This window comes from Propionivibrio soli (assembly GCF_025770765.1).
Classification (GTDB): Bacteria; Pseudomonadota; Gammaproteobacteria; order Burkholderiales; family Rhodocyclaceae; genus Propionivibrio; species Propionivibrio soli.
In genome coordinates this window covers 1-114,866 of sequence record NZ_JANZKY010000014.1, presented here as the reverse complement: position 1 = coordinate 114,866, position 114,866 = coordinate 1, and the positions used below count along the sequence as shown (strand labels likewise).

The following is a 114,866-nucleotide window of genomic DNA, read 5'->3' as shown; positions in this document are numbered from 1 at the left end:
GAACGATCATGGTCGAGCCTACGGAATCCGAATCGAAAGCCGAACTCGACCGCTTCGTCGCGGCGATGGTGTCTATTCGGAACGAGATCGCCAAGATAGAACAGGGCATCTGGCCGGCCGACAACAATCCGCTGAAGAACGCGCCCCACACACAGGCGGATATCGTCGATGCCGCTTGGGACCGTCCTTACACCCGGCACGAAGCCGTCTTCCCGTTGCCTTGGGTTGCCGCCCACAAGTTCTGGCCGACCGTCAATCGGATCGACGACGTCTATGGGGATCGCAACCTGTTCTGTGCCTGCGTACCGCCGGAGGATTACGAAACACAGTAAGGGAATCCACGCGGGCCGCGCGGCCCGCGCGTTACCGGCGACATTCCTCCGGGGTTCCCTGTCTCAAGAAGGCGAGCGCGACGGCACGTCTGAATAGCGGTCGCGATAAACGAGTACCGGTATCCTTGCGTGCGAAAGTACCTTCTGCGTTTCGCTTCCGATCAGGATGGCGGACACGCCTCTGTGCCCGTGCGACGCCATGAAAATCAAGTCGCATTTGTGGTCGGACGCCGCCTGCAGGATGCTGTCGGCCGGAAAGTCGCTGGTCACCGTGATGCCGCGAAAAGGTACGCCCAGCGCTTTCGCCTCTTTCTCGATGACCCCGAGATTCTTTTGTGCCGCCTTGGCAATGAGCGCCGCGTGCTCATCCGGGCTCTTGTAGCCAACAGGCAGAAGGCCCTTGTAAATGATCGGCGTCGGCGTCGGAGCGACGAAAATCCCGATTACGCTGCCTCCCGTCACATTTGCCAGCTTAACCCCCGCCTTGATCGCGCGTGCCGAGAGTTCTGATCCGTCGGTAGGAATGAGAATGTTCTTGTACATGGCGACGCCTCCGTCATGAGCCTCGGTTGATCTATTTGACGAACGGGAACACCCAAATGAGCATGCCTAAAACATAGCAGACACTTGCCGAAACGAGAACAAACGGCACGCTCCAAGACAGAAACTCACGCAACGAAATCTTGCGCCGTTCTTCGCTTTGGCAAATGTTCAGCGCCGCGTACAGTGCAGGAGCTCCTGCTACGGTGAGGTTGCTCCCCAGTGTTCCCGACCAGAGCAGCATCCACCAGAGCGGCCAGCGCGCGACGGCGGCTTCGTCAAGGTCTTTGATGGTTTCAAGGAACGTCAAAATGTAAGCGTCATGTTCGACAATGCCGACGATGGGAATCGTTATCCAATAAAGCAGCGAGGCTCCCGCCGCATAGTTGTCCACGAAGATCGGGCGAATGATGTGCGCCAGCGCTCCGAGAAGTTTGACCTTCTCCAGGCTACCGACCAAGGCGAAGAGCGCGATATAGAAGAAGACAGCGCGCCAATCGAGTTCCGAGAGAATTTCTTCGAAAGGAGGCGCCTTGGCCCGCTCGCCCAAGAGTTCGAGGACCAGGACAAGGGTAACTGCGCCAGTCATTGCAATGAAGCCGAGCTGAAAACCGAGCGTCTGACGAAAAGCCATCGCCAGGACGGTCAATAGAAAGCCGGCGACGACAACGCCCGCAAACAGCCTGTTCGGAATGCGAGCCTCCACGCCGACCGTTGTCAGATCGACGATCCGCGCATGATGCGATCGGAAGCCATACAGGTACATGGCACCGAGCGTGACGGCAAAGGTAACGCAAAGAATGGGAAAGGACGACGGCCGTCCGGAATGGAAGAAGAAGTCGCCGAACTCCGCCCCGGAAACGCTATGCAACATCTGGGGCGGCAGGTCGCCGAGCAGCATGGCCGACCCCATGAAGTTTGCAGCGAACCCGATCATGAGCACCAGCGGCGTCACCGGCAACTTGACCGCCCGAGCGAGTGGAAGCGCTACCGGCGCCATCATCAAGATGACGACCACGTTGTCCACAAACATGGAGATCAGGCCCGCGAGCGTGGCCAGAATTATCACGAGCACTCCCGGCCGTCCGCCGGAGAGTTTTAGTGCGCCTACGGCAAGCCAACTCGGAATCCCGGTCTTGCCGAAATACGAGGCGATCACCCAGACGCTCACCAGAATGGCCATGACGTTCCAGTCGACCAGAGCGAACGCCTCGGACTCGGTCAATACGCCGACCCATACCATGGCCGCCACGCCGATCAAGGCAGCCACCGTGCTGTCGAAAACATTCATGATTACGACGATGATCGTCGCGGCGAAGATACCCAAGGCGATCCAGGCGAGTGGCTCCATTTCTCCTCCCTTTGGCGCGAAGCCTTATTGATTGTTCGGGTTCTTGTCGTGCTTCCTCAGCGTAGCGTCCCTTGCCCCGGACGGTCATCAAGTGGCCCCGTCAAAATGCGCGAAGCGGGCCTTCAAAGGTCCCGCTCCGAGCATCGACGACGGATTACCGTTCCTTCTATTTCACTGAACTTGCTGAATCCCGGCAACGACCCAGCCGCGGCTGCCGTCCGTGGGCTTGGACAGGTGCCAGACCTCGGCGAACGGCATCGCCGCTCCGCCTTCCGTTTCGCGGATCATGCCGTTGAAGCGCACGCTCGCGATATGGCGCGCTCCCTCCGTAACCACTTCCAGCAACTCGGCCTCCAGAGTTACTACGTCCGTCTTCTGCGCGGTTGCGCCCCGCTCGTCCATCTGCATCTTGATTTCGGCAAAGAGTTCAGGGGATACGAACTCGCAGATATCGTCGAGGTTTTTTGCATCGTTTGCCGTCTGCAACCTCACGAAGTTGAGCTTCGCCACTCTCACAAACCCTTCACTGTCGAAGTCAGCGGGAACTGCCGCTCCCGGCACAGGGCTGGGTCCAGTAGACGCTGGCGGCAGAGGGGCAACGTCTGGCGACGGCGTACGCGCATACGTATCCGATCCGCCTGGGTAGGTGGCATGTCGGGCCGCCGTTGCGCGCCCCCGCGTCAACACCCTGAAGAGCACAATCCCGCCCACCACGAGCAAGGCGATCATCAGAAAGTTGGCCATCGCCGGGCCCATGCCGAAATGCGAAAGCAAGGCACCGAGACCAAGGCCGGCGGCGAGCCCTGCGAGCGGACCCATCCAGTTACGCTTCGGTGCACCAGCGGGAGCCGCACCTTGTTGCGGATTTGCCGGAGCCGGTGCCGCCTGGGCGGGGCTAGCCGGACGCGGCGTAACAGCCTGCCGCTGCATGCCGAACGACTTGCCTCCGCCGAGGCGGGCAGCCTCGGCGTCACCAATGCTCAAACCGAGCGCCAGGACCGAGAGAAAGACAGCCACGAACGTGCTTTTCATCAGCATCTCCATCAACACTGAAACATCCATGCAAGGCCGATGACTATACGGGCACCATCCGGTGGCGCCCGTCGCTTTATCGCCTTGCCCAAAACGGTCAGGCAGAACGTGCCACCTGCCTTCCGTTGCCTTCGCCAAATAGCGAACGCGTACATCGTAGAAGGCGCTAAAACATCCAACAAGTCGAATAAAATGATTTAATACATCGTAAATTTCGACTATTTATCAAAGCCTGCCGGGCTGACCAAACAGTTCCTTCATCTTGTCGGAAAAACCATGCCTGCCCTGAACTTCAAGCATCTGCGTTACTTCTGGATGGTGGCCAAGACGGGCAGCATTGCCCGCGCAGCCGATCAACTCCACCTCACGCCGCAATCAATCAGCGGCCAACTCAGCGAATTCGCCGAATCCTTGGGTACCGAGTTATTCCGGCGCAGCGGCCGTAATCTTGAACTGACGGATGCCGGTCGACGGGTGCTTGGTTACGCCGAACGGATTTTCGCGATCGGCGACCAGTTGCTCGATGTGCTCCATGACAACAAAGCGAACCGGATTTCTCCGTTCCGAGTGGGGATTGCCGATGCCGTTTCTAAATCGGTGGCTTATCGGCTTGTCGAACCGGCGCTGAAACTTGAAGATCCGGTACGCCTGATCTGTCGCGAAGGACGACTCTCTTCGCTGCTCGCCGAGCTTTCCGTGCACCGACTCGACATGATCATCGCCGACAGACCAATGCCGGGGAACCTGAACGTACGCGGCTATAGCCACCTCCTCGGCGAGAGCGGCCTCTCCGTGTTTGGCGCACCCGAACTGGCACGACAATACGGAAACGATTTCCCAGCGGCGCTCGATACAGCCCCCTTCCTACTGCCTGGCGAGGACGCGGCCATTCGCCCCAAGTTGATCCAATGGCTGGAGGGCAAAGGATTGCGGCCGCGCATCGTCGGCGAATTCGATGACAGCGCGCTTACCAAGGCTTTCGGGCAAGCGGGCGCGGGCCTGTTCGTTGCCCCGACGGCTATCGTCGATCACATTTGCGAGCAGTATCAAGTCGCCGAAGTCGGGCGGCTCGACTCGGTCATCGAGCAGGTTTATGCCATTACGACCGAGCGCCGTTTGACGTACCCGGCCATCGTCGCAATTAGCAAGACCGCTCGCGAAGACATCTTCGGTGCCGCAGGGAAAGACGCTCCGGCCGCGGTTCCTGTCTCCCCTGACAAGCGCCGGGCGACAATGCGCAAGAGGCGACCAAAGCAACGTGCTGCAACCTGAAGGGTCAGGAAGACATCAAACACAGTTACCTCTCTTCCATCAAAGGCAGGAGGTGCCATGGAATCTGCGACGTACCGCCTAAAGGACTTCTCGGCCCGCCGTCTGGACGGCCAGCTTCAATCGTTAGCCGACTTTGCCGGCCAAGTGCTATTGATTGTCAACACGGCCAGCCGATGTGGCTTTACGCCCCAGTACGCCGGCCTTGAATCACTCTATCGCGGCTACAAGGACCGGGGATTTGCGATTCTCGGTTTCCCATGCAATCAGTTTCGGCACCAGGAGCCCGGGACCGACGAAGAAATCGGCGCTTTCTGTGCAACGAACTACGAAGTCAGTTTCCCGATGTTCGCGAAGATTGAGGTCAACGGAGCGCAGACTCATCCGCTCTATCGGCATCTGAAAACTTCAGCGCCCGGACTCTTGGGCAGCAAGGCGATCAAGTGGAACTTCACCAAGTTTCTCGTCGACCGCAATGGCGTCGTTTGTCGTCGTTATGCCCCTATGAAGGCACCGCAGACCATTGCCCGGGACATAGAGACGTTACTGTAGCGCCGCAAATACGTTCGGTTTTCCGAACGCGATTGAACCGCGAACTCTCGGATATCCGAACACATCCACGAGCCGTCATGGAAAAAGAAAATGAAAACAGCCGACTAATGATCTGCCGAACTGGCACGTTACCTGCAGTCACAGGCTGTCTTCTTTGGGATCATCCGGCACTTTGCCTGCTGTCTCCCAAGGGTGATGCGGTATAGACCCGGGAGTAATCGCCGGAGAAGGGGCGAAGTCAGCCTTTCCGCGCCGGCACGGCAGCGTTATCCTCCGACCTATGTCTGAGGTGGCCGCCGGGTTATGGAGTCGATGGGGGCCGAAAGAGCCAGCGCGGCTAATTGCTTTATGTTTGCTTATTTGGCGAAGGGAAAGGGAAAGGTATGAAACAGCACACAAAAATATTATTAGGTTTCGTCTTGGGCGTAATTCTTGGCCTAATCGCGTATTACAACCTGCCGCAGGCTGAATTCGCGTTCATGAAGAGGGTGACCGAAGTATTGACCTTCCTCGGCGCGACGTTCCTGCGCATTATTTTCATGGTCGTCGTTCCGCTGATTCTTTCGGCGCTAATGCTCGGCACCATGGAACTTAGCCAAGGCGCCGGCGGCTTCGGTAAGGTAGGTGGACGTTGTCTTATGTTCACGGTCATCTTGAGTGGTATCGCGGCCTGTATCGCTCTCTTGACCACGAACATTCTCAAGCCGGGTGCAGGACTTGTCTTTGACAAGGCGGCGCTGGCTGCGAACCAAGGGGTTCTGAGCATCGCGAAAAATGCCGCGGCGGCGCAAGACAAGCCTTGGTTCCAGTACATCGTGGACCTGCTGCCGCAAAACCCGATCGACTCTGCAGCGCGCGCATTCTCCGGTGAAATCATCGCCATGATGGTCTTCGCGCTGTTCTTCGGCTGGGCGCTCAGCACCGTCATCAAGGATGAAGAGCACCCGCTGCCGAAGGTTCTCGACGCAATCTTCCAAGCGACGATGAAGATCATCGAGGTGGCCATGAAACTGGCTCCTTACGCTATCTTCGGTATTGTCTTCAATACGTCGTATCGGATGGGCGCCGGTTTCCTCGGCAACGTCGCCTACTTCGCTTTCGTCGTTATCCTCGGTCTGCTCCTGCAGTTCTTCGTCGTCTACAGCATCTTCTTGGCGACGATCGGCAAGACGAACCCGCTGCCTTTCTTCAAGCAGTGCCGTGAGGTCTATCTCTATGCCTTCTCGACGGCATCGTCAAACGCCACCCTGCCGATCGCTCTCAAGTGCGCGACCGACGTGCTGAAGATTCCGCCCCGGATTGCCCGGTTCGTGATCACCGTTGGTGCGTCCGCCAACCAGAACGGCTCCGGTCTGTATGAAGGCGTCGTAGTGTTGTTCATGGCCCAGGTTTTCGGTATCGACCTGACCGTAGGACAACAGATTCAAGTTGTTCTGATGTCCATGCTGGCTGGCGTTGGCACAGCGGGTATCCCCGGTGGCTCGCTGCCATTGATCGTCGTTTTGATGATCAACGTTGGTGTCCCGGCCGAAGGCATTGGCCTGATCCTCGGTGTTGACCGCTTCCTCGACATGTGCCGGACGACGCTCAACGTCGCGGGCGACCTCGTGATCGCGAAGCTCGTTACCGAGTCGGTCGACCACGTAACGTTGGCCGCGATGCACGACACGCCGGAATCTGGCCGCGCCTGACACATCGGCATTGCCTCGTAAGTAGCGCGTGTACATACTGCCTCGGGTTCCGACCCGGGGCAGTTTGTCTTTAGCTTCATGAAAATGGCTCGGGCGCGAAGAAAAACGAACGCGTCGTCCCTGCCACGGATTCAGATCTTCAAGATCGACACACTATACGCATGCGTATTCGCCGGCCGCTCCGATTCGCTTTGCTCTCGCTCGGCTTGTTAAGTCTGGTCGCTGCGGCGTCGTTCATTACTTACCGAATCAGTCAGCAAATCGGCATCACCGAACTCCAGGCGATGGGGCGCCACCGCCTCGATCTTTATGCGACAAGCCTGGAACGCGAGATCGACAAGTACGCGTATTTCCCGTCGACCCTCGGCCTTGAGAAAGGCGTCCTCGCTCTTCTGGACGACAAGGGCCATCGCAACGTAACCACCGACGTCAACAACTATCTCGAACAGTTGAACGACCGCGCCGGAACGCTCGCCATCTACGTCATGGACAATCTTGGCAGGGTGATCGCGTCGAGCAACTGGCGCCGTGCCGACAGCTATGTCGGCGAAGATCTTTCCTTCCGCCCCTACTTCCGAGACGCGGTCGAATCGGGGAATGGTCGGTTCTTTGGCATCGGTACGACGCGGAGCGAACCCGGATACTATCTTTCGTCCGCCCTGCGGGACGATCGTCGCACCCTCGGTGTTGCTGTCGTCAAGGTCAGCCTCGATCAATTGGAAAAATCGTGGTCCACGGTCGAAGCTCCCGTTCTCGTTGGCGACGAAAACGGCGTGGTGATCCTGAGCTCCGTTCCCGACTGGAAGTTCACGACGCTTCGCCCCCTGGATGAGCGAACTAGAAAGGCTTTTGACCGCACTTTGCAGTACAACCAGCGTGCGTTGCAGCCGCTGGGCGTGCGCGAAATCGCCACGCTCGACTACGGCGCGCGCATCGTGCGTATGGCCAGAGAAAAGCAGGAAATGGTGTCCGTCTACCCGGTCGCCGGTCAGTTTCTTGCGCAGTCTCAGCCGTTGCCAGGCACACCGTGGACGCTCACGGTTTTTTCACAGCTCGAGCAAGTTAACGATATTTCCGTGATCCGCACCATCGTCGCTGCGGTCACGACCACCTTGATGTGCATTGTCGGCGTCATGATCAATCAGCGTCGGCGCCATCTCGAGGACCGCCTGGCGGCGCGCGAAGCCTTGCAAAAAGCCAACGACGAACTCGAGCGAAAGGTCCAAGAACGTACAGCCGACTTGTCTGCCGCCAACGAGCAGCTGCAGGACGAAGTGGCGGAACGCACGCGCGCCGAACGCACCTTGCGTGCGGCACAGGACGAACTCGTACAGGCGGGGAAGCTAGCCGTCATCGGTCAGCTCTCCGCCGGTATCGCGCACGAACTCAATCAACCGTTGGCCGCCTTGCGGACGCTCTCCGGCAACGCCATCCGTTTTCTGGAACGCCGTGACGAAACGACCGCGCGTCACAATCTGGAGCGCATCGGGCAACTCGTCGACCGCATGGGGGTAATAACAGGACAGCTAAAGGCGTTCGCCCATAAGTCCAGTGGGCGGCCAAGCCCGGTTGACGTTCAACAGGCCGTGTCGCACGCAACGGCGCTTCTCGAGCAGAGATTGCGTACGGAAAACGCAGAGATCGAAGTGGATTTTCCCGAACAGCCACTCTACGCCCTCTGCAATGCGATCCGGTTGGAGCAAGTGATAGTCAACTTAATCGGCAACGCCCTCGACGCGATGGCCGGGCAGACCCAGCCGCGCGTCGAAATAGCCGCGGGAAGATCGAAGACGATGATCCGCCTGAGCGTCCGCGATCATGGTAACGGGCTTACGGCCGACGTCGAATCGCGCCTGTTCGAACCCTTCTTCACGACCAAGGAAGCCGGAGTTGGCTTGGGGCTCGGCCTTGCCATCTCCGCCGGCATAATCAACGACTTCGGTGGTACCCTCGTGGGCGGCAATGATCCTCAAGGCGGTGCCGTTTTCACCCTCGAGATCCCCATTGCGGCCGACTCCAATTCATCTTCCAAGCCATGACAGACGCCTTGAAAGCACTCATCATCGAAGACGATCCCGACGTTCGCCTCGGATGCGAACAGGCGCTGCAGCTTGAAGGTATTGCCACCGAAAGCGTGGCCAGCGCGGAGGAGGCAAAACGCCGGCTGGCCAAGGGCTTCCGAGGTGTCATCGTGAGCGACATCCGGCTGCCACGGATGGACGGTATGGCGTTCTTGCGCGAAACGCTTGCCGTGGATCCCGAACTGCCCGTGGTGCTCATCACCGGGCACGGTGATATCTCGATGGCGGTTCAGGCGATGAAGGATGGCGCCTATGATTTCATTCAAAAGCCGTTCTCGCCTGAGTACCTTGTAGAAGTCGTACGGCGTGCGCTTGAAAAACGTCGCCTCGTTCTCGAAGTCCGGGATTTGCGCCAGCGACTCGAAGGCCGGGACCAGATCGAAGCGCGCCTTATCGGTAACGCGCCAACGATGGTGAGTGTACGTTCATTGATTGCAGGACTCGGGGATAGCGCGGCCGATGTCCTGGTCCAGGGCGAAACGGGCACGGGCAAGGAACTCGTCGCGCGCTGTCTGCACGAAGCCAGCCGGCGGCGAAAAGGCAATTTCGTCGCCATCAATTGTGGCGGTCTCCCCGAAACGCTGTTCGAAAGCGAAATTTTCGGGCATGAAGCGGGGGCCTACACCGGTGCCGGAAAGCGCCGTATCGGGAAGATCGAGCATGCCAACGGCGGCACGCTTTTCCTCGATGAAATCGAGACGATGCCGATCGCAATGCAGATCAAGCTGCTGCGCGTTTTGCAAGAACGCAGCCTCGAACGCCTTGGCTCGAACACCTCCATTCCGATCGACTGCCGCATTGTTGCAGCAACGAAAGAGGACCTGCGTGCCCTCGCCGAGCAGGGGCGGTTCCGCGCCGACCTCTATTACCGGCTCAGCGTCGCGACGATCATGTTGCCGCCGCTGCGCGAGCGTCGCGAGGACATTCCCCTGCTTTTCGAGCACTTCCTTCTCCAAGCAGCGGCCCGCCACGGCCGCCCTGCCCCGGCGAGCGACCCCGCCTGCGTTCATCAACTGGTGGGCTATCACTGGCCGGGCAATGTGCGCGAATTGCGCAATGTGGCGGATCGCCGCGTCCTCGGCATTGAGAACGGAGCGCCGCCGTTTGGCAGCGGCGTGGACGAAAGCCCTCGCCCGCTGGCCGAGAGCGTCGAAGCCTTCGAGCGCGCGTTGATCGTGGACGCCCTGCGCCGGCACAACGGCAATCTCTCACGCAGTGCCGAAGCGCTGAGCATCCCGAAAACCACACTACACGACAAGATCCGCAAACATCGTCTCGCCGAATTTGGCGCTGGTTGAGGCGGCTTCCCATCCTCGATCGTCGCACCAATCAAGGAATGAACGGCAGATCGATCTCGTCGCTGCGCACAACGCCGGCGGTCATGGCTCGGCACAAAGAGACGAACTCGCGCATCCCCGCGGTATGAAACTTGCGCTTGTGCCAGAGGAATTGAAACTGACGCCGAAGGTCAAGCTCCGGCGTCTCGATTGGCACCAGACTGCCGCGGCGAAAGGCCTCGCGTAGAGCAAGGCGCGAGATGCACCCAACGCCAAGACCAAGCTCAACAGCACGTTTTATCGCCTCGGTGTGTTCGAGCTCAAGCCGGATCATAGGAATCCGATCGTGCCTTCGCATCGCCTCCTCCAGCGTTTCCCGGGTTCCCGATCCGGCTTCTCGGACAATCCAGGGTTGCGCCAACAACTCATTGAGCTTGACCACGCGTCGGGCGGCAAGGAGATAGGTCGGCGCGCAGAAGACGACCAGTTCGTCGGCTACCCAAGGTTCGGCGACAAGGTCGGGGTGCCGACAGCGGCCTTCAATGAGACCGAGATCGAGTTCGAACCGGGCGACTTGATCGACAATCGTCGCCGTATTGTGAACCTTTAGCTGCGCCGAGCCTTCCGGATGGCGTTTGAGGTAGTCGGCAACGATCAATGTTGCCAAGTAGTTGCCGATCGTCAGTGTGGCGCCGATGCGCAGCTTGCCAAAGCCGGCGCGTTTCTCAAGCACCGTCTCGATGGCCTGCGCTCGCTCCACCAGCTCGTCCGCCTGCGGGAGCAGCGCTTGCCCCAATTCATTCAGACGCAGCGATTTGCCGACGCGATCGAAAAGTTGCGTTTCGTAGAGCCGCTCCAGTTCTGCAAGAGCTGTGCTCGTTGCCGATTGCGAAAGGGAAAGCGCCCTTGCCGCTTTGGAGACACTCTCGTGCGAAGCGACGGCCGCGAAGACCGCCATTTGTCGAAGGGTGAAACGCATATCTACGCTCCAGATATGAGTTATCCAGACAATCCATTTTACAGATATAACGCCACACCATAGCATCAAGTCTGTTCTTCATTGTCCAAAGTCTTGCCATGAGTACCTTGTCTACCGAACGCGTCCTGTCCGTCCATCATTGGGACGACAATTTGTTCAGCTTCCGTACAACACGCGACCCGTCGCTGCGCTTCATCAACGGCCAGTTCGTAATGCTTGGTCTGGAGCAGCACGGAGGCCGACCGCTGACGCGCGCTTACAGTATCGCCAGCGCGAACCATGACGAGTTCCTGGAGTTCTTCAGTATCAAAGTTCCCAACGGCCCGCTCACTTCAAAGCTCCAGCATCTTTCGGTTGGTGACTCCATCGTCGTTAGTCGCAAGCCGACAGGGACTTTGGTGTTGCGCGACCTGAAACCCGGCAAGCACCTCTACCTGCTGGCCACCGGCACGGGCCTCGCCCCCTTCCTGAGTCTGATTCAAGACCCAGAGAGTTACGAGCGGTTCGAGAAAGTCGTGCTGGTACACGGCGTTCGTCACATTAGCGAACTCGCCTACCGGGACTTCATCACGCGCGAACTGCCGAACCACGAGTTTTTCGCCGATTTCGTGCGCGAGAAGCTCATCTACTTCCCGACCGTGACGCGCGAGCCATTTGAAAATCAGGGGCGCATCACGCACCTGATCGAAAGTGGCGAACTGTTCGCCAAGATCGGCCTGCCGCCGCTGAACCCGCTGGATGACCGCGTCATGATCTGTGGCAGCCCGGCGATGATCAAGGACTGCTGCACCTTGCTCGACGCCAGAGGATTCGAAATCTCGCCGCATATCGGCGCGATGGGTGACTACGTGATCGAACGCGCCTTCGTGGAGAAGTAAGGTCCGACCGGCGGCGTCCTGTCCGGCTGACCGCACCGCCCGCTAGGGTTACAATGGCGCCCCTGCTTGAGAAGGAGGTCACCATGAGCCGTAGCGGAACAACGTCCCTGGTTTTGACGGCGATCGGCGATGATCGCCCCGGCCTCGTCGAACGGCTGGCCACCGCCATCAGTCAGAACGACGGCAATTGGCTGGACGCGTCGATGTCGCATCTGGCTGGCAAGTTTGCCGGCATCGTGTGCGTGAGCGTCGCGGATGAGCGCTTGGATGCGTTAAAGAAGGCGCTGGCCGAAGTCCCCGGTTTGCGCATCACGGCAGAAGTCTCCGAGCTCGCCGTGCCGTCGGAGAAGATCGAGAGCGGCCGACGGCTCAAGCTTTCTTTAGTCGGACACGATCGTATCGGCATCGTACGCGAGGTGTCCCAGGTCCTCGCCCGGCACGCGGTGAATGTCGAGGAACTGAATACGCATACGGCCAGTGCGCCGATGTCTGCCGAGATTCTCTTCCATGCGACGGCGGAATTGACCGCCGCACCGGCACTCGACGCACGCGCGCTGACGCGCGACCTGGAGCAGATTTCGAACGACCTCATGGTCGACATTACGCTCGACGAAACCATCCGCCCCTGAGCGGCCGCATCAACCCTCCCTTTCCAGACGAAGAAAAATGGCCCAGTACGTCATGAGCATGCTCCGCGTGAGCAAGATCGTTCCCCCGAAGCGGCAGATCATCAAGGACATCTCCCTCTCCTTCTTCCCGGGCGCCAAGATCGGCCTGCTGGGTCTCAACGGCTCCGGCAAGTCGACGGTCCTGCGCATCATGGCCAACGAGGACAAGGAATACGACGGCGAAGTGCAACACCTCGCTGGCGTCAAGATCGGCTATTTGCCACAGGAACCGCAACTCGATCCCGAAAAAACGGTCCGTCAGGAAGTCGAAAGCGGCATGGGTGAAGTAATGGAGGCCCAGGCCAAGCTCGAGGCTGTCTATGCCGCGTACGCCGAACCCGATGCCGACTTCGACAAGCTGGCGGAGGAACAGGCCCGTCTTGAGGCGATCATCGCTACCGCCGGCGCCGACACCGAGAACCAGATGGAGATCGCGGCCGACGCCCTGCGGCTGCCGGCATGGGACGCGGTCATCGGCAAACTCTCTGGCGGCGAGAAACGCCGTGTCGCGCTATGCAAGCTGCTGCTCTCGCGTCCCGATATGCTATTGCTCGACGAACCGACCAACCACCTTGACGCCGAATCGGTCGAATGGCTGGAGCAATACCTCGTGCGTTTCCCCGGTACGGTCGTCGCCGTCACGCACGATCGCTACTTCCTCGACAACGCGGCCGAATGGATTCTCGAACTCGATCGCGGCCACGGCATTCCGTGGAAGGGGAACTACTCGTCCTGGCTGGAGCAGAAAGAGGCACGTCTCGAGCAGGAACAGAAACAACTCGACGCGCACATGAAGGCGATGAAGCAGGAACTGGAGTGGGTGCGTTCCAACCCCAAGGCGCGCCAAGCCAAGAGCAAGGCACGCATCGCGCGCTTCGAGGAGATGTCGAGCTACGAGTACCAGGCGCGCAACGAGACGCAGGAAATCTTCATCCCGGTCGCCGAGCGCTTGGGCGACAAGGTCATCGAATTCAAGAACGTTTCCAAGGGCTTCGGCGACCGCATGCTGATCGACAACCTGTCGTTCAACATACCCGCCGGCGCGATCGTGGGCATCATTGGGCCGAACGGCGCCGGTAAGTCGACGCTGTTCCGGATGATCACCGGCGCCGAGCAGCCCGATAGCGGCAATATCGACATTGGCCCAACAGTGAAAATGGCTTACGTCGATCAAAGCCGCGAAAACCTCTCCGATACCAAGACCGTTTTCGACGAACTGTCGGAAGGCCGCGACATTATCCAGATCGGCAAATTCGAAATGCCGAGCCGGGCCTACATCGGGCGATTCAACTTCAAGGGGGGCGACCAGCAAAAGATTGTCGGCAAACTCTCCGGCGGGGAACGCGGGCGCCTGCACCTGGCCAAGACGCTGATGACTGGCGGCAACCTATTGCTGCTCGACGAACCGTCCAACGACCTCGACGTCGAGACCTTGCGCGCGCTCGAAGACGCACTCCTCGAGTTCGCCGGGTGCGCGATGATCATCTCGCACGACCGCTGGTTCCTCGATCGTATCTGCACGCATATCCTGGCTTGCGAGGGCGAATCGCAATGGACTTTCTTCGCAGGCAACTACCATGAGTACGAGGAAGACAAGGTGAAGCGGCTCGGCGAGGAAGGTGCCAAGCCGAAGCGCATCCGCTACAAGCCGATCACGCGCTGACGGTTGGTGTTGGCCGTCGGCATTAGCATTCAGCTATAACGCCGAGCGGCCCGGGAGCCAGCTAGGATTCGGGGTGTCTCACCCCCCGACCGCGCTGCCCCTGCAGTGATGAAGCGCCGAACCATATATCAGCATCAGCCGTGTAGGGAAAAGCAAGAGAAAGAGGGCGGGAATCTCGCCCGCTACGCCTGATACGCGGCGATGGCCTCGTACCCTGCGTACCGTTACCCCAAAAGAAAAAGACCCGCTGAGAAGGAGGCGGGTCTTTTTTGTTCCCCGATCCCCAGCACACGGCTGGAAACCGGCGGACGCTTTGTGGTTGCCGCCGCTTGTCGGTGGCGACAACCCGAAAACCGGGGGTCAGTGTTCCGAGCGGAGACTGGCGGCGAAGGCGGCTTCGACGCTCTCTGGGAAGTCAAACTGACTAAACGCGCGATGGATCTCGGCGTGGTTGGCGCCTTCGTGATCCTTGAAGCGGATGCCGAGCGGACGGCCATTGGAAGCAAGGGTTGAAAAAGCAAAGCGCCAACGTTGAGCTTCGGCTAGGCGCTCGCGAAGTTCCCGTTCGTTGCTGATGGCGACGCCCGCCTGTTTCAGCGAATCCAGGAACTCATCAAACGACTCGTTACTCAGACTGCCCATATTCGACTCCATTCGATTCGGTGGATGCCCACCATGAGCCTAATAACGCCGTCCCTTGAAACCGGTTGACAGCTTTTTACAGTCGGTTCGATAGACCCTTCCTCACACCACGGACGGAAGAAAATGAAGCTTTTCCGTCAATGAGTTACAATCCACGCCCGCCTCCAGTCAACTTCCATGAGCGAACGAAAAACCAGCCTTGAACTCCTTGCTCCAGCCAAGAACGCGGAGTTCGGGATGGAAGCGATCCTTCACGGCGCTGATGCCGTGTATATCGGCGGCCCCTCATTCGGCGCGCGGGCAAACGCCGGGAACAGCGTGGCGGATATCGGGCGCCTGGCGGATTTCGCGCACCGCTTCAACGCCAGGGTGTTGGTGGCCATCAACACGATCCTTAAGGATGAGGAGCTCGAAACGGCCCGCCGCTTGATCTGGCAGTGTTACGAGGCCGGCGCCGACGCCCTGATCGTGCAGGACATGGGCTTACTTGAGCTTGACCTGCCGCCGATTCAACTTCACGCGAGCACGCAATGCGACATCCGGACGCCGCTGAAAGCGCAGTTTCTCGAAAGCGTCGGCTTTTCGCAGATGGTCCTCGCCCGCGAGCTAACCCTCGACCAAATCCGATCTATCGCCGAACAGACGAGCGCAACGCTCGAGTTTTTCGTACATGGTGCGCTGTGCGTCAGCTACAGCGGGCAATGCTATCTGAGCCACGCCACCACGGGGCGCAGTGCGAATCGGGGCGATTGCTCGCAAGCGTGCCGTCTTCCCTACTCGCTTTCCGATGGTGAAGGCCGGGTTCTGGCTGCAGAGAAGCATTTGTTGTCGCTCAAGGACAACGATCAGACGGACAACCTGCGCGCTTTGATCGATGCCGGCATCCGGTCCTTCAAGATCGAAGGACGGCTCAAGGATCTGTCCTACGTGAAGAACGTTACGGCTCACTACCGGCAGCAACTCGACGCCTTGCTCGCTGCTGACGACTCGCTGGCGAGGACATCGGCGGGGCGCAGCCATTTCTTCTTCGAACCGCAACCAGAAAAGACCTTCAACCGCGGTCGTACCGACTACTTCGTTCGCCAGCGCCATGCCGACATCGGCGCCTTCGATACGCCGAAGTTCTCGGGCGAACGCATCGGGACAGTCCTGCGCCTCGGTCGAACCGAGTTCGATGTGGATAGCCGAGTGCCGATCAATAACGGCGATGGCCTGGCGTATTTCAATCCGGAGGGAGAACTCACCGGCCTGCGCGTCAATACTGCGGCACCGATCACTGGCGGGTACCGGTTATCGCCCTCGCTTGTCGACGGCTGCTTGCCTGCGGGAATTGCGGTTGGGGCGGCGATTTTCCGCAATCACGACCAGGAGTTCATACGGCAGCTCGAACGCAAATCGGCCGAGCGCCGTATCGGCGTGCGCCTGACGTTCACCGAAACAGCTAACGGCTTCGCGTTGCACATTGAGGATGAAAACGGCGTGGGCACCTCCGTAAACGAGCCGCTTCAGAAACAGCCGGCGCAAAACGCCGAGCGCGCGGTTGCCGCACTTCGCGATGGTCTTGGCAAGCTGGGCAATACGATCTACGCCGCAAACGCCGTCGAGATCGAAATGAGCACGCCGTGGTTCCTGCCTGCCTCTACCATCAATGCGCTACGTCGTCGGGCGATCGACGCACTCGATGAAGCGCGCCGTACCGCGTACCGGCGGCCGGAAAGGGCTTCAGCCCAAGAATCACCGAGGCCGTATCCTGACGATGCCCTGAGCTACCTTGGGAATGTCTATAACGAGAAGGCACGGACCTTCTATGAGAAGCACGGGGTGAAGATAATCGAACCCGCGTTCGAGTGCGGCCAGGAAAAGGGAGAAGTCTCGCTGATGGTCACCAAGCACTGCGTGCGCTTCAGTCTTTCGCTGTGCCCAAAACAGGTGAAAGGAATCCGACCTGACCCGCTGGTGCTGATCAACGGCAACGAAAAACTGACGCTGCGTTTCGACTGCAAGCCCTGCGAGATGCACGTTGTGGGCCGCTTGAGGAAAGACCGGACGTTAGCACTCCGCAGCGAGCCCGCCTCGGGCGACGAACCGTCAAAGAGTCGCTAACCATTCAAACACTGTGGCCAGCTAGCCGCAGGCCCTCAATCAAGAGCGTCATCGACCCGCCGGCCGCGCAACCTGTGGCGACGCCTGGAATTCGCGTTGAAAACGCTCGAGATTGTCCGCTGTACCGCAGACGAAAAGCGTGTCGTCGCCGGCCACTTCAAAATCCTTCTCGAACTCCACGAGTACATCTCCGTTGCGCTCGACGGCGATGATCTTGGCGCCGGTACGCTCGAGCACCTCATGCCGCCACGGGTGCCAGCCGGTGATCTGCCCGGGGTTCATGCGGCTGAACTTGATGCGGTTTTCGACCGGTACCGCCTGTTCGTCCAGCAGGTGATAAGCCAGTATCTGGCCGGCAACCTGCCCTTGTGAAATCGCAAAGTCGGCGCCTGCACGGTACAGCCGTTCGGTATTGTGGGCGCGATTCACACGCACGATAAGCGGGATTTCGGGCGCGTAGTCGCGCACGACAGCGGTCGCGAAGACTGCCTCGCTGTCTTGCGCCAGAGCGAGGATCACCGCGCTCGCTTCGCGCACTTTTGCTTTTTCCAACGTCGCGAGCTCCAGGACGTTACCGACGATGTGAACACCCGGAGCCGGAAGACGGTCAATCACCGTGCAAGGCTCCTCCGCATCGTTCAGCATCTGCACCACCTTGGCGCCGACCGTCCCGAAACCGGCAACAACGATCGGGCCGGTGCGCCGGATCGGCATCGCCATGCGTTCGATCTTCTCCAAATTTGCCGGAGCGCCGACGACGACGAGGATCGCTCCGGGTTCAAGCATCGTGTCGAATCCTTCAGCCGTGGCGAACCGACCGCCGTGCCATTGCCCGATGACGGAGACTCCATGCTGCTGCCGCAAATGCAGGTCGCCCAGACGCTGGCCGGCAAGAACGCTGCCGGCGCGAATACGGAATTCGGCCATACCGATCTTGGCGCCAAGCAGATGCAGCCCTTCCACCGGCAAGCTGATCCGCGCGCTCGCACGGGACGCCAATGCCCCGCCCAGCACGTGAGCCGGCGTAAACACCTCGGTAGCGCCGATCTGCACCATCGGTGCCCGATAGAGCGGTTCGTCGGCCAGCGCGTACACCGGGCCGGTAAAGCCGTGTTCGCGAACGATGAGCGTGCACGTTGCGTTGGCGTGATCGCCGGCATTCATGATCACGGCGCGTGCCTTTACGGCCCGCTGCAGTACGGCCGGATCGTCGCCCAAGTTGCCGAAGACGACGTTGTAGCCGCGATCGCGCAAGTGGCGCGCCGTCTGCAAGTCTTCCTCGAAGATCACGAACGGGCTCTTGCGTCGCTTGAATTCCTCAAGCAGTGATTCAATCGCCGGACCATAACGATAGAACAGCACTTTGCCTTCCATCGGCGGCAGGATGTGCTGCAACCTGACCTCGAACTGCTCCTCGAAGAACGGCAATACAAAAACGGGGAAGACCAGGAATACGAGGAACTGGCCGAGGAACTGACCGAGAATCACGAACAGCGCGACGACCGGATGCCGCCAATGGCTGTCGTTGCCATACCCCGTCGTCGTCAGCGTTTCCGATGCCCACTGCAGGCTCTCAAGGAACGTTCGGGGGGAGCCCTCCAATTGATCCATCCCCACCATGTAGATCGTGCCGAGGACGAAAACCGCCGCTGGAAGCAGGGCGAGCAGCGCCAGTAGCCGCTTTGTAGAGCGCTTGAGTCGGATCGGCATGCACCCCTCGATCGAATCGTTGTTGTTGATATCGGTGATCACAGCGCAGGCGTGTAGAGACGGACGCATCGGCTGTCGTTCGCGGGTGATTCTATCCGAACCGCATCGCCACCGTGAGACCGCCACGCCTTGCTCGCCCCGCCATCAGCATCCCTGTCCAAAAAATCGGTTATCAAGTCGATCAAAATTGATGATTTGCTGGCCCTCAAACGACTCTCTAGATTCCCTCCTGCAGTGAGCGGCCGCCATTTCCGATGGCCCTCAGCCTATACGGCTGTCCGCACGAATGGCGTCTTACAACCACATAACCAAGGGAAATAGCCATGCGTTCAACGAAACTCGTCTCGCTCTGTTCCGTTGCCGTGTTGCTGGGCGGCTTCTCGCTCGGCGCCAGCGCGGAACAGAAACTCTTTGTCTACACGTCGATGAAGGAATCGATGATCGGCGGCCTGAAGACCGCGTTCCAGAAGAAGCATCCCGACGTCAAGGTCGACTTCCAATCGGCCGGCGCCGGCAAGCTGATGGCCAAAATCGCCGCCGAGCGCGAGTCCGGCAAGATTCTCGCCGACGTACTCTGGACCAGCGAAGTACCCGACTTCTACCAGTTGAAGGATCAGGACGTGCTGATGAAGTACACGCCGACCGAAATGAAGTCGCTGATCAACCCGCTGCCCGATTACGACGGTTCGTTCACCGCCGTCCGCCTGGGTACGCTGGGCATCGCCTACAACACACGCCACATCAAGGAAGCGCCCAAGTCGTGGGACGACCTCAAGAAGCCGGCCTTCAAGGGCGCCTTCGGCATCGCCAACCCCGCCCTCTCGGGCACGGCGTACATGAGCGTCGCCGTCCTCTCCAAGACCTTCGGCTGGGCCTACTTCGAGGCCCTGCGCGCGAACGGCGCCAAGATGGGCAAGGGATCGGGCCAAGTGGTTGACGACACGGCCTCAGGCGACCTCGTCGGCAGCCTCGCCGTCGACTACATCACGCTCGACAAGGTCGACAAGGGCGCGACGCTGGCACTCGTCTTCCCACCCGAAATGCTCGTCATCCCGAGTCCGATCGCGATCTTCAAGAACACGCCGAACGCCGACGCAGCTAAGAAGTTCGTCGACTTCGTGCTCTCCAAGGAAGGCCAGACGATCATCGCCGAAGAAGGCACGCTGCCAGTGCGTTCCGACGTGAAGGCGCCGGATCGCTACAAGCTGCCGACCGCTGACGAAGCCATGAAGCGCGCGATGAAAATCGACTACAAGGCGATCATGGCCGAGAAGGAAGCGACCATCAAGAAGTTCACCGACATCATGCAGAAGTAAGGCTGGAACCCGGATCATGGCCAACATAGAAATCAGAAACGTCAGCAAGGGCTACGGAGGGAGGGCGGTTCTGTCCAACCTCTCGCTCGAGCTGAACGACGGGGAGTGCTTCACCCTGCTCGGCCCTTCGGGCTGCGGCAAGACGGTGCTCACGCGCCTGATCGCCGGCTTCGAGGCGCCCGATGCGGGCACCATCCTGATCGGCGGCAACATCGTTGCCGATGCCGCGACGGGCGACTCGCTGCCCACCGACAAGCGCGGCCTCGGTATGGTCTTCCAGGACTATGCCGTCTGGCCACACATGACGGTCTTCGACAACATCGCCTACCCGCTGAAGATTGCGGGTATTGATGCCGAGGCGTTGAAGCGGCGCACTCTCGAATCGATCGAAATGGTCGGTTTGAAGAACCTCGAGGAGCGCCTGCCCTCGCAGCTCTCTGGCGGTCAGCAGCAGCGTGTGGCGCTCGCCCGAGCCCTTGTCCATGAACCGGGTATCCTCCTTCTCGACGAACCCCTGAACAACCTGGATGCCAATCTCCGCGAGGAGATGCGTTTCGAGATCAAGGCGCTGCAGCAAAAGCTCGGCGTCACGATCCTCTATGTAACGCATGACCAGGAAATTGCCCTTGGCATCGCCGATCGCATCGCGATCATGGATGCCGATGGCAGAATCCGACAGATCGGCACGCCTGAGGAGGTCTACGAGAAATCGGTCGACGATTACGTCTTCCGGTTTCTCGGCATCGCAAATTTGCTGCCGGTACGGCGACGTAACGATGACCTGTTCCTCGGCGACACTGGCGAAGCATGGACCGGAGAAACGCCTGCCACGACCGGCGATCGATTCACCGCTGGCTTCCGTCCGAGCGATGTCATCCTTGCCCGCGAGGGCGAGGGCCTGCCCGGCATCATCCGCCGCGCCAGCTTCCTCGGTGCCCAGATCGATTACCTGATCGACATCGCCGGCACGCTGATCCGCGCCACGCTGCCAAGCCACGAGGGCGTTGCGCGCGATCTGATGTTTGTCGAGAACGACCCCTGCCGCATTCATCTGGCGTCGGTGCAGTGGTTCCCCGGCGACATCGTCGTTACGAACAGGGTATAGCCATCATGCAAAATAAAAGAACTGGATTCGGCACCCCGGAACTGCTGTTTGCCCTCTCGGTGGGGATACTGCTCGTCGTGGTCGCCTTCCCGATGCTGCTCATCTTCTTCAATGCGTTCTGGGTCGATGGCCACTTCAACGTCGCCGACGTGGTCAAGGTATTGCAGCGCAAAGAGACCTATCAGGCGCTGCTCAATTCGCTGTTCCTCTCGGGCGGTGTCACTGTCACCGGGACGATCGTCGGTACCTTCTTCGCCTGGCTGGTGACACGCACCGACCTGCCGTTCAAGAAAACGATGAAGCTCTTGTTTCTCGTTCCTTTCATGCTTCCGGCCTTCATCGGCGCCTTGGCGTGGAAGATGCTGCTCTCGCCGCGCGCCGGGTACATCAACCGCTTCTTCATGGACGTGCTGGGTTTCGACAACCCGATCTTCGACATCTACACCTATGCCGGCATCATTCTTGTCGAAACGATGTATCTGTTCCCGTTCGTGTTCATCCAGGTGAGCGGCGCCCTCGAACGGATGGACCCGACGCTCGAAGAATCGGCGCGCATCTCCGGCGCTGACCTCTTCACCATCACGCGCAAGATCACCATCCCGCTGGTGCTGCCGTCCATCCTCTCCGGCGCGCTGCTGATCATGCTCTACTCGATGGCGCACTTCGGCACAGTGGCCGTGCTCGGTGTCGAGACGGGGATCTACAACATCCCGGTCCTGATCTACGAGAAAATTCACCAGAGCGCGGGTAGCTTCGATTCGATCCGCACCGCCACGGTTTTGGCAACGGTTCTCGTCATTACGGCGGCGCTGATCATGTGGACGCAGAACCGCGTGCTGGCCAAAGGCAAGTATCAGATCATCGCCGGCAAGAGCTTCCGCCCGACGGAACTCAAACTGCGCGGTCTGCGTATTCCGCTGTTCGCTTTCTGCGTCCTCTACATCGCCTTCACGATCATCCTGCCGACCGCCACGATCTTCCTCGTCGGCGGGCTCAAGACATACGGTCTGCCGTTCGACATGGAGAATCTCACGTGGGCCAACTACCACCACATCCTGTTCGAGTGGGATCTGACGCGTGATTCGATCTGGAACAGCATCACGCTCGGCCTCGCCTCGGCGCTGATTACGATGTTCGCCGGCGTCATCGTTTCCTACGTGATCGTGAAGATGAAGGTCAAGGGCAAAGGCATCCTGGAATTTCTTGGCATGTTGCCCTTCTCCGTGCCCGGCTCGGTGATCGCGCTCGGCGTCATCCTGGCGTGGAGCGGCAAGTTCGGCATCAGCATCTACAACACGGTGTGGATCATCCTGGTCGCTTACATCGCCCGCTACATGGCGTTCTCGCTGAAGGCCAACTCCGCGGCGCTGGAGCAGGTACATGACTCGCTCGTCGAGGCCGCTCGCGCTTCAGGAGCAACGATGGCACAGGCACTCAAGGACGTCGTCATTCCCCTGGTGCGCCCCGGCATGGTCGCCGCGTTCTTCCTGATCTTCCTGCCGGCGCTACGCGAACTGACCGTTTCGGTACTTCTCTACGGTCCGACGACACGCACGATCGGCGTCGCGATCTACACGCTGAACGAGGACGGGGAAACGGTCTATTCGGCAGCGCTCGCGGGCATCGCACTCATCATCATCGTCGTCGGCGAAGTCCTGATCAAACGGCTCGTCACCAGCAAGAACGGCGCTTAGGAAAAACAACATGGCTTACATCGAACTGAATCAGGTAACCAAGCGGTTCGGCAGCGTCGTCGCGGTCGACCGGATGAATCTCCAGATCAACCAAGGAGAGTGCGTTGCGATGCTCGGGCCGTCGGGCTGCGGCAAGACGACCACGCTGCGCATGGTGGCAGGATTTGAAGATCTCGACGACGGCGAGATCCGTGTCGGCGAACGCATCATCTCGTCGAAAGCAAAGCGCTACTACCTGCCGCCCGAACAACGGAATTTCGGCATGGTTTTCCAGGCGTTCGCCGTCTGGCCGCACCTCTCGGTCTACGAGAACGTCGCCTTCCCGCTCCGCATCCGCAAACTGCCAAGAGAGGAAATCCACGCGCGCACCGAGGAGGCGCTCAAACACACAAACCTGTACAAGGTGGCGCAGGATAGCCCGGAAGGACTCTCGGGCGGCGGCAAGCAGCGTGTGGCCTTGGCGCGGGCGCTGGCCATCCGGCCGGACGTGATGCTGCTCGACGAGCCGCTGTCCAGTCTCGACCCGCATTTCCGCGAGGAAATGCGTTTCGAGATCAAGGATCTGCAACGCCGCTTCGGCTTCTCGATCCTTTACGTGACGCACGATCAGTCGGAAGCGATGGCGTTGTCGGACCGCATCCTCGTGATGCAGTCGGGGATCGTGCAGCAAGTGGGTACGCCGCTCGAAGTCTACGCGTCGCCGGTGAACCGCTTCGTGTTCGAGTTCATCGGTCTCTCTTGCTTCATCGAGACCAGGCTCGATCAGAACGGCATGCGCATCGGGGACACGCCGTACGCGTGGCCGGAGAACATCGCGCCGCCGGTCGAACTCGTTCTTGCCGGGAAAGGGTTGCTGGCCGCGCGGCCGACCGAAATCGACTTTGTGGCCGACGGCGGCATTCGCGGTACCGTCATGCGCAAGGTGTATCTCGGCGAAACCATCGATTACCGCGTGCTCGTGGACGGCACTGAGGTGCGGGTGCAGAAAACTCGCCGCACGCCCGGCCCGGCAATCGGCGACAATTGTGGACTGCGCTTCAGCCGGCCGCACTGGTATCCGGTCGGGTAGCGCGGAAGGGGAAAACCGCGACCTGTGAAGGTCGCGGTCGGAACGGCCGCCGGCCGAACCGGGGTTAGGGTTAGCAAAGGCAAGACGTTCCGGAAAGAGAGCGGTCGGCCCGATGAATCGCTTGGTCATGCTATTACGCGCGCTGCCTGCCATCGCCGCCATCACCATGGCGGCGATGGCGGCGCCTACGCACGCCGCGAGCGTCGTTCTGGTTGCCTCTTCGTTTCCCAAGGAAATCCTGAGTGCCTACAAACGGGCCTTCGATCGCAGTTCGTCCGAATACCGGGTCGAGTTCGTTAACTTCCCCGGAACCAACATCGTTTCTTATCTTCAGGACCGGCCGCCGGGCTCGCGCCCCGACGTCTTCTGGTCTTCTTCGCCGGATGGCTTTCGCGCATTGCTGCGCCACGGTCTGCTGCAACCCGCCGAGGACGCGCGGAACCCAGACATTCCAACGCACCTGGGACGCATCGAGGTCAACGAGGCCAGCAACCACTATCTCGGTCAAGCGATCTCGGGCTACGGCATCATGTGGAATTCCCGCTATCTCGCTGCTCGCGGCATCCCAGCGCCGCACAGTTGGGAGGACCTCGCGAAGCCCGAGTATCACGGACACATCGTGATGTCGTCGCCCTCACGCTCGTCGACGACGCACCTCATCGTCGAATCGATTCTGCAGGGCTTCGGCTGGGACGAGGGGTGGTCGCTGATTCTCAAGGTCGCCGGTAATTGCGCGACCATCACCGAGCGCAGTTTCGACGTGCCAAACAGTATCGCGCGTGGCCGCTTCGGCCTGGGACCGGTCGTCGATTTCCTTGCCTTCTCGGGTAAGTACTCGGGCTTTCCGGTCGATTTTTCCTATGCGCGGCCAAGCGTCATTACACCGGTGAGCATCGGCCTTATCAACGGCGCGCGCAACGAGACCGGGGGCCGCGCTTTCATGCGGTTTACGTTATCCGAGGAAGGCCAGCGCCTGCTACTGCGCCCCGAAATCAGCCGGCTGCCCGTTCTACCGTCGGTGTATGCCGCCAATGATCGCCCGGCGGAATACCCCCAGCTTGCCGAAGTCACGGCCAGCTATCTGCCGACATACGCGCCCGACGTGTCGGAATCCCGCTACCGGATGGTTGGGGCCATCTTTGATCAACTGGTTACGTTTCGGCATCGCGACCTTGCGGCGATCAGCAAAGACATCCACGACATCGAGCGTACGTTACGCGCCCGCCCGAACCAGAACGCGCGGCGGGCCGTCGTGGCCGCGCGCAATCTTGTTTTCCAGGCCCCGATGGCTGAAGACGACGAACTGCTGACCCGGAAAGCGTTGCGAACGCGCGCCAACAACGCTGCAATTTCAGTACGCGAAGCGGAGTGGGCTCGCCGCACAGACAAGAATATGGCGGAAGCCCGCGCTCTACTCACGGCGGCGAAGAAACTCGCCCAGGGCGAGCAATGAGGACCGGCCGCCGCAATGTCGAGGTCGGCGCGCCATGAAAAGCTACGCGATCCGATCCTCGGTGGTAAAGCGCACCTTCGCTGTCCTGCTCGCCGCTTACCTCCTGGTCTTCCTCGTACTGCCCATCGTCAAGCTCGTCATCGCCGCCATCACTGATGAAACCGGGCAGTTGATACGGGGACCGCTCGACGTCTTTTTCAATCACCCGCTGTACCTGGAAAGCCTCTTCAACAGCATCGTCGTTTCCGCGGGAGCCGCTTTACTCGCTGCAATAGCGGCAATGCCCATCGCCTTCGTTCTTTGGCGCGCGCGGACACGACCGCCGCTCCTCGTTGAACTGTTCGGCTTCCTGCCGCTGTTCGTTCCACCGTTCATGCTCTCGCTGTCGCTGCAATCCCTGCTCGGCCGCGGTAGCGGCTTGGGCCAATGGTTGCAATCGTGGGGCGACATGGATCCGGGTCTGTGGGGGCTACCGAGCGTCGCCGTGATCGAGGCGATCCACTACTTCCCGTTGGTTCTGATGCTCTTGATCATGAGCACGGCAGCGTACAGCGAGCAAGCCCACGCGACAGCGAGCGTGGGCGTCGACTGGCGACGGCTGGCGATTCGCGTCTTCCTTCCGCTTGGTCTTCCCGGACTCGGATTCGGCATGGCGATCACGTTTCTGAAGACGCTCGACGACCTCGCGACGCCGCTTTCGCTCGGCTTGACCAATCTGCTCGCGCCACAAGCGTTCTTCCGTGTATCGACCTACGGCGCCCAAGACCCATTGTCCTCGTTGATGGCCATCGCGATGATCCTCATCTCCGCGCTGGCTTGGCTGGCTTCCGTGGTTCTTGTCCGCCAGGGGTTGGCCGACTGGGAGAGGCCGCTGAATTCTCCACTGCCGCGGATACGTGGGCGGCTCGGGACCGGCGGCCTTTGCCTCGGGGCGATCGGTGCGTTCTACCTCGTTTGCTACAGTGGCGTGATCCTCACCTCGATCGCCCGTATCTGGAGCTACACGGCGCTGCCCGAATCGTACTCGTTCGCTCACTATGCGTCGGCGCTGGAGTCGGAAACGCAGGCCTTCGCCAACACGTTCTTCTACTGCGGCTTTGCAGCCGTTCTCGACGTTGCGATCGGGCTCGCGCTGGCATACGCGATCGATCACGCCCCGGATCGTTGGCGCCGCCTTCTCACGTGGAGTATTGCCAGCCTGCTCAGTGTCCCAGCGATCGCGCTTGCCATCGCTTACCTACAGTTCTTTCAAGGTCTACGGCTGCCCCTGTTTGACGAACCGCTCGATGCGACCGGATTTTTGCTGCCACTCGCCTTCTCGGTGCGTGGTCTCCCGTTCGCCATTCGAGCCTGTCACCTTGTACTACGCAACGTACCGGCCTCGTACATCGAGGCGGCACAGTTCTCGGGGCGTTCCCGTTGGACCGTAGCACGGCGAATTGTCTTGCCGATGATGGCTTTGGGCTTGATCGTCGCCTTTCTGATCTGTTTTGGCGTCTCCGCCGTCGACCTTTCCTCGGCCATGCTCCTGGTACCGAGCGAGACCGAGGCGCCGATCAGCTACAGCATCTATCTGCACATGCAAAGCACGACCGGACGCGGGACCGGTTCGGCCCTCGCCGTGCTCGTGATCGCTTTCGTCGCCATCGCCATGACAGGTGTCGTGGCCTTGCTCCGCGCCCGCCGTGCCGCCGCTCCACCCATTCGCCGGATCGTATTTCCGGGGACTCAGACCCACTGAGTACGCCGCCATGAACAGTCTCAGGATCGACGTCGACAACATCGTTTTCTCGTATGGGGTCGCCCCCCTTCTGCGCCAGGTTAGCTTTTCCGTCGAAGCCGGCGAATTGTTCGCCGTGCTCGGTCCATCGGGTTCTGGCAAAACAACGCTGCTGCGCGTGATTGCCGGTCTCGCGCAGCCGTCATCGGGTTGCATCCGTACCGGTGGCGCAGCCGTCGATACGGCCCTTTCTCCCGGGCGTAACGTGGGGATGGTGTTCCAGAGCCTTTCGTTGTGGCCGCACATGACCGTCTTCGAAAACGTCGCCTTCGGAATTACCGGGCCAAGCAGTGAGCGCGAAACCGAGCAGCGCGTCACGAACCTGCTCGACATGCTCGATATCGCCGATACGCGGGACGCGCGCCCGGACTGCCTTTCCGGTGGGCAACGCCAACGCGTGGCCTTGGCGCGGGCACTGGTCTCCGAACCTCGCCTCTTGTTGCTCGACGATCCCTTTGCCAACGTCGAACACGAATTGCGCGTGCAAATGCGCCACGATCTACGGGTCGTCCAGCGTCGTCTTGGCATCACGACCATTCTCGTAACGCATGATTTGGAAGACGCGCTGAGCATCGCCGACCGCGTGGCGGTGGTGGTCCACGGCGTGATCGAACAGATCGGTTCGCCGGCGTCGATCTACGATTTTCCGAGTTCGCCGGCGGTGGCCCGCTTCGTTGGCGTCGAGAACTTCATTCCTGGCGTTGTCGCGCACGTCGAGAACCAAACGGTCGAGTTTTCCTCACCCGACATCGGCAAACTCCGTTGGAGCGTGGCGCGCGACCGGCCAGCGGAAGGGCCCTCGCTACTTAGCATTCGTCCGCACGCCTTGCACATCCACCCGGTCGACACGTTCCGCGATGGTCGCTACTCCTGGTTCGAGGGCGAAATCGTGACGAGCGAGTTCCTGGGCGAGGTTGTGCGCTACCAAGTCGCGGTCGGCGGCATCTTGGTCAGCGTCAAGCAACTGCATTTCCTCGGAACACCTCCGACGCCCTCCGGTACGCCAGTGCTCGTCGGCTTCGATCCTACGCACGCCCGCGTCTTCCCCGGCTGATCGACGCACCATGGATATCCTCAAGATCCGCTCGTTCATCATGGTCGCCCGGCTGGGGCACCTGACGCGCGCCGCCGACAAGCTCTGTCTGACGCAGCCTGCCGTGACGGCGCACATCAAGGCGATCGAGCAGGAACTCGGGATCACCCTCTTCAACCGCGCCCCGGGCAAGATCACGCTCACGCGGCAAGGGGAACTCCTGCTTGCCGAGGCCGAACACGTGCTCGCCGTTTTCGAGGGGTTCGCGAGCAAAGCCAAGCAGATCAAGGGCGAGGTGTCGGGTAACGTGCAAATCGCCACCGTCGACGACTCCGACTTTCTGCGCCTCGGCGAATTGTTGTACGGACTGCGTACTTCGCTGCCGCTATTGCAGATAAAGACCCGCCTCGTGCTGGCCGATGACGTCGTGGACGGCGTCCTGAACGATTCTTTCGATGCCGGTTTTCACATCGGCACCATCGACCACCCTGACATCAACGCCTTACCGTTGCGTACGGTGGCTTACCTCGCGGTCGGTCCAGCGGCCTACGCGGAACGACTTGCGCGCGCGGGCTGGAGAGACGTGGCGGAGCTGCCTTGGGTGGCCGCGCCAGAGCGGTCGCACGTCGCCCGCTTTCAGCGTCAGCTGTTCGTTCAGCAGGGCGTGCGCCCCAACGAGGTCGTGGAATGCGACCAGTTGTCGGCGATGCTCGACCTCGTGCGCTCCGGCCTCGGCATGGCCCTGTTGCGCGAAGACGTGGCGTTGAGCGCCGTCGAGAAGGGGGAAGTCAGCCTGTGGCCGCATGGGCGCATCGAGGGCAAGCTGTCGTTCATCTACAAGACGACGGGCGAACACTTGCCCTCGCTTGTCGGCATGCTGTCCGTGTTGCGCGAACACTGGAATATCTAGCAGCCGCCACCAGAAGACTTTCTCCCGCAGCGCCGCCTTGCGGCGGCCCGTCATGAGGCTACCGGCTTCGTCCTGCGATTTCCGATCAGTAATGGGGCGGAATCTCGTCGCGCAGGCTACGCGGCTCGGCGGGCCCGGAAGCGGCGGCCTGGACTTGCGCGTACAAGAGACGCATTTGATCCTGCAGCAAGTCGATCTGCTCTTGTTGCCGGAACACCGTCCGGTTGAGTTCCTCGACCATGTCGTCGAGCAAGCTGACCTTGATTTCGAGTTCGGTCACGCGGTCGTTCATAGCTAACCTTTTTTTGCTTCGATACGGTATTCGCCCCGACAACGCACGGGAGGGGCGTTTGCCGTCACACGCTATAATCCCAACGTAATCTCGGAAAGGACAGCCCCATGCCGCTCGTTCCCTGCCGCGCCTGCGGTCATCAGGTCGATACCACAGCACTTGCCTGCCCGCAGTGCGGCGCGACCGATCCCGGCAAGAAGATCAGCCGGCAACAGCGCAATGCGATTTTCTTCGCCGTTCAACTTGTGTTCTGGCTTGCGCTGCTTGGACTGGGCGGCTGGTACGTATGGAACACCGCCATTCCATTGGCTCGTCAGTATATCGTCAAGCCGCAACCAGAACCTCCGCCCGCGCAACGCCCCTGAGCATCATCTGCCAGCGTTATCGTCACAGTTCGGCGTCGTCAGCCGCCGAACCTGGGTTTTGGATCACCGTGCCCTCTTCCGCATCCCGCCGGCCGGTTTTCCGGCTACCGGTTTTCTGACCGCTAGTCTGTAAGGCACTCTTCGCCTCATCGGCCGCCAACATCGCTCGGCGGCTTTCCGGCGTTTCGAGGCTGATGCGGCCGAGTTTGCCGTCGCGATAATCCTGCAGGAAAGCCGCCGATGCCTTTTCGAAATCCGGTGCGCCGCCTTTCATGATCAAGGCACGACGGCGGGCGACGGCCTCTACGACACCAACAGCATCGAGCCCCTCGACAGCAATTCCGTAACGAGCGGCGACCAAACCGGGATACCGAACGAGCAGCAACCCGGCGAGGAATACGGCCACCTCTTCGTCGATGATGGCATTGCGGCCGATCGCGTGGCTCGCCGCAAGCATCAGGCCATCGCTCTCATGTTCGATCTTCGGCCACATGAGGCCCGGGGTATCGACGATCGATTGTCGGATGCTCAGTTGATGGACCTGCTGTGATTTGGTGACGGCCGGCTCATCGCCGACCTTCGCTATCCGGCGCCTGACGAGCGCGTTCATCAGGGTCGACTTGCCGACGTTCGGGATGCCCATGATCATCATGCGCAAGGGCTTGGTATTGTCATTGCGATGCGGCGCAAGCGCCTGACACCAGCCGGGAATGCGAGCAACCTCGCTCTGGTTTTTGCTCGACAACGCGACCGCCTTCACCCCCGGCTGCCGGTTGTAATAAGCAATCCATTCCCGAGTAACTTCCGGATCGGCAAGATCGGCCTTGTTCAATACCTTGAGGCAGGAACGCTGCCTGTGCAGGCGCAGCTCGTGCACCATCGGATTCGTACTCGCTTCCGGTAAGCGCGCATCAACCACCTCGATCACCACATCGGTGGTCGCCATGGTTTCGGCCGCCTTCTTGCGCGCCGAGGTCATATGACCGGGGTACCACTGAATTGCCATGAATGCCTTTTGACCGCCAGATTCGAGGAGAGAACTTATGAAGCGCACCCGGGTTGCCTACGGCTGCTGTACCGTTCCTGGCCGCCCGAGTGGCGAGGCGCGATTATCCCATGGTTCGACCCGACTGCCCCGTACGTCTAAAATGCCGGCATTCCACCAACCGGCCTTCCATACCGTGTCCATTCCCGATATCCGCCCGGGGCAGTCGATCGAACTGCTCAAGGAGCTTCACATTCTGACGCGCGACGGCAAGCTCAACCAGGACAGCCGCCGCAAGCTCAAGCAAGTCAATCACCTGCTCCACTTCATCGAACCCCTGCTTGCATCGGTGAGCTCAGATGGCGCGGTGAATAGCGGCGGCATAACCTTAGCCGACCACGGCGCTGGCAAATCCTATCTCGGGTTTCTGCTCTACGACTTATTCTTTACCGCGCTGGATACGGGGACGATCTTCGGCATCGAGACACGCCGCGAACTGGTCGAGAAGTCCGAAGAGCTGGCCTGCCGCCTCGGCTTCGACCGCATGCGCTTCCTCAACCTTTCGGTCGAGGAATCGATCGATTCACCCGCTCTGCCGGCGCATATTGATATCGTGACGGCGCTCCATGCCTGCGACACCGCGACCGACGATGCGATCCGTTTTGCCTTGCACAAGGACGCACGCTTCATTGTCCTCGTCCCATGCTGCCAGGCGGAAGTTGCCGGCGTGCTGCGCAAGAACAAGAACAATTCGTTTGGAAAAACGCCGCTTTCCGAGTTGTGGCGGCATCCGATCCATACGCGCGAATTCGGCAGCGTCGTCACCAACGCCCTGCGCTGCTTGATGCTCGAAGCCCACGGCTACCAGGTGACGGTGACCGAACTCGTCGGCTGGGAACACTCGATGAAGAACGAACTGATCATCGCCACACGGACGGGTGAAACCCGCGGAAACGCCCGAGCCCGCCTCGAAGCGATTCTCGACGAACTCAACCTCAATGAACTGCGCGCGCGCTTCGGCTGTTGAACGGGCGATAAAGAAAACTGGGTAGAAAAGGGAGGCAACGGGCTATGGAGAACTTCATCATCCGCCTCGTCGCATTGCTGTGCGGGGCCGGTAGCGCGGCGCTTTTCTGGGTTTTCGGCGTTTTCGTCGTGGTGCCGTGGCGGCAGGAGCGCTTGTTGGACCTCACCCGGAACGAAGTGCAGGCGATCGGCGTGCCGCTGGTCACCGGGATTGCCGTCGCCTGGGTTACCCTGCACCTTCTGGCGCTCGGCGACCGCCAACGCCATCCGCGCGGCTACGCCATCATGGCGGGGCTGTTCTTGATCGCGCTTCTCGCTGCCGCGATTGGCGGCATCTTGTGGACGACTGCACGGCTCGTGTGAGCCTTGGTTTCAATCTCTTTCGCTGGCGCTACGCCGTCGTGTTGATGCGCCTTCCGACGACTTGACCTTCGACGTTCACTGTCGGCCGGTTGGCTTCCGGCTGCGTACGCGTCTGAGCACTTGCGTCGGGCTGCGTCGTCGGCTCGACACGGCGTTCCGGAGCCGCCGCTGCCGTCTGCTGCGTCGGCGCGCTTTGCTGTGTTTGCTGAGTCTGCTGGGCCTGCTCTTCGCGCAGGGCACGTTGGCGCGCCTGCGCCTCCTGCATACCTGATGTCAAAGCGCTCGTGACGCTGGCCGATACGGATCCGATTTCCATGCTGCACCTCCCAAACCACCCTCTTGTTCGTTCATGGTAGTCCAATCCTCGGTGTCACGCTAATTGTTTCGACGGACGGCTCGGTTTTCCCGCACCACTTTGGCAGGGGCAAAGTATGGCTAGCCAACATTTCGACCACGAGAAAGCGAAACGACGTCTCGTTGATCTACTTTCTGCCACATTGCCTTCTCTCGAGCGCTCGGATAGCGTGGACGCCCAGTCGGTCTTCAATCGTTGTTCTGCAGCCGCGAACACTCGGGCATCGATCAAAGGGGGAAGAAATGGCATTCCGCGATACCAGGGCTTACCTGTTGTCATTCCTTGCACTAGCGTTTGTCGCCGCGGCGACGAGCACCACCGCCGCTGACATGCCCAAGCGCAAGCCGGGTCTGTGGGAAATCGATACGCGCATGGCCGGGGCACCGGCAATGGGACCGATGCAGCAGTGTATCGACCAGAACACGGACGATCTCACGCAGCAACAGGCAAGCAAGCAAAAGCCAGACTGCAGCGTGATGGACATCAAGCCGTCGGGTAACCGCGTGACGATCCACTCGGTGTGCAAGATGGAGGGCTCGACGGCGACGACCGATGGCGTCTTCGAAGGCGCTTTCGACTCGAACTACAAGGGAACGATCAAGACGAAGTTCAATCCGCCGCTGCATGGGACGAGCGAGTCGAGCATCACGCAGGACGCCCGCTGGCTTGGCCCATGCAAGGCCGGACAAAAACCGGGCGACGTGATCATGCCGAACATGGGCAGCGTCAACATCAACGAGATGATGAAGGATCCGAAGATCCAGGAAATGATGAAACGCCAGCAGTAAGCCACCCGTAGCCGGGCGCCACGCCGACTGGTCACCAACCGATCAGGTTCGCGCCCGATCGATCTCGCGGCGCAATGAACGGGTCGCGGCCGCTATGTCCGTCTGACCGCAAATCGCCGAGATCACCGCAATCCCCTGTGCCCCGGCCGCGAAGAGCGGCGCGCAGTTGCTGTTCGAAATGCCGCCGATGGCTACTACGGGCAAGCGTGCCGCTCGCACCAGTTCGGCAAAGAGCGCCAGGCCGGTTGCAGGCGCGGCATCGGCCTTCGAGCCCGTCGGATAGACGGGACCGATGCCGAGGTAGTCGATCCCGTCGTCCGACACAGTCTCCAGCTCCGCAGCGTCGGAAACAGAAAGCCCCACGATCGCCTCAGGGCCAAGCAGGCGTCGCACTTCAGCCACCGGCAGGTCTGCCTGTCCGACATGCACCCCGGCTCCCACCGCCAGCGCGACGTCGACCTGATCATTGATGATCAGCGGGACGCCCAAAGGTGCAAGTGCCTGCTTGAGCACGCGGGCGGTCTCGAACCATTGCCGTTTCTTCCAATCCGGCGCGCGCAACTGCACAGCCGTCGCGCCATTCTCGGCGGCAATGAGGGCGGTGTGCACCATGCCGTCCGGCCCGCCGCAGAGTCCTGGATCGAGAACGAGATAGAGCGAGAGATCGACAGGGCTCATGCCGCCTCTTCGAGGAGGCTGGCAGGCTCGAGCAGATAGAGCGCGTCGAGAAAGGCCGCCTTGAACGATCCCGGGCCATGGCTGATTGCGGCGGCACGCTGTCCGCACAACGCGGCAACGGCGCACGCGGCGGCCACGGCATCGAGCCGGTTTGGTGCTTGCGCCGTGAAGGCGGCTACGAGGGCAGAAAGCGCGCAGCCGGTACCCACGACTCGCGTCATTATCGGGTCTCCCCACGGCGTAGCCCATGTCCGTTTGCCGTCGGTGATGAAGTCTGTCGCGCCGGTGACCGCCACGATCGCTCCGGTGGCTTGCGCCAACTGCTGTGCGGCGGCGACCGCCGCCTCCGATCCCGCGGTGCTGTCGACACCGCGTCCGCTGCCCGCGAAACCGGCCAGCGCAAGAATCTCCGACGCATTGCCTCGAATCGCGGCTGGTGCGTCGGCCAGCAACTCCTTGCATGCCTGCGAGCGATAAGCAAGAACGCCGACTGCCACGGGGTCGAGCGTCCACGGCACAGCGGCCCGGCGCGCCGCGGCTACGGCTTGGCGCATCGCTGCCAGCCGAGCAGGATACAGCGTGCCGACGTTGATCAGGAGCGCGCCTGAAATGGCCGCAAAAGCCCCAACCTCCTCCTCGGCAACGATCATCGCTGGGGCAGCGCCCGCCGCGAGCAACACGTTGGCCGTGATTTCCTGTACGACCTCGTTGGTCAGCACGTGCACGAGCGGGCAGTTCGCCCGCACGCGCGCCAGTTCGTCGGCGACGATTTGGAGCGGAAGCGTTTCAGCCATGGTCTGCGAGATTCCGAAAAAAATGCCAAGTATATCGCCGGGGCTCGAGGCGGCTCTTCCCCTTGGATCACTGTTCTCCACACAGCCGCAGCGGTTCGACGCGGACGCTCTCCCCCTCGCCCGTGACCAGGATTTCCCCATCCTGGATCGTGCATTGCAGACGCATGGTGCGGGTGGATAGCACAGCGAGCGCGGCGGCCTCCTCCGCTGAGAGTCTGAGTACCGTCAGATTGGGGAGCTTTTCCAGGGCGGCGCGATTCTGCTCCCACCACACCTCGGCGGCTCGCCCACCATACGAGAAAACGACCACTTTCGTGGAACGGCCCGAAGCCTTGCGCAGCCAGCGCTCGTCCGGCTGACCAACGGTGATCCACAATTCGACGGCGCCGGTGAGGTCCTTACGCCACAGGTCCGGCTCGTCGTCGGTCGACAGCCCTCGCCCGAATTCCAGCGCGTCGTCGGCATAGCGCATGAACGCGAGCAGGCGAACCATCATGCGTTGATCGTTTTCCGACGGGTGCCGGGCGAGCGTTAACGCGAAGTCCTTATAGACGTGCCGATCCATATCGGCGACCGAAAGATCGACCTTGAAAATCGTGGATTTGAGTGCCATGCGAGCGCTAAATGACGAGGGGAAACTGCCAACAGGCGTCGTAACATTTCTTAACACCTGTGTCGGCGCCCATCGTCTGGGAGTAAACGAAGGCCGCTATACTAGCGGAAAACCGGCCGCTCCCTGGAAAACACGTCGAACAGGTCGCCATCTCGTCCCCATGCCCCAGCGTAGTCCCCTCCGCTTTCTGCAGATTCTCGCCGCCACGGCGTTTGCCGTCGGCAGCCCCTTCGCTGAAGCATTTTCGCTTCCAAACGCACAGGATCCTTTCGATACCGCGCTGATCGAACCGCCGCGCCCGACCCTCGCTGCTCCGGCGGCACCTGGCTTCGTACCTTGTCAGGAACCAACGGCGACCACAGTTTTCGGCGTCGTGGAGGTTGTCGACCTGGCGCTGTGCCGCAATCCGCAAACGCATGAAGCCTGGGCCAATGCACGCGCCGATGCGGCGAGTGTGGGGATTGCGCAATCGGCCTATCTGCCCACGGTGGACGGAAAGATCACCACGACGCGTTCGCGTGGCAATTCGGTGACCACGCAGCAAGACACGGCTTCGCTCACGTTGTCGTGGCTGATCTACGATTTCGGCGCGCGTTCGGCCAACCTTGAAAACGCACGGCAACTGCTCAGCGCCGCGTCCTCGACGCTCGACGCGACGGTGCAGACCGTGTTTCTCAATGCGCTGCAGTATTACTACAACGCGCAGGCCGCGCGTGCCGCCGTCACGGCGGCCTTGGAGTCTGAACGTGCGAGCCGCGAAAGCCTGACGGCAGCCGAAGTACGCTACCAAGTAGGGACAGGAACCCCGGCTGACCGCTTGCAGGCACAGACGGCCTGGTCGCAGGCGACACTCGACCGCATTCGCGCCGAAGGAACGTTGCGCAACGCGCTCGGCCAACTGGCGACCGTCATGGGACTTGATGCGGGACGGCCGCTGCAACTCGTCGACATCCCGCAGACGGCACCGGACGCATCGTTCGAACGCGACGTCGATGCGCTCATCGAGCAGGCCCGCACGTTGCGTCCTGATCTCAAGTCCGCCGAAGCGCAAGTGCGCGCGGCTCAGGCTAACGTCGATTACGCCCGCGCCGCGGGCCTGCCGACGCTCTCGCTTGGTACCGGCCCGGCTTGGCAACGCGTGCGCAGCGGCGGCGACAGCGTCAACAGTCACGACAACGCCATCGGTCTGACGCTCACCTTGCCGCTGTTCTCGGGTTTTGAAACCACCTATCGCGTCCGTTCAGCGCAGGCAAATGCCGAGGCCGTCAGTGCGCAGCGTGACGCCGTCCGCCTGCAAGTAGCCCTCGACGTGTGGACGGCCTATCAGAACCTGACAACGGCGACGCAGTCGATCCGCACCACGGACACGCTGCTTGCCAGCGCCGAGCAATCCGAACGCGTGGCGTTTGGCCGCTACCGCGCCGGCGTCGGCAGCATCCTCGACGTACTCAACGCGCAGAGTGCCCTCGCCGCCGCGCGCCAGCAACACATCCAAGCACGCCTCGACTGGAACGTTTCCCGCGCTGCGCTCGCCAAAGCCATCGGCGCACTTGACGGCCGTCTGCTCGATCCCGCCGCGAAAAAACCGCTGCCATGAAAAAGTCGCTCAAAGTCTCGCTCATCGCCCTCGTCGCCCTGGCCGGTCTCGGCGCCGGCGCTTATTGGTACCGGGTGCACACGACCCTGTCGCCCGAACAGCGCTATCGCGTGCAAACGATCGAACGCGGCGAACTGGTACAAAGCGTCTCCGCGAACGGCACCCTGAATCCGGTCGTGCTGGTGAACGTCGGCACGCAGGTGTCAGGCACCGTGACCCGGCTCTACGTCGATTTCAACGACAAGGTCGAGAAGGGACAGCCGCTGCTCGAACTCGACCGCTCGCTGTTCGCTGCTCAGGCGCGGCAGTCGGAGGCAAACATCGGCAATATCTCCGCGACGCTCGACCTTGCCCGCGCGAATGAGGCGCGCATGAAGACGCTGTTCGAGCAGGAGTACGTGTCCCGCCAGGAATTCGATCAGGCCGTGCAGGCGAGGCGTTCAGCCGAGGCGCAACTGCGCCAGGCACGCGCAGCCGCCGACAAGGACCAGGTCAATCTGAACTACACGGTCATCCGCTCGCCGGTTTCCGGCATCGTCGTCGACCGCGTCGTCGATCTCGGCCAGACTGTGGCGGCAAGTTATCAGACGCCGACGCTGATCAAGATCGCGCAGGACCTCTCCGAGATGCGCATCGATTCGAGCTTCGCCGAAGCGGACATCGGAAAGATCAAGGAAGGACAGAGGGTGCGGTTCACCGTCGACGCGTTCCCCGACCGCAGCTTCACCGGCGAAGTGCAGCAGATACGGCTGAATCCGACGACCCTGCAGAACGTGGTCACCTACAACGTGCGCGTGTCGTTGCAGAATCCGGATCACACGCTGCTCCCGGGCATGACGGCGTATGTGACGATCGGCGTCGCGCGCCGTGACGACGCGCTGCTCGTGCCGAACGCCGCCTTGCGCTTCAAGCCGGCCGACGAAGAAAAGGCCGAGGAAAAACCAGCCGCCGAGCCGCCCGCCCGCGGAAACGGCAATGGGCAGCGCCGCGGTGGTACGGAAGGCGGCGGCCGTGGCAAGAAGCGCGACGGCAGTTCCGCAAAGGTGTATGTCGTGGACGGCAAGACGATCCGCCCGGTCACTATCCAGATCGGCATCACCGACAACCGCAACACCGAAGTCCTCGGCGGCGACCTAAAGCCAGGCGACGTGGTCGTCGTCGGCGACAACCCAGTTGCTGCCACCAAACCAAGCAGCCTGGGAACGAGGTTGTTCTGATGTACGAGCCGTCGCCGGTCGGTCGCTCGGCGCCTGCCGACGCCGTCATCCACGTCGAAGGGTTGACCAAGACGTACGTCACCGCCGCCGGCCCCTTTCCAGCACTCAAAGGCGTCGATCTCTCCATCTCGCACGGCGAGTATGTCGCGATCATGGGGCCGTCCGGGTCGGGCAAATCCACCTTCATGAACCTGCTCGGCTGTCTCGACACACCGACGGCCGGCGACTACTACCTGGTCGGCCGCAACGTCGCTCACATGGCGAACGATGAGCTCGCGACGCTGCGCAACCGCACGATCGGTTTCGTGTTCCAGGGTTTCAACCTGTTGCCACGCATGAGCCTGCAGGACAACGTCGCGCTGCCGCTCGTGTATTCGCACCTTGACCGCGAGACGCGCCGCCGCCGCGCGCGCGAGATGTTGGCCAAGGTGGGCCTGGATAGCTACGCGGACTCGTTTCCGGCACGCATTTCCGGGGGGCAGCAGCAACGTGTCGCCATCGCTCGCGCCCTGATCAATTCGCCGAGCCTGATTCTCGCGGACGAGCCCACGGGCAATCTCGACAGCCACACGAGCGAGGAGATCATGGCTTTGTTCGGGCAGCTCAACGATGAAGGCATTACTGTCGTGCTGGTCACGCACGAGCACGACATTGCCGATCACGCCAAGCGGCAGGTGCGCTTCCTCGACGGACTCATCGTCAGCGATGCCCTGACTCCCGTACGTGCGGAAGCGGCCGGATCGACGACCGCCACGGCTCCCGTCACGGCCGGACAGGGAGCGCCCGCATGCTGAGGGCGATGCTCGGCGAAGCCTGGCACGCCATGGGCTCGAACAAGATGCGCACGGCGCTGACCATGCTCGGCATGGTCATCGGCGTCGGTTCGGTCGTGCTCATGATGGCGATCGGCCAGGGTGCGCAGTATGCGGTGGCGCAGACGATCAGCACGATGGGAAGCAACCTCTACGTGATCATCGCCGGCACGACGCAGGCCTCCGGGGTGCGGTCGGGCGGCGGCTTTGGTTTCACCCTGCGTGTCGCCGACGCCGAGGCGATCGCCGAGCTCGAAGACGTCACCTACGTCGCGCCGATGCAACAGGGCACGCAGCAACTGGTCTACGGTTCGAAAAACTGGAGTGCAACCGTCGTCGGCACGACGCCCGAATACCTGGATGCGCGCTCCTGGACGCTGGCGAGCGGCTACGTCTTCGGCGAATCGGACCTACGCTCGGCGACCCGGGTCGCACTGCTCGGCAAGACCGTCATCGAGAACCTTTTCGAGCCCGGCGAAGCCCCCCTCGGCAAGACGATCCGCGTGCGCAACACGCCGTTCACCGTGATCGGCACCTTGAACCCCAAAGGTCAGAACCTCGACGGTCGCGATCAGGACGACACGATCATCATTCCGCTCTCTACGTCGCAACGCAAAGTGTTCGGCGTTCCCTTCGCCGGCTCGGTGCGTTCGATCATCGTGCAAGCGGCATCTGCGGAGGCCATGCCGTCGGTCGAGAAATCGGTCACGGCTCTGCTGCGACAACGCCACCGCCTGCGTGACGACGCCGAGAACGACTTCTACATCCGCAATCTCGCCGCCGCTGCCGATTCCGCCGCCGAGACGACGCGCGTCATGTCGATGCTGCTCGGTGCGATCGCCTCGGTATCGCTGCTCGTGGGCGGGATCGGCATCATGAACATCATGCTCGTCTCGGTCACCGAACGGACGCGGGAAATCGGCGTCAGGCGCGCGATCGGCGCGCGTCAGAAGGATATCCTCGCGCAGTTCCTGCTCGAAGCCATCATGATCTCCGTGACCGGTTGTCTGATCGGACTGGTCCTCGGCGTCGGCGGCGCGCTCCTCACCAACGCCATCACCGACATGGTGATCGTCATCTCCGGCGGCTCGGTTCTCGTGGCTTTCGGCGTGGCAGCGGCGGTGGGGGTATTCTTCGGTTTTTATCCTGCCCGCAAGGCCGCGGCGCTTGACCCGATCGAAGCGCTGCGCTACCAGTAACCTATTCTCTCCAGTCTTCTCACTGCCTGCCCACATGCCCGCTTACGCCCTCGCCTCCTGGGTTCCCGAACTCGATCCGGAAAGCTGGATCGCCCCCAATGCCGCCGTGATCGGAAAAGTGCAGATGGCCCGCAATACTTCGGTATGGTGGAACGTCACCGTGCGCGGCGACCGCGATTGGATCCGCATCGGCGAGGAAAGCAACGTCCAGGACGGCTCCGTGCTGCACACCGACCAAGGCATCCCGCTTGTCATCGGCCGCGAAGTGACCATCGGCCACCTCGTAACCCTGCATGGCTGTACCATCGGCGACCGGTCGCTGATCGGCATGGGCGCCGTAATCCTCAACGGTGCGTCGATTGGAGCGGATTCGCTCGTCGGCGCGCACACGCTCATTCCCGAAGGCAAGACGTTTCCCGAGCGTTCGTTGATCGTTGGCGCACCGGGCAAACTCGTGCGCCAGCTCAGCGACGAGGAAGTCGCCCGCCTCCCCGGCAGCGCCGGGCGTTACGTCGCCAACTGGCAGCGGTACCAGCGCGACCTGAGGGAACTGAAACCTATTTGATCCGCTCGGAAAGGGCTCGGCTTATTCATCCACCTAACACGCGATGATCGGTCGCTACTCGCGCTTTGGCATGCAGCGAGACTCAGAACAACTTAGCCCGGCTCGCCCCACCCGCCCCAGTTGATATGCGATGGCGACGGTGCCCTCAAATCCACGGGGTAGCGGCAAAGCCCCGGATAAAGCCGACTCCATAGAACAGCGACAGCGACAAGAGCGGTAATCCCGACCAGGACGGGCTGAAACAGGGCCGACCAGGTCGCGTGAACGTGGATCATCAGGATGGGATTGGCGCCGGCGGGTGGGTGCATCGTGCGCGTGAGCAGCATGAATGCGAGCGCGAGCGCTTGTGCCAGGGCGTAAACCCAAATGGCCTCGCCAAAGAACTGATAGCAGGCTATGCCGATCAGCGCCCCGCCGAGGTGGCCGCCGAACAGGGCGCGAGGTTGTGCGGCAGGAGCACGCGTAAAACCGAACAGGAAGACCGCGGTACCGCCCAGCGAAGCCAGGAGAAACGGTGTGACGGAGGGGCCGGAAATAACCAGAGCGGCGCTGGTTCCCACGGCGATGCCGAGCAGGCACCAGAGCAGACGAAGCGAGGAGCGGCGATGCATGGCACTAACGGACGCGAAATCCAAAGTGCCATTGTCGCGCGGCCTGGCACTGGTTAAGCAAGACCCTGGATTTGAAAGGGTTTTATTGATCACCCCGCATGGTACAGTTGGTGAGGCGAGCCGGCGCCACGGCTCGGTACGGCCCGCGCCCTCGGCAGCGGAGTAACGAGACAGCCGGGCAGTCTACGAGTCTCCTCCCTACCGCACAGCCAGTTCCGGAATCGACACCAGCGAATACCCCGCCTTGATCAGCCCTTCACGGACGACTTGAGCCGTCGCTACGGCGTCGGCGTTGTCCCCATGTACGCAAATGCTCTGCGGGTTGACGGGGATGCGTTTGCCGGTGATCGAGATCAGCGCCTGCTCTTCAACCATGCGCATCACGTGCTGCAGGCTGGCTTCCGCGCCGTGGATCATCGCACCTGGCTGACTGCGCGGGACGAGGTTGCCGTCGTCGAGGTAGGCGCGGTCGGCAAAGATTTCTTCGACGACCGGCAGACCTTGCTCGCGTCCGGCGGCGATCAGTTCCGAAGCGGCAGGAGCAAGCAGGATGAGCGATGGGTCGAGTCGACGGACGGCACGCGCGACGGCATCGGCCACCTTGCGCTCGGCGCAAGCGACGTTGCTCAGTGCCCCATGCGGCTTGACGTGCGTCACCCGCACGCCTTGTGCTCGCGCGCAGGCGTCGAGCGCGCCGATCTGGTAGATGAGCATGGCTTCAAGTTCGCCCAGCGGCATGTCCATACGCCTCCGGCCGAAGCCCTGCAGATCCGGATAGCCGGGATGCGCCCCGATGCTGACACCGTTTTCCTTCGCCAAGCCGGCCGTCTGCAACATGACAGACGGGTCGCCGGCATGGAAACCGCACGCCACGTTAGCCGAATTGACGATGCGCAACATCGCCGCATCGCTCCCCATCTTCCACGGCCCGAAACTCTCGCCAAGATCGGAATTCAGATTCAACATTGCCATTTCCCGCGCTCCTCGACTAGTCCAACGTCATTCCGCATCCAACGCATCCTGGTCGCGCCCACCGGCGACAGGCGAATCACACCAGAATCTCGTCATCGTCATCTTTCCAGCAACCTGATCCGTCGCCATACACCGCATCGAAATTGATGCCTCCGAAAACGATCTGCGAGGCCCATGTTCGCCACGCGCGCTCCTGCTCCTCAAGCGCTATACGCGCCTGAGTCACATCCGTCGCCGCGAAACGAACGGTTTGCCCCGGCTCCAACTGACCGAGTCGCGGCCGGTCGGCGCAAATCACCGTGGCGATCTTCGGATAACCGCCGACGGTTTGACAGTCAGCCAACAGAATGATTGGCTGACCCTCTCCCGGAACCTGGATCGCGCCAGGCGTCACACCGTCCGAAACGATGTCGGCGGCCGACGACGTCACATGGGCAAGTTTTTCACCCTGCAAGCGCATGCCCATGCGGTCGAGTTGTGGGGTCACCTGGTATTCGGAAGCCATGAAAGTTGCTACGGCTTCCGTCGCGAAATGGTCGATCTGCGGGCCAAGGACAACACGGATCGGGCTGTCCGCATGCCGCCACGGCGGCGCCTGCCGTTCCTCGTCGGCGTCGCTGGACGCTGCCGCGCACGGCAGCACATCTCCGGCCGCGATCAAGCGGCCTTCGATCCCACCGATCTTCGCGCGCTGGTAGGTCGAGCGGCTACCCAGTTGAGGCGTAACAGCAATGCCTCCCGAAACGGCCAGGTAGCTCGTTCCTCCTTTGACGGCGCCGATCTCAAGCACGTCCGAACAACCGAGAGTCGCGCTACGCCACGCGGAGAGCTCTTCCGCGGCGCCAGTGGCTCGCCGTATCGTTGCCGTGACATTGCCGGCAAGCGCCACCCGGACGGGACCTCGTCTGACGGCCAGTACCGGGCCGGTGACGCGCATCTCAATACATGCCGCATCATCCGTATTGCCGACCAAGGCGTTGGCGCAACGCGCGAACAACCGGTCGAGGAATCCAGAAACGGCCACGCCCATATGGCGGTATCCGTAACGCCCCGTATCCTGAATGCCGTTGGCGAACCCGGGCTTGATGATTTCAATCAGACCGGTCGTCACACGCTCTCCGATCCGAGCAGAAACTGCTGGCGATCGAGCGTTCCCGCGCGCCCGGCTGCTTCTAGTTCGATGAATTCAGACCGTGCGATCGCCTGCCAGAAAACACGGTCGCCCGACGCGAGCAGAGCCGGCGAGGCGGCCTCCCGAGCCGAGAACATGGGCACCGGCGTGCGGCCAAGAAGTCGCCAACCGCCAGGGCTTTCCCATGGATAGACGGCGCACATCTCGCCCGCCACGGCAAGCGAGCGCTCCGGCACAGCTTTGCGCGGCGACGACAAGCGCGGCATGTGCAGCGCTGGAGGCAGGCCGCCCATGTAGGGGAAACCGGGCATGAAGCCGATCATGTACACCTGGAATTCGGTGGTCGTCATCATTTGGACCACATCGGCTGTCGTCATCCCTTTGGACGCCGCCAAGTCGGCCAAATCTGGCGCGAATTCGTCGTCAAAGCATACGGGCAAGCCCCAGCGTCGCCCGTGCGCGGGCTTAACCCCGGATGCGGCAGCGAGCGCGCACAAAGCCTCACCCAGCCGAATCGCATCGGTGCGCAGGGGGTCATAGTGGATCGTCAGCGAGCGAAAGGTCGGTACGACGTCGACGATGCCGTCGAACTCCCGACCACAGGCCTCCCCTCCCCGCGAGATCAAACGTGCTTGCTCCAACGCCTCGGCAAGACCGAGCACGCGAGCGTGGATTGCGGGATCGATGGTGCTGCCGAACTCCACCGTCCACGCCGCATCGCCGAGCGGCAGAAGGCGGACGTCGGAGGCGCTAGTGAGATTGGCCGACATATTCAAATCATCCCGACATATGCTGCGGCAGCCAACTTGTGAGCCCGGGGAAGAAGTACATCAGCAGCACAGCGACGACCATCAGCAGAAACAACGGAAACGCCTGCTTGGCAAGCCACGCAATATCGCGATTGGTCATTCCCTGCAGTACGAACAGGTTGAAGCCCACCGGTGGCGTGATCTGCGCCATCTCGACCACGAGCACGATATAGATCCCAAACCAGATGAGATCGATCCCGGCGCGCTCGATCGTCGGCAGAAGAACGCCCATGGTGAGCACCACCATGGAAATACCGTCGAGAAAACATCCGAGGACGATGAAGAACACCATCAGCGCCAGCAGCAAGGCAAGCGGCGATAGGTTCAGGCCGATGATCCACTCCGCCAGATGCCGCGGCAACCCGATGTAGCCCATCGATAGCGTAAGAAACGCGGCCCCCGCAAGGATGAGAGCAATCATGCAGTAGAGCCGCGTGCCCCCGATCAGGCTGTCGCGAAAATTCGCCCACGTCAGTTCACCCTGCACGGCCGCGATGATCATCGAACCAACGACGCCGAGTGCCGCCGCTTCGGTGGCCGTAGCAATGCCGGTGTAGATAGAGCCAAGGACAGCGGCAATAAGCGTAACCACAGGAATCAGATGTCGAGACTCATAGATCTTTTGCCAGAAGGTCATGCGCTTGTCGGCCGGGGGAATCTGTTCAGGATGCCGGAGCGCCCAAAAGATGGTGTATCCCATGAAGAGGCCAGCAAGCACCAGCCCTGGGATGACGCCAGCTATGAACAGCTTCGCAATCGAGACATTCGCCATCACCCCGTAGACGATCATGATGATCGACGGCGGAATCAGTAGGCCGAGCGTACCCGCACCGGCCAGCGTCCCGATTGAAATCGAGTCGGGATAACCGCGCTTCTTGAGTTCGGGCAGACTCATCTTGCCGATGGTGGCGCAGGTCGCCGCCGACGATCCCGAGACCGCGGCGAATATCGTGCATCCGATGATGTTCGCATGCAGCAGCCGCCCGGGGATCTTATCGAGCCACGGTGCCAGCCCCTTGAACATATCCTCGGAGAGCTTGGTACGGAACAATATCTCGCCCATCCAGATGAACAGAGGCAAAGCCGTGAGCGTCCACGACGACGACGAGCCCCAGATCGTGATCACCATGGCGTCTCCGACTGGACGCGTGGTAAACAATTCCATCCCGATCCAAGCCGCCCCCGTCAGTGCCAAGCCGATCCACACACCGCTGCCGAGAATGGCGAACAGGGCGACGATAAGGAATGCTGTGATATAGAGATCCATGTCGCTCGCTTCCTATTCGATATGAGCCGGTTCCCCCTCGGCGGAGGTGCCGACGGGCGTCTTGCCGGAGATCAGATCGACCAGATCAACGACAAAGGCTAGAACGAAAACCACCGTGCCGACCGCCATGCCGAGCTGTGGTATCCAGAGCGGCGTCGCATCCAGACCTGTGGAGATGTCGTTGAAGGCGAAGGATTGCGAAACGAGCCTGACGGAAAACCAGGCGAGGTTCCCTGCGATCGCGATAGCCACGACATGGCAAAAGATATCCAGCCAGCGGTGCGCTTGTGGCGAGAGCCGATTGATGAGCAGGGTTACCCTGATGTGCTCGCCGCGGCGCAGAGTGGTCGCGAGAGCCAAGAATGCCGAAGCGGCCATGCAGTACCCGGCATAGGCATCGGCGCCATGGAGTTCGAACACGGGCATGAGCCGCCCCAGGATACTGGAAAGCACGGTCAGTAGGGTACCGATCATGAACAGACCGGCCAAGAAACCTGTAAAGTCGAACAGGCGGTTGAGCAAGGATCGCATCCTGCCGTCCCTCAAAAAAACGGGCGGCTCAGAGCCGCCCCATGATTGGTTATCGAGACGAAAACATACCGGAAAGCGTTCGACCGCAGGTCGTTTGGCGGACGCTGTACGCGATCTGCATGTCTTCCTGTCCGTCGTCTAGCTATTTGCGGAAGGCGTCGATGATCGCCTGCCCCTCGGCACCGGTCTGCGTCGTCCAATCGGCGATCATCGTCAGGCCAATCTTTTTGAAGTCCGAGCGCAGTTGTTCGGAACCCGCTTCGACCTTCATTCCGTTCTTGGTCAATTGCTCCTTGTACCAATTGTTTTTCTCGGCGCTCGTCTTCCAGCCACGCGCTTCCGCCGCGGCGGCCGCGTTCAAAACGGCGTCCTGAGTCGGCTTGTCGAGCCGATCAAAAGCCTTCTGGGAAACGATGACCAGGTTCTTCGGCAGCCAAGCGGCAACATCGTAGTAATACTTCACCTGTTCCCAGACCTTGCTGTCATAACCCGTGGCGCCGGAAGTCATGAACGCGGTGACAGCCCCCGTGGCGAGTGCCTGCGTAAGTTCAGCCGCCTGGATGGTGACCGGCTGGGCACCGACAAGTTGCGCGATGCGGCTGGTGTTCGGGTTATAGGCGCGCCACTTGACGCCCTTGAGGTCGGCGGCCGAGTTGATCGGCTTGGCACTGAAAATACCTTGTGGCGGCCACGGCACGACGTAGAGTACCTTGATGCCTTGCTTCGCCAAACGCGCCTCAGTTGCCGCCTTCGACACTTTCCACAACTTCTCGGCTTCCGGATAACCCGTCGCCAGGAAGGGGATCGAATCGATCGCGAACATCGGGTCTTCGTTGGAGAAGCCCGAAATGATGATCTCGCCGATGTCAGCCTGTCCGCCTTGAACGGCACGCTTGATCTCGTTGGCCTTGAAAAGCGAGCCGTTATCGTGGACCGTGATTTTGAGCTTGCCGCCCGTGGCTTTATCGACGTCGGCTGCAAACTGCACGATGTTCTCGGTATGGAAGTTGTTGCCCGGGTAGCCGGTCGGCATATCCCATTTCTGTTGGGCTTGAGCGGCGGATCCGCAAAGCAGGGCCGTCGTGGCGACGCTGACGGCGACGAGCGTCTTCAACATAGAGTTCTCCATTTTCAGAGGTGAACGGAGCCGGTCAGTTCGCAACCAACCGGCGCGAAGAGTGAAAACCGGGAGACGACGACTACGGACTGGTTGCTGTCGAACGACAGCGGTGCCCATCCCCGACGATGGCCGGGCTACGTTAATAATTCGTCGACGTATTGTCAACGTTTAACCCGTATAGTACTTTCGCATAGACGTCGGAAACGACCGGAGGTCTTATGGAAAAAGCGTCGAAAAGCGCGCCACGGAAAGACGGCAAGCAACGCATCGTCTCGTCGGCGCATCTCGTCTCCCCCAAGTCGCCGGAACTTTCCGAGTTCGAATTCGGCTTGATCATCGCCACTCACGCCTTCAATCGATGGATGATCCGTTGCATGAGTGCCGCCGGTGCCAAAGACATGACGCCGGTCGACGTACTCGTCATGCACCACATCAACCACCGCGGGACCGAGAAGCGGCTGGCCGACATCTGCTTCGTCCTCAACATCGAGGACACGCATGTCGTCTCATACTCCGCCAAGAAATTGATCGGTATGAAGCTCGTTGCCAGCGCGAAGCGGGGGAAGGAAGTTTATCTACGTGCGACAGAAGCGGGTGCCGCGCTCTGCGAGCGGTATCGGGAGGTCAGAGAAGCCTGCCTGTTGCCTGGGTTTTCGGGGCACGAGGACGAGAACCGGCGCTTCGGCGAAATCGCCCAGCTTCTACGCACCGTGTCGGGCCGCTACGATCAGGCGGCCCGCGCCGCGTCGTCGTATTAGCTGCACAGGAGACGATCAGCGGAGCTACGGTTAGCTCCGCATGCGAAACCCCCGGCCCTTGCATGAAAGCGGCCAGGCGGCAAACAGATATCAGCGACCGCGCATGACGACGGCCGGCCGCACTTCGCTGAGGATTTTCTGCATGCCTTTGCGGCTGGCAAGGTTCAGGATGATCGGTGAACGCGCGTTCGCGTCGATGCGCCCACCCTGCGCGTCATCGCGATAAACGATGACAGCGACCACCGCTTGCGACGGGTCTTTCAGGTCGATCAGCGCGCAATCCTCGTCGGACAGTTCGATTTCATACTGCAGGTCGAGTTGTTCCGGCGTGACGACGGGGAACATAATGTCTTCGTCATCAACCGACTGCAGCCAGAAGACGGTAGGCTTGCCTTCCTCGTGGAACAGCTTGAAGCGCTTGCACACCTCAAAACCCGCCAGCCCTTTCGGGAAAGTCAGCAGGGTCTCCGGGTCCACATTAACGTTCTTCAGACCCAAACGCTCGATATCGATTTTCATCACGCCTCCCAATTGTTCCGGCCGATTCCGGCGGAATCTTCATTTAACCCGATTCGAATAGTCGCTGCAACACGCGACGCCGGTCAGCCATTTACCATGAGATCGGAGCATATCGTCGGTTACCTCTGAAAATAAAGGCGCTCAGTGCATGAGCCTTTGGTGCATCTTTGAGCGCCACGTCAAGACTTGAGTTTTCGGCACCGATTGCTCATAGTTGGCGGTTTTTCCGGAAAAAAGAAGCGCCGATGGCCTCATCTGCAGAACTCCGCATCACCCAGAAGATTGCCGAAGAAATCGGCTGTACCTTGCATCAGGTCGTCGCGGCCGTCGGCCTGCTCGACGAGGGCGCGACCGTTCCGTTTGTTGCCCGCTACCGCAAGGAAGTGACGGGCGGACTGGACGACACGCAATTGCGCACGTTGGACGAGCGGCTGACCTATTTGCGCGAACTGGAGGAACGCCGCGCCGCGATCCTCGCTTCGATCGACGAACAGGGAAAACTAACCCCCGAATTGGCCGCTCAGATCGATGCGGCCGAGACAAAACAGAGCCTCGAAGACCTTTATCTTCCGTATAAGCCCAAACGGCGCACCAAGGCGCAGATCGCGCGCGAAGCCGGTCTCGCTCCGCTCGCCGAGGCTTTGCTGGCCGATCCCACGCTGACACCCGAGGTGGAAGCCGAGAAGTACCTCAACGCGGACGCCGGCTTCGCCGACGTAAAGGCGGTGCTCGATGGCGCACGCCAGATCCTGATGGAGCAGTTTTCCGAAGACGCCACGCTGCTCGGCAAGCTGCGCGAATACCTCGACGAGCACGGAGTCGTCAAATCGACGGTGGTCGAAGGCAAGGAAACCGAGGGCGCGAAGTTCCGCGACTACTTCGATTATTCGGAACCGGTGGCCAACGTACCATCGCACCGCGCGCTCGCCCTCTTCCGCGGCCGCAACGAGGGGGCGCTGCAGGTGGCACTGGTCCTCGACAGCGAACTCGACGAAGCCAACAAGCCAGCCGGGCCAAACCCCTGCGAAGCCCGCATCGCCAAGCATTTCGGTATCGCCGACCAAGGCCGCCCGGCCGACAAATGGCTCGTGGATACCGTACGGTGGACATGGCGCGTCAAGGTGTTCATGCATCTGGAGCTGGACCTGATGAATGCTTTGCGCGAGCGCGCCGAGGAAGAAGCCATCCGCGTCTTCGGCACCAACTTGCACGATCTCCTGCTCGCCGCTCCGGCAGGTCAACGGGCGACGATGGGCATCGACCCTGGCATCCGCACCGGCTGCAAGATCGCCGTCGTCGACGCGACGGGAAAGGTGCTCGATACCGCCACCGTCTATCCGCACGAACCTCGCCGCGATTGGGACGGCGCCCTGCATACACTCGCCGCACTAGCCAAAAAGCATAACGTTGACCTCATCAGTATCGGCAATGGCACCGCTTCGCGCGAAACAGACAAGCTGGCAGCAGACCTGATCAGGCTGGTGCCCGAATTGCACATGACCAAAGTTGTGGTCTCCGAAGCCGGTGCCTCGGTTTACTCCGCGTCCGAGTATGCCGCCCGTGAATTCCCCGAGCTCGATGTCAGCCTGCGAGGCGCCGTGTCGATCGCGCGTCGGCTCCAGGACCCACTCGCCGAACTCGTGAAAATCGAGCCGAAGTCCATCGGCGTCGGCCAATACCAGCACGACGTCAGCCAAACCAAGCTGGCCCGCGCGCTCGACGGCGTCGTCGAGGATTGCGTGAACGCCGTCGGCGTTGACGTCAACACGGCATCCATACCGCTTCTCACGCGCGTATCCGGCCTCAACAGCACGCTCGCCAACAACATTGTCTCGTACCGCGACAAGAACGGCGCCTTCAGCGACCGCAAGCAACTGCTGCAAGTGCCGCGCATGGGCGAGAAAACCTTTGAGCAGGCGGCCGGCTTCTTGCGCATCACGAACGGCGAAAACCCGCTCGACGCCTCGGCTGTGCACCCGGAGGCATATCCGCTCGTCGAACGCATCCTCGCCGACATCAAGAAAGGAATCAAAGACGTCATCGGCGACTCGCGCCTCGTCAAATCCCTGCAGCCGGCCAAATACACGGATGAGAAGTTCGGCCTGCCGACCGTGCAGGACATTCTCAAGGAACTCGAAAAACCCGGCCGCGACCCACGTCCCGAGTTCAAGACCGCCGTCTTCAAGGACGGCGTCGAGGAAGTCAAGGATCTGCAGTCCGGCATGATCCTCGAAGGCGTAGTCACCAACGTCGCCAACTTCGGTGCTTTCGTCGACATCGGCGTGCATCAGGATGGACTCGTGCACATCTCCGCGCTCTCCAACAAGTTTGTGAAGGACCCGCGCGAAGTGGTGAAGGCCGGCGATGTCGTCAAGGTCAAGGTGCTCGAAGTCGATCTGCCACGTCAGCGCATCGCTCTGACGATGCGCTTGACCGACGAGCCAGCCCCTAGCGGCGTCAAGAAAGGTGGCGTACCGATGAGCAACAAGGCCAAACAACAGCAGGCCCGTCAGCCCGAACCTGCTGGAGCGATGGCCGCCGCGTTCGCGAAACTAAGGCGTTGAGGCTTTGCTTGGATAAGGGCGGACGAAGAGACGAACCTCTTGGCCCCTTGGGCGTGGGCGAATAACAGCGATAATCCCGCATGATCATCTTCAACTGCTCGCAAGCTTTCGCCGAGTTCATCGAGCCGAGGAAGACCGGCTCCGCGCCACTGGTGGGCGAAGCGCCCTCGCCGCGCCCTTCCGAAGACGGGCCACACTTGATCGATGTCGACGGGCAGCCGCCACGCGAGGTAAAGCAGTGGCAAGCCCATCTTGCGCTTATTCAGGGCAAGCCGTGCGCCATTGTTGTGGACATCGACTCCAGCTACGCCATGTTTTTCCCCGGCTTGAAGGCAGGCGATCCGGAAGGTTTTTTGGACGCTTTTGCTACACGGCTCGTTAATGAAATGGTCTTCGCGGCTCAAACGGCCGGCATGATGGCCGATTTCGACGCGATGCTCGGCACTTTCCAGGAGAAACACGCCCGATTCCAGTTCGTCCTGCGCATGGAACACAGTACACTCGAGCACCTGGACGACACAGCTAGGAATTTCGAGAATGAAATCGTGCTTGCCGATCTGGCTTCAGAAACGCATGAGGAATGCGCTGTGATCGACGCCCGAATCAATCACGCCATCCGTGGACTGAAAACCGAGCCAGACCAGTTGCTTCCCGAAGAAGAAATGCTTTGTTCATGGCTGAGGGACTTCGGCGGCCTGACGGCGGATGGTGAAAGCGCGCTCCGGAAACAATTGCGCGCAAAGAAGCTCCGTGTCACCGCGGAGCCCGGGCGAGCATAGAATTCTCCCTAGGAACTCGAACGGCAACGCGAAACGACGCATTGTGCGGCTCGTTTGTGTTCCCGAGAAGTCGGCGCGACGCTATTCCGCCACCCCGCTTGAATTGAGCGAAGAAAACAATGATCAGAATATTCGGCATCAAGAACTGCGACACAATGAAGAAGGCCTTCTCCTGGCTGGACGCTCAAGGTGTCGCCTATGAATTTATCGATTACAAGAAGGCCGGTGTCGTCGGCGCACATCTTGCCGACTGGAATCGGCGAGCCGGATGGCGAACGCTGTTGAATACGCGCGGCCTCATGTGGCGTAAGCTGAGCGAAGACGAGCGGGCCGACGTCGACGAAGCGAAGGCACTGACCCTGATGAGTCAATATCCGGCGTTGATCAAACGCCCCGTTCTCGACACCGGACCGAGTCTGTTGGTCGGCTTCACACCGGAGAGCTACGCTCAGGCAATTTCGAAGGAAAATAACTGATGGAAAATGCCGTCCAGCGCTTTCTGCTCGACGACCTCGATATCCGCGGCGCCGTGGTGCGTCTTGGCTCGATTTGGCAGCAACTGCTAACGAATCGCGATTATCCGGGCCCGGTCATCATTCTTCTCGGCGAAATGACGGCGACGGCTCTGCTGCTCACCGATAATCTCAAACAAGCCGGGCGGGTTACCGTACAGCTGCGCGGTGATGGGCCGGTGTCGTTGCTGGTAATCGACTGTAATGACGCGCTGAACACCCGCTGCATGGCGCAACACGCCGATGAGGTGCCGGATGCGCCGCCACTTGCACTTCTTGGGCAAGGACAACTGCTGCTCTCGCTCGAATTTCCCTCGATGCGCCAGCCCTACCAGAGCGTCGTACCGATGGTCGGCAACAACATCGCCGAAGTTTTCGAGCACTACCTGATGCAATCCGAGCAAATCACCACGCGCTTTTTCCTCGCCGCCACGGAGAGTGGAATCGCCGGTCTGTTCCTGCAGAAAATGCCGTCGACCGACCAGCGCGATCCCGACGGCTGGCGACGTATCGAAACGTTGGCCGCGACCGCAAAGCCCGAAGAATTGATCGGCCTGTCGCCGGAGTCGCTGCTGGCGCGCATCTTCCACGAGGAAGCGGTGCGCGTGTTCAACCCGCGTGCGGTGACGAACAATTGCCCCGAAGACCGCGAGAAGATCGGCAACATGCTGCGTACCCTCGGACGCGAGGAAATCTACGGTGTGCTCGACGAACGCGGCGCGATCGTCATCCGCGACGATCTGGCGAACCGCGAATACCGCTTCGATCGCGCAGCGATCGATGAACTCTTTCGTGACATGCCGGAAACCCCGCCGACGGTGCACTAAGCCAAGACGGCAAGGAGCCGCCTTAGCAATCTCAGCGATCTAGCGCCAGGGTTTCTTGCGCGCCGCAAAGCGGCGTAGCTCCTCGTTCAGCGAGGAAATGAGCAGATCGGTACGGCCGGCGATCCAGCCCTGCGTCAGCGGGTCCGGTTCGCCTTTGGGATGGATATCGCGAATCAGGCGAGAGGCCGTCGCCTGATCGTTGAGCCGTCCCAGTTGATCCTGGATAGCCGCCAACGCCGTCTGGTACGCAACGAGGCGCTTGCCCGACATCAACGGTGAGAAAAACTCCACGGCATAGCGCAGCTTCTTGAACTCGATGCGCAGTTTGTGCCATCGCTCGGCGTTCATCTTCCCCGACCCATTGGTGAAGCGATCGATCGCCGCAACTCGCTTCTCTAGGCGCTTCGCGACAAACTTGCGCAGGCTGCCGCTCACCGCCTTCCGGTGCGCCGCGATGGTCGGAGGTTCGCCTCGCAGAAGCGCCGCCGAGAACGCCAGCAGCAGCCGGCTGTATTCGTTCTGCCCAAGGGCGACACCAGCCACCTTTCGTGCCTTCGCCTTGGCGGCTTCGCTCCGTTCGCGCAAGATGCGCAGATCGGGATCCCCGGGGAATGCCTCCTCAAGGGGAGCCAGCGTCTCGCTGAGAAACACGTCCCAATCCCGGGCGTCGCCCAGGCTCTTTGCCAAATCCCGCCAGCGCGAGCTGTAGACCTCGATGAAAGCCTCGGTAAGCACGGGCGAGAAGAGCCGGAAGGCGGAACGCAGGCGGCGAATCGCGACGCGTGCCTGATGCACGTACTCAGGGTCTTCGCCGGCCACCGCGCCGGCTTCGTTGCGCTGCAGTTGCAGCACACTTGCCAACGCAATGGACCGGAACGCGTCGTCCGGTGACATGCCCTTGCGCACCGGCGAAGCGAACGCTTTCGCCGGCGGCGAGGCCGCACCGAGAGCCAACGCGTAACCGCGCTCGGCCTTGCTGCTAACCTCGGGATGCAACCGCATGTCGGCCGCGAGTTCCATCGCGATGTCGAAGAGCACGTCGGACGACGTTCCCTCCACCAATTCCAGCTCCAGTTCGCAGATCATCTCGCGTTTGGTGCCGGTTGCGCTCGCACTAGATGCCGACGAGCCCGCGCCGATTCGGCCGCGGTCAAACGCAATCTCGACGGCCGCCTCGCCTCGTCGCAACAACCACGAGGTGCGTGTGAAGTCGGTCGTAAATAGGGGCTGCAAGGTCGCCCGGCACGACTCCAGCAAGTCGCGCAAGTCAGGATCAGTCACGATACCGAAGTCGAAAACCCCGGGCTCGGTCGGCGCCTCCCACTCGTTGCGCTGCGCCAAGCCCCCGGCGCCCGAGTCGCCGCCCTTGACCGTCATCAACCATGTGGAACGGCCCTTTCGACGCAGCCGCAAGGCGATTCGATGCGCCGCGAGATCGAGGTCCGGCGTGTCGTAGTAGGTATTGAATAGGCGGCACCGATGAGCAACAACGCCTTGCAACAGCGGATGCGACGCGAGGAGAGCCGCTTGCGAAGACGGCAGACGCAGCTTTAGTTCGGTTTCCACAGGCATGTCGTTGTCTTTCTTCCCTGTCGGGCACCGCCCTATCCTTGGCGAAGCGGAGCTTCCTGAAAACAGAAAGGCCAATGAATGGATGGCGGCGACTCAAACGTGCGATTCAGTGTCCTTATCGTGCCACAAGCGCTTAGCATTTGGCACATATCCAATACGCGCCGAACCCTCGCCGTTTTTCTAGCCGGCCTCAACCGCACGCAAAACCGCAAGCGCGTCGCACGTCGCCGCCACGTCGTGAACGCGCAGAATAGTCGCTCCCCGCTGCGTGGCGATGAGCGCTGCGGCCACGCTGGCACTTGCACGGTCTTCGACAGGACGTCCCGTGATTGCGCCGAGCATCGACTTGCGCGAGAGACCGGCGAGGATCGGCAGACCGCTCGCCGAAAGCGCGTCGAGGTGCTGGAGAAGTTGAACGTTATGTTGAACCGTCTTTCCGAACCCGAAACCTGGATCCAATACCAGCCGATCTCGCGCAATCCCGGCGGCGAGTAAAGCTCCTATGCGTTCTTCCAGAAAACCGCCCACTTCCGTGATCACGTCGGCATACTGTGGGCTCTGTTGCATCGTGAGCGGTTCGCCCTGCATGTGCATGAGGCACACTGCACAGTCACTGTCGGCCACCGCCTCAATAGCTCCGGGGCGACGCAGCGCAAAGATATCGTTGATCATCGCCGCGCCGTGCGCAATGGCTGCTCGCATCACCTCCGGCTTGTAGGTGTCGACGGAAATCGGTACCCCGCAATCGCGCAACGCGTCGAGCACGGGGAGGAGGCGTTTGAGTTCATCGTCCAGCGATGTTGGAATAGCTCCGGGCCGCGATGATTCGGCCCCGAGGTCGAGCAGATCCGCTCCGGCCTCAATCTGACACCGCGCGTGGGCGATGGCCGCACTCATGTCGGTCGCCAACCCGTCGCCTGAGAACGAATCAGGCGTCAGATTCACGATGCCCATAACGAAGGGCCGGTCGAGTATCAGTTCGAATTTCCCACAGCGCAGCTTACCCATTCGCACTCCAGAGCAGGACGCAAAAAAACCGGGGGCTTTGGGAGCCCCCGGTTGGTCATTTTCGCTCGCCGATCAGGCCGGCGCGGTAGCGCTCGGTGCGGCATCCGGCGGGGGAGTACCTTCCGAACTCGATCCCTTGATCGTCATCTGTTTCGGCGGCCGCGGCGGACGACCAGCCATGATGTCGTCGATCTGGTCGGCGTCGATCGTCTCCAGTTCGAGCAGAGCGGCCGTCATGGCTTCCACTTTGTCGCGGTTGTCTTCGAGCAGCTTCCGCGCCAACGCGTATTGCTCGTCGATGATGCGACGGATCTCCAGGTCGACCTTTTGCATCGTCGACTCGGACATGTTCTTGTGCGTCGTAACCGAGCGGCCGAGGAAGACTTCGCCTTCGTTCTCGCCGTAGACCATCGGACCGAGCACGTCCGACATCCCGTAACGGGTCACCATGTCGCGCGCCATCTGGGTCGCACGCTCAAAGTCGTTCGAAGCGCCGGTCGTCATCTGGTTCATGAACAATTCTTCGGCAATCCGGCCACCGAACAGCACCGCGATCCGGCTCAAGAGATAGGTACGGTCATACGCGTAGCGGTCTTCCTCCGGCAATTGCATGGTGAGGCCCAACGCACGGCCGCGCGGAATGATCGTCACCTTGTGTACCGGGTCGGACTTCGGTACCAGCTTGGCCACCACGGCATGGCCCGACTCGTGATAAGCGGTATTGCGCTTCTCTTCCTCGTTCATGACCATGCTACGGCGCTCGGCACCCATGAGGATCTTGTCTTTCGCCTTCTCGAAGTCATCCATGTCCACGAGCCGCTTGTTGGAACGCGCTGCGAACAGCGCCGCCTCGTTGACCAGATTTGCAAGATCCGCACCCGACATGCCCGGCGTACCGCGCGCGAGGATATCGGCCTTGACGTCGGGAGACAGTGGCACCTTGCGCATGTGAACCATGAGAATCTGCTCGCGGCCCCGGATATCGGGCAGCGGTACGACAACCTGGCGGTCGAAACGGCCCGGGCGCATTAACGCCGGGTCGAGGACGTCCGGACGGTTCGTCGCGGCGATCACGATAACGCCGACGCTTGCCTCGAAGCCGTCCATCTCGACGAGCATCTGGTTCAACGTCTGTTCGCGTTCATCGTTCCCACCACCGAGGCCAGCGCCACGCTGACGACCGACCGCGTCGAGTTCGTCAATGAAGATGATGCATGGCGCGTGTTTCTTGGCGTTCTCGAACATGTCGCGAACACGGGCTGCACCTACGCCCACGAACATTTCGACGAAGTCGGAACCGGAGATCGAGAAGAACGGAACCTTGGCCTCACCGGCGATGGCTTTGGCAAGCAACGTCTTACCTGTCCCGGGGTTGCCGACCAGCAACACGCCCTTGGGGATTCGGCCACCGAGTTTCTGGAATTTCGACGGATCTTTGAGAAACTCGACGAGTTCGGAGACTTCTTCCTTCGCCTCATCGCAACCCGCGACATCTGCGAAGGTAATGTTGTTGGTCGATTCGTCGAGCAAGCGTGCCTTGCTCTTGCCGAATGAGAAGGCGCCGCCACGCCCACCGCCCTGCATCTGGCGCATGAAGAAGACCCACACGCCGATCAGCAAAAGCATCGGGAACCAACTGACGAAGATGTTCATCAGGAACGACTGCTCTTCTTCCGGCTTCGCCTCGACCTTGACGCCATGCTTCAGGAGGTCGGAGACCATCCAGAGGTCAGGAGGAGCGTAGGTCGTCAACTTGCGTCCGTCACTGGTGGTCGCTTTGAGCACCCGACCTTCGATCACAACCTTGGAAATGGAACCACGCCCGACTTCCTCCATGAATTCGGAGTATTCCATCGAGGCTTGCGTAACCTGGCGGGAATTGAACTGGTTGAAGACGGTCATCAACACGAGGCCGATGACGAGCCAGACCGCCAGATTCTTGAACATGTTATTCAATGCTGTACCTCTTCATTGTTGCTCCCGAACTATCGGCGGGAGAGTATCAACCGCGCAAAATCTGCAACAGCGTCATTCTAAACCTTTATTCGGCAAACCATGCGCCCAGGGGGCAGGTCGCAACGCCACCTCTAGCCTACTTCCTTCAGCCCTCTTCCCAGCAAATACACTTCGGAACTTCGGTCGCGGGACGCATCCGGCTTGCGCGTCGACACATCCCGGAAAACGCTCCGCAACGTCCGCACAAACTCTTCGTATCCATATCCTTGAAAGACTTTGACCAGGAAAGCCCCCTCCGGTTTCAGCCACTCCCGCGCGAATTCCAACCCAAGTTCCGCGAGATGCATTACACGCGCCTGGTCCGAAACCGGTATACCCGAAATATTGGGGGCCATATCCGAAAGAACAAGGCCCGCTTTGCGACCACCGAGCACATTTTCGAGCCGGCGCAGTACCTCTTCGTCTCTGAAGTCACCCTGGAAGAACTCAACACCGTGCAAGGGTTCCATTTCGAGAAGATCGAGCGCGATGACACGGCCGTTCCCGCCCAGACGCTTGGCGGCTACCTGGGACCAACCGCCCGGGGTCGAGCCGAGGTCAACAACGACCTCCCCTGGGCGAATCAAATGGTCCCGATCATCGATTTCCATCAGTTTGAAAGCCGCCCGCGACCGGTATCCTTCTGCCTTCGCACGCTGTACGTAAGCGTCAGTCACGTGTTCATGCAGCCAGGCTTTGCTCGTCTTGGTTCGTTTCATGGCGTCAAACCGGTAGAATGCGCGCTTCGAAAGGCCGTTTTGAAAGACCCATCCGCATGATCCAGATCACATCCGAGCAACGCCGCTCCTTGCGCGCCCGAGCCCACGGCCTCAATCCCGTCGTAGCCGTCAGCCAGAACGGGCTTTCCGATTCGGTTCTGCGCGAGATCGATATCAGCCTCAAAAGCCATGAATTGATAAAGATTCGGGTGTTCGAAGACGACCGCAACGTCCGCGAAGAGTATCTTTCCCAAATCTGCGAAAAGTTGCGGGCAGCCCCGGTGCAACACATCGGAAAACTGCTCGTTGTCTGGCGTCCAAGCGAAGAAGAGGACGGGAAAGCGGCGAAAGCGCATCGTCCACCGCATTCCGCGCGCACCGGCCCACGGCGCACGAAACGAAGTTTCCAGGGCGATATATGAGCCATCGTCTTCCTGGCCGATCCGGCTCGTTTCATTTCGATGCCGGTCGCGCCAGCGTCGCCACAACTATCCCGAGCAGGCTCTGCAGCAGGTAGAGGACGCTGGAAAGACCGTGCCAAAAGACGAACCGGGCGCGTAGCGGACTCTGCATCACATCCAGCGGGAAGGCTTGCAGTTTGAGCTGTGCCATCAACGGCTGAATACCGAACAGCATGGCGACCGTCAGAACCAGCATGGCAAATACGCACCAGGAGAACACCCGGTTTTTTTCTTCCCTCAGCCTGCTGTAGAGAAGAACGTAAACGCCGCAGCCGAGACCGATCCAGCCGACGAATGTAAACATCTTCCCCGCGACAAGGCCAGCCAGTTGCTTATCGTCGAGCGTCGCGAACAGGATCGGCGCAACGATATAGCCGATCGACCACACGCCGCCCACCCAGAGCGTGAGGGCGGCGAAATACACATACTCGGCAAGGCTTCCGGCAACTCGCCGCATGGTGAGGTTACTCGTAACGCACGTCGAGCACTTCGTATTCGCGGATACCGCCGGGCGCCTGCACCTGGGCGATATCGCCGGCAAACTTGCCGATCAGTGCACGTGCGATCGGCGAATTGACCGAGATCTTCCCACCCTTGATGTCGGCTTCATCCTCACCGACGATTTGGTACGTTACCTGAGCGCCACTTTCCTGGTCCTCAAGATCGAGGGTGGCGCCGAACACGGCTCGACCATCGGCATCGAGCAGCTTGGGGTCAATGATCTGCGCATTGGAGAGCTTGCCCTCGATCTCCTGGATCCGCCCCTCGACGAATGCCTGACGCTCTTTGGCCGCGTCGTACTCCGCGTTCTCCGATAAGTCGCCGTACGAACGCGCTTCCGCGATCGCGGCAATGACGTTCGGCCGGTCGACGGCTTTCAAGTGCTGCAGTTCGACACGGAGGCGCTCGGCGCCTTGAATGGTCAGCGGTACTTTGCTCATGTGATTTACTCGCTTGTTTTTCTACCAAAGCAAAAACCGCCGGCCTGCGCGGAGCAGGTTGACCGGCGGCTTTGGAAGTTTCTAGTTAAGTTGTGCGTGCAGACTCTGGATGGGATAAACGACGAGTTCGCCGCGGTTCTTGATGCCGACGGCCGCAGCCTCGGCACCCCATACGGTGGTATACATCGTCACCCTGGCGGCAAGGCCCGAAGTTCGAATCGAACGCGAATCGCTGATCGCTTTGCGTTTCTCATCGACCGTGTTGATGATCAGCGAAATCTCGTTGTTCTTGATCATATCCACAACGTGCGGACGACCTTCGGTCACCTTATTGACCACTGAAACCGGAATTCCTTCCGCCGCGATCGTCGCCGCTGTGCCGCGTGTCGCGACGATAGTGAACCCGGCTTCGTGCAGATCCCTCGCGATCTCGGCCACCTTCGGCTTGTCCGACTCCTTCACACTGATAAAGACCCGACCCGACGTCGGCAGTTTCACACCGGCACCCGCCTGGCTCTTCACGAATGCTTCTTCAAAGGAGCGGCCAACGCCCATCACTTCGCCCGTCGACTTCATCTCCGGACCGAGAATGGTATCGACGCCGGGAAACTTGTTGAACGGGAAAACCGCTTCCTTCACCGAGAAGTATGGCGGAACCACTTCCTCCCGCACCCCTTGGCTGACCAGCGAGCGCCCCGCCATGCAACGCGCTGCTACTTTCGCTAACTGAATGCCCGTGGCTTTCGACACGAAGGGCACCGTTCGCGAAGCACGCGGATTCACCTCCAAAACATATACCACATCGTTCTGGATCGCGAACTGGACGTTCATGAGGCCGCAGACATTTAGCCCCTTGGCCATCAACTTGGTCTGCCGGCGCAATTCGTCCTGCATCGCCGCCGTCAGGGAATACGGCGGCAACGAACATGCCGAGTCGCCCGAATGGACGCCCGCCTGCTCGATATGCTCCATGACGCCACCGATGATGACCTCGTCGCCGTCGGACAGCGCATCGACATCGACCTCAACCGCGTCGTTCAAAAAGCGGTCGAGCAGCACCGGCGAGTCGTTCGAAACTTTCACCGCCTCGCGCATGTAGCGCTCGAGGTCGCGGGGCTCATGGACGATTTCCATCGCCCGGCCGCCCAACACGTAGGATGGCCGTACGACGAGCGGGTAACCGATTTCGTTGGCAAGACGCAACGCATCCTCTTCGGTCCGCGCTGTCCGGTTTGGCGGTTGCCTGAGGCCGAGATCGTTGAGCAGTTGTTGAAAGCGCTCACGATCTTCCGCCGCATCGATCATATCCGGACTGGTCCCGATGATCGGCACGCCATTGGCTTCGAGGTCACGCGCGAGTTTGAGCGGCGTCTGCCCACCGAACTGTACGATGACGCCCACCGGTTTCTCGACGGCGACGATTTCGAGCACGTCTTCCAGCGTCAGCGGTTCGAAGTACAGACGATCTGAGGTGTCGTAGTCAGTCGACACGGTCTCAGGGTTACAGTTCACCATGATCGTCTCGTAGCCGTCTTCGCGCAGGGCCAGCGCCGCATGCACGCAGCAGTAGTCGAACTCGATGCCCTGGCCGATCCGGTTCGGTCCGCCGCCGAGGACCATGATCTTCTTGCGATCGCTCGGCGCCGCTTCGCACTCTTCCTCGTAGGTCGAGTACATGTAGGCGGTGTTGGTCGCGAATTCCGCGGCGCAGGTATCGACTCGTTTGTATACCGGGCGGATACCCAATGCATGGCGGCGCTCGCGCACGGCCTTGTCAGTCGTCTTCAGCAGCTTGCCGAGACGACGGTCCGAGAAGCCCTTGCGCTTGAGTTCGCGCAGCGTCGGCGCGTCGATTTCGTCGATCGACATGTCGTCGAGCGTCATTTCGATACGCACGATGTCTTCGATCTGCGCCAAAAACCACGGGTCGATATGCGTCAGCCCATGCACTTCGTCGAGCGTAAAACCGTTCTCGAACGCGTCGCCAACGTACCATATACGCTCCGGCCCCGGCTCGCCGAGTTCCTTCTCCAGTTCTTCGCGGTCGGTCGTGCGCTGGTTCATTCCGTCGACGCCGACTTCTAAGCCGCGCAACGCTTTCTGGAACGACTCCTGGAAAGTGCGGCCGATCGCCATCACCTCGCCGACCGACTTCATCTGCGTCGTCAGGCGCGGATTGGCGGCGGGGAATTTCTCGAAGGCGAACCGTGGAACCTTAGTCACCACGTAGTCGATCGACGGCTCGAACGACGCTGGCGTCTTGCCGCCGGTAATCTCGTTGGCCAGTTCGTCTAGGGTGTAGCCGACGGCGAGTTTGGCAGCCACCTTGGCGATCGGGAAACCGGTCGCCTTCGAGGCCAAGGCCGACGAGCGCGACACGCGCGGATTCATCTCGATGACAATCATGCGGCCGTCGAGCGGATTGATCGCGAACTGCACGTTCGATCCACCCGTATCGACACCGATCTCGCGCAGCACGGCAATCGATGCGTCGCGCATGATCTGGTATTCCTTGTCAGTCAGAGTCTGCGCCGGCGCCACGGTGATCGAATCGCCCGTATGTACGCCCATCGGGTCGAGGTTTTCGATCGAGCAGATGATGATGCAGTTGTCCTTCCTGTCGCGGACAACTTCCATCTCGAACTCTTTCCAGCCGATCAGCGACTCTTCGATCAGCAACTCGTGCGTTGGTGAGGCTTCCAGTCCGCGCTTGCAGATTTCGACGAACTCTTCCTGGTTATAGGCGATACCACCGCCCGAGCCGCCCATGGTGAACGACGGCCGGATGATGACCGGAAAGCCGAGCGCCGCCTGTACCTGCTGCGCCTCTTCCATGCTGTGCGCCATGGCGGACTTGGCCGACCCGAGGCCGATCCTCGTCATCGCCTCCTTGAACTTCTCACGGTCCTCGGCCTTGTCGATCGCTTCCTTGCTGGCGCCTATCATCTCGACGCCATACTTCTCAAGCACACCGTTATGCGCGAGATCGAGCGCGCAGTTGAGCGCGGTCTGACCGCCCATCGTCGGCAGCAGCGCGTCGGGGCGTTCCTTCTCGATGATTTTCTCGACGACTTTCCAGGTGATCGGCTCGATGTAGGTAACGTCGGCCATCTCCGGGTCGGTCATGATCGTCGCCGGATTGGAGTTCACCAGAATGACGCGGAAGCCTTCTTCACGCAGCGCCTTGCAGGCCTGCGCACCGGAATAGTCGAACTCGCACGCCTGCCCGATGACGATCGGGCCGGCGCCGATGATGAGAATGCTTTTGAGGTCTGTACGCTTGGGCATGAGTTACTTTCCCCTGGCCTTCGTGTCTTGCATCAGCTGAATGAAACGGTCGAACAGATAGGCGACGTCGTGCGGTCCTGGGCTCGCTTCCGGGTGCCCCTGGAAGCAAAACGCCGGCACATCCGTCCTGGCCAGGCCCTGCAGCGACCCGTCGAATAGTGAAACGTGCGTTGCCCGCAGATTTGCCGGCAGCGAATCGGGATCGACGGCAAACCCATGGTTCTGGCTCGTGATCAGCACTTGGCCGGTATCGAGATCCTTCACCGGATGATTGGCGCCGTGGTGACCGAACTTCATCTTGATCGTGCGTGCACCGGACGCCAGCGCCAGCAACTGATGCCCGAGGCAGATCCCGTAAGTCGGAATGCCGCGCGCAAGAAATTCGCGGATCGCCTCGATTGCGTAGTCGCAGGGCTCCGGATCGCCGGGGCCGTTGGACAGGAAAATCCCGTCCGGGTTGTATTTAAGCGCTTCGGCAGCCGGCATCTGGGCCGGAACGACGGTTACCTTGCATCCGCGCGAGGCAAGCATGCGCAGAATGTTGCGCTTGATTCCGTAATCGTAGGCCACGACGTTGAAACGCGGCGCCGGTGCATGGCCGTAGCCGTCTAGCGTCCATTCCGCCTCGGTCCAGTCGTAGGGTTCCGCAACGCTGACGACTTTCGCCAAATCCATGCCGGCCAACCCTGGAAAAGCTCTTGCTTGCCCAATCGCATCCGCGTCGTCCACCGTACCCGCCATGATGCAGCCCGCCTGCGCACCTTTCTCGCGCAAGACTCGGGTGAGTTTGCGGGTGTCGATGCCGGCGATTGCCACGACGCCATGCTTGGTGAGGTAGTCCGAAAGGGTGTCCTGCTTGCGCCAGTTTTCGGCGCGCAACGGTAAATCTCGGATGACGAGCCCCGCTGCAAAGTTAGCTCGCGATTCGAAATCCTCGTTGTTGCAGCCGACATTGCCGATGTGCGGATAGGTCAGCGTGACGATCTGGCGGCAGTACGAAGGATCTGTGAGGATTTCCTGGTAGCCGGTCATCGCCGTGTTGAACACCACCTCGCCGCTTGTGGCACCGAGAGCGCCAATGGCGTAGCCGCGGAAAATGGTACCGTCGGCAAGAGCAAGGATTGCGGGCGGAAAAGAGGGTAACAACGACACGAAAGGCTCCTATTCCGTAGCTTATATACGCAAAAGCGGGACGGGCGCTCAGCCCTCCCGCTTGAAAAACTTCCAAACCTTCTAATCATACCGGAAGGCTGGCCTCTCGGCAACGCGCTCGTTCCTCGACGGCTCTTTTCGCGCCCCGTTTTTCATACCGGCTCAGGATAGAAAGGGTACGCTTCGCCGCCTCGTGAATCTTCTCAACGAAGAGGGCTCGGATGACGGTTGCGGACGAGTAACTTATCTTCGCATTTGAGGCACTAACGGCATTTTCGTTCCTGCGTCGCCGAACGGTTCAGAGCGATCAAAGGAAGACTAGATATCGGGCCCGGCCCCCCTTTGTTTCCGCCAATAAGGGGAAAGAAAGAATGGGGAGAACGGCGCTAGCGCTTGTTAATAGCCGGCACTACTACTCGCAAAACCAACTGAGGGACTATGCCAACTACCTGCCAGCCGGCCTAGTGCGCAGGTTATCGAAGCTGCCTCACCTCAGGCCGAGAACGTCCTGCATATCGAATAGACCACTCTTCTTCCCTGCGAGGAAACGCGCTGCCCGCAGGCTTCCCAGTGCATATGGCATCCGGCTACCTGCCTTGTGGCTGATTTCAACCCGTTCGCCAGTTCCGCAATACATTACGGTGTGATCACCGATGATGTCGCCGCCGCGCACCGTGGCAAAACCAATTGTGGAAGGATCGCGCACGCCGGTTACGCCTTCACGGCCATAGACGGCGCACGACTTCAGGTCGCGACCGAGGGCCTGGGCAATCACCTCGCCCATGCGCAACGCCGTTCCCGACGGCGCGTCCACCTTCATTTTGTGGTGCGCCTCGACAATTTCGATGTCGTAGCCCTCGGAAAGGATGCGCGACGCAGCGTCGAGCAGCTTGAAAACCACGTTCATGCCGACGCTCATGTTCGGCGCAAATACGATCGGAATATCTTTCGCCGCCTCGGCAATCGCTTGCTTGCCCGCATCCTCCATGCCGGTGGTGCCGATCACCATCGCCACCTTGTGCTTCCGACAAAGGGCGAGGTGCTGCAGGGTGCCTTCGGGCCGGGTGAAATCGATTACGCAGTCCGCTTGGCGGAAGGCCTTTTCTACGTCGTCGGTGACCAGAACCCCGCACGGCGCGCCGACGAGTTCGCCGGCGTCTTTGCCGATTGCCGCCGACCCGGGCTGGTCGACTGCGGCCACGAGAGCCACGCCAGAATCCTTCAGCGCCGACTCAATAATCATTCGCCCCATGCGCCCGCCGGCGCCGACAACGGCAATCTTCACAGCCATCAGAACCCCACTTTTTCCATCATGCGGCCAAAGAAACCTTTTTCTTCGGGCGCCGGGGCGACAACGTCTTCGCCGACTGACCCAAGGTCGATCTCTCGCGTCTTGGTTTCCTGCGCCGCTGCTAAATCGGTCGCCTGCGCGGCCGTCACGTCACCCGTAACCCTGACCAACTTGTTATCCGCATCGAAAAAGGTTGAGAACTTCCTCATCTCAACCGCCCCCGTGCTTCCCTTCTGCAAGCGATACACGTAGTCCCAACGGTTGCCGTGGAACATGTCCATCAGCACAGGCGTTCCGAGAATGAAGCGGACTTGGTCCTTCGTCAGCCCCGGACGGAGCTGGGCAACCATGTCTTGGGTGAGGACGTTCCCTTGCTGGACGTCAATTTTGTATTCGTTAACGATGCGCGGCACCGAAGAGCAGCCGAACGTCGCGGCCGACAAGAAAACCATGCAGGCGAATCGAGAAAAGCTCATTCTTGTGTAGCATCCGGCGATTGGAATGAAACTTTAAGGCAAAAAACAACCCAAGCCTCAAAGCCGCGTTAAGCGGTATATCATAACCGAAAAAGCGGTACCCCTTACGCCACCGATCAAGCGAAGCCAATGAGCAAATCCACCGACTTGAAAAGCATGGGCCTGAAGGCCACATTTCCACGCCTGAAAATCCTTGAGCTTTTTGAGCACGCCGAAGTCCGCCACCTGACTGCTGACGACGTCCATCGCTTGCTGCTTAGCGAAAACAAGGATATCGGGTTAGCAACGGTGTATCGCGTACTCACCCAGTTCGAACAGGCTGGGCTGCTTGAACGCCACCATTTCGATTCGGGAAAATCGGTTTTCGAAATCAAGGAAAGCCAGCATCACGACCACCTCGTGTGCATCAATTGCGGGCGGGTCGAGGAATTCATTGATGAAGAAATCGAACGCCGGCAGAAACGGATCGCCAAGGAACGCGGTTTCGCCATTCAAGAGCACGCGCTCTACCTGTACGCCGAATGCACCAAGAAGGAATGCCCCCATCGGGAGGCAGCCGCTGCCGTGCCGGCCGCCGCCCCGGCCGAGTAATCAGGCAAATAGATTGACACGCGCACCAAGCGCTTCCGACGCCCCTGCGCCTTGTTGACGATACGAGCTGATCGCAGCTCGACCCTCGGTGTCGCCACCTGGCGCCGCTGAAGAACCGGACCGCGCCGAAAAGGATTCCTGCCGCTGCATCGCAATCTCTGCCCGGGCCTCCGCCTCCATGCGCGACGCCTCCGCAGCGACGCTTCGATCTTGTGAGGACGGATCGGCAGGGGCCAACGCCGCGGCCCGGATGCGTTGCGCCTTCGACACCGTTTCCTCGGGAGTCCTTCCTGCCGCCGTGCTAATCGATACCTCGCCGCCAACGGCATAGCGCTGGTTGTCTGGCCCCGTGGCGTAGGTGTAGCTGACGCCACCGCGGACCAGTCCAGCCCCTGCCGCCACGTGGGCCAACTCGTGTGCCCGCACTTTCCGGTCGAGTTGTTTGAGCTGCTTGATTTGCTCAAGCTCCGCTGACGTCAGTTCGCCTGACGTAACGCCGGAAAGCGCAGCCGAGCCTGCTTGGCCGTCGGTTGTCGATGTGGTTTGGGTGTCCGTCGCTTTTGCTGGCGTCCCGCGCGACGCAGGCATCCCGCCGTTGCCGTAAGAGGCCGCTGCTGAAACCCAAGAGCCGCCGACACTCCCGATCATAGCGCTACGCCTCGCTACCACCTTTCATAAAAATAGTCGAAGGGTGGCGACAAATCCAGGTTTCTGCCGAAAAAACAATCAGGTAACTACTGCGAAGCCTTTCCTTACGCTCCAGTAGCCACTGCAGGTAACGCGCAGCCGTCCCACCTATCATCGTCACAGTCCCCCGGTAACTTCAGAAGCTGATCTTTGGTATCCGGTTCGACGGTGTCTTGACATCCAAAACACAAGCATCTGATTTGACAAGCACACATGGGACATCGCAAAGACCGAAAAGTCAATTTTCCGGATCTGCCAAAAACCTCACACAAAGAAGGGGTTAAATCGTCAATACTCCGTGCCCATCAATAATAGTTGCAAGATCAGACTGCACCTATGTACCATTTTCTGTTTTTCAAACCATAACAAATTAGTTTTTTAGCTTTAAATGCTCAAAAAGAACAATCAAATCCGATCGGTATTCCGCAAAAAACGCAATACATCATTTATCTCGACATCAACCGTTCGGCGCTCAATTCAGCCAGCAGCAGTCGCCGTCTTCGTCCTCATGGGAGTGCCGTGTGGAGTTATGGCGCAGACACTGAACGAACGGGCAGCGCAGGAAACACTGCGCCAGCAGGAAAGGGAGCGGGCATTGCGCGAAAGCCAGGAACCGGGGAAGGACGTCCGGCTACCGCGCGCCTCAGAGACATTGCCAGATCGTCTGCCTGACCGGGAGACCCCCTGCTTTCCAATCAGCGAAATCACCTTCTTGGGCGAGTCCGACGGATTCGAATGGGCGTTGGCCGCCGCCGACCCCGCCGATGATCCGGCAACGGGCCGTTGCCTCGGCAGCCAAGGGATCAACCTGATCATGGCCCGCATTCAGAACGCGATCGTTGCCCGCGGTTTCGTAACGACCCGGGTCGTCGCCGAGCCCCAAGATCTCACGTCTGGAAAGCTCGCCCTTCGAATCATTCCCGGGCGCGTTCGTGCCATACGTTTCAGCGAAGCGAGCGACTCGCGATCCAACGCCTGGAACGCTTTTCCGATCAAGCCGGGGGACCTCCTCAATCTACGCGACATCGAGCAGGCCCTGGAGAATTTCAAGCGCGTACCGACGGCGGAAGCCGACTTCGAAATCGTGCCGACCGAAGAACTCGGGCAGAGCGACATCGTCGTTACATGGAAACAACGTTTCCCGCTGCGCCTGACACTTTCCGTCAACGACGGCGGCTCAGACGACACGGGGAAATACCTCGCCAACGCAACCGTTTCTGCCGACCATCTGCTCACGCTCAACGACCTTTTCTACGTCAGCCTCAATCAGGATATCGGTGGCGGCAAGGAAGGCGACCGCGGCACCCGCGGGCATACCGTGCACTACTCGGTGCCGTGGGGTTACTGGCTGCTCGGAGTCACGCAAAGCTCGAACCGGTACCATCAGACGGTGGCCGGCATCAATCAGGACTACCTCTACAGCGGTACGAGCGAGAATCTGGAAGCCAAGCTGTCGCGGATCGTCTATCGCGACAGTGCGCACAAAACAACAGCTTCGCTCCGCACCTATCTCACGCAATCCAAGAATTTCATCGACGACACCGAGGTCGAGGTTCAACGCCGTCGTATGGCGGGTTGGGAAGCCGGGCTGGCGCACCGCGCCTTCATCGGCGAAGCAACGCTCGACGGCTCGGTCGCCTATCGACAGGGAACCGGCGCCTTCGCCGCCCTTCACGCGCCCGAAGAAGCTTTCGGTGAAGGAACCGCGCGGCCGCGCCTCGTAACCGCCGACGCCAGTCTCGCCATCCCGTTCAAGCTCGGCGAACAGCGTGTCCGCTACAACGTGGACTGGCGTGCGCAGTGGAACCGCACTCCGCTCGTTCCGCAGGATCGGTTCTCGATCGGCGGGCGCTACACCGTGCGCGGCTTCGACGGCGAAACGGTGCTGATGGCCGAACGCGGCTTCCTTGTCCGCAACGACCTTTCGTTTCCCCTCGGCGAAACAGGACAAGAGCTGTATCTCGGGCTCGATCACGGCCGCGTCGCCGGTCAGTCGGCGGACCAACTCGTCGGACGCAGCCTCACCGGCGCCGTGCTCGGTCTGCGCGGCAACTACAAGGCGTTCAGTTACGACGTCTTTGTCGGCGGACCGATCGACAAGCCGGAGAACTTCACGGCCAACCATCGTACGGCCGGATTCAACCTCACCCTGTCGTTCTAGCAACGCGATGCCTCACGACGAACTACATAGCAACCGCGTAGCCATGTTCCGAGGCCACGCAATTACGTAAGCCCTGGACTGCGAACAACACGAAATCCACTTCGTTTCACCGGAAGCAAGAAAATGAACAAAAATCTCTACCGCATCGTATTCAACAAGAAACGCGGCCAACTGATGGCCGTGGCGGAAAGCGCCGTCGGCGACGGCAAAACGGCCGGAACGTCGGATGGAACGCTCGGCGCCTCCGCACAAGCGATATGGGCCACCGTTCGGCCGCTTTCCCTGGCGTTGTTCGTGGCCTTCGGGCTCGCCGCTCTGCTGGCGGACCCTGCGGGCGCGCAAACGGTCGCCTATCGCAATGCCCCGGCAACACAGCGACCGACTATTCTTGGTGCCGCCAATGGCGTGCCGGTGGTGAACATCCAGACCCCCAGCGCCGCCGGGGTCTCGCACAACCTCTACGAACGCTTCGACGTCCAACAACAGGGCCTGATCCTCAACAACTCGCGTACCAACGCGGCCACCCGCCTTGGCGGATGGATTCAAGGCAATCCGTGGCTGGCCCGAGGAACGGCCAGCGTAATCCTCAACGAAGTCGTATCGAGCAACCCGAGCCTGCTCGCCGGCTACATCGAAGTCGCCGGGAACCGCGCCCAGGTGATCGTCGCCAACCCGGCCGGCATCACATGCAGCGGCTGCGGCTTCCTCAATGCCAGCCGCGCGACGCTGACGACCGGGACGCCGATCATCGGCGGCGGCGCGCTTGAGGGTTATCGCGTCGAAGGCGGTACGGTGCGCGTCGAGGGAACGGGCCTCGACGCCACCCGCGCCGACTATACCGACATCATCGCCCGCGCCGTGGAAGTCAATGCCGGTCTCTGGGCGCAGAACCTTCGCGTGACGGCGGGCGCCAACCGGATCGACGCAGCGAACACCTCCGTCACGCCAATTGCCGCTGGAAGCCCTACCCCCGCCTATGCAATCGACGTGGCCCAGCTCGGCGGTATGTATGCCAACAAGATCGTCCTCGTCGGCACCGAATCCGGTGTCGGCGTGAAAAACGCCGGCGCGATCGCCGCCTCAGCCGGCGAGGTACTCGTCACCGCCGACGGACGGCTTGTCAACGGCGGCACCATTACCGCTCAAAACCTGCAAGTGGACACCCACGCACAGGCGCTCGACAACACGCGGGGCCGCATCGCATCCGCCGATGCGCTAAGCATTGCCAGCGGGACGCTGACCAACGATGCCGGCCTGATCCAGGCCGGTGGCGCGCTGTACATCGACACCCATGGCCAAACACTCGTCAATACGCAATCTGGCACCACTCTCGGCATTGTCGGGCAAGACAGCGTGACTCTGGCGACCGGCGGCCTTGAAAACAGTAGTGGCTTCGTCGGTGCCAAAGGCAACATCACAGCCACCAGCGGCACGATCAACAATGCCTCAGGTCAGATTGCTAGCGAGGCCGCGATCGCGCTTTCGGCTACGTCGCTCGACAACCAAGGTGGACAGGTTCAGGCCTTGGGCACGCTCGCGGTAAACAGTGGCAGCGGCTCAGTAAAGAACAGTACCGGCCTGCTGCGCTCGGGCAGCACGCTGGAGGTCGTAGCCGGCCGCATCCTCAACGCCCAAACACAGGGCGTGAATCAAGGCATCGAAGGCCGGAACGTCGCTATCTCCGCCACGCAGGTCGACAACAACACGGGCGCACTGCGTGCGGACGAGACCCTTACGCTGATCGGCCATGGCGTAGTCGACAACACACTGGGAACGATGTCCTCCGGCAAGACGCTCACCATCGCAGACAGCATTCTTGCCAACAAGGGTCAGTACATCACCAATACTGACGGCACCCTGATCGCCGGCCAGTCGCTCACCATTGACAGCAAGGGACTTACCGGCGACGGTAAGGTACTTAGCCGGGGAGACCTCTCGGCAAAACTCATCAGCGACTATACCCACACCAACGAATTTACCGCCAATGGCGCAGCCAGCCTGACAACGGCCGGCACCCTTACCAACCGGGCCACACTGTCGGCCGGAACGACGCTTACACTTACAGCCGCCACTGTGAACAACGAAGTCTCAGGCCAGATCCTGGCCGGCACGGAGACGACAACTGGAGTAGTTCCAGGCGCCGTTTACCTCAATGCCACAGACACGCACACACTGACCAACCGTGGTCTGATCAATGGCGGTAATACTTTCATCGACGGTTCAACCGTCAACAATCTCGGCACCGGACGCATCTATGGCGACCACGTCGCCATCGCCGCCAGCACGTTGAACAACACGGCTGAAACCATCGCTGGAGAAACACACGCGCCAGTCATCGCCGCACGCGATCGTCTCGACATCGGCGCCACCACAATTGACAACCGAGAACACGCCTATCTCTTCAGCGGCAAGGACATCGGTATCGGCGGCGCTCTGGATGCCGCGCATCAAGCCACCGGACAGGCCACGACTCTTAACAATGCTAGCGCCACCATCGAAGCACTGGGGAATATCGCGCTTAGCGCCGGAACATTGAACAATACCAACGAGCACTTAACCACCAAGTCGACCGTGACAAGCACGGAGCATCGAAACGACTACCAATCAAAGAGCAGTTCCAATCAATACAACGAAAGCCAGGTCACGTTTAGCTCCCGCAACGGCGGCGTTCTGTCCCTACTGAACACTCCGGAAGGACAGACAAGCTTCTACTACCACTACGACTACACGCGCACCACTAGCGAAACGCAAATCGACGCGACCGATCCGGCCAAGCTGCTCTCCGGTGGCACGATGCAGATCAAGGCTGGGACCGTGCTTAACGACGCCAGCCAGATCATCGCCGGCGACGCACTGAACGCCAGCATCGACAGCCTCACCAACACCGAAGTGGCAGGCACCCGCACCATCAGCGATTCGGGTTCCATGTACTACCTCTGGGAGAAAGTGAAATCCGGGTCTAACAACAACTACACCATAACCGATAATTGGGGGACTTACGCTCCTGCGGCGACCGTGCAGAGTCTGGTCCTCAGACCGACGGTCTATAAGCAGAACACGACCCACGACGGAAGCGGGACGCGGGTCGGCGAACTCAGAACCAACAGCGTCGGGCAGGCGGTTGCCGGGGCTACGGTCGCCACCGTTGCCGTCGATACCACACTGTCCAGCAACAGTCTGTTTCGCGCTCCCAGTCGCCCGGATCGCGGCTACCTGATCGAAACCGATCCGAGCTTTGCCAATTTCCGCCAATGGCTCTCCAGCGACTACATGTTGAAGGCGCTGTCGATGGACCCGGCCACCACACAAAAGCGTCTTGGTGACGGTTTCTATGAACAACGCCTGGTGACCGAGCAGGTCGCCCAACTGACCGGACGGCGCTTCCTCACAACCTATGCCAACGACGAGGCTCAGTACCGCGCGCTGATGGCCGCCGGGGTGACAGTAGCCAAGGCCTGGAATCTCGTCCCTGGCATTGCCCTCACCGAAGCGCAGATGGCGCAGCTGACCAGCGACATCGTGTGGCTGGTTGAAAAAGACGTCAAGTTGGCCGACGGCACGGTCCAAAAGGCGCTCGTACCACAGCTCTATGTGCGCGTGCAGGACGGCGACGTGCAACCTTCAGGAGCACTTATCGCCGCCGAAACAATCAATCTTGACCTTACCGGCGACCTCGCCAACAGCGGCACCATTGCCGGCCGCAGTGTCGTTAGCCTGACCGCCGAGAACATCCGGAACCTTGGTGGCCGCCTCAGCGGTCAGTCGGTGTATGCCGCGGCACGTACCGATCTGACTAATCTCGGCGGTACGATTGAAGCAAAAGATGCGCTGCAGGTCAGCGCCGGGCGCGACCTCACGCTCAGCAGCACGACCCGCACGCAGACGAATGCGCAGGGTGAGCGCACGAACATCGACAGGGTAGCTGGACTCTATGTGTCGGGAGAGAATGGCACCCTGGTCGCCTCCGCCGGCCGCGACCTTGCGCTGCTCGGCGCTGTGGTCGCGAACAACGGTGCGACCACCGTGGGAGGAAAGGGCGGCACCGCCTTGGTCGCCGGCCACGATTTGACGCTCGGTACCGTTACGGAAAGCCGCCGTCAGGCCAATGCGCGAAATGGCAGCAATTACCTGAGGACGACGCAGAGCCAAGAGACCGGTACCGTTATCCAGGCCACAAGCGATCTCACCCTCGTCTCCGGGCACGACCTCTCTGCCACGGCCGCCAACGTAACGACCGAAAAAGGAATGCTTGCCGTCCAAGCGGGCAACAACTTGCAGATCGACGCTGGGCAAGCCACGGAGACGCTCGACGAACGGCACAAGACCAAGTCCAAAGGCTTCCTTTCCAGCAAAACGAAGGTCACCAACGACACCCTCGACGCGAGCACGGCGCTGGCCTCCACTTTCAGCGGGAACACCACCACGCTGTCCGCTGGCCAGGACATCCGGATTCGGGGCAGCAACGTCACAGCAACGGAGGATCTCGCAGTCGCCGCGGGTCGCGACGTGGTGCTCGATACGGCGCAGGACACGCGCCACGAGACGCACCTCGTGACGAAGAAGAAATCCGGTTTGTCCGCTTCCTACGGCGGGATCTCCTACGGCAAGAGTTCGCTCAAACAGAATGCGGACGGCACGAGCGTCACCCAGGTCGTGAGTACCCTCTCCGGCGAAAACGTCGACGTCACCAGCGGCCGCGACACGGTTCTCAAGGCCGCCAACGTCCTCGCAGACAAAGACCTCACCCTCCTCGCCGGGCGCAACGTCGATATCGTCGCCGCCGCGGATACACAGGCCATCGAGACGCAGCGCAAGAGTTCGAGCCGCAGCATCGGCCTCACTCCCGATACGTTCGGCAAGCTCACCATCTTCGGCACGATGGCGGCGAGCGAGGACACCGACGGCCAGTCCGCCGCGGCACGCACGGCCCTCCTCTCGGCCAATGCCGGCAACCTCACCGTGCGCGCCGGCCTCGACAGTCAATACAAGGGCACGGGCCAGGGGAACGTCGTCACCCAGGGCGCTGACCTCCTCGCCGGCCAGACGATCGCCCTCTCGGGCAACGCGGTCGATCTGCAGGCGGCGGCCGACACGAACGCCACGCACAGCGTGGCCAAGAGCAAGAGCGTTACGCTCGGCGCTTCACTCGCCGGCCCGATCGGGGAGAAGATCAACGCCATCGGGGACGCGGTGAAAGCGGCGCACGATTCCGACAACGACCGCCTCCAGGGCGCCTTCGCCCTGAAGGCGGGCTACGACGCCTACAAGCTCTCGCAGATGGACACGATCCCGGGAGCAAACCCGACGAGCGTCGCGGGGGCCACCAAGGACTTCGGCACCGCGGGCGGCGCGAGCGCGAGTTCGGGGTTCGGCGTGCAGGTGGCGATCGGCACGAGCAAGAGCAAGGCCGAGACGACGACGCACGATACCCGGGTCACCGGCACCAATCTGCAGGCGCAGACGATCGACATCGCGGCCACGGAGTCCGACCTCGCGATGGCCGCGGCCAAGCTGCAGGCGCGGAACATCACGCTCGCCGCGGCGCGCGATGTACTCCTCACCGCGGCGGCGAACACGAGCGATCTCGCGAGTACCAACAAGGGCAGCAATGCAGGCTTTGGGGTGACCTTCGCCTTCGGCGGCCAACAGAACGGTTTCTCGATCCAGGTGAGTGCGAGCCAGTCGAAGGGCAAGGCAAACGGGACGGAGACGACCTGGGACAACACGCAGGTGACGGCCGCCGAGACGTTGAAGGTGACGAGCGGCCGCGATTCGACGCTCCGAGGCGCGCAAGTCGCGGGCGATACGGTGCTCTTCGACGTGGGGCGGGATCTCCTGGTAGAGACCTTGCAGGACAGCAGCGTCTATTACAGCAAGCAGTCGAGTTCGGGCTTCAGTCTCTCGTTGTGCATTCCGCCGATCTGCGCCGGCACCTACGTCACCGGCAGCGTGAGCGCGAGCAGTCAGAAGATCAAGCACGATTACCTCTCGGCCGTGGGCCAGAGCGGCATCGCCGCCGGGGCCGGCGGCTTCGACATTACGGTCAAGGGCGACACGGACCTCGTCGGGGCGGCGATCACGAGTACGGCCGACGTTGGCAACAGCACGGAGAAGAACAAGCTCACGACCGCGAGCCTCACGAGTCGGGATCTCGATAATCATCAAGTCACGAAGGCGAGCGCGAGCAGCATGAGTGTGGCCTTCAATACCGACGGCTCCGCCCTCGGCACGCTCGGGAGCAATGCGGCAAGCAATCTGATGGGCAATCTGAACGGCAACGCGGCGCTGCCGAAGAATCAGAAGGAGTCAAGCCAGACGCAAAGCGTGATCAGCCCGGCCCACGTCACGATCACGGGCTCGGGCGACACGGCGAAGGACGCGCGGAGCCAGGCCACCGCCGACGAACTCACGGCCCGCGATCCAAAGACGGCCAACCAGCGCCTGACCAATACCCTCACCTTGCAACAGGCGCAGGTCCTCGAGGACAAGATCGCGAAGCAGAAGCAGAACCAGCAGGCGGCGCAGATCGTCGGCAGCGTCCTCGCCAATGCGGTCGGGGATTATGCGCAGAAACAGGGTTGGGCCGAGGGTTCGCCGCAGAAGCTGGCGCTGCACGGCCTCGTCGGCTTGATCGAAGCCAAGATTGGCGGCGGCAATGTGGCCGCCGGTGTCCTCGGAGCCGTCGGCCAGGAAGCCTTGGCGCCATTGATCTCGGAGTACCTCAAGCAGAACGGATTCGATTATACGAAGATCGACATCACGGATCCGAACCTGAGCGAGGCGGAACGACAGGCGCGCCTGGAGGAATACAACCGGCTCAGGTCCGATTACTACGGCTTGATGCAGCTCGGCACGACGCTGGCTGGAACAGCGATTGGGGCGGTAGCGGGTGGGACACAGGGCGCGGCGACGGGAGCAACGTCGGCCTATGTCGGGGTGACGAATAATTACCTGAAGCACGACGAAGCCATACGCATGGCCGCCTTGAAGGAGAAGAAACTCAAGGGTCAGTGCGACACCACGTGCCAACAGGATATTGCTGCACTCGAAAAAATCGACAAAGAACGCAACGCCCAGCTTGACGCTTGCCAAGGCATTTCCAGTCAGGCCTGCAACAACGCTCGGCAAGAGGTTCGGAACGCGGCGGCCGAGTATCTACGCAAGGGAACGCTCGCCCTGAGCAGCAGTTTAGGGTACATCACGCTGGAAAACGTCTACGGCAGCGAAAAGGACGAGACGCTTAGGTATGCGAAAGGCACGCTGGATGGCAAAGCCAACGGGATGGCCAGCGGCCTCGCAGGTGCCGCCGTCGACATGGTGGTTGATACCGCGAAGGCACTCTACGGTCTTGCGGTCAACCTCGGAGGAGCAGCAATCGGCGATGCGCAAGCACGGGAGACATTGCAGGCCGGTGCTGGTGCTGCCTGGGACTACGTGAAGAACCCCGACAACTGGCCGTATCTGTTAGGCGTCATGACGCCAGAGCAGCGCGAGAAACTCGCACAAGCCTATGAGAAGGGCGACGGTTACGCCGTCGGCCAGATCATGGGCAAACAGACGCTGGACCTAGTCGCCAACCTTCCCTCGGGCGGTGCCGCGGGAACGATCAAGATCGTTAAGGCGGGCGATAAGATCGAGGATGCAGCTTCGATCTTGGCGAAGGCAGAAAAGGGAGCACGTGCTCTCGCCGATCCTGTCTATAAAACGACCAAAGAAGCTAAGGTGGCCGCTGAGGCACTAGGCTTCAAGAAGATCAACGAGACGGTTCACGATGGGCAAGCAGTTTTCAAGCGTGGAAATGATTTCATCACTAGGGACTTGGACGGACACAATGGCGGCGCATGGAAAATGGCAGATTCTGTGAAGAATCTCGGCAGCAAGGAAACGAGAGCTGGAACCTATGATGTTAATTTAAACCGCATTGGAGACTGACATGAGGAACGAACCGACCGTACAACCGAATTGGGTTTCACACGGCAAGACCGTTCGACAACTGATCAAGGAGTTGCAGTCCTTCGAGAACCAAGATTTGGTTGTGGAGATCTCGATTGATGGAGGGGATACTCACAAGCCAATCAGCCTCGTAAAGAAAGCTGGTCCGCTTTGCCTATTGGTGAATAGTGAAATTTGACGCCGGAAAGCCATGGAAAACTGCTTACATAAAGGGCTCGATGCTGGCAACTCCGTGAGCGTGAAGATCGACGTTGGTTATCCGGCTGGAGGCGGGGTGAGGCCGAATGAGTTCAAGGTACTTGCAATAGTGGATGGAAAGGTTATTCCGTATAGATTTACTCAGTGAGGAATCATGCAATTTGACGACGTTGAAAGTGCATACAGGGCGCTTGCACAATACGTATTGGCATTTATCGAAAAGCGCACTTGGGATTCTGCAGGTTGCAAAATTAGTACGTTGGCAACCATGGCTAAAGGATCCCAATGGCTCGTATGTAATGGAATCAAGGATGAGCACGGTGGTTTTAGCGAAGATCACACTGCGCTCTGGGAAGGTTTGGACGCAGCCCTTTCCCTTCGCGACGATCTCCTGAAAACCACCGGTCAACGCATCTGGGGTTTGACATTCACGCTGTTCCCGAGCGGCAGATTCAAGATCGAGTACGACTACGACAAGCCGGAAGGATATGAAGAGAGCGATGAGTTGATCTCAGGCACGGAAATCAACCAATCACTCCGCGAGTTGGGAATGACCGATAGTGGCGAAGACAAAAAGTAGCCGATCGAAAAAAACAGTAAACAACACCACACTCGTGTTGCTCTCCGAAGAATTCTACGGATTCGTCCAATACCTCGCCCACGCATCAGGGCTTCCACAACCGATTCTTGTCGTGATGGCGTTTGCTGTCGGCATCGGGTGGATTTGTTGGCGTACTCGATCCTCGCATATTCGTGAGTGCAGAATGGCGCAGCTCACCACGGACATCGTCTGGCCACCGATAAACGGTCACCCTGGCCGCTTCTGGCGCTCGATCCACCCAAATTAATTTTTACTAAGGAACACTCATGCAGGAACTGATTCTGGTATTTCTATTCACGACTGGGCAGGTTCAATACACTTCGTTCGGTCAGGAAACCATTGCCGTTACTACGCTGGAAGACAGCGTAGCTAACGCAGCGAAGTTCACGGAGCGAATCAAGGAGCTGTCGGGCCGCTCTGGGGTCAAGGTGTGCGCGGTGGTTCCGGATTACGACTACACCAGCCCCTTGCACAAACCACTCTATGACTTGCTGACCGAAAAGGGCGACAGGATGCCGGGCATCTGGGAGCAGCAGCAAGGCGTGCAAAAGGTGCTGCGCAAGCCCGCTTCAGCAACGCCCTCCATCGACGATGCGAGCAAGTACTGCAAGCTGGTGGCGCGAGTCGCTTTCCAATAAACGATGCTTCCATGGAGCAAGAGATTGACATCCGCAACGATTCGCAAACTCATGGCGCTGGTGTTCATGCTGGGCGCGAGCAGCACCATGGCCAAGCTGGCGACACTGGTTGACCCCGACATCCGATTTGATGACGGACCACCTGCAACGGCCAAACAGATTCATGATTACATCATCGCCGGCGCCGATCGATATACCGGCGAAGTAGTCTACAAGCTGGAATCGGACAGTAACAACGAAATCCGCCTGCAGCTGGTGCAGGCGCGCAAGCATACGTTTCGGGTGGCCATTCCCTACGATGCGGGCGGCTTCCAGATCAAATACCTGAGCAGCACCTCTGGGCTGCAATATCGTGAGTCGGACGGTGAACGGCAGATCCATCCCAACTACATCAAGTGGATCAACGGACTGGTCAAGGAAATCAAAATGGCGCATAGCCTGGGGCTCGATGTTCGAGGCGAACCGACCGACCCAAAGACAGCAGCGTATGTGACCATCGCCGGCCCAGGCAGCGCACGCTTTGCCGTGGCCTACGGTGACGGCCCTTACGAATCGCCGCAATTCAGCGGTTACGTGCCGATCAAGCCATTGAGTATCTATGGCAACTCGGTGCTCCATATGCACAATGCGATCGTGAGTTGCGGCCCGATTTGCGTGGGGTTCGATCCCGAGGGGGGCCGTACCTATCAAGTTCGTTGGGTTGAGGAGGGCCCTTTGGGTAACGGCGGCGTTTGCAGAATGGAGGTTTACGATGTCAGCGACGGCACCGAGCAATTCGTCTTGCCCCGTTCCGCCCCCTGTCCGGAAAACAAAAATTTGCTCCAGCGCTTGCTGGATTGATCACTATTCGAAATCGTCGACACACGATGAAAAACTACCCATGGATTTTTCTGCTGGCCCTGAGCTTCAATTCGCATGCCGGCCCGTTCACGGTGCTTGAATTGCCGATCAGCTTTCAAGCCGAACCGAAGGAAAACGTCAGTCACGGCCAGGAGTGCAAGGTCGACCAGATGCTCGCAGATCGTTTGAGCACGGCCCTCTATACCAATCCGCCTACCGGCGACTTGCAGCAGCCACCGCCCGAGATGACGGCGCCGCTTGGCGATGCAAAGCTGAAAGTGAAGATCACCGAGGCCTTGAAGGTGGAGGGCTTTGCGATGACAGGCCATCGCTATGTTGGTATCGAGGCGACGCTTACCGAGACGGGTTATCCTCTGCGCCAGACGAAGTTCATGCGGGTGTGCTGGGTCGCGGGGATGAAGGCGTTCAGCAAGTGCGATATTTTTGAGCAGTGTGCGGACAGTGTTTCGTTGGTGCTATTGCGCTGGGTCAAGAACTCAAGATATCAGCCCGAGCCGGGGCCCGCGCTCAAGGATATTGGCAAGGTTGATGGCTCGCCCGATACGCCGAGTGAGGCGGAGAAATAAGAGTCTGCCGATGCATCGGCATAGGGGCCGCTATTGTTAGCTGCCCCTGCCACACCACCCGGCATGCGGTCCGCAGCGGGCGGTAGCGTGTGGAGCCCGCGCTGCTACTCGTCCGAAAAAAAGGACTTCTGAAGCGGGCGGCTAAAATTGCGCGCGACTAGAGCGCAGCCCTTTTGCGTAGCCCTTTGATTTAGGCCACCGAAAAATCGAGCATCTCCCGCGCATGCTGTCGGGTAATGGCGGTGATCTCGACACCACCCAGCATGCGCGCCACTTCTTCGATGCGGCCGGCGTTGTCGAGCGGCACGACGTCACTGCGGATCTGGTTGCCCTTGCCGCTCTTCACGACGCGCCATTGCCAATTGGCCCGCGCTGCAACTTGAGGCAGATGCGTCACGCAGAGCACTTGGCGTTCCGTGCCGAGTTCGCGCAGCAAGCGCCCAACGACCTCGGCAACGCCGCCGCCAATACCGACGTCCACCTCGTCGAAGATAAGGGTGGGAACACTCGCCGCCTGGCTGGTCACTACCTGGATGGCAAGGCTGATACGCGAGAGTTCGCCGCCGGATGCCACCTTGGCAAGTGGACGCGCCTCGGTGCCGGCAAGGCCCGCGATGCGGAATTCGATGCGTTCGAGCCCCGACGCGGCGCCGTCGTCGAGCGGCAGCAGGGTCACCTCGAAACGTCCTCCGCCGAGCGCGAGCTGCTGCATGACGCGACTGACTTCATTGCCGAGCGACGCGGCGGCCTTGGCCCGCCCTTTGGAAAGCCGCTTGGCGAGCGCTTCGTATGCCGCCCGCGTTTCGGCGGCGCGGGCTTCGAGCGCCGCGATGTCGGCCGCCTGCCCCAGCGCGGCCAAACGTTCCTGCCACCGGGCCAGCAGTTCCGGCAATTCGTCGGGCCGCGAACGGAATTTTCGCGCGCATGCGTGAACGGCTTCGATGCGTCGCTCGACCTCCCCTAGCCGTTCGGGGTCGAGTTCGACGCGGTCGGCATACCGGCGCAGCGACGACACCGCTTCCGCCAGTTCGGCCTGCGCCGACTGCAACACGGCACTCACTTCGGTGAGGCCTTCGTCGTACTCGACGAGATGGTCGAGGCGGCTGACGGCGTTATCGACGAGCGCCACGCAGGCGGCGTCGGACTCGGCTAGCAAATCGAGCGCGTAACGTGCGCCTTCGACGAGGCTCGCCGCATGCGCGAGCCGCTTGTGCTCGGCGTCGAGCCCCGCCCATTCGTCGGCGGAGAAAGCGAGCGCTTCCAGTTCTTTGACCTGCCACTCCAACTGGTCGCGTTCTTGCATCAAAGCTTCGGCACCACCCCGAGCCGTTTCGAGCAAGGTCACGGCCTCGCGCCAGGAACGCCACGCCCCAGCGACCTTGCCTGCCAGTTCATCCAGGCCACCATGCGAATCGAGCAAAGCGCGCTGAGCATCCCCGCGCAATAGCGATTGATGCGCATGCTGGCCATGGATGTCGACGACGAACTCGGCGACTTCGCGCAGTTGCTGCAGCGTCACCGGCGAACCGTTGAGGTAGGCCCGCGAACGCCCGGATGTGTCAATCACCCGGCGCAGGAGGAGCCCTTCGTCGGCGTCCAGGTCTTGCTCGCGCAACCAGTCGCGGGCGCTTGGCGCATCGTCCAGATCGAACTCGGCGCTGACTTCGGCACGCTCACCGCCGGCGCGCACAAGCCCCGCGTCGGCGCGTTCGCCGAGTGCAAAGGCCAGGGCATCAACAAGGATGGACTTGCCGGCGCCGGTTTCGCCGGTGAGGGTGCCAAAGCCGGGCTCGAAATCGAGTTCGAGCCGGTCGACGAGAACGAAATCGCGAACGGTCAGACGACGCAACATAGGGAAAACGGGCTCTCGCGGCGTTAGTGAATTCTTGGCTGCTCGCTCCAGTGCAGTTTTTGGCGCAGCATCGCGAAATAGCTGTATCCGGGCGGGTGGAGGAAGCAGATGGAGTATTCGGAGCGCCGGATGCGTACGATGTCGTCCGGCTTCAAGTCGTACGTAACCTGGCCATCAAAGTGCACGCGCGAGTCCGTGGCGTGGATGATGCGGACTTCGATCTCGTTGCGGTCACCGACGAGGATCGGGCGATTGGTCAGTGAGTGCGGGCACAACGGCACGAGCGCAACGCCGGTAACCTGTGGATGAAGGATCGGGCCATTGGCCGAGAGCGAATACGCCGTCGAACCGGTCGGCGTCGAGGCGATTAGGCCGTCCGAGCGCAGGTTGTAGATGAACTCGCCGTCGATGAATAGCGCAAATTCGATGAGCCGGCCGATGGCGCCCTTGTCCACCACCACCTCGTTGAGCGCCAGATTCGCTCCCACCCGATGCCCGTCGCGAATCACCTCGGCACCCAGCAGCATGCGGCTTTCGGGAGTGAACCGGCCTTCGAGCAAGGCGTCCATACAGGTGAGCATTTCGTTGCGCGCGATATCGGTCATGAAACCGAGTCGGCCCTGGTTGACGCCGACGAGAGGCACCCGGTAGCTCGCCAGGTGGCGAGCGGCGTTGAGCATCGTTCCGTCGCCGCCGATCACGATGGCCAGGTCGGCCCGGGCGCCGATCGCCGCGAAATCCCCCTGTTCCCATTGACGCATATCGTCCGGCAAGCCGGAGTTGCTCACCGTCGCTTCCTCGATGATCACCGTGATTCCGCGTCCGGACAAATTATCGGCAAGCAGACAAAGCGATTCGGCGATCTCGCGGCTCTGATATTTGCCAATCAGCGCGATCGTTCGCGGGGGCACCACGCGGAGGCCTGAAGCGCCGGTCGGGTTATCGTTCATGGGCCGAATTAAACCACAAATCGCCGCCAACCGTTCCCGGAGGCCGTACCCAGGCGCGGAAAGGCGAATACCCTCTTGATCTTTGGCAGACCGCACCTACTTCATGGTTAAACGACGATTCTTTTTGTAGAATCAACCCCATGCTAGACGAGCGCGCCAAAACCCTGCTGAAAACCCTGATCGAGCGTTACATCGCAGACGGACAGCCGGTCGGATCACGCGCACTCTCCAAGTACTCCGGGCTCGACTTGTCGGCCGCGACGGTACGCAACGTGATGGCCGACCTGGAGGATATCGGCTTCATTGCGAGTCCCCATACGTCTGCCGGACGCATCCCGACGCCGCGTGGCTACCGCTTTTTTGTCGATAGTCTGTTGACAATGCAACCGCTCGATTCCGAGAAGATTCACGCCATCGAAGGCCAGTTGCACCCCTCGCAGCCGCAGCAGCTCATCAATAGCGCATCACGCCTGCTTTCCGGGCTCACCCAGTTTGCCGGCATCGTTGTCGCGCCCCGGCGAAAGACGCCACGGATACGGCAGGTCGAATTCGTCAGCCTTTCGGACAAACGCATCCTGCTCATCCTGGTGACAATGGATGGCGATGTGCAGAACCGGATTCTTTTCACGCAACGGGTTTATTCGCCGTCCGAACTCGTTTCCGCGGCGAACTACCTCAACATGCACTTTTCCGGGCAGGATTTCGAGCATATTCGAGACCACGTCAAGGAAGACCTGCAACGCCTGCGCGGCGACCTGCAAGACCTGATGGCGGCGGCCTTGGCCGCAGGCGACGAGGCGATGCACCAGACCGACAACGACTACGTGATTTCGGGGCAGCGGAATCTGCTGGAATTCGAAGAGCTCTCGTCGAACATGAAGCGCCTGCGCGAGTTGTTCGATCTTTTCGAACAGCGCACCGCGCTCATGCAATTGCTCGACATCTCGCACCGTGCCGACGGCATCCAACTTTTCATCGGGGGCGAATCAGGCATCGCGCCACTCGACGAATGCAGCGTGATCACTGCGCCCTACGAGGTCGACGGTCAGATCGTCGGCTCGGTGGGCGTCATCGGCCCGACACGCATGGCCTACGAGCGGGTGATCCCGATCGTCGACATCACCGCCAAGCTGCTTTCCTCCGCGCTCACCTACCAGGCCAATTCCTGATGGCCCGCTGCCAGCCGGAGCCGCCGTTTCGCCACGGCACGGCGGCGAAAACCGCGATCTTGCTGATCAATCTCGGCACCCCGGAAGCGCCGACGGCACCCGCCGTACGTTGCTATCTCAAGGAATTTCTGTCCGACCCGCGTGTGGTGGAGATTCCTCGATTTGTCTGGTGGCCGATCCTGAACGGCATCATCCTCAATGTACGGCCGAAAAAATCGGCCGAGAAGTACGCAAAGATCTGGACACCGGACGGTTCACCGCTGAAGGTGCATAGCGAACGGCAGTCGAAACTGCTGCGCGGTTTTCTCGGCACCCGCGGGCATGACGTAACCGTCGCCTACGCCATGCGCTACGGCGAACCGTCGATCCCCGCCGTCCTCTCACGCCTCAAAGCCGAGGGTTGCACGCGCATCCTGCTCCTTCCTCTGTATCCGCAATATTCGTCGAGCACGACGGCCACCGCGTTTGACGCCGCCTTCGCCTGGGCGGCCACGCAGCGCAACCAGCCGGAACTGCGGACGGTGCGCAGCTTCGCCGACGACAAGGGATACATCGAAGCGCTCGCCGAAGGCATCCGCTCCTATTGGGGCGCAGAAGGCCGGCCAAACTCGTCTTACCGGCTGATCATGAGCTTTCACGGTGTACCGCGTTCGACGTTGGACAAGGGCGATCCATACCATTGCGAATGCCAAAAGACCGGCCGCCTGCTCGCTGAAGCGCTTCGTCTTGGCCCGAACGAGTATCAAATCTGTTTTCAATCGCGCTTCGGCCGCGCTGAATGGCTTCAGCCCTATACCGCCCCCACCCTGCAGGCTCTGGCCAAGGAGGGAGTACGGCGCGTGGACGTAGTCTGCCCCGGTTTCGTCGCCGATTGTCTCGAAACGCTCGAGGAGATCGCGCTGGAAGGCAAAAGCGCCTTCCTCGGTGCCGGGGGCAAGGATTTTCGCTACATCCCCTGCCTGAATGAGCGGGAAACCTGGATTCACGCGCTCGCCGCCCTCGCCGAAAAACACCTCGCCGGCTGGCCGACGCAAATGCCTGCCAATGCGAGCGAACTCGCCGCCAGCGCGCAACGTGCCAAGGCGCTTGGCGCCACCTCGTAAACCGCTCGCTGCGCTAAGTCGCGGCCGTATCGCCCCTCAAGTGATCGCCGTCCGGGCCGTTAATTTGCGTTAACGGTACGCAAGGAGACGATCATGAGAATCGCGAGTTCAGCGTTGCAGCTCGAATCGACCCATTTCAAGCAGGAACGGCACGAGCTGCAGGAATCGATGCGTTCGTGGGTCGGCGATCGTCGCCCGGCGGTCGAAAACAGCGCGCGCAGCAACCCCTTGCCCGCTGTTCAACTGCCCGAAGTCCAGCTTTCGGATGCGGGCAAAGCCGCGCAGAAAAATGAAGCCAACGCCGTTCAGGACAGCGCCGATGCCGTTGAAAAGGACCCGAAGCTCCAGCTCGTCAAGGCGCTTGTCTATATGCTGACCGGCCGCGAGGTGAAAATCCTCGATCTGAGCGAGCTTGAGGCGGCAATGAATGAAGCCGCTGCGGTGCCTGCCGGAGTACCAGCCCAAACCCCCGCTCAACCGGCCAACGCCGGCTGGGGCTTCGAGTACGATCGCCACGAAGTTTACGCGGAGAGCGAACAGACGACCTTCTCGGCCGCTGGGGTTGTGAAGACAAGTGACGGACAGGAGATTTCGTTCTCCGTGGGACTCTCGATGAGCCGTAGCTATTACGAGGAATCGAACGTCCGTATCCGCGCCGGCGACGCTCGCCAGACGAAAGATCCGCTGGTTCTGAACTTCTCCGGAACAGCGGCGCAGCTGACCAGCCAGCGGTTCAGTTTCGATCTCGACGCCAACGGCACGGCCGACGAAATCAACTTCGTGACGGGCGGGAGCGGTTTCCTCGCTTTCGACCGCAATGGCGACGGCACGATCAACGACGGCTCCGAGTTGTTCGGCGCCTTGAGCGGCGACGGGTTCTCGGAACTGGCGCAGTACGACAGCGACCACAACGGCTGGATCGACGAGAACGACGCGGCCTACAACAACCTGAAGGTGTGGGCCAAGGATGCCGCAGGAGCCGACGTGCTCACGGGTCTCAAGCAAGCGAACGTTGGCGCCATCGCCCTCGCCCGTGTCGAGACACCGTTTGATGTCAAAACCAGCGCGAACGAACTCCAGGGGCAGATCAAGTCAAGCGGCGTTTTTCTGCGCGACGACGGCGTCGCGGGAACGGTGCAGCAAGTCGATCTGACAGTGTAAGCAGCTGTCGGCTACGGCCGGCCGGTAACGGCTTACGGCGGAGCGAGCTCCAGGTCGCACATACCGCCGCTGCCACGAACGGCGGGCGGCCCGAGCTTGGCTAAGGCCTTGTTGGCGGCACGCAACCGCGACAGCGCGGTGGCCGTCAGCACCTTGTTAAACCGCTCGCGCAACTCATCCGACCCGAGGTCCAGCGCGGCGCTATTGATCTCCAGGAACAGGGTCGGCTCAAGCGTAACCACGGAACACGACCGCGTAGAATCGGTCGGGTGCAGAAACGCCATCTCACCGACGACTTCGCCTGAGCCGAGGCGGCAAAGCGACTTGCCTTCCATCGACACTTCCACGAAGCCCTTCACGATGATCCCGAACACGCGGTTCTTGTCGCCTTCGCGGATCAGCATGACTTTGTCCGCTACCTCGCGCCAGACACTGATGCGCAGGATTTCCCAGAGCTCGATGTCCTCGAACCCTCGGAAGAATTCCAGCGCCCGCAGGCGCTCGAAATGCGAGGTATCCTGAGCGGCGGCGTTTTCGTCGAACATCTGATAACGCACCGTGGACAGGTCTTTGGCAAACTCTGCGCCATTCCTGTAACGGCTGTAGAGGTCCTTTTCCAGCGCCTTCTTGATGATCGGATCAAGCCCGGCCGGCAAATTGGGATTCAAGGCGCAGACCGACGGGATCTCCATATTGACGATCTTGTATACAAGCGCGGCCTGGCTGCTGGCGCGAAACGGCAAGCGCCCCGTCAATAGCTGAAAAAGCAGGACACCCAGCGAGTACAGGTCCGTCTTTTGATTCAGAGGGTAATTCTTGATCTGCTCTGGGGACATGTACGCCGGCGACCCCACTCCCATCACGAACGTGGAGTCCTTGTTGAGATTCAGCGCGAGGCCGAAGTCCGTGATCTTTGGATTGTCCTCGGCGTCGATCAGGATATTGGCCGGCTTGATGTCCCGATGCACGACACCCTGCCGGAAGGCATGATCGAGTGCCAGGCAACACTTGAAGACAATACCGATGACGCGGTGCATCGGCAGCAGGCGATTGATCGCACAGTACTGCTCGAGCGCCGTCCCGTCTACGTATTCCATCACCAGATACGCCCGGTCGTCCTCGATCGCCGCGTCGTACACCTTGACGATGTTCGGGTGGTCGAGCCGTCGGCCGATCGAGTCCTCGGTCTGGAAGAGCTTGCGCAGCCGCCGGGACATTGCCGCGTTCTCGCCGCTGAAGCGAATCAGCTTCACCGCCACTTCGCGGTTGGTATCGGGGTCGCGCGCCAAGTAGACGACTGCGGTCGCCCCCTTGCCCAGCGTACGAATCACTTCGTATTTCCCGATTTTTTCCGTCATGCCGAAGTCGCGGTTTTGTCGTCTGAGGCGGAATCGTAGCAGCAGAAAGGCTCCGCTTCACGCTTTTCGCCAGCATTCTGACCATTTTCCAGCCTGCTGCTAACCAAAGCGGAAAAATGGCCCTTGAAATCGACCAAGTTGCCCCAAGGTAGGCCGAGTTTTCCGGGAGATCATTGATATGCAAGAGCAAGACAAGACACCTGAACAACCCATCGAGTTGATTCAGAACGACGGCACGAACGAAACATCGTCCCCCTCGCAAGACGATCCGGCGCCGACCGAAAGCACCCCGAGCCTTGAGGAATTGTTGCGCAAGGCCGAGCTCAACGCCGAAGAGCACCACGACGCTTGGTTGCGCGCCAAGGCGGAAACGGAGAACGTACGCCGCCGCGCACAGGAAGATATCGCCAAGGCCTCCAAATTCGCCGTCGAACGTTTCGCCGGGGAACTCCTGGCGGTAAAGGACAGCTTGGAAGCGGCGCTGGCTGCCGAAACGCCAAGCATCGAGAGCCTGAAGTCCGGTACGGAGCTCACCCTGAAGCAGTTGGTCGCGGCTTTCGAGAAGGCCAAAGTGACCGAGCTGAACCCCGTCGGTGAGAAGTTCGACCCGCATTTCCACCAAGCGATCAGCATGGTGGAAAGCGAACAGGAGCCCAATACGGTCGTCACTGTCCTGCAAAAGGGTTACCTGATTGCCGATCGTGTGCTGCGTCCCGCGCTCGTGATGGTCGCCAAAGCGAAAGCTTGAAAAGGCTTCGACGAGCCCCACTTAGGACGCATCCCGACTGGTAACCGATTTTTACGGTATTTCACGAATTTCATAAAAGGACACTGACATGGGCAAGATCATTGGTATCGACCTGGGCACCACCAACTCCTGCGTGGCGGTCATGGAAGGCGGCAAGCCGAAGGTCATCGAGAACTCCGAAGGCGCACGCACGACGCCTTCCATCGTCGCTTACTCCGAAGAGGGCGAGATCCTCTGCGGGGCGCCGGCCAAACGCCAGGCCGTCACCAACCCGCACAACACGCTGTTCGCGGTAAAGCGTCTGATCGGCCGCCGCTTCGAGGAAAAGGAAGTCCAGAAGGACATCTCGCTGATGCCCTTCAAGATCATCAAGGCTGACAACGGCGACGCCTGGGTTGAAGTGCGCAACAACAAGATTGCGCCGCCGCAGGTTTCCGCCGAAGTGCTGCGCAAGATGAAGAAGACGGCCGAAGACTATCTGGGCGAGGAAGTGACCGAAGCGGTCATTACCGTACCGGCCTACTTCAACGACAGTCAGCGCCAGGCCACCAAGGACGCGGGCCGGATCGCCGGTCTGGAAGTAAAGCGCATCATCAACGAGCCGACGGCCGCGGCGCTCGCCTTCGGCATGGACAAGAAACAGGGGGACAAGAAGATTGCCGTCTATGACCTCGGTGGTGGCACGTTCGACATCTCGATCATCGAAATCGCCGAAATCGACGGCGAGCATCAGTTCGAAGTGCTGTCGACCAATGGCGACACCTTCCTCGGTGGCGAGGACTTCGATCAACGCCTGATCGACTACATCATCGAAGAGTTCAAGAAGGAATCGGGCGTCAACTTGAAGGCCGACGTGCTCGCCCTGCAGCGCCTGAAGGACGCGGCCGAAAAGGCCAAGATCGAACTGTCCTCCAGCCAACAAACCGAAATCAACCTGCCGTACATCACGGCGGACGCGTCGGGCCCGAAACACCTCGCGCTCAAGATCACGCGTGCCAAGTTTGAGTCGCTGGTTGATGAACTGATCGAACGCACGATCGAGCCGTGCCGCATCGCGCTCAAAGATGCCGGCGTCAAGGTAAGCGACATCGACGACGTGATTCTGGTCGGTGGTCAAAGCCGTATGCCGAAGGTGCAAGACAAGGTCAAGGAGTTCTTCGGCAAGGAGCCTCGCCGCGACGTGAACCCGGATGAAGCCGTGGCCGTGGGTGCTGCGATTCAGGGCGGCGTGCTGCAAGGCGAAGTCAAGGACGTCCTGCTGCTCGACGTCACCCCACTCTCGCTCGGCATTGAAACACTGGGCGGCGTGATGACCAAGTTGATCAAGAAGAACACGACGATCCCGACCAAGGCGTCGCAAGTCTTCTCGACGGCCGACGACAATCAGTCGGCTGTAACAATCCACGTGCTGCAAGGCGAGCGTGAAATGGCGTCGGGCAACAAGAGCCTCGGCCAGTTCAACCTTTCCGATATCCCGCCCGCTCCGCGCGGCATGCCCCAGATCGAAGTCACCTTCGACATCGACGCCAACGGCATTTTGCACGTTTCGGCCAAAGACAAGGCCACCGGCAAGGAGAACAAGATCCGCATCCAGGCCTCCAGCGGCTTGTCTGAGGATGAAGTGAAGCGCATGGTGCAGGACGCTGAGTTGCACGCCGAAGAGGACAAGAAGGCGCACGAACTCGCGGAAGCCCGCAACCAGTGCGACGGCATGATTCACATGGTCAAGAAGTCGATGACCGAGTACGGCAGCGAGTTGTCGGACGAAGAGAAAGGCAAGATCGAAGCAGCGATCAAGGAAGCCGAAGAAGCGATTCGTGGCAACGAAATCGACGCCATCAAAGCCAAGAGCGAAGCACTGGGCACAGCCGCCCAGAAGCTCGGCGAAAAGATGTACGCCAAGCAGCAGGCGCAAGCTGGCGGAGCCGATGCCGGTGCGGCGGGCGCAGGCGCGGGAGCCGCCGGCGCTGGCGAAGCGAAGAAGGACGATGGCGACGTCGTCGACGCGGAGTACACGGAAGTCAAAGACAAGAAGTAAGGCATCGGCCGTTCTGGGCGAGGGCGTATAATCGCGCCCTCGCCCCTTTCCCTTTAGTTCGAAAGCCCCATGGCAAAGCGCGACTATTACGAGGTTCTCGGCGTCAACCGTGACGCCTCGGAAGACGAAATCAAGAAGGCCTACCGCAAGCTGGCCATGAAGCATCACCCGGATCGCAATCCGGATAATCCCAAGGCCGAAGAGCACTTCAAGGAAGCCAAGGAAGCGTACGAGATTCTCTCGGACGACCAGAAACGGGCGGCGTACGACCAGTACGGCCATGCCGGCGTGGATCCGCAGAGCGGGATGGGCGGTGGTTTCGGCGGTTTCGGTGCCGGCGGCTTCTCCGACGCTTTTGGCGGCATCTTCGACGAAATCTTCGGCGGCGGCGCCTCGCGCGGCGGCCGGTCAAACGTCTATCGCGGCGCCGATCTGCGCTACAACCTTGAAATCACGCTCGAGCAGGCGGCCTTTGGGACGGAAACGAAGATCCGCATCCCGACGATGGAGGTCTGCGACTCGTGCAAAGGCTCTGGCGCCAAGGCCGGTACGCAGCCGAAGACCTGCCCGACCTGCCAGGGTAGCGGTCAAGTACGTTTGCAGCAGGGTTTCTTCTCGATCCAACAGACCTGCCCGAAGTGCCACGGAAGCGGCAAGTTCATCGCGGAGCCGTGCGGTAGTTGCCACGGCGCCGGCCGAGTCAAGCAGCACAAGACGTTGGCGGTCAAGATTCCTGCGGGCGTGGACGAAGGTGATCGCATCCGGCTTTCCGGAGAAGGCGAGCATGGAATCAACGGCGGACCGTCCGGCGACCTCTACGTGCAGATTCACCTGAAGCCGCACACTGTGTTCCAGCGGGAGCAGAATGACCTGCATTGCGAGATGCCGATCAGCTTTACGACGGCCGCGCTCGGTGGAGAGATCGATATCCCGACGCTCGATGGCGCCGCCAAGATCAAGATTCCGGCCGAGACCCAATCAGGGCGTGTCTTCCGGCTTCGCGGCAAGGGGATCAAGGGTGTGCGCAGCCACGCGCACGGCGACTTGCTCTGCCATGTCGTCGTCGAAACCCCCGTCCATCTCACCGAGCGTCAGAAGGAGCTGCTGCGCGAACTCGAGGAGAGCAGCAAGGAAAACGAAGCCGAGCACAACCCGCGCGCCAAGTCGTGGATGGACAAGGCGCGGGAGTTCTTTGCGGGTTGATGGAGATAAAGCTGGGGTCTCGCGATTCGGCTCATCAACGGCTTGACCGTAGATCCGATCTGGCGGACAACAAATAAAAAAGGCCGGCATTTAGCCGGCCTTTTTTATTATCCGAACCCTAGATATCAAAACCCGCAGAGGCCCTCACCGCAATTCACTTCCCGGCTGTCAGCTGCCTCTGGCGATACGCTCAAGCCGCACGATGTCCGCATCGTAGAAACGGCTGCCCGGCTCGCGGCGAACCAAGAGCTTCTCACGTACGAAGGCGGCGATGATGCGGCTCGCCGTCTCTAGTGCAATGCCCAGCATCAGGCCCAGTTCCTCACGCGTGAAGTTGTGAATCCGGCTGCTTTCGCCATCGCGCAAACGAAGAAGCAAGCGCGCCATGCGCACGCGCGCGCTCGTCCCCGCGCTCGCCATGTCGACCAGCCATTGCTCCGTTTCCTGCACGGCGCCCTGCAGTTGCTTCATCAGGTTCCATTGGAAACCGGGATACTGAAGGCACAGGTCTTCGACCGCCGGCAGCGGAATCCGGCACGAATGCACGGTACCGACCGTAAGCGCGGTGTGCGCGTATTTGCCCGAGAGGAGCGCCTCGAGCCCAGCCACATCGCCTGCCTTGAGAACACGCACGATCCGCGGCGTCCCGTCCCATGACGAAGAGAGCAATTTGACGGCACCGGTCCGCAAGACCCAAACCTGCTCAGGCTTGGTTCCCGGCTCATAGAGCACTTCACCGCCCTGAACGGCGGTGTTGTTCACATCGACGTGCAGGCAGCCGACAACATCCGGAGGCAGACCGGCGAAGAATGCATTTTCCCGGCCGTCACAGGCCAGACACTCCTCGCCGCCACGCCACGCCGTGCAAACACGAAGCTTTTCCATCACCGGAGTAGCCTAGGCCCGTCGCCAGTTGGTGCCCTGCGCGGTGTCTTCCAGAACAATCCCCGCAGCGAGTAGCGCACTACGGATGCGGTCGGCCTCGGCGAAGTTCTTCGCTTTCTTGGCGGCTACTCTTTCGGCGATCATTGCCTCAATCTTTTCCGGAGCGAACTCGCCTTCCGCCGAGCCTTCACTTGCACCGCCTGGGGTCGCTTGCAGGAAAGCCTGCGGGTCGCGCCTCAGGAGACCAAGAATCCCCGCCAACGCACGCAACTGACCGGCAAGTTTCGGGGACTTGCTACGGTTCACTTCAGCGGCAAGATCAAACAATACCGCGCACGCCTCGGGCGTATTGAAGTCGTCGTCCATCGCCAAGCGGAAGCGCCGCGCGTGGGCTTCTTCCCAATCGACCGTGCAGTCTTCGCCTTTCACCGCTTTCAGGGCGGTATAAAGCCGCACCAGCGATTGTCGGGCATCGTCCAAATGCACATCCGAGTAATTGAGCGGGCTGCGGTAATGCGCCCGCAGGATGAAGTAGCGCACAACTTCCGCGTCGTACTTCTTGAGCACTTCGCGGATGGAGAAGAAATTGCCCAACGATTTGGACATCTTCTCGTTATCGACGCGTACGAAACCGTTGTGCATCCAGTAATTCACGAAGCGGCAATCGTGCGCGCCTTCCGACTGTGCAATCTCGTTCTCGTGGTGCGGGAATTGCAGATCCTGCCCGCCTCCGTGGATATCGAACTGCTTGCCGAGAATGTCGGAACTCATCGCCGAGCACTCGATATGCCAGCCGGGACGGCCGTGTCCCCAAGGCGATTCCCAGAACGGCTCGCCTTCTTTTGCGTGTTTCCAGAGCACAAAGTCGAGCGGATCCTGTTTCGCAAGATCCACATTGACACGCTCACCGGCGCGCAGGTCGTCCAGTGACTTGCCAGAAAGCTTGCCGTAACTCGGAAACTTGCGTACGGAGAAGTTCACGTCGCCGTCGGTCGCCTTGTAGGCCAGACCCTTCGACTCGAGCTGGCCGATCAGCGAGAGCATCTGCGGCACGTACTGCGTGGCTCGCGGTTCGTACGTCGGCTTTTCAACGCCGAGCGCCGCAGCATCCTCGTCCATGAACCGGATGAAGCGTTCAGTCAGCTGACCGATCGTTTCACTGTTTTCCGCGGCACGCTTGATGATTTTGTCGTCGATGTCGGTAATGTTGCGAACATAGGTGACGTCATACCCGCTCGCCTTAAGCCAGCGCTGCACTACGTCGAACACGACAAGAACCCGGCCATGCCCGAGATGGCAGTAGTCGTACACGGTCATACCGCAGACGTACATGCGCACCTTGCCGGGTTCGATCGGGACAAAATCCTGCTTTTCCCTGGCCAGGGAGTTGTAGATTTTGAGCATATTCTTTACTTGACTCGGTGGCGCCCCGCGCAGATTCGCCAGCGTACGGGGCATCAGGAAAACTTTGGATTCGACGCGCTTCTTGCTAGAATCCGCAGGTTAAGTAACCAACTTCGCAGAAGTATACCATAACGATGCATTCGCTCCCCGAAACGCCTTCGCTGGCGCGCGTTTCAGCCATTCTGGTCGGTTTGCTTCTGAGCGCTTCAGTGACGTTCGCCAACGCACAGACGCTCCCCGACGTCCAACGCCTGATGAAGCAAGGCCAGATGCCGCAGGCGCTGGAAAAAGCCGACGCTTACATCGCGACGAAACCCAAGGATGCCCAAGGCCGCTTTCTCAAGGGGCTGATTCTCACAGAGATGGGCCGTACGGCGGACGCAATTGCCGTTTTCACCAAACTGACCGAAGACTTCCCGGAGCTTCCCGAGCCCTACAACAATCTTGCCGTTCTCTACGCGCAGCAAAAGCAATACGACAAGGCGCGCACAGCACTGGAGATGGCAATTCGCACGCACCCGAGCTATTCCATCGCTCACGAGAACCTGGGCGATGTGTATGCGAAGCTCGCAAGCCAAGCGTACGACAAGGCCCTGCAGCTCGACTCATCGAACCGCGCTACGCAAACCAAGCTCTCGATGATCAAGGAACTCATCAGCACGTCGGCGAAGCCCGGGACGAGCGGCAAAGCGGGATCGGGCATCAGCTCGGAGACGAAGGCTACGACTTCGCCTGTTGCGGCGCAGGAACCCAAGCCCGCCGAAAAGAATCCGGAACCAGCCGCTACGAAGGCGCCCGAAACGAAGGTCGCCGAAGCAAAGGCCCCTGAGCCAAAGGCGACGGAAACCAAGGCGCCCCCTGAAGCCAAGGCTCCGGAAACGAAGACTCCGGAACCCAAGGCGGTAGAAAAACCGGACGTTGCGCCGGCTGTCGAAGCGGAAGTGACAAAAGCATTGCAGGGTTGGGCTAACGCCTGGTCGCGCAAGGACGTGAAAGCGTACCTGAGCTACTACGCCAGCGATTTCCGCACGCCCGATGGCATGCCACGCAAGGCCTGGGAAGCCGAACGCGCAAAGCGCATCGACAAGCCCGGCAAGTTGCAAGTGGAAGTCAGCGATATCAAGGTCTCCGTTGCCGACGACAAGGCGACGGTGAAGTTTCGTCAGCAATACACGTCGTCTACGCTTAAGTCATCGGCCAGCAAGACCGTGGTTTTCGTAAAATCCGGGGGCAAATGGCTCATTCAGCAAGAACGCGTCGGCTAACGCTCCGGGCGGCTCAGGCGACGTTCGCCGTCGCCTTGGTTCTTCTTTGCCCCGCCAATCCGTCTGTCGTTGCCGGCCAGGGTTCCGGAGCGACGGTTTTTTCGGATTCCGGACTTGAACCACAGCTCTCGCGCATCTTCGACGAAATCGAGAAAAACCGGCTCGACAACGCACTCAGCCTGACCGAAGGCTTGCTCAAGCAATACCCGACTTTCCGCCTCGCGCATCTGATCAAGGGCGACATACTGCTTGCGCGCAGCATGCCGCTATCGACGTTCGGAAACGTAAGCAACGCTCCGCCCGATAAACTCGCGGACCTGCGCGATGAAGCCATCGCCCGGCTGAAGGCTTACCGCAATCGGTCGGCGGCGATGGAGTATGTTCCGCGGTACCTGATGCAGATGCCGCCCGATCAGAAATACGCGGTAGTCGTTGATACGCAAAAAGCTCGACTGTACCTTTACCAGAACGACACCGCTTCGGGCCGCCCGCGCTTCGTCGCCGACTACTACATCTCGCACGGAAAGCTCGGAGCGGACAAGACCCGCGAAGGCGACAAGAGAACGCCGACCGGGGTCTATCACGTCACGTCGAGCCTTTCGCCGAAGAAAGTCGGCGACTTCTACGGCAGTGGTGCGTTCCCGATCAACTACCCGAATGAATGGGACAAACGGCAGGGGCGCAACGGTCATGGCATTTGGCTGCATGGAACCCCGTCCGACACGTATTCGCGCCCTCCGAAAGCCTCGGATGGCTGTGTCGTGCTGTCCAATGCAGACCTTGAGGCTTTGGCGAAGAATCTGCAGATCGGACTGACGCCGGTGATCATCAGCAACTCGATCGAGTGGCTTTCGTTCGACGACTGGCAAAATGAGCGCCGCACGCTGAACAAGGCTATCGAGACTTGGCGCAGCGATTGGGAAAGCAAGGACATCGACCGGTACCTACGGCACTACTCGAAGAACTTCCGTTCCAGCGACCAGGATCTTGAGCAGTACGCGAAACAAAAGCGGCAGGTTAACGCGAGCAAGGATTGGATCAAGATCAAGCTGTCAAACCTGTCGATGTTCCGGGACCCCGGCAAGGACGAACTCGTGGTCGTTACGTTCGAGCAGGATTACCAAAGCAACAACCTCAACAACCAAATGAAGAAGCGCCAGTACTGGATTCGCGAGGACGGCGCATGGAAAATCATTTTCGAAGGAGCTGCTTGATGACGAAATACGCTTTGACGCTATCCGCCTTGGCATTCTCGATGGCCGTTCTTGCTGCGCCGACGATCGAGATGCAGACGAGCGCCGGAACGGTCGTCATCGATCTCGACTCGGAAAAGGCGCCGAAGACAGTCCAAAACTTCCTTCGTTACGCCAACGAAGGTTTCTACAACGGCACCACCTTCCACCGCGTGATCGACGGCTTCATGATTCAGGGCGGTGGGTTTACGCCGACAATGGAACAGAAAACAACGGGAAACCCGATTCCCAACGAGGCCAAGAACGGCCTCAAGAACTCGCGCGGAACGATCGCCATGGCACGTCGAGGCGATCCTGATTCAGCCACCTCGCAATTCTTCATCAATCTCGTCGACAACTCCGGGCAACTTGATTACCCCTTGAACGGCGGTGGGTACGCAGTGTTCGGGAAGGTTGTTCAGGGTATGGCCGTTGTCGACAAGATCGCGAAGATCCCCACCGGCAATCGCGGACCGCATCAGAATGTGCCGCTCGAACCCGTCACCATTCAATCAGTCAAAGTGCTTTCGGACAAGAAATAAGGAAACCTCATGATCAAGCTGCACACCAATTTCGGCGTCATTGCCCTCGAACTCGACGCCGAAAAGGCCCCGGAGACGGTCAAGAACTTCATCTCCTACGTGGAAGCCGGGCACTATGACAACACCGTCTTCCATCGCGTCATCCCAGGCTTCATGATCCAGGGCGGAGGTTTCGAACCGGGGATGAAACAGAAGCCCTGTGAGGCTCCGATCAAGAACGAAGCCGACAACGGACTGAAGAACGATGCCTACACCATCGCCATGGCCCGTACCGGCGATCCGCATTCGGCCACGGCGCAGTTCTTCATCAACGTCGTCGACAACGACTTCCTGAACTTCAAGTCGCCCAACGGCAATGGCTGGGGCTACTGCGTGTTCGGCAAAGTTGTCGAAGGTACGGAGGTGGTGGACAAGATCAAGAATGTGAAAACCGGAAACTCCGGTTTCCATCAAGACGTACCGAAGGAAGACGTCATCATCGAGCGCGCTGAAGTCTGCTAAGACTTCACAAACGGTGCAGGGACAGTGATCCATTTCATTTCGGACCTGCACCTTTCGGCGCAGGCGTCCGATGCCACACGCATCTTTCTCGATTATCTCGAACACGAAGCGCTGTCGGCCGACCAACTGTTCATCCTCGGCGATCTGTTCGAAGCATGGCCCGGCGACGATTACCTGGATGACCCGGAAGCAGCCTGCGAGCGGGCTGTCGCCGATGGACTGCGCTCGTTGGCCGGACGCGGCGTCCAGGTTTCGGTCATGCACGGCAACCGGGATTTCCTGCTTGGCACCCTCTTTGAAAAACGCAGCGGCGTTCGATTGGTCCCCGATCCTTTTGTCCTGTCGGCGGATGGATGGCAGTTCGTTCTCTCGCACGGAGACATTCTGTGCACCAACGACGCGGAATACGTGGCGTTTCGCGCGCAAGTCCGCGATTCCGCTTGGCGCGCCGCCTTTCTTTCCAAACCGCTCGCGGAGCGCAAGGCGATCGCCGTTGCAATGCGGCGGCAAAGTGAAGACAAGAAGCGGGAGAAAGACGCCTGCGTTATGGACGTCAACACTGCCGAAACGGAAGACTTTCTGCGCACCCGCGGCTATGCCACTCTGATCCACGGTCATACGCACCGACCGGCGACGCACGCTCACCTCGTCGACGGTATCCACGTCGAGCGCTGGGTACTGTCCGACTGGCACGAACATCGTGGTGAGGTGTTGAGGTGGGATGGCACCCGCCTAACCCGACAAGCGCTGATCGGCCCCACGTAACGGTCCTTGTTCCAAAGCGGGGTTTCGAACCCGTCATCCCACAAACGGGATACTGCTGGTGAACCCTCAACGTTTCCTGTCCGTCTTGTTGCTCGGAAGAAGTCCGAAGAGAACTCATACCGGCTGGCATTCGGCAACATGCGCCTTGCGCCGAAAGAGGTGCAACGGCGATGGTAGAATCTTCGATTCCGCCACAAGCGCTTTCGCATACCATGACCACACTCTTCGCCCCCACTCCCGCCACCGATCTCGCTTCGGAAATCGAGCGCAATATCGCCGCCGCCCTCGCCGAAGACGTAGGAGCTGGTGATCTCACAGCACAGCTGGTGTCGGGGAAACTCACTAAACGGGCCACGGTCATTTCGAGGGAGCAGGCCGTTTTATGCGGAACGGCTTGGTTCGATTGCTGTTTTCAATCGCTCGACCCAGCAATCACCATCCGCTGGCAAGCCAAGGACGGAGAGAGCATCGCTCCGAACCAAGAGTTGTGCTTCCTGGAAGGCCCAGCCCGTGCGCTGCTAACGGGGGAACGGACGGCGCTCAATTTTCTCCAGCTGCTTTCAGGAGTCGCGACCAAGGCACGCCAATACGTCGACGCCGTTGCTGGAACCCGCGCGCAAATCGTCGACACGCGTAAAACACTTCCGGGCCTACGTCTGGCGCAGAAATTCGCCGTCAAGTGCGGAGGGGGCGGCAATCACCGGCTCGGGCTGTACGATGCCATCCTCGTGAAGGAAAACCATATTCTGGCAGCCGGCAGCATTGCCGCCGCGATGGCTCAGGCGACATCGGTAGCCGAAGCCAGTGGGCGCTGTTCGTTCATCCAGGTCGAAGTCGAAACGCTCGACGAATTGCGCCAAGCCTTGGACGCCGGAGCCAAGATGGTCCTTCTCGACAACATGTCTTTGGACCAGATGCGCGAGGCCGTCCAGATTTCCGGTGGGCGCGCCATACTCGAAGCATCGGGCAACGTGAATTTGGAAACAGTACGCGGAATCGCCGAAACGGGCGTTGACCGGATATCGATCGGGAGCCTCACGAAAGACGTGCGCGCTCTCGATCTTTCGATGCGCTTCGAAGGATAGGACAAGGCACCTCATACTTTCCGCATACAGTCATGTGGAAAGTCGTGAGGACGCGAGAAATATCTCACATCGCGCTCACGCAACCGTCGCTATAATTTGTAATGAAAAACTAGGACGCGGGGAGCAGCTGGGCGACGCTCGGCTTGCGATGAGCAGATAAGGGGCGTTCCGATATGCTGTTTGCGCTGTTTTACGTGGTTGCGATCACGATACTAGTACTGCATTTCACTGGCTTCCTGGCCAGGAACAATCTGGAGTGGCTTGTTCTCGTACTTGCGGCGGCGGTATTCCCCGCCGTCATTTATCTCTAGATCGGATCGACCGCTGATCGATAGAACAAAGGGCGCTTTTAGCGCCCTTTGCGTTTCGAATGCTGCTTGCGGTCTCAACGAGCCAACTGTTCGACGATATAGCGTTTTACGGCTTCCGGATCGACGTCCATCACCTCGGCGCGCTGCGGCAAGCTCTCAAGCCCTTCCATCGAGCGCGGCCGCTCGGGTTTCCGCCCGAGCGCCTCGACGATCGCCTCCTCGAACTTTGCCGGAAGCGCCGTTTCGAGCGCCACCATTGGTATCCCGGGCCGGCGTTTTTCGAAGGCGACTTTCAGGCCGTCGGCTGTATGGGTGTCGACTGTCACGCCGTAAGTGTCGAAGACACGGCGGATAGTCTCCACGCGGTCGGCATGGCGGCTTGAGCCGGAAACGAAGCCGAACCTCGGAAGATCAACGAAATACGGTGTTTTCGAAAGATCGAAACCCTCGCCGGCGTCGATCCTGGACCACAAGTCGCGCACGACACTTGGCTCGCGCCCGACGAGATCAAAAACGAAACGTTCGAAGTTCGACGCCTTCGAAATGTCCATCGACGGACTGGAGGTGGTAAACGTCTGTTGCGGCGTACGCGGTCGATACACTCCTGTTCGGAAAAATTCGTCGAGCACGTCGTTCTCGTTCGTCGCCATCACGAGTTGCCCGATGGGCAATCCCATCATGCGGGCGACATGACCGGCGCAGATGTTGCCGAAATTCCCCGACGGCACCGCGAAATCGACCGGCTCGTCAGCAGACCGGGTGGCGGCCAGATACCCCTTGAAGTAGTAAACGACCTGCGCGGCCACGCGGGCCCAATTGATGGAGTTAACGGCCCCGATGCGATACTTAGCCTTGAATGCCGCATCGTTTGACACCGCCTTCACGATGTCCTGAGCGTCGTCGAACATCCCGCGCACGGCAATGTTGTAGATGTTCGGGTCGGGCAGCGAGTACATTTGCGCACGCTGGAACGGGCTCATCCGTCCATGCGGCGAAAGCATGAAAACCCGAATGCCGCGCTTGCCCCGCATTGCGTATTCGGCCGCCGAGCCTGTGTCCCCCGATGTCGCGCCGAGGATGTTGATCTCCTCACCTTCCCGGGCCAGCACATACTCGAACAGGTTTCCGAGCATCTGCATCGCCATATCCTTGAACGCCAGGGTCGGGCCGTTCGACAGTTCGAGGATCCCCAACCCCGGTTCGAGCCAGCGCAAGGGCGTAATCTCATTGGCGTCGTCACCGGGCCGTGCGTTGCAGTAAACCTCGGCGGTGTAAGTCTTCCGGGTTAGCGCTTTGAGGTCTGCCGGCGGGATATCGTCGATGAACTTTGATAGCACGGCGAACGCCAAGTCCGCGTAGGAAAGGTGGCGCCAGGCATCGAGTTCTGCCCGCGAGACCGTCGGATAGGCTTCCGGAAGATACAAGCCACCATCGGGAGCCAAGCCGCCCAGCAGGATTTCGCAAAAGGATTTGGTTTGCGATTTCGGCGAATCGCCGCGAGTCGAAATGTAGCGCATGGGCCTACGGAACGGATGCGTGAAAGGCCCCGAGTTTACCATGTGCGGAGGAACGCTCCGCCGACGCACTCAACGCATGACGACGCGATTCTTGCCAGCCTTCTTGGCTTCGTAGGTCGCGGCATCGGCACGCTGGATTGCCGATTCGAGCGATTCACCGGGCGCGTAGGCAACAACACCGGCACTGAAAGTCATCGTACACCCGGTGCCAAGGATCGTGTGCGCGGAAAAATCGCGTAAGAAACGCGCAACGACAGCCGCCGCATCCGGCAACTCAGCGCCGGCAAGCATGACGACAAACTCCTCCCCACCCAGGCGGCAAAGGACATCCGAAGGACGCATCGAGCGATGCAGCGACTCGACAAAATGAACGAGCGCCCGATCGCCGGCAAGGTGGCCGAATGTGTCGTTCAACTGCTTGAAATCATCGAGGTCGATGTACGCGATGCAAACGGGCTGTCCGGTACGGCGCGCTCGCGCCAGTTCCCGTTCGCTCGCCTGCGCAAAACCGCGTCGATTCAACGCGCCTGTCAGGGGATCGATGCACGCCGCATCGCGCGCTTTGGCCAGCTCCGCTTCAAGTTCGGCGATCCTCAACTCGGCGGCCAGCAGTTCGAACATTCCGGCTTCACGAACCACGGTTTCAGGTAATCCGACAACGGTGGCCGGGGCGGCCTGTGGCCGAGTTTCGCTCTGGCATGTTGGCGGCATCGACGACGCCGCGCGGCGGTGTAGTCGCCGGGACGCGAGCCGATTGGAGTGCATGGAGGATGGAAAGTCGTTGCGCCTCATTATTCTTCTCCGTTGTCCGTCACTTGGCGGGCAGGTGCAGTATTCTACGGAAAAGAGCGGAAAATCTTGAAGTTTTTTTTAAGAAGACGACATAAGCCGCTGATTAACCATAAGAAACTAAAGAACGCCCCTTAAGCTCCGGCATAGATCGGAGCTGTGAGGCTTGGCGGTGGCAGGCGTCGGCAGGCGACACGCCGGAGATACAAAGAGGGGGTGTCGGGCAAGACAAAGCCAGCCGGCGCCACACGCGAAGTACGCTCGGCGCCCCGCCGGCAAACTAACTCGAAACGAATCGCCCCCTACAGGAGTTCTTCGAGCCGCAGCCGCGTGATCTTGCCCTTGACGACGGCGAGCCCCTCGATCTTGGCGATCGCCGCATCGATATTCTTTTCGCGCGTACGGTGCGTGAGCATGATGATGTCGGTCTGTTCCTCGCCCTCGTCCGGTTCGCGCTGAATCATGGCATCGATCGATATCTGTTGATCGGCCAGGATACGCGTGATGTCGGCGAGAACGCCCGGCTTGTCCTCCACCCGCAGGCGCAGGTAATAACTCGTCACCACTTCGGATAGCGGGAGGACCGGCAGATCCATCACGGCGTCCGGCTGAAATGCGAGATGCGGAACGCGATGCCCGGGGTCGGCTGTGTGCATCCGGGTTACGTCTACGAGGTCGGCAATGATGGCAGAAGCCGTGGGCTCGGCGCCAGCGCCCTTGCCATAGTAAAGGGTTGCGCCAACGGCATCGCCCTTGACGAGTACGGCGTTCATCGCGCCCTCTACGTTGGCAATCAGCCGCTTCGCAGGAATCAATGTCGGATGCACCCGCAACTCGACCCCTTCGGGCGTCCGCTTCGTAATGCCGAGCAATTTGATGCGATACCCGAGTTGCTCTGCATACTTGATGTCGGCCGCTTCAAGTTTGGTGATTCCCTCGACGTGCGCCTTTTCAAAAGCTGTACGGGTGCCGAACGCGATCGCGCTCATGAGCGTGAGCTTGTGCGCAGCATCGATGCCCTCCACATCGAAGGCGGGGTCAGCCTCGGCATATCCGAGCCGCTGTGCCTCTTTGAGCACGACGTCAAACGGCAAACGCTTGTCGCGCATCTCGGAAAGAATGAAGTTCGTCGTTCCGTTGATGATCCCGGCGATCCATTCGATCCGGTTAGCCGTAAGCCCCTCACGCAAGGCCTTGATGATGGGAATCCCACCAGCGACGGCTGCCTCGAAGGCCACCATGACGCCTTTGTCTTGAGCGGCGGAGAAGATCTCGTTGCCGTGGGTCGCCAACAGCGCCTTGTTGGCTGTAACGACGTGCTTGCCGTTCTCGATGGCCTTGAGGACGAGATCCTTGGCAACCCCATAGCCGCCGATGAGTTCGACCACGATATCGATGTCGGGGTCGGAAACGACCGAAAAGGCATCGTCGGTCAGTTTGCATGTCCCTTCGGTGGCTTTCCGGGCGAGCTCCAGATTCTTGTCGGCGACGACTGAAATCCGGATCGGACGTCCGGCGCGACGCGTTATCTCCTCGGCATTGCGTTTGAGAACGGTGAAGGTGCCGCCACCGACGGTACCGATGCCAAGAAGCCCAACGTTGATCGCTTTCATTTCAGTACTTTCTTTAGACTAAACGAGGAAATATGAAGCCCTTCACGGAAATAGAAACGGTGCGCCCTTGCGCGCTGCACCCCGGAGTCGAGCGCGAGAACGTCGGCGCCCAGAGCGCGTGCACGGCCTTCTAGCCAGTCGAGCATCAGCTTTCCGGCACCTTGTGAACGCCGCGTTTCATCGCTGACCAGATCGTCGACATAGAGGCGACGCCCTTCGTAGGTGTTCTCGATCAAGCGCCACACGGCAACACACACTACGACCTCACCGTCGGCCACTACGGCGAGGTGGGCACCGTTCGCAAAAACCCGGGCAAGACGGCCTGCGTAATCTGCCGGCAGCTGCGGGCGCAGTTGCCGATGCACCGGTTCCGCGCGCGCCAGCCACTCCGGTTCGATCACACTCCCCGCATCGTCCGTAACGGCAATGGCGCGCAGGGTCATACGCTGAACCGTTTGCGATAGCCTTCGAGGAAGCGTGCCACGCGGCTGACCGCCTCGCGCAGGTCATCTTCGTGCGGCAGGAAAACCAGACGGAAGTGATCCGGGTTTGGCCAATTGAAGCCTGTGCCCTGCACCAGCAGAACACGTTCTTCACGCAGCAACTCGGCGATAAAGGCCTGGTCATCGGTGATCGGATAAAGCTTCGGATCGAGCCGCGGAAACATATACAGCGTTGCTTTCGGCTTGACACACGTCACACCCGGAATCGCCGTGATCAGCTCGTGCGCGAGGTCGCGTTGCTTCCGCATTCGTCCGCCCGGTGCAACCAGTTCGTTGATGCTCTGATGACCACCAAGCGCGGTTTGAATCCCGTATTGCCCCGGGACGTTGGCGCACAGCCGCATCGACGCCAGCATATCGAGCCCCTCGATGTAGTCGCGCGCATTCCGCAAATCGCCGGAGACCACCATCCACCCGGCGCGGTAGCCGCACGAGCGGTAATTTTTCGAGAGCCCGTTGAAGCTAATCGTCACCACGTCTTCCGACAGCGAGCCGACGGCGGTATGCGTACCGCCGTCGTAGATAATTTTGTCGTACACCTCATCCGCATAAATGATGAGATCGTGTTGACGCGCCAGCTCGATGATCTCGAGCAAAATGCTATCCGGGTACAAGGCGCCCGTTGGATTGTTCGGGTTGATGACGACGATCGCACGCGTGTTCGGGGTAATCTTGGCTCGCATGTCCTCGATATCGGGCAGCCAGCCACTGCCCTCGTCGCACAGGTAATGCCGCGGGGTACCGCCGGAGAGGCTGACGGCCGCGGTCCACAGCGGGTAATCGGGCGCCGGCACCAGAACTTCGTCGCCTGCATTGAGCAATGCGTTCATCGACATGACGATCAGTTCGGAAACGCCATTGCCGATATAGATGTCTTCGAGCGTCACGCCCTTGATGCCCTTCTGCTGCGTGTAATGCATGACGGCCTTGCGTGCGGCGAAGATTCCTTTCGAATCCGAATAGCCTGCGGCGTTGGGCAGGTTGCGAATCATATCGAGCTGTATTTCCTCGGGCGAATCGAAGCCGAAGGCGGCCAGATTACCGATGTTCAGCTTGATGATCTTTTGCCCCTCATCCTCCATTCTGCGCGCCTGTTCGAGGACCGGTCCCCGAATGTCATAACACACGTCAGCCAGCTTGTTCGATTTCCGAATGGTTTTCATCGCTTTCAACCTCGCGGTTGCCCGAAGGCAAACCGTCCTTTCCGCTCACAGTTCGCAGCCACCGGAAGCACGGAACTGCGCGCCTCCGAACCAAATCCTGCAACAAGATATAATCGTAACTTTACCGCATTTCGCGCCGCAAATTATGAAGCTGCAGGTTATCCAGGCCGAAAGCCGCAACGTTTTCACCGCGTATGGCGAAGGTTATGTCAGTGTCAACGCCATGCGCCACACCAGCAACCTTATCGTTCTACCCGACCGCGTGATCACCGATTGGACGTCGGCGACCTTTGAAACACTGGCCGAATCCGACATCGAAGCCCTTGCCGCGCTCGAGGTCGAGATCATCCTGCTCGGCACCGGTAACCAGCTCCGTTTTCCCGAGCCCCGACTCATGCGACCGCTTGCCAAGGTTCAGAAGGGCCTTGAGGTCATGGACGTTCAGGCAGCCTGCCGAACATTCAACGTGCTGGTCAGCGAAGGACGAAAGGCTGCGGCCGCCCTGCTCTTCGCCTGAGCGGCACCCCCCGGACGCGGTATAGGACTACTTCACCGGGTTCGCGGAATAGGTTTGTTGATAATCCGAAATACTAAAGAACAGAAACGAGACTTTCCTCGCCAATGAAACACATTGCGCTCAAGATCGACGTCGACACTTATCGCGGCACGCTTGTCGGCGTCCCCGCCCTAACCGAGCAATTGTCGAAACACGGAACGCCGGGAACCTTCTTCTTTTCGCTCGGCAAGGACTCCAGCGGCAAGGAAGCGCGGGGGTATTCATTAGCGCAATACTATGATCGCAGCACGCGCCTCTATGGCGTTCTCTTTCCGTCACCCGACATTGGTACGCGCTGCGCCGAGACTTTACGCAAAGTGGCGGAGGCCGGCTTTGAGACGGGGCTCCACGCCTGGAACCGCGCCCTTTGGGAACGCAACATCGAACGTGCCGACAACAGTTGGGTCGGGTGGCAATTCGGTGAAGGCTGCAAGCGATACGCCGAACTCTTCGGATCGCTTCCTACGGCGTACGCCGCCCCGGGATGGCGGACCAACCGTCACGCGTTGCGCCTGACGCAGCGGTTCGGCTTCGCGTACGCAAGCGATTGCCACGGCAGCCACCCCTTCATTCCGGTCATCGACGGGGAGATCGTCCTATGCCCGCAGATTCCGACGACGCTGCCGACCATCGACGAGATCTTGGCGCTGGAGCCTTCCTTCTCGGCTGACCAGGCGGCCGATCGGATACTGCAGCTATCGAGTGCAATTCCTGGGGACCACGTCTTCACCCTGCGTGCCGAACTCGAAGGAATGAAGTTCCCGAGCGTCTTTGCCCGGTTGCTCGCAGGTTGGGTGGAACGTGGCTACGAATTGACCGGGCTTGGAGCACTGGCGTCCCCTTTGACCCTCGACGACCTGCCGCGTCACGAAGTCACCTTTTCGGAGACGGCGGGAAGGCGCGGGTCAAGGATGATGCAAGGCCCCGAGTTCCTCGCGCAATAGCAATAAAAAAGGGCGGCTTTCGCCGCCCTTCGTCTTTCTGCCGAACCGCGGAACGATCGCCCCGCGGCCGGTAATATGGTTCGCGTCAGTCGCGATTACCGCTGAAGGCCATCAGCAGGTTGAGCAGGCTCACGAAGATGTTGTAGACGTCCAGGTAGACCGCCAGCGTCGCCGTGATGTAGTTCGTCTCACCGCCATGCACGATACGACTGATGTCGTACAGGATGTACAGCGAGAAGATCAGCACGGCGGCCGCCGAGATCGTCAGCGCAAGGGCCGGAATCTGGAAGAAGATGTTGGCCAGCGCTGCCAGCAGAATCACCACGACGCCGACAAACAGGAACTTGCCCAGCGAGCTGAAATCCCGCTTCGTCACGGTCGCGATACCGGCCAGCGTGAAGAAGATCGCGCCCGTGCCGCCTGCCGCCGTCGCGATCAGCGAAGCGCCGTTCGAGAAACCGAGCGCTACCTGCAAGATGCGCGAAAGCATGAGCCCCATGAAGAACGTGAAGCCAAGCAACAGGACGACGCCCATCGCGCTGTCCTTCGTCCGCTCGATACCCCACATGAAGCCGAACGCAATTGCCAGGAAGACTACGAACGACATCAGCGGGCTGCCGGCAAACAGCGAGAACCCGAGCTGAACGCCGAGCAACGCGCCAATGACCGTCGGCACCATGGACAGTGCGAGCAACATGTAGGTATTGCGCAAGACCTTGTTCTGCTGCTGCGCCACCTCGCGAGTGGCCTGACCTGTCATCTGATACTGAGGTTGCATCTATTCATCCTCCTAAAGGAACGGTTTTACTGCTTACGTAAGACTAAGCAAGCATGCCTCAAGTTGCAAGGCTGGAGGTAACGATTTGTAACCCCGTGGTATGATACGCGCCCACTGCCGAGGGTCGCCTCGGGAACGTCGGAAGCGTGGCAGAGTGGTCGATTGCACCGGTCTTGAAATTTGTTGTAAGTAGCGAGTCGGAGGTGTGGCAGAGTGGTCGATTGCACTGGTCTTGAAAACCAGCAAAGGGCAACCTTTCGTGAGTTCGAATCTCACCGCCTCCGCCAATAAATACAAGGGCTTAGCGCAGTTCTTCGCGGTGCAAAGCAAGTGAAGAAAAGCCCTGCAACTGACCACATGCAAGGGCAAACCCGGTGCCAATCAGGGCCGGGAACAAAACAGAGCGGTAAGCAGATAGTAAGTCTTATAGGGTCGATTCGGCTAGGCACTGATAACACAATGAGCAGCGCAAATTACGTTATTGGGATCGATAGACTTCGCGCGATTGCGGCCCTAAGCGTCCTCCTAGCACATGTTGTGGGTCCCTCATTGCCAGGGCTTGCAAAATACATTTTTACGGGTTACCCAGCTGTAGTTGCATTTTTTGTTATTTCTGGATTTTGCATTCACGCCCCGTATGTCAAATCAGAATTGCCTTGTCGTGCCTTTTGGTTGGCTCGCTTTATTCGAATATCCATCCCCGCTGCTATAGCTTGGCCACTGTCATATCAACTCGGCCTGACTGACTTTAATCCAGTGGACGGCTATATTCTTTGGAGTATCGTTTGCGAACTCTGGTACTACGCTCTTTACCCCGTCTTTCTTTTTCTGCATCGCAGATGGCTTCCATTCTCATTACAGTGGGCAGTAGCTTTTGTTGTGGCTTACGGATTCGCGCTTTGGCAGGGGTCTGATCAGTACGGAAGCGCCGCCATCTATGGCTGGAGTATGAACTGGATAATTGGTCTCCCCAGTTGGCTTATTGGTTGTGCTCTGGCGGAGCGCGGTAAGCACTCGGGTCCTGTTGTTCCACTTAGATTCTCGGTCGCCATTATTGCAAGCTTTTGCTATTGGGCCACAATGAACACCGCCGTAGGTTTCTATTTGACGGGAAACTTATTCGCCATCTTGTGTGCCGCTTGGATTAGCTCAGAAATCGCTGCCGCGAAACACGAACACTGGCTTGATCGAATCGGAAAATGGAGCTACTCCATCTATTTGTTTCATATTCTCGCCTGGATAATTGTGTTCAAATTATTAACCTTAAGCAAAATAATATCCGTGCCTTTCATTCTAATATCCGTGCCTTTCATCCTGCTTGGTTGCTATATATTTTATAGATTGATTGAGCAGCCCTCACATAAAATCGCACGCCAGTTATACCGCAAACTAGCTGCGAAAACACCGTAACTGCTTCCAAATTACTGCAGATAGCGCGGCTACAGGCCGCGCAGTACTCGCGCCAATACCCTTAGCACCCTATGCCCGATCAGCGCCTGTGCTGCCTGCTACGCCGCCCACAATCGTCAGTTCGTATAGGCGACGTTCGACTAATCCTCAATACGCTTGCCTTGATGATGTTCAAAGCGGCACACGCCGACGATTAGCCCGATTGCTGCCGATAATTTGTCATGGCAAAAACAAGCCCGTCGAAGTCATGCGACTAGGGCGGCTTGGCTGCGTCAGGTTTCTGAGGAATCACCCCGCAAGCTGCGGAGGTTAGGTTATCGAGGAACTCACTGCTATGCCTCGCCTCTGTCTGACAGTGGGGTTGGTTGGGGACTACCAGCTTTCTCGGCGCGTGCCGTCCTTGCACGGGCCACACAGGCGGATGCTCGCTACGTCACGACTAAAGAACTTCTTGCCGCAGCAGGAGCAGGGACGCCAGCCGACATACCGAATGACGCGGGGCGGGTCGTAATTCGGGTCAAGTACAGGCTCCCGCCTATCGTCGCACTGCGGCCAATAGGCCGGCTCAACATATCGCGCCCCTCTGTCATTGTTGAACCTCGCGGGGGCAATCTCGGCTTCGATCTGTTCCAGCGTGGGCAGGGCGACCACATACACCGTTCGCGGCTGGTTCAGCCCATGCAGGTCGTTCAATGCGATAAGCGCCTGCACGCGGGACTCGGCGTCCTTGCTCCTCGCCGGGTCTGCCATCTGATACAGGCAGGCATTGATCCCGTCGCGCATGTGTTCCTTGCGCTGCGTTTCGGTCGGTTCGATGCCTGAATAAATGGTGACGTAGTGAAACTCGCGCCCTCGCCAAGCGCCGTGCCGAATGATGGTGCGGTTTTCAGCAAGTCGCGCCAGCACCCGCTGCCAAGTAGCGGCGGCTGACTCGAAGGGCTGAGCGATAACCACATCCTCCCGCCCCTCGAAGATGATCGTATAGCGTGCCGCTGGCGCCCTGTGTTCGTCGTCGAATAAGAAATGGGAGCGGGCCTTGTGGTCGGTGTGCTTCGTGAGCATTGTTCGTTCTCCTTATGGGGCTTGCAGTGCGGGCGGGGCATACAGCCCGCTCACCGTGTCAGCGGCGAGGTACTGCACGTCCAACTTCTTGAAAATCGCTTGCAGGATGCCAATCTCGGTGGGCGTGAGCTTGGCCTGCACTTCGTCGCGCAGCTTGGGCGGTCGGCGCGGTCTGGACTGTCGGGGTTGTGCATCTTCTCCAGCAGGTAGCCGTAGAGGTGCATTTCATTCATGTCGAGCTTGCAGAGGTCGTAGGCGGGTTCCTGCTCGGTGATGGTCACTTCCTGCTGGAGCTTGGTTGCTGCATCTAGGCCAAGGAGCTTGGCGCGTCGTTCCATGACGCGAACCGCTGTGGCAATCGCCGCCAGCTTCGGCACTTTGTCCTCCAGTACCCGCGTCAGTACGTCGCCGGTTTCGGGGTTGCGTACTGACTGGCCGTTACTGTCCAGCATGGGGGCGCTTACCACACGGCCCGCGCTCACAAGCGGGTGGAAGGCCTTGTCGGTCTGCATGGCCTCAGACAGCAGAGCGTCACAGCGCCCTAGATCAAGGGCCAGCAGTTCTTCGGCAGGTTCGCGGGTATGCGCGGCAAGTGCATTGCTGATGACACGCGACACGCGTGGGCTTGCCTACGCCCATACGTTCGCCGATTTGTTCGAGCGTCAAACCCTCAAGGCGGAGGGAGACCATTTCAGCCCGTCGTTGTGCATCGCGGACGGCGCGTGCTGATGTGATGTTTCGGGAATCTTTGCCTGTTCGTGTCATTGGTAGTTCCAACGAGACAGGCACTTATGCGGGAGCGTTGCGCGGCCGCAGGTTACGCCGTTCTGTTCAGTTACATGATGCTGATGCGGTTCATCTCTTTGGCGACTCCACCGACGCGGAGACGGGATACGCCGAGCGATTCAACGAGGCGGCTAACGCGGCGGTCGTTCTCCACACTGCCCAACCCTTCCGGCGCTGCACCTGCCTGCGTGGCGTAATAGCGAGCTTCCTTCCAATCGGCAAAATCCGCTTCCAGTTCATCAACCAGCTTGGCAACCGAAGCGGCCAGCGGTTCAAGGTCAGCAAGGCGGGCAGTAGCGCGAGCCAGCACAGCGTCACAGGTAGCCTTGAGCTTCGCGGCAGCAGCGGCACGGGCCACTTCTTCGGCGCTGCCGATGCCCTGCTCAAGGCTGGCGCGGCGAAGCTCCAGACGCTGCATCAGGCGGCGCGTGCGCTCAAGTTCGATTTCCATCAGGTTGTCGGCTTTCGCGTCGTCGCCCTTGGCAGCAGCTTCGTGCCATTCCGGATGCAGTAGGTCATATCCGCCGTTGGCCTCGGTGTGCTTCTGGATAACGCTGGTGAGGGTTTCGCGCAGCTTGTTCATTTCAGGGGTGCTCATGGATTGCTCCTTGTGGTTGGTGAATCGGGTTACTTCTGGCGATGCTGGTTATTCGCGTCCAGCATGGCGTTGATGCGGGCCTTGTGGACCACACCAGCGGGCCCGCCGTTCGCCTGCACTTCGCGGGCGTCCAGATGGTCGTTGATGAGCTTGGTCTTGAACTGAGCAAGCTCGGCGGTTTCGCTGGCGGTCAGCCCTGCCGGTTTCTGCTTGGATTGGTCTTCACGGCCGATGCTCCTTGGTTGAGAAAGTGGGTTAATCCGTCTTGGCGGGTACATCTCGCCCCAAGACTCTGTCTGACCTGCTTCACTGCTTGGAGAAGGTCTTTGTTAAGGGTGAATTCGACGCGAGCGCCGCCCTCGTCTTTCAGTCGGTCGCGGAATGCTTACTGGTTCCGGGCGTTGCCAGTTGGCAAAGCGGGCCTCTTCTCGGCTGGTGTGTTGTGATGAAGGCAGCATATGGCAAATTACCGGTAAGCACCGCATCCAGTGGTGGATTCCATCAAACCTACTAGCGGTAGTGGTCTTCATCGTCTTTTTGACGTGCCTGAACAGGTGCCGAATTCTGCGGGTTGCGTGCAATAGGCTTACGCGCTGCTGCCCCTCGGCGACGAAGTGGAACAGTTCCAATCGCTTATGGGCGCTGTCCGTCAAATAGTGTATTTGCCGTTCCTTGGCTGCATGACAAATCGGTTGCCGGTTCTCGGAGACGCATCTTGTAATTGCTGCGTCATTAACAACATCACAAGGTCAATGCTGGCTAGGGTGTCGCGGTTGTAGGCGACCTCGCGCCACTGCTGGAGTGCTGACCACACCGCGCCAACCGTGCCGTCCGGTATGCGGGTCGTCTTGGCCTTGACCGGAGCCCGTTTCTTGTGAAGTACCTCAACGGGGTTGTCCTTGATGATCGCCGTACCCTCCGGCCTGCGGTATTCCCGAATCGCGTAGTTGAACAGGGCGCGAAGCACGCTGAAACCCTGATTGGCTTGAGCTGGTGCGGGTCCGGCGCCGCGCAGACCGTGATTCTTAATCTCGTTGAACCGCCTTGTGACCGCCTCGCGGGTGATGCTCGTCATGGGCTTCTTGAGCCATGCCTCAAAGGTTGTGGTCGCATGGCGCTCGATCTCGCCCTTGCTGCTCTCCTTGAGCGGGCGGTCGCGCTTTTAGACATCTGCTACGTCGCGCAACGTTACCGTCTCGGCTGCGCGCTCCTTGGCAACGGTGCGGGGGTCAATGCCCTGCCTCATGCTCCGCAGGTGGTCACGTGCAACCTCGCGGGCTTGGTCGACAGTGAATACACCATGCGCCCCGATTGCGATGCGTGCCTCCTTGCCATTGACCCGCCCTTGCACTATGTAGGTGCGCTTCCCGTCCTTGGTAACACGTAAGCCAAACCCTCGGTCTTGCTCGTCCCAATGCAGGTCATACCCGCTTGCGGGGGAGAGTGATTTTGTCGATGTGGGTCTTCGTGAGCTTTGCCATTTTTTCCTTCTCCTAGACGTTCGGTACGCAGACCGTAAGCAGTCCAGGTAAAGCTATGGCAAGATACCCACAAAATGTAAATCCGGCACAACTCACTGATTTCATGGAACTCGTAAAACTTACGCCAGAGGCGCACAGTGGCGTAAAATCAGCCTACGAGTTCTTGAAAACCGGCAAAGGGCAACCTTTCGTGAGTTCGAATCTCACCGCTTCCGCCAGAAGTGCCCCATCCATTAGCGCGCCTCAAAGCTCTATCGCTCCCTTCCTACTAGCTGGGCACGTGGCGTTCCAACGCGTCCTAGATCACGAAGTCGCTTCCCCCGAGCGTTTCGTTGCGCAGCGCTTCGGCGATTTTCTGTTCCGTCAGCCCGGGGATCAGTTTGTCGATCAGGGCATAGGCGAAACTGCGCAGGTAAGCGCCCCGACGGATCGCGAGGCGGGTCGTATTTGGGGCAAAGAGGCCGGGTACGTCGATACGCCGCAAGTCCTGATCCCGCTCGGGGTCGTACGCCATGGCGGCGACAATGCCGACCCCCAGTCCGATGCCGACATAGGTCTTGATCACATCCGCGTCGATCGCTGAAAGAACGATGTCGGGGACCAGCCCGGCGTCGACGAAGGCCCGGTCGATGTTCGCGCGCCCGGTAAACCCTTCGTGATAGGTGACAATCGGGTAATCCGCGATCTCGGCTAGACTGACTTCCCGACGTTCGGCGAGCGGGTGGCTGGCCGGTACGACCACGGCGTGGTGCCAGCTGTAATACGGGAATGAGACAAGTTCCGTGGCGTTGGCCAGCGACTCAGTCGCAATCGCAATATCGGCCTCACCAGCCACAACCAACTCAGCGATCTCCTTCGGGCTTCCCTGATGCAGCAGAAGATGCACTCTTGGATACTCGGACTTGAACGCTTTGATCACCTCTGGCAACGCGTATCGGGCCTGCGTATGCGTGGTCGCGATCACCAGGTTGCCGCTTTCGCGGCTTGAGAAATGGTCGGCGATGTGGCGGACGTTCTGCGCATCGAGCAGGATGCGCTCGACGACCGCCAGCAACTCCTTGCCCGGCTCGGTGAGGCCGAGCAGACGTTTTCCACGCCGCACGAAGATCTCGATTCCAAGTTCGTCTTCGAGATCCTTGATGTGCTTGGAGACCCCCGGCTGCGAGGTGAACAAGGTGTTTGCCACGGTGGTCAGGTTGAAGTCCTGGCGCACGGTTTCGCGCACGATTCTGAGCTGCTGGAAGTTCATTTTCTTTTTCTCCTTACGGCCGGTTCGTTACCCGATTTTCTCCCCTACTTCGCCGCCCCGTAGATCTGATCGAACGTGCCGCCGTCGGCGAAGTGCGTCTTCTGCGCCTTGTCCCAGCCGCCAAAGACTTCATCGATGGTGATCAGGTTCACCTTGGCGAACTGCTTGGCGTACTTGGCGGCGACCTTCTCGTCGCGCGGCCGGTAGTAGTGTTTGGCGGCGATCTCCTGCCCTTCCGGGGAGTATAGGTAGTTGAGGTACGCTTCGGCGACGGGGCGCGTGCCGCGCTTGTCGACGGTCTTGTCGACGACCGACACGGGCGGTTCGGCGAGGATGGAGAGCGACGGGGTGACGATCTCGAACTTTTCGGGGCCGAGTTCCTTCACCGCCAGGAAGGCTTCGTTCTCCCAGGCGAGCAGCACGTCGCCGATGCCGCGCTCGGTGAAGGTGGTGGTGGCGCCGCGGGCGCCGGAGTCGAGCACCTTGACGTTGCGGAACAGTTGGCCGA

General features: G+C 60.3%; 105 protein-coding genes and 1 tRNA gene (1 of these 106 running past the window's edge). 56 read left to right on the top strand and 50 right to left on the bottom strand.

The window, feature by feature from the left end; all coding sequences use genetic code 11:
* Positions 1-332: the 3' portion of an aminomethyl-transferring glycine dehydrogenase gene (gene gcvP / locus NZ453_RS16695; protein ID WP_263771879.1), read on the top strand. 2,572 nt of this gene lie to the left of the window's left edge; the window shows 332 of its 2,904 coding nt (coding positions 2,573-2,904); its start codon lies beyond the left edge, outside the window; the stop codon is at positions 330-332.
* Positions 333-395: 63 nt separating this feature from the next.
* Here the strand turns inward: gcvP and NZ453_RS16690 are convergent, their stop codons facing one another.
* The 3 genes from NZ453_RS16690 to NZ453_RS16680 form a co-directional block, all read right to left on the bottom strand.
* Positions 396-875 carry a universal stress protein gene (locus NZ453_RS16690; RefSeq protein WP_263771877.1) on the bottom strand — a complete coding sequence of 160 codons (480 nt, stop codon included), beginning with the start codon at positions 873-875 and terminating at the stop codon, positions 396-398.
* 31 nt (positions 876-906) lie between these two features.
* On the bottom strand, positions 907-2,223 hold the full coding sequence (locus NZ453_RS16685) for an SLC13 family permease (RefSeq protein WP_263771876.1): 1,317 nt from the start codon (positions 2,221-2,223) through the stop codon (positions 907-909).
* A 171-nt stretch (positions 2,224-2,394) separates the two neighbouring features.
* Positions 2,395-3,255 (bottom strand): Tim44 domain-containing protein, encoded by an 861-nt coding sequence (locus NZ453_RS16680; protein ID WP_263771875.1) that lies wholly within the window; start codon positions 3,253-3,255, stop codon positions 2,395-2,397.
* Positions 3,256-3,531: 276 nt separating this feature from the next.
* On the opposite strand from NZ453_RS16680, the gene nhaR reads away from it, so the two are divergent.
* The 5 genes from nhaR to NZ453_RS16655 all read left to right on the top strand — a co-directional run bounded on the left by nhaR (position 3,532) and on the right by NZ453_RS16655 (position 10,146).
* Entirely contained in the window at positions 3,532-4,527 is a 996-nt protein-coding gene (gene nhaR / locus NZ453_RS16675; protein WP_263771874.1) for a transcriptional activator NhaR, read from the top strand.
* A gap of 57 nt (positions 4,528-4,584) precedes the next feature.
* The gene (locus tag NZ453_RS16670; RefSeq protein WP_263771873.1) at positions 4,585-5,076 is read left to right on the top strand and encodes a glutathione peroxidase; all 492 of its coding nucleotides are present in this window, start codon (positions 4,585-4,587) and stop codon (positions 5,074-5,076) included.
* Positions 5,077-5,459: 383 nt separating this feature from the next.
* Positions 5,460-6,767: a dicarboxylate/amino acid:cation symporter gene (locus NZ453_RS16665; RefSeq protein ID WP_263771871.1), complete on the top strand. Its 1,308-nt coding sequence runs from the start codon at positions 5,460-5,462 to the stop codon at positions 6,765-6,767.
* Between the two features lie 161 nt (positions 6,768-6,928).
* Positions 6,929-8,806, top strand: coding sequence for a sensor histidine kinase (locus NZ453_RS16660; protein WP_263771869.1), 1,878 nt, complete (start codon positions 6,929-6,931; stop codon positions 8,804-8,806).
* Complete coding sequence (locus NZ453_RS16655; RefSeq protein WP_263771868.1) at positions 8,803-10,146, top strand: sigma-54-dependent transcriptional regulator; 1,344 nt, start codon at positions 8,803-8,805, stop codon at positions 10,144-10,146. Before NZ453_RS16660 ends, NZ453_RS16655 begins: the two co-directional genes overlap by 4 nt.
* Positions 10,147-10,177: 31 nt before the next feature.
* Here NZ453_RS16655 and NZ453_RS16650 read toward each other — a convergent pair whose 3' ends face one another.
* On the bottom strand, positions 10,178-11,104 hold the full coding sequence (locus NZ453_RS16650) for a LysR substrate-binding domain-containing protein (protein WP_263771867.1): 927 nt from the start codon (positions 11,102-11,104) through the stop codon (positions 10,178-10,180).
* A 98-nt stretch (positions 11,105-11,202) separates the two neighbouring features.
* Here NZ453_RS16650 and NZ453_RS16645 point away from each other — a divergent pair, with 98 nt between their 5' ends.
* From NZ453_RS16645 to ettA, 3 genes are all read left to right on the top strand, one after another.
* Positions 11,203-11,982: a ferredoxin--NADP reductase gene (locus NZ453_RS16645; RefSeq protein ID WP_263771865.1), complete on the top strand. Its 780-nt coding sequence runs from the start codon at positions 11,203-11,205 to the stop codon at positions 11,980-11,982.
* Positions 11,983-12,065: 83 nt separating this feature from the next.
* On the top strand, positions 12,066-12,611 hold the full coding sequence (locus NZ453_RS16640; RefSeq protein ID WP_263771864.1) for a glycine cleavage system transcriptional repressor: 546 nt from the start codon (positions 12,066-12,068) through the stop codon (positions 12,609-12,611).
* A gap of 37 nt (positions 12,612-12,648) precedes the next feature.
* Positions 12,649-14,313 (top strand): energy-dependent translational throttle protein EttA, encoded by a 1,665-nt coding sequence (gene ettA, locus NZ453_RS16635; protein WP_263771863.1) that lies wholly within the window; start codon positions 12,649-12,651, stop codon positions 14,311-14,313.
* Positions 14,314-14,673: 360 nt separating this feature from the next.
* On the opposite strand, the gene NZ453_RS16630 is transcribed toward ettA, so the two are convergent.
* The gene (locus NZ453_RS16630) at positions 14,674-14,955 is read right to left on the bottom strand and encodes a hypothetical protein (RefSeq protein WP_263771861.1); all 282 of its coding nucleotides are present in this window, start codon (positions 14,953-14,955) and stop codon (positions 14,674-14,676) included.
* A 177-nt stretch (positions 14,956-15,132) separates the two neighbouring features.
* On the opposite strand from NZ453_RS16630, the gene NZ453_RS16625 reads away from it, so the two are divergent.
* Complete coding sequence (locus tag NZ453_RS16625) at positions 15,133-17,058, top strand: peptidase U32 family protein (RefSeq protein WP_263771860.1); 1,926 nt, start codon at positions 15,133-15,135, stop codon at positions 17,056-17,058.
* A 48-nt stretch (positions 17,059-17,106) separates the two neighbouring features.
* Here the strand turns inward: NZ453_RS16625 and NZ453_RS16620 are convergent, their stop codons facing one another.
* Positions 17,107-18,837 (bottom strand): potassium channel family protein, encoded by a 1,731-nt coding sequence (locus NZ453_RS16620; RefSeq protein ID WP_263771859.1) that lies wholly within the window; start codon positions 18,835-18,837, stop codon positions 17,107-17,109.
* A 254-nt stretch (positions 18,838-19,091) separates the two neighbouring features.
* Between NZ453_RS16620 and NZ453_RS16615 the strand changes: the two genes are divergently transcribed.
* The 8 genes from NZ453_RS16615 to NZ453_RS16580 all read left to right on the top strand — a co-directional run bounded on the left by NZ453_RS16615 (position 19,092) and on the right by NZ453_RS16580 (position 29,128).
* A complete protein-coding gene (locus NZ453_RS16615; RefSeq protein WP_263771858.1) occupies positions 19,092-20,084 on the top strand; it encodes an ABC transporter substrate-binding protein in 993 nt (330 codons plus the stop codon).
* Positions 20,085-20,100: 16 nt separating this feature from the next.
* Positions 20,101-21,189 carry an ABC transporter ATP-binding protein gene (locus tag NZ453_RS16610; RefSeq protein ID WP_263771857.1) on the top strand — a complete coding sequence of 363 codons (1,089 nt, stop codon included), beginning with the start codon at positions 20,101-20,103 and terminating at the stop codon, positions 21,187-21,189.
* A gap of 5 nt (positions 21,190-21,194) precedes the next feature.
* Positions 21,195-22,883, top strand: coding sequence for an ABC transporter permease (locus NZ453_RS16605; protein WP_263771856.1), 1,689 nt, complete (start codon positions 21,195-21,197; stop codon positions 22,881-22,883).
* 10 nt (positions 22,884-22,893) lie between these two features.
* Complete coding sequence (locus tag NZ453_RS16600) at positions 22,894-23,952, top strand: ABC transporter ATP-binding protein (RefSeq protein WP_263771855.1); 1,059 nt, start codon at positions 22,894-22,896, stop codon at positions 23,950-23,952.
* A 112-nt stretch (positions 23,953-24,064) separates the two neighbouring features.
* Entirely contained in the window at positions 24,065-25,405 is a 1,341-nt protein-coding gene (locus tag NZ453_RS16595; protein WP_263771854.1) for an ABC transporter substrate-binding protein, read from the top strand.
* A 34-nt stretch (positions 25,406-25,439) separates the two neighbouring features.
* Positions 25,440-27,146, top strand: coding sequence for an ABC transporter permease (locus NZ453_RS16590; RefSeq protein ID WP_263771853.1), 1,707 nt, complete (start codon positions 25,440-25,442; stop codon positions 27,144-27,146).
* 10 nt (positions 27,147-27,156) lie between these two features.
* On the top strand, positions 27,157-28,239 hold the full coding sequence (locus tag NZ453_RS16585) for an ABC transporter ATP-binding protein (RefSeq protein ID WP_263771852.1): 1,083 nt from the start codon (positions 27,157-27,159) through the stop codon (positions 28,237-28,239).
* 10 nt (positions 28,240-28,249) lie between these two features.
* Positions 28,250-29,128, top strand: a complete 879-nt coding sequence (locus tag NZ453_RS16580; RefSeq protein ID WP_263771851.1) for a LysR family transcriptional regulator — start codon at positions 28,250-28,252, stop codon at positions 29,126-29,128.
* An 85-nt stretch (positions 29,129-29,213) separates the two neighbouring features.
* Here the strand turns inward: NZ453_RS16580 and NZ453_RS16575 are convergent, their stop codons facing one another.
* Positions 29,214-29,420 carry a SlyX family protein gene (locus NZ453_RS16575; RefSeq protein ID WP_263771850.1) on the bottom strand — a complete coding sequence of 69 codons (207 nt, stop codon included), beginning with the start codon at positions 29,418-29,420 and terminating at the stop codon, positions 29,214-29,216.
* A gap of 107 nt (positions 29,421-29,527) precedes the next feature.
* Here NZ453_RS16575 and NZ453_RS16570 point away from each other — a divergent pair, with 107 nt between their 5' ends.
* Positions 29,528-29,785 carry a hypothetical protein gene (locus NZ453_RS16570; RefSeq protein WP_263771849.1) on the top strand — a complete coding sequence of 86 codons (258 nt, stop codon included), beginning with the start codon at positions 29,528-29,530 and terminating at the stop codon, positions 29,783-29,785.
* Between the two features lie 22 nt (positions 29,786-29,807).
* Here NZ453_RS16570 and ylqF read toward each other — a convergent pair whose 3' ends face one another.
* On the bottom strand, positions 29,808-30,791 hold the full coding sequence (gene ylqF, locus NZ453_RS16565; protein ID WP_263771848.1) for a ribosome biogenesis GTPase YlqF: 984 nt from the start codon (positions 30,789-30,791) through the stop codon (positions 29,808-29,810).
* 142 nt (positions 30,792-30,933) lie between these two features.
* On the opposite strand from ylqF, the gene NZ453_RS16560 reads away from it, so the two are divergent.
* Together NZ453_RS16560 and NZ453_RS16555 are read left to right on the top strand one after the other, a co-directional pair.
* On the top strand, positions 30,934-31,797 hold the full coding sequence (locus NZ453_RS16560) for a class I SAM-dependent methyltransferase (protein WP_263771940.1): 864 nt from the start codon (positions 30,934-30,936) through the stop codon (positions 31,795-31,797).
* 44 nt (positions 31,798-31,841) lie between these two features.
* Positions 31,842-32,159, top strand: a complete 318-nt coding sequence (locus NZ453_RS16555) for a hypothetical protein (protein ID WP_263771847.1) — start codon at positions 31,842-31,844, stop codon at positions 32,157-32,159.
* A gap of 28 nt (positions 32,160-32,187) precedes the next feature.
* Here the strand turns inward: NZ453_RS16555 and NZ453_RS16550 are convergent, their stop codons facing one another.
* Positions 32,188-32,475 carry a hypothetical protein gene (locus NZ453_RS16550; RefSeq protein WP_263771846.1) on the bottom strand — a complete coding sequence of 96 codons (288 nt, stop codon included), beginning with the start codon at positions 32,473-32,475 and terminating at the stop codon, positions 32,188-32,190.
* 281 nt (positions 32,476-32,756) lie between these two features.
* Here NZ453_RS16550 and NZ453_RS16545 point away from each other — a divergent pair, with 281 nt between their 5' ends.
* Complete coding sequence (locus NZ453_RS16545; RefSeq protein WP_263771845.1) at positions 32,757-33,302, top strand: DUF3617 domain-containing protein; 546 nt, start codon at positions 32,757-32,759, stop codon at positions 33,300-33,302.
* A 42-nt stretch (positions 33,303-33,344) separates the two neighbouring features.
* On the opposite strand, the gene thiE is transcribed toward NZ453_RS16545, so the two are convergent.
* From thiE to NZ453_RS16530, 3 genes are all read right to left on the bottom strand, one after another.
* Complete coding sequence (gene thiE, locus NZ453_RS16540) at positions 33,345-33,980, bottom strand: thiamine phosphate synthase (protein WP_263771844.1); 636 nt, start codon at positions 33,978-33,980, stop codon at positions 33,345-33,347.
* Entirely contained in the window at positions 33,977-34,774 is a 798-nt protein-coding gene (gene thiM / locus NZ453_RS16535; RefSeq protein ID WP_263771842.1) for a hydroxyethylthiazole kinase, read from the bottom strand. The genes thiE and thiM overlap by 4 nt, the downstream gene beginning before the upstream one ends.
* Positions 34,775-34,841: 67 nt before the next feature.
* Complete coding sequence (locus NZ453_RS16530; RefSeq protein ID WP_263771841.1) at positions 34,842-35,387, bottom strand: YaeQ family protein; 546 nt, start codon at positions 35,385-35,387, stop codon at positions 34,842-34,844.
* Between the two features lie 160 nt (positions 35,388-35,547).
* Here NZ453_RS16530 and NZ453_RS16525 point away from each other — a divergent pair, with 160 nt between their 5' ends.
* Genes NZ453_RS16525 through NZ453_RS16505 form a run of 5 tightly spaced genes read left to right on the top strand, consistent with a single transcriptional unit; the run spans position 35,548 to position 40,777 of the window.
* Positions 35,548-36,984, top strand: coding sequence for a TolC family protein (locus NZ453_RS16525; protein WP_263771840.1), 1,437 nt, complete (start codon positions 35,548-35,550; stop codon positions 36,982-36,984).
* Entirely contained in the window at positions 36,981-38,201 is a 1,221-nt protein-coding gene (locus tag NZ453_RS16520; RefSeq protein ID WP_263771839.1) for an efflux RND transporter periplasmic adaptor subunit, read from the top strand. Before NZ453_RS16525 ends, NZ453_RS16520 begins: the two co-directional genes overlap by 4 nt.
* Positions 38,201-38,995, top strand: coding sequence for an ABC transporter ATP-binding protein (locus tag NZ453_RS16515; RefSeq protein ID WP_263771838.1), 795 nt, complete (start codon positions 38,201-38,203; stop codon positions 38,993-38,995). The genes NZ453_RS16520 and NZ453_RS16515 overlap by 1 nt, the downstream gene beginning before the upstream one ends.
* A complete protein-coding gene (locus NZ453_RS16510; RefSeq protein ID WP_263771836.1) occupies positions 38,989-40,212 on the top strand; it encodes an ABC transporter permease in 1,224 nt (407 codons plus the stop codon). Before NZ453_RS16515 ends, NZ453_RS16510 begins: the two co-directional genes overlap by 7 nt.
* A gap of 34 nt (positions 40,213-40,246) precedes the next feature.
* Positions 40,247-40,777, top strand: coding sequence for a gamma carbonic anhydrase family protein (locus NZ453_RS16505; RefSeq protein WP_263771835.1), 531 nt, complete (start codon positions 40,247-40,249; stop codon positions 40,775-40,777).
* A gap of 92 nt (positions 40,778-40,869) precedes the next feature.
* Here the strand turns inward: NZ453_RS16505 and NZ453_RS16500 are convergent, their stop codons facing one another.
* The 7 genes from NZ453_RS16500 to NZ453_RS16470 all read right to left on the bottom strand — a co-directional run bounded on the left by NZ453_RS16500 (position 40,870) and on the right by NZ453_RS16470 (position 47,216).
* Positions 40,870-41,388, bottom strand: a complete 519-nt coding sequence (locus tag NZ453_RS16500) for an HPP family protein (RefSeq protein WP_263771833.1) — start codon at positions 41,386-41,388, stop codon at positions 40,870-40,872.
* A 198-nt stretch (positions 41,389-41,586) separates the two neighbouring features.
* A complete protein-coding gene (locus NZ453_RS16495; protein WP_338051173.1) occupies positions 41,587-42,354 on the bottom strand; it encodes a LamB/YcsF family protein in 768 nt (255 codons plus the stop codon).
* 82 nt (positions 42,355-42,436) lie between these two features.
* Complete coding sequence (locus tag NZ453_RS16490; protein ID WP_263771831.1) at positions 42,437-43,471, bottom strand: 5-oxoprolinase subunit C family protein; 1,035 nt, start codon at positions 43,469-43,471, stop codon at positions 42,437-42,439.
* Positions 43,468-44,262: a 5-oxoprolinase subunit PxpB gene (gene pxpB, locus NZ453_RS16485; RefSeq protein ID WP_263771830.1), complete on the bottom strand. Its 795-nt coding sequence runs from the start codon at positions 44,260-44,262 to the stop codon at positions 43,468-43,470. Before pxpB ends, NZ453_RS16490 begins: the two co-directional genes overlap by 4 nt.
* 7 nt (positions 44,263-44,269) lie before the next feature.
* The gene (locus NZ453_RS16480; RefSeq protein ID WP_263771829.1) at positions 44,270-45,568 is read right to left on the bottom strand and encodes a TRAP transporter large permease; all 1,299 of its coding nucleotides are present in this window, start codon (positions 45,566-45,568) and stop codon (positions 44,270-44,272) included.
* Between the two features lie 12 nt (positions 45,569-45,580).
* A complete protein-coding gene (locus NZ453_RS16475) occupies positions 45,581-46,099 on the bottom strand; it encodes a TRAP transporter small permease (RefSeq protein WP_263771828.1) in 519 nt (172 codons plus the stop codon).
* Between the two features lie 142 nt (positions 46,100-46,241).
* A complete protein-coding gene (locus NZ453_RS16470) occupies positions 46,242-47,216 on the bottom strand; it encodes a TRAP transporter substrate-binding protein (protein ID WP_263771827.1) in 975 nt (324 codons plus the stop codon).
* A gap of 221 nt (positions 47,217-47,437) precedes the next feature.
* On the opposite strand from NZ453_RS16470, the gene NZ453_RS16465 reads away from it, so the two are divergent.
* Positions 47,438-47,977: a winged helix DNA-binding protein gene (locus NZ453_RS16465; RefSeq protein ID WP_263771826.1), complete on the top strand. Its 540-nt coding sequence runs from the start codon at positions 47,438-47,440 to the stop codon at positions 47,975-47,977.
* A gap of 90 nt (positions 47,978-48,067) precedes the next feature.
* Here NZ453_RS16465 and fliW read toward each other — a convergent pair whose 3' ends face one another.
* Positions 48,068-48,496, bottom strand: coding sequence for a flagellar assembly protein FliW (gene fliW, locus NZ453_RS16460; RefSeq protein WP_263771825.1), 429 nt, complete (start codon positions 48,494-48,496; stop codon positions 48,068-48,070).
* 245 nt (positions 48,497-48,741) lie between these two features.
* On the opposite strand from fliW, the gene NZ453_RS16455 reads away from it, so the two are divergent.
* The 4 genes from NZ453_RS16455 to hslO all read left to right on the top strand — a co-directional run bounded on the left by NZ453_RS16455 (position 48,742) and on the right by hslO (position 53,178).
* Entirely contained in the window at positions 48,742-51,060 is a 2,319-nt protein-coding gene (locus NZ453_RS16455; protein WP_263771824.1) for a Tex family protein, read from the top strand.
* An 80-nt stretch (positions 51,061-51,140) separates the two neighbouring features.
* Positions 51,141-51,839, top strand: coding sequence for a DUF6933 domain-containing protein (locus NZ453_RS16450; protein WP_263771823.1), 699 nt, complete (start codon positions 51,141-51,143; stop codon positions 51,837-51,839).
* Between the two features lie 119 nt (positions 51,840-51,958).
* Entirely contained in the window at positions 51,959-52,315 is a 357-nt protein-coding gene (locus NZ453_RS16445; RefSeq protein WP_263771822.1) for an arsenate reductase, read from the top strand.
* Positions 52,315-53,178, top strand: a complete 864-nt coding sequence (gene hslO, locus NZ453_RS16440; RefSeq protein WP_263771821.1) for an Hsp33 family molecular chaperone HslO — start codon at positions 52,315-52,317, stop codon at positions 53,176-53,178. Before NZ453_RS16445 ends, hslO begins: the two co-directional genes overlap by 1 nt.
* Positions 53,179-53,217: 39 nt before the next feature.
* Here hslO and NZ453_RS16435 read toward each other — a convergent pair whose 3' ends face one another.
* From NZ453_RS16435 to rlmE, 4 genes are all read right to left on the bottom strand, one after another.
* On the bottom strand, positions 53,218-54,750 hold the full coding sequence (locus NZ453_RS16435) for a CYTH and CHAD domain-containing protein (protein WP_263771820.1): 1,533 nt from the start codon (positions 54,748-54,750) through the stop codon (positions 53,218-53,220).
* Positions 54,751-54,930: 180 nt separating this feature from the next.
* Positions 54,931-55,758 (bottom strand): dihydropteroate synthase, encoded by an 828-nt coding sequence (gene folP / locus NZ453_RS16430; protein ID WP_263771819.1) that lies wholly within the window; start codon positions 55,756-55,758, stop codon positions 54,931-54,933.
* 72 nt (positions 55,759-55,830) lie between these two features.
* A complete protein-coding gene (ftsH, locus tag NZ453_RS16425; RefSeq protein WP_275983244.1) occupies positions 55,831-57,714 on the bottom strand; it encodes an ATP-dependent zinc metalloprotease FtsH in 1,884 nt (627 codons plus the stop codon).
* A 131-nt stretch (positions 57,715-57,845) separates the two neighbouring features.
* On the bottom strand, positions 57,846-58,472 hold the full coding sequence (gene rlmE, locus NZ453_RS16420) for a 23S rRNA (uridine(2552)-2'-O)-methyltransferase RlmE (RefSeq protein ID WP_263771817.1): 627 nt from the start codon (positions 58,470-58,472) through the stop codon (positions 57,846-57,848).
* Between the two features lie 56 nt (positions 58,473-58,528).
* Here rlmE and NZ453_RS16415 point away from each other — a divergent pair, with 56 nt between their 5' ends.
* Positions 58,529-58,894: a YhbY family RNA-binding protein gene (locus NZ453_RS16415; protein WP_263771816.1), complete on the top strand. Its 366-nt coding sequence runs from the start codon at positions 58,529-58,531 to the stop codon at positions 58,892-58,894.
* 31 nt (positions 58,895-58,925) lie between these two features.
* On the opposite strand, the gene NZ453_RS16410 is transcribed toward NZ453_RS16415, so the two are convergent.
* The 6 genes from NZ453_RS16410 to NZ453_RS16385 form a co-directional block, all read right to left on the bottom strand.
* Positions 58,926-59,390: a DUF4149 domain-containing protein gene (locus NZ453_RS16410; RefSeq protein WP_263771815.1), complete on the bottom strand. Its 465-nt coding sequence runs from the start codon at positions 59,388-59,390 to the stop codon at positions 58,926-58,928.
* A gap of 7 nt (positions 59,391-59,397) precedes the next feature.
* Entirely contained in the window at positions 59,398-59,874 is a 477-nt protein-coding gene (gene greA / locus NZ453_RS16405; RefSeq protein WP_263771814.1) for a transcription elongation factor GreA, read from the bottom strand.
* An 81-nt stretch (positions 59,875-59,955) separates the two neighbouring features.
* Positions 59,956-63,162 carry a carbamoyl-phosphate synthase large subunit gene (gene carB, locus NZ453_RS16400; RefSeq protein ID WP_263771813.1) on the bottom strand — a complete coding sequence of 1,069 codons (3,207 nt, stop codon included), beginning with the start codon at positions 63,160-63,162 and terminating at the stop codon, positions 59,956-59,958.
* Positions 63,163-63,165: 3 nt separating this feature from the next.
* Complete coding sequence (gene carA, locus NZ453_RS16395; RefSeq protein ID WP_263771812.1) at positions 63,166-64,314, bottom strand: glutamine-hydrolyzing carbamoyl-phosphate synthase small subunit; 1,149 nt, start codon at positions 64,312-64,314, stop codon at positions 63,166-63,168.
* Positions 64,315-64,801: 487 nt separating this feature from the next.
* Complete coding sequence (dapB, locus tag NZ453_RS16390; RefSeq protein WP_420851677.1) at positions 64,802-65,605, bottom strand: 4-hydroxy-tetrahydrodipicolinate reductase; 804 nt, start codon at positions 65,603-65,605, stop codon at positions 64,802-64,804.
* Complete coding sequence (locus NZ453_RS16385; RefSeq protein ID WP_263771810.1) at positions 65,605-66,081, bottom strand: outer membrane protein assembly factor BamE; 477 nt, start codon at positions 66,079-66,081, stop codon at positions 65,605-65,607. Before NZ453_RS16385 ends, dapB begins: the two co-directional genes overlap by 1 nt.
* A gap of 129 nt (positions 66,082-66,210) precedes the next feature.
* On the opposite strand from NZ453_RS16385, the gene fur reads away from it, so the two are divergent.
* Positions 66,211-66,672, top strand: coding sequence for a ferric iron uptake transcriptional regulator (fur, locus tag NZ453_RS16380; protein ID WP_263771809.1), 462 nt, complete (start codon positions 66,211-66,213; stop codon positions 66,670-66,672).
* On the opposite strand, the gene NZ453_RS16375 is transcribed toward fur, so the two are convergent.
* Entirely contained in the window at positions 66,673-67,260 is a 588-nt protein-coding gene (locus NZ453_RS16375) for a putative metalloprotease CJM1_0395 family protein (RefSeq protein ID WP_263771808.1), read from the bottom strand.
* Positions 67,261-67,888: 628 nt separating this feature from the next.
* On the opposite strand from NZ453_RS16375, the gene NZ453_RS16370 reads away from it, so the two are divergent.
* From NZ453_RS16370 to NZ453_RS16345, 6 genes are all read left to right on the top strand, one after another.
* The gene (locus NZ453_RS16370; RefSeq protein WP_263771807.1) at positions 67,889-69,520 is read left to right on the top strand and encodes a ShlB/FhaC/HecB family hemolysin secretion/activation protein; all 1,632 of its coding nucleotides are present in this window, start codon (positions 67,889-67,891) and stop codon (positions 69,518-69,520) included.
* A gap of 123 nt (positions 69,521-69,643) precedes the next feature.
* Positions 69,644-77,452 (top strand): two-partner secretion domain-containing protein, encoded by a 7,809-nt coding sequence (locus NZ453_RS16365; protein ID WP_263771806.1) that lies wholly within the window; start codon positions 69,644-69,646, stop codon positions 77,450-77,452.
* A gap of 373 nt (positions 77,453-77,825) precedes the next feature.
* Positions 77,826-78,251 (top strand): antitoxin YezG family protein, encoded by a 426-nt coding sequence (locus tag NZ453_RS16360; RefSeq protein WP_263771805.1) that lies wholly within the window; start codon positions 77,826-77,828, stop codon positions 78,249-78,251.
* A 287-nt stretch (positions 78,252-78,538) separates the two neighbouring features.
* The gene (locus NZ453_RS16355; RefSeq protein ID WP_263771804.1) at positions 78,539-78,910 is read left to right on the top strand and encodes a hypothetical protein; all 372 of its coding nucleotides are present in this window, start codon (positions 78,539-78,541) and stop codon (positions 78,908-78,910) included.
* Positions 78,911-78,934: 24 nt separating this feature from the next.
* Entirely contained in the window at positions 78,935-79,750 is an 816-nt protein-coding gene (locus NZ453_RS16350; RefSeq protein WP_263771803.1) for a hypothetical protein, read from the top strand.
* A gap of 26 nt (positions 79,751-79,776) precedes the next feature.
* Positions 79,777-80,337 carry a hypothetical protein gene (locus tag NZ453_RS16345; RefSeq protein ID WP_263771802.1) on the top strand — a complete coding sequence of 187 codons (561 nt, stop codon included), beginning with the start codon at positions 79,777-79,779 and terminating at the stop codon, positions 80,335-80,337.
* A gap of 190 nt (positions 80,338-80,527) precedes the next feature.
* Here the strand turns inward: NZ453_RS16345 and recN are convergent, their stop codons facing one another.
* Together recN and NZ453_RS16335 are read right to left on the bottom strand one after the other, a co-directional pair.
* The gene (gene recN / locus NZ453_RS16340; RefSeq protein ID WP_263771801.1) at positions 80,528-82,189 is read right to left on the bottom strand and encodes a DNA repair protein RecN; all 1,662 of its coding nucleotides are present in this window, start codon (positions 82,187-82,189) and stop codon (positions 80,528-80,530) included.
* Positions 82,190-82,212: 23 nt separating this feature from the next.
* Positions 82,213-83,139, bottom strand: coding sequence for an NAD kinase (locus tag NZ453_RS16335; RefSeq protein WP_263771800.1), 927 nt, complete (start codon positions 83,137-83,139; stop codon positions 82,213-82,215).
* 140 nt (positions 83,140-83,279) lie between these two features.
* Between NZ453_RS16335 and hrcA the strand changes: the two genes are divergently transcribed.
* The 3 genes from hrcA (at position 83,280) to NZ453_RS16320 (ending at position 86,572) form a co-directional block, all read left to right on the top strand.
* Positions 83,280-84,308, top strand: coding sequence for a heat-inducible transcriptional repressor HrcA (gene hrcA, locus NZ453_RS16330; protein WP_263771799.1), 1,029 nt, complete (start codon positions 83,280-83,282; stop codon positions 84,306-84,308).
* A complete protein-coding gene (gene hemH, locus NZ453_RS16325) occupies positions 84,308-85,411 on the top strand; it encodes a ferrochelatase (RefSeq protein WP_263771798.1) in 1,104 nt (367 codons plus the stop codon). Before hrcA ends, hemH begins: the two co-directional genes overlap by 1 nt.
* A gap of 93 nt (positions 85,412-85,504) precedes the next feature.
* Positions 85,505-86,572, top strand: a complete 1,068-nt coding sequence (locus NZ453_RS16320) for an EF-hand domain-containing protein (RefSeq protein WP_263771797.1) — start codon at positions 85,505-85,507, stop codon at positions 86,570-86,572.
* A gap of 32 nt (positions 86,573-86,604) precedes the next feature.
* Here the strand turns inward: NZ453_RS16320 and NZ453_RS16315 are convergent, their stop codons facing one another.
* Positions 86,605-87,930, bottom strand: coding sequence for a serine/threonine-protein kinase (locus NZ453_RS16315; RefSeq protein WP_263771796.1), 1,326 nt, complete (start codon positions 87,928-87,930; stop codon positions 86,605-86,607).
* A 178-nt stretch (positions 87,931-88,108) separates the two neighbouring features.
* Here NZ453_RS16315 and grpE point away from each other — a divergent pair, with 178 nt between their 5' ends.
* From grpE to dnaJ, 3 genes are all read left to right on the top strand, one after another.
* Positions 88,109-88,678: a nucleotide exchange factor GrpE gene (gene grpE / locus NZ453_RS16310; protein ID WP_263771795.1), complete on the top strand. Its 570-nt coding sequence runs from the start codon at positions 88,109-88,111 to the stop codon at positions 88,676-88,678.
* Positions 88,679-88,766: 88 nt separating this feature from the next.
* The gene (gene dnaK / locus NZ453_RS16305) at positions 88,767-90,716 is read left to right on the top strand and encodes a molecular chaperone DnaK (protein ID WP_263771794.1); all 1,950 of its coding nucleotides are present in this window, start codon (positions 88,767-88,769) and stop codon (positions 90,714-90,716) included.
* A gap of 69 nt (positions 90,717-90,785) precedes the next feature.
* Positions 90,786-91,919 (top strand): molecular chaperone DnaJ, encoded by a 1,134-nt coding sequence (gene dnaJ, locus NZ453_RS16300; protein WP_263771793.1) that lies wholly within the window; start codon positions 90,786-90,788, stop codon positions 91,917-91,919.
* Between the two features lie 168 nt (positions 91,920-92,087).
* Here the strand turns inward: dnaJ and NZ453_RS16295 are convergent, their stop codons facing one another.
* Positions 92,088-92,804: a Crp/Fnr family transcriptional regulator gene (locus NZ453_RS16295; protein WP_263771792.1), complete on the bottom strand. Its 717-nt coding sequence runs from the start codon at positions 92,802-92,804 to the stop codon at positions 92,088-92,090.
* Between the two features lie 12 nt (positions 92,805-92,816).
* Positions 92,817-94,208: a cysteine--tRNA ligase gene (gene cysS / locus NZ453_RS16290; RefSeq protein WP_263771791.1), complete on the bottom strand. Its 1,392-nt coding sequence runs from the start codon at positions 94,206-94,208 to the stop codon at positions 92,817-92,819.
* A gap of 134 nt (positions 94,209-94,342) precedes the next feature.
* On the opposite strand from cysS, the gene NZ453_RS16285 reads away from it, so the two are divergent.
* From NZ453_RS16285 to nadC, 6 genes are all read left to right on the top strand, one after another.
* Positions 94,343-95,473 (top strand): L,D-transpeptidase Cds6 family protein, encoded by a 1,131-nt coding sequence (locus NZ453_RS16285; RefSeq protein ID WP_263771790.1) that lies wholly within the window; start codon positions 94,343-94,345, stop codon positions 95,471-95,473.
* Positions 95,443-96,687, top strand: a complete 1,245-nt coding sequence (locus NZ453_RS16280; RefSeq protein ID WP_263771789.1) for a L,D-transpeptidase family protein — start codon at positions 95,443-95,445, stop codon at positions 96,685-96,687. Before NZ453_RS16285 ends, NZ453_RS16280 begins: the two co-directional genes overlap by 31 nt.
* Positions 96,687-97,247, top strand: a complete 561-nt coding sequence (locus NZ453_RS16275) for a peptidylprolyl isomerase (protein WP_263771788.1) — start codon at positions 96,687-96,689, stop codon at positions 97,245-97,247. Before NZ453_RS16280 ends, NZ453_RS16275 begins: the two co-directional genes overlap by 1 nt.
* 9 nt (positions 97,248-97,256) lie before the next feature.
* Positions 97,257-97,748, top strand: coding sequence for a peptidylprolyl isomerase (locus NZ453_RS16270; RefSeq protein WP_263771787.1), 492 nt, complete (start codon positions 97,257-97,259; stop codon positions 97,746-97,748).
* A 24-nt stretch (positions 97,749-97,772) separates the two neighbouring features.
* Entirely contained in the window at positions 97,773-98,513 is a 741-nt protein-coding gene (locus NZ453_RS16265; protein WP_263771786.1) for a UDP-2,3-diacylglucosamine diphosphatase, read from the top strand.
* A gap of 212 nt (positions 98,514-98,725) precedes the next feature.
* Positions 98,726-99,598 (top strand): carboxylating nicotinate-nucleotide diphosphorylase, encoded by an 873-nt coding sequence (nadC, locus tag NZ453_RS16260; protein ID WP_263771938.1) that lies wholly within the window; start codon positions 98,726-98,728, stop codon positions 99,596-99,598.
* Positions 99,599-99,983: 385 nt separating this feature from the next.
* On the opposite strand, the gene thrC is transcribed toward nadC, so the two are convergent.
* From thrC to NZ453_RS16235, 5 genes are all read right to left on the bottom strand, one after another.
* Positions 99,984-101,426 (bottom strand): threonine synthase, encoded by a 1,443-nt coding sequence (thrC, locus tag NZ453_RS16255; protein ID WP_263771785.1) that lies wholly within the window; start codon positions 101,424-101,426, stop codon positions 99,984-99,986.
* A gap of 69 nt (positions 101,427-101,495) precedes the next feature.
* Complete coding sequence (locus tag NZ453_RS16250; RefSeq protein WP_263771783.1) at positions 101,496-102,218, bottom strand: GGDEF domain-containing protein; 723 nt, start codon at positions 102,216-102,218, stop codon at positions 101,496-101,498.
* Between the two features lie 299 nt (positions 102,219-102,517).
* Complete coding sequence (locus NZ453_RS16245) at positions 102,518-103,828, bottom strand: homoserine dehydrogenase (RefSeq protein WP_263771782.1); 1,311 nt, start codon at positions 103,826-103,828, stop codon at positions 102,518-102,520.
* Positions 103,825-104,271, bottom strand: a complete 447-nt coding sequence (locus NZ453_RS16240; protein ID WP_263771781.1) for a GNAT family N-acetyltransferase — start codon at positions 104,269-104,271, stop codon at positions 103,825-103,827. Before NZ453_RS16240 ends, NZ453_RS16245 begins: the two co-directional genes overlap by 4 nt.
* Positions 104,268-105,494 carry a pyridoxal phosphate-dependent aminotransferase gene (locus NZ453_RS16235; protein WP_263771780.1) on the bottom strand — a complete coding sequence of 409 codons (1,227 nt, stop codon included), beginning with the start codon at positions 105,492-105,494 and terminating at the stop codon, positions 104,268-104,270. Before NZ453_RS16235 ends, NZ453_RS16240 begins: the two co-directional genes overlap by 4 nt.
* A 145-nt stretch (positions 105,495-105,639) precedes the next feature.
* Here NZ453_RS16235 and NZ453_RS16230 point away from each other — a divergent pair, with 145 nt between their 5' ends.
* Entirely contained in the window at positions 105,640-106,011 is a 372-nt protein-coding gene (locus NZ453_RS16230) for an Mth938-like domain-containing protein (RefSeq protein ID WP_263771779.1), read from the top strand.
* A gap of 104 nt (positions 106,012-106,115) precedes the next feature.
* Entirely contained in the window at positions 106,116-106,994 is an 879-nt protein-coding gene (locus NZ453_RS16225; protein ID WP_263771778.1) for a polysaccharide deacetylase family protein, read from the top strand.
* A gap of 85 nt (positions 106,995-107,079) precedes the next feature.
* Here the strand turns inward: NZ453_RS16225 and NZ453_RS16220 are convergent, their stop codons facing one another.
* Entirely contained in the window at positions 107,080-107,772 is a 693-nt protein-coding gene (locus NZ453_RS16220; protein WP_263771776.1) for a Bax inhibitor-1/YccA family protein, read from the bottom strand.
* 199 nt (positions 107,773-107,971) lie between these two features.
* Between NZ453_RS16220 and NZ453_RS16215 the strand changes: the two genes are divergently transcribed.
* Together NZ453_RS16215 and NZ453_RS16210 are read left to right on the top strand one after the other, a co-directional pair.
* Positions 107,972-108,059 (top strand) — tRNA-Ser (locus NZ453_RS16215).
* A gap of 172 nt (positions 108,060-108,231) precedes the next feature.
* Positions 108,232-109,182, top strand: a complete 951-nt coding sequence (locus NZ453_RS16210) for an acyltransferase family protein (protein ID WP_263771775.1) — start codon at positions 108,232-108,234, stop codon at positions 109,180-109,182.
* Between the two features lie 372 nt (positions 109,183-109,554).
* Here NZ453_RS16210 and NZ453_RS16205 read toward each other — a convergent pair whose 3' ends face one another.
* The 8 genes from NZ453_RS16205 to NZ453_RS16170 all read right to left on the bottom strand — a co-directional run.
* The gene (locus NZ453_RS16205) at positions 109,555-110,244 is read right to left on the bottom strand and encodes a hypothetical protein (protein WP_263771774.1); all 690 of its coding nucleotides are present in this window, start codon (positions 110,242-110,244) and stop codon (positions 109,555-109,557) included.
* Positions 110,245-110,294: 50 nt separating this feature from the next.
* Complete coding sequence (locus NZ453_RS16200) at positions 110,295-110,861, bottom strand: hypothetical protein (RefSeq protein ID WP_263771773.1); 567 nt, start codon at positions 110,859-110,861, stop codon at positions 110,295-110,297.
* A 218-nt stretch (positions 110,862-111,079) separates the two neighbouring features.
* A complete protein-coding gene (locus NZ453_RS16195) occupies positions 111,080-111,628 on the bottom strand; it encodes a hypothetical protein (RefSeq protein WP_263771772.1) in 549 nt (182 codons plus the stop codon).
* A 29-nt stretch (positions 111,629-111,657) separates the two neighbouring features.
* Complete coding sequence (locus NZ453_RS16190) at positions 111,658-111,906, bottom strand: hypothetical protein (RefSeq protein WP_263771771.1); 249 nt, start codon at positions 111,904-111,906, stop codon at positions 111,658-111,660.
* 371 nt (positions 111,907-112,277) lie between these two features.
* Positions 112,278-112,703 carry a hypothetical protein gene (locus NZ453_RS16185; protein WP_263771770.1) on the bottom strand — a complete coding sequence of 142 codons (426 nt, stop codon included), beginning with the start codon at positions 112,701-112,703 and terminating at the stop codon, positions 112,278-112,280.
* Between the two features lie 87 nt (positions 112,704-112,790).
* The gene (locus NZ453_RS22230; protein WP_420851676.1) at positions 112,791-112,979 is read right to left on the bottom strand and encodes an Arm DNA-binding domain-containing protein; all 189 of its coding nucleotides are present in this window, start codon (positions 112,977-112,979) and stop codon (positions 112,791-112,793) included.
* A 428-nt stretch (positions 112,980-113,407) separates the two neighbouring features.
* Positions 113,408-114,358, bottom strand: coding sequence for a CysB family HTH-type transcriptional regulator (locus tag NZ453_RS16175; RefSeq protein WP_263771768.1), 951 nt, complete (start codon positions 114,356-114,358; stop codon positions 113,408-113,410).
* A 44-nt stretch (positions 114,359-114,402) separates the two neighbouring features.
* The coding region (locus tag NZ453_RS16170; RefSeq protein WP_263771767.1) for a sulfate ABC transporter substrate-binding protein at positions 114,403-114,866 on the bottom strand (464 nt) is incomplete at its 5' end.

Coding starts and splice junctions, on each gene's coding strand:
- NZ453_RS16245 (WP_263771782.1), bottom strand. CDS start 103,828: ATGAAAGCGATCAACGTTGGGCTTCTTGGCATCGGTACCGTCGGTGGC.
- dnaJ (WP_263771793.1), top strand. CDS start 90,786: ATGGCAAAGCGCGACTATTACGAGGTTCTCGGCGTCAACCGTGACGCC.
- NZ453_RS16500 (WP_263771833.1), bottom strand. CDS start 41,388: ATGCATCGCCGCTCCTCGCTTCGTCTGCTCTGGTGCCTGCTCGGCATC.
- NZ453_RS16175 (WP_263771768.1), bottom strand. CDS start 114,358: ATGAACTTCCAGCAGCTCAGAATCGTGCGCGAAACCGTGCGCCAGGAC.
- NZ453_RS16315 (WP_263771796.1), bottom strand. CDS start 87,930: ATGACGGAAAAAATCGGGAAATACGAAGTGATTCGTACGCTGGGCAAG.
- NZ453_RS16555 (WP_263771847.1), top strand. CDS start 31,842: ATGGAGAACTTCATCATCCGCCTCGTCGCATTGCTGTGCGGGGCCGGT.
- NZ453_RS16690 (WP_263771877.1), bottom strand. CDS start 875: ATGTACAAGAACATTCTCATTCCTACCGACGGATCAGAACTCTCGGCA.
- NZ453_RS16670 (WP_263771873.1), top strand. CDS start 4,585: ATGGAATCTGCGACGTACCGCCTAAAGGACTTCTCGGCCCGCCGTCTG.
- NZ453_RS16575 (WP_263771850.1), bottom strand. CDS start 29,420: ATGAACGACCGCGTGACCGAACTCGAAATCAAGGTCAGCTTGCTCGAC.
- NZ453_RS16605 (WP_263771856.1), top strand. CDS start 21,195: ATGCAAAATAAAAGAACTGGATTCGGCACCCCGGAACTGCTGTTTGCC.
- NZ453_RS16240 (WP_263771781.1), bottom strand. CDS start 104,271: ATGACCCTGCGCGCCATTGCCGTTACGGACGATGCGGGGAGTGTGATC.
- NZ453_RS16190 (WP_263771771.1), bottom strand. CDS start 111,906: ATGTACCCGCCAAGACGGATTAACCCACTTTCTCAACCAAGGAGCATC.
- NZ453_RS16640 (WP_263771864.1), top strand. CDS start 12,066: ATGAGCCGTAGCGGAACAACGTCCCTGGTTTTGACGGCGATCGGCGAT.
- pxpB (WP_263771830.1), bottom strand. CDS start 44,262: ATGTCGGCCAATCTCACTAGCGCCTCCGACGTCCGCCTTCTGCCGCTC.
- NZ453_RS16445 (WP_263771822.1), top strand. CDS start 51,959: ATGATCAGAATATTCGGCATCAAGAACTGCGACACAATGAAGAAGGCC.
- NZ453_RS16470 (WP_263771827.1), bottom strand. CDS start 47,216: ATGTTGAAGACGCTCGTCGCCGTCAGCGTCGCCACGACGGCCCTGCTT.
- fur (WP_263771809.1), top strand. CDS start 66,211: ATGAGCAAATCCACCGACTTGAAAAGCATGGGCCTGAAGGCCACATTT.
- nadC (WP_263771938.1), top strand. CDS start 98,726: ATGACCACACTCTTCGCCCCCACTCCCGCCACCGATCTCGCTTCGGAA.
- NZ453_RS16345 (WP_263771802.1), top strand. CDS start 79,777: ATGAAAAACTACCCATGGATTTTTCTGCTGGCCCTGAGCTTCAATTCG.
- NZ453_RS16295 (WP_263771792.1), bottom strand. CDS start 92,804: ATGGAAAAGCTTCGTGTTTGCACGGCGTGGCGTGGCGGCGAGGAGTGT.
- recN (WP_263771801.1), bottom strand. CDS start 82,189: ATGTTGCGTCGTCTGACCGTTCGCGATTTCGTTCTCGTCGACCGGCTC.
- NZ453_RS16560 (WP_263771940.1), top strand. CDS start 30,934: ATGCCGGCATTCCACCAACCGGCCTTCCATACCGTGTCCATTCCCGAT.
- NZ453_RS16545 (WP_263771845.1), top strand. CDS start 32,757: ATGGCATTCCGCGATACCAGGGCTTACCTGTTGTCATTCCTTGCACTA.
- rlmE (WP_263771817.1), bottom strand. CDS start 58,472: ATGAAACGAACCAAGACGAGCAAAGCCTGGCTGCATGAACACGTGACT.
- NZ453_RS16365 (WP_263771806.1), top strand. CDS start 69,644: ATGAACAAAAATCTCTACCGCATCGTATTCAACAAGAAACGCGGCCAA.
- NZ453_RS16650 (WP_263771867.1), bottom strand. CDS start 11,104: ATGCGTTTCACCCTTCGACAAATGGCGGTCTTCGCGGCCGTCGCTTCG.
- grpE (WP_263771795.1), top strand. CDS start 88,109: ATGCAAGAGCAAGACAAGACACCTGAACAACCCATCGAGTTGATTCAG.
- dapB (WP_420851677.1), bottom strand. CDS start 65,605: ATGGCTGTGAAGATTGCCGTTGTCGGCGCCGGCGGGCGCATGGGGCGA.
- NZ453_RS16370 (WP_263771807.1), top strand. CDS start 67,889: ATGGCGCAGACACTGAACGAACGGGCAGCGCAGGAAACACTGCGCCAG.
- NZ453_RS16520 (WP_263771839.1), top strand. CDS start 36,981: ATGAAAAAGTCGCTCAAAGTCTCGCTCATCGCCCTCGTCGCCCTGGCC.
- NZ453_RS16570 (WP_263771849.1), top strand. CDS start 29,528: ATGCCGCTCGTTCCCTGCCGCGCCTGCGGTCATCAGGTCGATACCACA.
- NZ453_RS16360 (WP_263771805.1), top strand. CDS start 77,826: ATGCAATTTGACGACGTTGAAAGTGCATACAGGGCGCTTGCACAATAC.
- NZ453_RS16280 (WP_263771789.1), top strand. CDS start 95,443: ATGGCTCATTCAGCAAGAACGCGTCGGCTAACGCTCCGGGCGGCTCAG.
- NZ453_RS16275 (WP_263771788.1), top strand. CDS start 96,687: ATGACGAAATACGCTTTGACGCTATCCGCCTTGGCATTCTCGATGGCC.
- NZ453_RS16550 (WP_263771846.1), bottom strand. CDS start 32,475: ATGGAAATCGGATCCGTATCGGCCAGCGTCACGAGCGCTTTGACATCA.
- hslO (WP_263771821.1), top strand. CDS start 52,315: ATGGAAAATGCCGTCCAGCGCTTTCTGCTCGACGACCTCGATATCCGC.
- folP (WP_263771819.1), bottom strand. CDS start 55,758: ATGGGTAAGCTGCGCTGTGGGAAATTCGAACTGATACTCGACCGGCCC.
- NZ453_RS16230 (WP_263771779.1), top strand. CDS start 105,640: ATGAAGCTGCAGGTTATCCAGGCCGAAAGCCGCAACGTTTTCACCGCG.
- NZ453_RS16270 (WP_263771787.1), top strand. CDS start 97,257: ATGATCAAGCTGCACACCAATTTCGGCGTCATTGCCCTCGAACTCGAC.
- hrcA (WP_263771799.1), top strand. CDS start 83,280: ATGCTAGACGAGCGCGCCAAAACCCTGCTGAAAACCCTGATCGAGCGT.
- nhaR (WP_263771874.1), top strand. CDS start 3,532: ATGCCTGCCCTGAACTTCAAGCATCTGCGTTACTTCTGGATGGTGGCC.
- NZ453_RS16655 (WP_263771868.1), top strand. CDS start 8,803: ATGACAGACGCCTTGAAAGCACTCATCATCGAAGACGATCCCGACGTT.
- NZ453_RS16385 (WP_263771810.1), bottom strand. CDS start 66,081: ATGAGCTTTTCTCGATTCGCCTGCATGGTTTTCTTGTCGGCCGCGACG.
- NZ453_RS16615 (WP_263771858.1), top strand. CDS start 19,092: ATGCGTTCAACGAAACTCGTCTCGCTCTGTTCCGTTGCCGTGTTGCTG.
- NZ453_RS16450 (WP_263771823.1), top strand. CDS start 51,141: ATGATCATCTTCAACTGCTCGCAAGCTTTCGCCGAGTTCATCGAGCCG.
- NZ453_RS16595 (WP_263771854.1), top strand. CDS start 24,065: ATGAATCGCTTGGTCATGCTATTACGCGCGCTGCCTGCCATCGCCGCC.
- NZ453_RS16410 (WP_263771815.1), bottom strand. CDS start 59,390: ATGCGGCGAGTTGCCGGAAGCCTTGCCGAGTATGTGTATTTCGCCGCC.
- NZ453_RS16685 (WP_263771876.1), bottom strand. CDS start 2,223: ATGGAGCCACTCGCCTGGATCGCCTTGGGTATCTTCGCCGCGACGATC.
- NZ453_RS16320 (WP_263771797.1), top strand. CDS start 85,505: ATGAGAATCGCGAGTTCAGCGTTGCAGCTCGAATCGACCCATTTCAAG.
- NZ453_RS16225 (WP_263771778.1), top strand. CDS start 106,116: ATGAAACACATTGCGCTCAAGATCGACGTCGACACTTATCGCGGCACG.
- NZ453_RS16285 (WP_263771790.1), top strand. CDS start 94,343: ATGCATTCGCTCCCCGAAACGCCTTCGCTGGCGCGCGTTTCAGCCATT.
- NZ453_RS16375 (WP_263771808.1), bottom strand. CDS start 67,260: ATGCCTGCGTCGCGCGGGACGCCAGCAAAAGCGACGGACACCCAAACC.
- NZ453_RS16205 (WP_263771774.1), bottom strand. CDS start 110,244: ATGCTCACGAAGCACACCGACCACAAGGCCCGCTCCCATTTCTTATTC.
- cysS (WP_263771791.1), bottom strand. CDS start 94,208: ATGCTCAAAATCTACAACTCCCTGGCCAGGGAAAAGCAGGATTTTGTC.
- NZ453_RS16465 (WP_263771826.1), top strand. CDS start 47,438: ATGGAAAAAGCGTCGAAAAGCGCGCCACGGAAAGACGGCAAGCAACGC.
- ettA (WP_263771863.1), top strand. CDS start 12,649: ATGGCCCAGTACGTCATGAGCATGCTCCGCGTGAGCAAGATCGTTCCC.
- carB (WP_263771813.1), bottom strand. CDS start 63,162: ATGCCCAAGCGTACAGACCTCAAAAGCATTCTCATCATCGGCGCCGGC.
- dnaK (WP_263771794.1), top strand. CDS start 88,767: ATGGGCAAGATCATTGGTATCGACCTGGGCACCACCAACTCCTGCGTG.
- NZ453_RS16530 (WP_263771841.1), bottom strand. CDS start 35,387: ATGGCACTCAAATCCACGATTTTCAAGGTCGATCTTTCGGTCGCCGAT.
- NZ453_RS16495 (WP_338051173.1), bottom strand. CDS start 42,354: ATGTTGAATCTGAATTCCGATCTTGGCGAGAGTTTCGGGCCGTGGAAG.
- NZ453_RS16625 (WP_263771860.1), top strand. CDS start 15,133: ATGAGCGAACGAAAAACCAGCCTTGAACTCCTTGCTCCAGCCAAGAAC.
- NZ453_RS16600 (WP_263771855.1), top strand. CDS start 22,894: ATGGCTTACATCGAACTGAATCAGGTAACCAAGCGGTTCGGCAGCGTC.
- ylqF (WP_263771848.1), bottom strand. CDS start 30,791: ATGGCAATTCAGTGGTACCCCGGTCATATGACCTCGGCGCGCAAGAAG.
- NZ453_RS16510 (WP_263771836.1), top strand. CDS start 38,989: ATGCTGAGGGCGATGCTCGGCGAAGCCTGGCACGCCATGGGCTCGAAC.
- NZ453_RS16250 (WP_263771783.1), bottom strand. CDS start 102,218: ATGAGGCGCAACGACTTTCCATCCTCCATGCACTCCAATCGGCTCGCG.
- NZ453_RS16660 (WP_263771869.1), top strand. CDS start 6,929: ATGCGTATTCGCCGGCCGCTCCGATTCGCTTTGCTCTCGCTCGGCTTG.
- NZ453_RS16590 (WP_263771853.1), top strand. CDS start 25,440: ATGAAAAGCTACGCGATCCGATCCTCGGTGGTAAAGCGCACCTTCGCT.
- NZ453_RS16335 (WP_263771800.1), bottom strand. CDS start 83,139: ATGAACGATAACCCGACCGGCGCTTCAGGCCTCCGCGTGGTGCCCCCG.
- NZ453_RS16355 (WP_263771804.1), top strand. CDS start 78,539: ATGCAGGAACTGATTCTGGTATTTCTATTCACGACTGGGCAGGTTCAA.
- NZ453_RS16210 (WP_263771775.1), top strand. CDS start 108,232: ATGAGCAGCGCAAATTACGTTATTGGGATCGATAGACTTCGCGCGATT.
- NZ453_RS16680 (WP_263771875.1), bottom strand. CDS start 3,255: ATGAAAAGCACGTTCGTGGCTGTCTTTCTCTCGGTCCTGGCGCTCGGT.
- thrC (WP_263771785.1), bottom strand. CDS start 101,426: ATGCGCTACATTTCGACTCGCGGCGATTCGCCGAAATCGCAAACCAAA.
- NZ453_RS16580 (WP_263771851.1), top strand. CDS start 28,250: ATGGATATCCTCAAGATCCGCTCGTTCATCATGGTCGCCCGGCTGGGG.
- NZ453_RS16525 (WP_263771840.1), top strand. CDS start 35,548: ATGCCCCAGCGTAGTCCCCTCCGCTTTCTGCAGATTCTCGCCGCCACG.
- NZ453_RS16630 (WP_263771861.1), bottom strand. CDS start 14,955: ATGGGCAGTCTGAGTAACGAGTCGTTTGATGAGTTCCTGGATTCGCTG.
- NZ453_RS16505 (WP_263771835.1), top strand. CDS start 40,247: ATGCCCGCTTACGCCCTCGCCTCCTGGGTTCCCGAACTCGATCCGGAA.
- NZ453_RS16665 (WP_263771871.1), top strand. CDS start 5,460: ATGAAACAGCACACAAAAATATTATTAGGTTTCGTCTTGGGCGTAATT.
- thiM (WP_263771842.1), bottom strand. CDS start 34,774: ATGGCTGAAACGCTTCCGCTCCAAATCGTCGCCGACGAACTGGCGCGC.
- NZ453_RS16585 (WP_263771852.1), top strand. CDS start 27,157: ATGAACAGTCTCAGGATCGACGTCGACAACATCGTTTTCTCGTATGGG.
- NZ453_RS16480 (WP_263771829.1), bottom strand. CDS start 45,568: ATGGATCTCTATATCACAGCATTCCTTATCGTCGCCCTGTTCGCCATT.
- NZ453_RS16415 (WP_263771816.1), top strand. CDS start 58,529: ATGATCCAGATCACATCCGAGCAACGCCGCTCCTTGCGCGCCCGAGCC.
- NZ453_RS16220 (WP_263771776.1), bottom strand. CDS start 107,772: ATGCAACCTCAGTATCAGATGACAGGTCAGGCCACTCGCGAGGTGGCG.
- NZ453_RS16235 (WP_263771780.1), bottom strand. CDS start 105,494: ATGAAAACCATTCGGAAATCGAACAAGCTGGCTGACGTGTGTTATGAC.
- thiE (WP_263771844.1), bottom strand. CDS start 33,980: ATGAGCCCTGTCGATCTCTCGCTCTATCTCGTTCTCGATCCAGGACTC.
- greA (WP_263771814.1), bottom strand. CDS start 59,874: ATGAGCAAAGTACCGCTGACCATTCAAGGCGCCGAGCGCCTCCGTGTC.
- hemH (WP_263771798.1), top strand. CDS start 84,308: ATGGCCCGCTGCCAGCCGGAGCCGCCGTTTCGCCACGGCACGGCGGCG.
- NZ453_RS16515 (WP_263771838.1), top strand. CDS start 38,201: ATGTACGAGCCGTCGCCGGTCGGTCGCTCGGCGCCTGCCGACGCCGTC.
- NZ453_RS16185 (WP_263771770.1), bottom strand. CDS start 112,703: ATGACGAGCATCACCCGCGAGGCGGTCACAAGGCGGTTCAACGAGATT.
- NZ453_RS16610 (WP_263771857.1), top strand. CDS start 20,101: ATGGCCAACATAGAAATCAGAAACGTCAGCAAGGGCTACGGAGGGAGG.
- NZ453_RS16475 (WP_263771828.1), bottom strand. CDS start 46,099: ATGCGATCCTTGCTCAACCGCCTGTTCGACTTTACAGGTTTCTTGGCC.
- NZ453_RS16620 (WP_263771859.1), bottom strand. CDS start 18,837: ATGCGTCCGTCTCTACACGCCTGCGCTGTGATCACCGATATCAACAAC.
- NZ453_RS16645 (WP_263771865.1), top strand. CDS start 11,203: ATGAGTACCTTGTCTACCGAACGCGTCCTGTCCGTCCATCATTGGGAC.
- NZ453_RS16195 (WP_263771772.1), bottom strand. CDS start 111,628: ATGAGCACCCCTGAAATGAACAAGCTGCGCGAAACCCTCACCAGCGTT.
- NZ453_RS16435 (WP_263771820.1), bottom strand. CDS start 54,750: ATGCCTGTGGAAACCGAACTAAAGCTGCGTCTGCCGTCTTCGCAAGCG.
- fliW (WP_263771825.1), bottom strand. CDS start 48,496: ATGAAAATCGATATCGAGCGTTTGGGTCTGAAGAACGTTAATGTGGAC.
- NZ453_RS16455 (WP_263771824.1), top strand. CDS start 48,742: ATGGCCTCATCTGCAGAACTCCGCATCACCCAGAAGATTGCCGAAGAA.